Source organism: Kocuria flava, from assembly GCF_001482365.1.
Taxonomy (GTDB): domain Bacteria; phylum Actinomycetota; class Actinomycetes; order Actinomycetales; family Micrococcaceae; genus Kocuria; species Kocuria flava.
Map to the genome: position 1 here is coordinate 619,116 of NZ_CP013254.1, position 114,916 is coordinate 734,031.

The following is a 114,916-nucleotide window of genomic DNA, read 5'->3' on the forward strand; positions in this document are numbered from 1 at the left end:
GACGAGCAGCCGCCCGCCGCGGGCGGCGCACCGGCCGGGACGGACCAGGAGCTGCCCGCCGGGGACGCCCCCGTGCCCGGCCCCGCCCTCGACCCGCTCGAGGAGGAGGGCGAGGTCGCGGCGGACTACCTCGAGGAGCTGCTCGACACCGCCGACCTCGACGGCGACATCGACATCGAGGTCCGCGACGGGCGGACCTACCTGTCGGTGGTGGCCGAGGGGGACGACGACGACGCCCTCTCCGCGCTCGTGGGCGAGGACGGCGAGGTCCTCGAGGCCCTGCAGGAGCTCGTGCGGCTGTCGGTGCTCGCGGCCACGGGCCGCCGGTCGCGGCTGGTGCTCGACGTCGGCGGGCACCGCGCCCGGCGGGCGGACTCGCTGCGGGAGCTGGCCCTCGAGGCGGTGCAGAAGGCCCGCGAGACCGGCGCCTCGGTGCACCTCGACCCGCTGTCCGCCTACGAGCGCAAGATCGTCCACGACGTGGTCGCCGAGCACGGCCTGATCAGCGAGTCCGAGGGCGAGGGCGAGTCCCGGCACATCGTCGTCACGGCCGAGCCCGCCCGATGACGACCGCGGAGCGTCCCGCACCCGACCCGCAGGAGCCGCCCGTCCCCGACGCCCGGGAGCGGGCCGCCGCCGAGCGGCTCTTCGGCCCCCGGCTCGGCCTCGCCGAGCGCTACGTGGCGCACCTGGCCTCCTCCGGCATCGTGCGCGGGCTGATCGGCCCGCGGGAGGTCCCCCGGCTGTGGAGCCGGCACGTGCTCAACTGCGCCGTGGTCGAGGAGCTGGTCCCCGAGGGGGCGCGGGTCGTCGACGTGGGCTCCGGCGCCGGGCTGCCCGGCCTGTGCCTGGCGCTGGCCCGCCCGGACCTGAGCATGACCCTCGTGGAGCCCCTCGAGCGCCGCGTCCAGTGGCTTGAGGAGGTCGTGGCCGACCTGGGCCTGGCGAACGTGCGGATCCTGCGGGCCCGCGCGGAACAGGCCCGCGACGAGGTCGGCGAGGTCGACGTCGTGACTGCCCGGGCCGTCTCGGCGCTCACGGGGCTGCTCGACATCACCCTCCCCCTGCTGCGGGGCCGGGGCGAGCTGCTCGCCCTCAAGGGCCGCACGGCCGCCGACGAGGTGGCGAAGGCGCGCAAGAAGCTGCACCGCTACGCCGCGCGCTCCACCGAGATCGTCACGGCGGGCGCCGAGCTGCTCGAGGAGCCGACCACGGTCGTGCGCGTGCGGCTCTGAGCGGTCCCCGCTCCCCCGCGCCGGCGGGCGGCCGGGACCGCGTGCGCCGCGGCCGCGGGAGGTCGGCGGTAGGCTGGAGCGCGTGCGCGCAGACCCTGCCCCGCCGGGACCGGGGCGCGGACCCGGTGCCCGGTCCCGCGCGGACGGGGCGCCCCGACGCGACGTGTTCGAGACGAACCGGGAAGGTGCGACGTTCGATGACCATCGGCGAGGGCGCGGAGAGCGGCCAGGGGATCGACATGGGATTTCCCCCCGATCCCGTTGAACAACCGATGAAGGTTGTTCCTGATCGGGGCACCCGTGTTTCACGTGAAACGGACGCGCTGCGTCCGCAGAGGACCACAACGATGGCGGAGGATTCGCCGCTGGGGAGGAAGCTCGTGGAAGAGACCAGGCGCCGCGCCAGGCTGCGCAACGTCGAGCTGGAGAAGCCTGCGAGCACGCGGGTCTTCACCATCAGCAACCAGAAGGGCGGCGTCGGCAAGACCAGCACCTCGGTCAACCTCGCCGTCGCCCTCGCCCGGCAGGGCCAGAACGTGCTGGTGATCGACAACGACCCGCAGGGCAACGCCTCCACCGCACTCGGCGTGGAGCACAGCTCCGAGGTGGACAGCACCTACGACGTCCTCATCGACGAGATGCCCATCGCCGACGTCGTCAAGCCCTCGGCGGAGGCGGAGAACCTGTGGGTCGTCCCCGCAACGATCGACCTGGCCGGCGCCGAGATCGAGCTCGTCTCCATGGTCGCCCGCGAGCACCGCCTGCGCCAGGCGATCGAGGCGTACGCGAAGCACCGCGAGGCGCAGGGCCTGGAGCGCCTCGACTACGTCTTCATCGACTGCCCGCCGAGCCTCGGCCTGCTCACGCTCAACGCCTTCGTGGCGGCCACCGAGGTCCTCATCCCCATCCAGTGCGAGTACTACGCGCTGGAGGGGCTGAGCCAGCTGCTGAAGAACATCGAGATGATCCAGAAGCACCTCAACCCGGCGCTGAAGGTCTCCACGATCCTGCTCACGATGTACGACGGCCGGACCAACCTGGCCTCGCAGGTCGCCGAGGAGGTCCGGAACCACTTCCCCGACGAGGTCCTCGAGACGATGATCCCCCGCTCGGTGCGCATCTCGGAGGCCCCCAGCTACCAGCAGAGTGTCATCAGCTACGACCCGAGCTCGACCGGCGCACTCTCCTACCTCGAGGCGGCCGCGGAGATCGCGCAGAAACCGGTGCGCTGAGCCACCGCCCCCCCGGTCTCCCGCCGCCCCCGTCCTGTTCCGACAGGGCGGGGGCGCCGTCCGTCGGGAGCCGAGGCGCTCACGTCCGGCACCGTTCGACGGGCGGTGCGTTTCACGTGACACACGACATCAGCACTGTGGCGTTCTGTTTCACGTGAAACAAAACAGTGTCTGAAGCCCGTGCTGTTTCACGTGAAAAAAGACAGTGCCTGCGGCCCGTGCTGTTTCGCGTGGAACGGATCAGTGCCCGCGTCCCGCCCTGCTGTCCGTGGAGCGCAGCGGCACGACGTCTCGTGCCCGCTGGCGGGGGCGGCAGGGGTGCCTCGTCCGCCTCCTTCGTGCGCACGGAACACGGCTGACGGCCGTGGCGGCGACGCGCCAGTCCGTCGTGGGACACGCCGACCGTTCGGCCGCGACGTCCTGAACCACGGGGCGGCGACGTCTCCCGGCTGCTCGGTGTCCCGCGTTCTCGACCCGGAACGGCCGGTCCCCCGTCGGCCCGGATCGTCCGGTCGGTCGCGTGCCGCTCGGATAGGATGGTCCGGATTGCCGGAGCATCGAGAGGAACGACGTGGCAGAACGACGACGGGGTCTGGGGCGCGGTCTGGGCGCCCTGATCCCGAGCACCCCACCCGCAGCGGCGGCAGACGCACCGGGGACGACGACGCCCGAGCGTGGCACCTCCGAGGGCGGTCGCGCGCCGTCCGGCGCGACCGCGGGAGCGACGCCCCCCTCCGCCGCACCCACCGTCCGGGGCGGCACGTCCCCCGCCGCGACGCCGGCGAAGAGCCGGGACGAGATCCGGTCGTCGGCATCGAACGGTGCGCCGTCCCCCCAGGACGGGGGCGCGGAGCGTGGCGTGCCCGCGGAGCGGACGGGGACGAAGGAGCAGCCGAAGCACGGGCGCACCACGTCCGCGACCGGATCGGGAGGCAGGCGGACCGTCAGCCCGGCCGCACGGCAGAAGGCCATGAAGTCACGGATGGACATGGGCGAGGCCCTGCGCAACACCACGCTGGTCAGCCGGCCCTCGGACATGTTCTTCCTTCCCTCCACCTCGGCATCCGGGCAGGAGACGGAGTCCTCACCTGCGTCCGCTGTTTCACGTGAAACGGCTGAACCCGCGGGAACCGAGGACTCCGCGGCGTCCTCGAACGCCGCCGCGTTATCGACGCCCGAGGAGCGGTCGTCGAAGCGAACGGATCGGGCCGCGGATGGATCGTCCTCCGCCGCACGTGACCGTCCTGCGCAGAGCATGGGGAAGAACGGCACGGACCGCACCGGGGGGAAGGCCGAGAACTCCGCTCCGGCGGACACGGAGCCGACTCCGGAAGCCACGCCGGACCGTGTTTCACGTGAAACAGACGCTGCCGCGGCGGAAGACACCCCGACGCTGGACATCCCCGCTCCGACCGTCACCCCGGCATCAGCGGGGAAGGTCGGCGCTCCACTCGCCGGTGTTTCACGTGAAACCGACACGGCCGCCTCCACCGGGCCCGCGGCGGACCCCGACGCGGCGGACGGCCCGGACACGGCCGACGAGCCGGAGCTCGTCGACGTGGCCGGGGCCCGCTTCGCCGAGATCCGGGTCGTGGACATCCACCCCAACCGGAAGCAGCCGCGCCAGGTCTTCGACGAGGAGGAGCTCGCCGAGCTGGCCTACTCGATCGGCGAGCTCGGTGTCCTCCAGCCCATCGTCGTGCGGCGCAGCCGGGAAGCGGGGGAGTCCCCGTACGAGCTGGTCATGGGCGAACGGCGGTGGCGGGCCACGCAGCGCGCCGGCCTGGAGACCATCCCGGCCATCGTGCGTGAGACCGCCGACGACGCGCTGCTGCGGGATGCGCTCCTCGAGAACCTGCACCGCAGCCAGCTCAACCCGCTCGAGGAGGCCGCCGCCTACCAGCAGCTGATGGAGGAGTTCGGCGCGACCCAGGAGGAGCTCTCCCGCAGGATCGGCCGCTCCCGCCCGCAGATCAGCAACACCATCCGGCTGCTCCGCCTCCCACCGCTCGTCCAGCGCCGGGTCGCCGCCGGTGTCCTCTCCTCGGGGCACGCGCGGGCCCTGCTGGCGCTCTCGGACCCCGCCGAGATGGAGCGGCTGGCCCAGCGCATCGTGGCGGAGGGACTGTCCGTGCGGGCCACCGAGGAGGCCGTGGCGCTGCTGGACGGCGGCAAGCGCTCGACGAAGCGCTCCCCGGCCTCGACGTCGCGCCACCAGGAGCGTCTCGACTACATCGCGGACGCCTTCTCCGACCGGCTCGACACCGCCGTGAAGATCGCCCTCGGGGCGCGGAAGGGCCGCATGACCATCGAGTTCGCCTCGGTCGAGGACCTCAACCGCATCATCGAGGTGCTGGACCCGGGCATCGAGCGGGACTGAGCAGCACCGTCCCGGGCCCGGCCCGGGGAGCGGACGGGCCCCGATGTTCCACGTGGAACATCGGGGCCCGCGGCGTTCCGGCCGGCGTGCGGTGCTCAGCCGCCGTTGTAGCCCGCGACGTCGTCGAGGCGCATCGTGCCCGTCGGGTGGTCCTCCTCGGCGAGCAGGTACATCCGCTGGAGCCCGAAGACGATCGCCTCCGCCAGGTGACTGCGGTGCTCCGTGCCGGCCAGGGCCGCGCGGTCCGCGGCATTGGAGAGGTAGCCCAGGTCGAGCCAGGCCGTGGGCGCCCCGGCGGCGCGCAGCAGCGACCACTGGCGGGGGTGGGTGCCCAGGTCCAGGGCGCCGGTGCGGGCGACCATCTCCTTGAGCACGAGGGTCGCGGCGCGCTCCCCGATGGGGGAGTAGATCTCGTGGGTCTCCACGTCGCCCCAGTAGAACGAGGCGAGCCCGCCCGCCGCCTCGGTGCGGTTCCAGTCGCAGTGCAGTGTCAGGACGACGGCCTCCGGATGCTCCGCGAGGACCGGGGCAGGGTCCGGCACGGTCCGGACCGCCTGGCCCCCGCGGACCGGCGCGGCGCCGACGGCGGCCACGAGCACGGGGTCCGCCCCGATCTCCGCCAGCAGCGAGGCCGCCCGGGCCGCGACGTCGGTCGTGACCTCCCCGGCCCTGACGGGGAAGTCGGCGGGGGCCCCGGCCGGCGGCTGCTGCCCGGCGGCGGGGGAGGGCACCAGGACCACGCAGCGGTCGCGCAGGGCGGAGGACGCCCGCTCGAGCCGGTGGTAGTCGCGCAGCGAGAAGGCCTTGGAGGAGGTGATGTTCTTGTTGATCCGGGCCAGAGCCGCGATCGTCTCCCGGTCGACCACGCCGGTGGGGGCCAGGCCCAGGCTCTGCTGGAGCTCCACGACCGCGTGGTGGGTCCCGCTGCCGAAGACGCCGTCGAGATGACCGTAGTAGAAACCCAACCGGGAAAGGTTGTGCTGCAGGCGGGAGACGTCGTCACCCCGCAGAGGGTCCTGATCGTCGAGCTGAAGCGTCCGGTCGCCCAGGGAGTACTGCGCCTCGTTGAGGGCGCGGTCGGTCTCCGGGCCCACGGCGCCGTCGACGATCAGCCCGCGCTCCTGCTGGAAGGCGCGCACGGCGGCGTCGACGTGGTCGTCGAAGACGGAGGGGTCGTTGACGTCCTGCGGGGCGAGGTAGGCGACGGTGACGCCGGCGCGGAGCAGGCGCTCCCGCAGGCTCACCACGCGCCGGCTCCTGGTGGCGCGGCGCAGCATCGGTTCGGTCGGATCGGGTGTCATGGCGGTCCCACGGGTCGTCGGTCGGGGGGAGGGTCGGTGCAGGAAGGGCTCGTCCGTCCGCTCCGGGACGGAGGGGACGGACGAGCCCGGGGTGGGCCGAACGGCGGGACCGTCAGCTCGCGGGGGTGAGGTACTCGGCGAACTCCTTCTCGAGGGCGCTCTTGGGCTTGGCGCCGATGGCCTTCTTGACCACCTCGCCGCCGGAGAAGAGATAGATCGCCGGGATGGAGGTGATCCCGTACTGCGAGGCGACGGCGGGGTTCTCGTCGACGTTGAGCTTGACGACCTCGACCGCGTCGGCGTGCTCGGCCGCGATGGCGTCGAGCACGGGCCCGACCATGCGGCAGGGCCCGCACCACTCGGCCCAGAAGTCCACGATGACGGGCTTGTCGGACTCCAGGACCTCGGTGCGGAAGTCGGCGTCGGTGACGTTCTTGGCGGCGCTCATGGTCTCTCCTTCTCCGGGCGCCGGGGCGCTGGTGCGCCGGCGCCCACGGTGGGCGGTCCGTCCGGGGACGGACCCGGTTCCATTGTGGGGCACCGTGCGGGCCGCGGGGTCCGCACGGTGCCGGGGGCTCAGCTGTGCAGGACCGAGCGGCTGTCCAGGGCCGCGAGGTAGTGCTCGACGTCGACGGCGGCCACGCAGCCGGAGCCGGCCGCCGTGATGGCCTGGCGGTAGGTCGGGTCGACGACGTCGCCCGCGGCGAAGACGCCGGCGAGGCTCGTGGTGGAACTGCGGCCGTCCACGGCGATGGTGCCGTCCGCGGTCAGCTCCAGCTGGTCCTTGACGAGGTCGGTGCGGGGGTCGGAGCCGATGGCGACGAACAGGCCGGTGACGGCCAGCTCGGAGGTCTCCTTGGTGACGGTGTCGCGCAGCACGAGGGACTCGACCTTGTCGGCGCCGTTGATGCCCACGACCTCGCTGTTCCACAGGATCTCGATCTTCGGGTCGTCGAAGGCCCGCTGCTGCATGATCTCGGAGGCGCGGAAGGCCTCGCGGCGGTGGATGATCGTGACCTTCGAGGCGAACTTGGTGAGGAAGGTCGCCTCCTCGATCGCCGAGTCGCCGCCGCCGACCACGGCGATGTGCTGCTCCTTGAAGAAGAAGCCGTCGCAGGTCGCGCACCAGCTCACGCCGTGGCCGGAGAGGCGCTTCTCGTCGGGCAGCCCCAGCTCGCGGTAGGCGGAGCCCGTGGCGACGATGACGGCGCGGGCGCGGTGCACGGAGCCGTCCTCGAGGGTCAGGGTCTTGATCTCGCCCTCGAGGTCGGCGGCGACGACGTCCTCGTAGCGGATGTCGGCGCCGAAGCGCTCGGCCTGTTGCTGCATGTTGGCCATCAGCTCGGGGCCCATGATGCCCTCCACGAACCCGGGGTAGTTCTCCACCTCGGTCGTGTTCATCAGCTCGCCGCCGGCGGTGACCGAGCCGGCGAAGACGACCGGCTTCAGGTTCGCGCGCGCGGTGTAGATCGCGGCGGTGTAGCCGGCCGGGCCGGAACCGACGACGACGACCTCGTGGACGGTCTCGTCCTCGGCGGCGGCCGTCGGCACCTCGCGCTGCGCGGCGAGGTCCAGGGCGTTGATGACGGGACCGAAGTCGGGGCTCACTGTGATGCTGACCTTCCGTGAACGGGGGCGGCCGGGCACGCCCGGCCGCGGGGACCACTGGGAGAACGGGCCGTGCGCGGCGGATATTCCGGTGCCGCCCCCGCCCGGGCGCGGGCCGCGGGGCTCACTGCAGGGCGATCTCGCCGATCCGCAGGCCGTACTGGAAGCCCGCGATGGGGTTCGTCAGCTGCGGCAGCTGGGTCCAGTTGACGATCACGTAGCGGTGGTCCTCCTCCTGGGCGGCGGGGGAGAGGGAGACCGTGATGTCCGGGCCGGTGAAGGAGCCGGACCCGACCTGCTGCGCGCCCTCCAGGGTGGGGGAGTCGTTGACGTAGACGTCGAAGAGCCCGCCGGAGCCCGCGGACTGGCTGATCAGCACCTCCTCGACGGGGGCGGCCTCCTCGAGCTCGACGACGAGGCCCACGCTGGGCGCCTGGTTGCCGAAGTTCTGGTCGGAGAAGCCGTAGCTGATCCAGTAGGTGGCGGGGTTGCCGTCGACCGTCTGGCCCAGCTGCGCGTCCTGGTCGGCCATGAAGCCCGGGTTCGTGGGCACGATCCGCTGCACGGACGCCGCCTGCGGCTCGGGCCCGTCCTCCTCGGCCGCGCTGGGCTGCGCCGAGGGCTGCCCGTCGTCGTCCTGGGCGGGCGCGGGGGCCTGCGTGCTCGTGCCGGGGTCCGCCCCGCCGAAGAGCCCGCCGAGCCGGTCGAAGCTGAGCACCACGGCCCCGACCAGCAGGGCCAGCAGCAGCAGGAGCAGCCACACGAGGCCGCGCCCGCCCCGGCGCTCGCGCGGTGCGGGGGAGCTCGCGGGCTGCGGGGCCTCCGGCTCGGCGTATGGGGTCTCCTGGTGCTCGTCGTACCAGCTGTCGTAGCGGTTGTCGCCGTCGTAGCCGGGGTCCACCTCGGTGCCCACGGACCGGCCGGCCGCCGCGGCCGTGCCGCCCGCGGCGGCCCGGTCGAACATGGTGGTGCGGGTCGAGGTCGCGCTCACCCGCACCGGCCGGCCGAGCCGGGTCCGGACGCTGGGGGCGGGGGCGGCGTCGTCGTAGGAGTCGTCGTCCTCCCACCGGGTGACCTTGGGCTGGGGGGCGGTGGGGCCGGGACCGCCGGAGGGCGCGTCGGGGACCACCGGGGTCGGGCTGGTGGGCTCGGGCTCCTCGTAGAGGTAGGCGCCGCCGCCCGTGGCGCGCGGGGCGCCGAAGATGTCGTCGCCGAGCGACTCGTCCTCGACCTCGTGGGGCTCCACGAGCAGGGAGTCGAGCATGTCCGCCGCCGGGGCGTGGGAGGTCACGAGGTAGGTCTGCGCCTCCGCCTGGCCGAGGTCGAGGATCTGGAAGGGCGCCCCGATGCTGCCGTTGGCCATCGACCGGGCGTTCTCCACGAGCAGCGCGGTGTGCTGCTCCGCCGGCAGGAGGATGGACACGCGCCGGCCCAGGATCTGGTCCTGACCCTCGAGGACGTGGTCGCCCTCGGCCGTGGAGAGCACGTCGGCGACGACCTTGTAGCGTCCGCCGAGGACGGCTCCGAGCTTCAGCGGTGCGGGCACGGTGGCTCCCTGGGGGTCGGGAATCCGCGGGGGCGGATTGCGGTGCGGGGCGGCGCCGGGCGGGCACCGGCCGGACAGCACTCTACCGGGCGCGGGGTCCCGCCGGTGGGAGATGTCCTCCTCCGCCGCAGGTCGCGGCGCGGGAGCGGAGGAGGCGGCTCAGCGCCCGAGCCGGGCCAGGACCGGGCGCAGGAGGCTGCCGAGCTCCTCGACGCGGCACAGGCGCAGGGCCACGAGGTAGACCGCGCCCATCGCGGTGCCGCCCACGGCGAGGACCACGACCGCCGTGAGCTGGCTGCCCCAGGCGAAGCCCGCGGGGTCGTAGCCGCCCAGCAGGTGCAGCACGACCGCCCCGGCCGCGCCGGCCAGCAGCGCCGCGGCGAGGATGCGGGCGTGGGAGTCGAGCACGCGGGCGACGTCGTAGTCGCCGACCCGGCGCACGAGCACGCGGTGGTAGAGCAGGGTGCTCAGCACGTTCTGGGCCGCGTAGCAGCCCGCGACCGCGAAGATCATGTGCTTGGGGGCCACGAACGCCCAGATCGCCGCGGCGCAGGCCACGGTGAACACGGCGACGCCGATCTGGACGAGGAACGGCGTGCGGGCGTCCTCCTGGGCGTAGAAGGCCCGGCCCAGCATGAAGGAGGTGGACATGAACGGCGCGCCGATCGCGATGACGGCGACCACCTGGCCCACGACCGCGCCCGCCGAGGGCACCCCGCCGCTGAAGAGCATCCCGAGCGGGCCCGCGTAGACGACCAGCGCCACGGCGGCGAAGACGGTCGCGACACCGGTGATCCGCAGGCTCGAGGACAGGGAGGAGACCATCCCCGCCCGGTCGCCCTCCGTGGCGGCCGCGGCCATGCGGTTGAACAGGACCGTGGCGATCGACAGCCCGATCACCCCGTGCGGCAGGGAGTAGAGCATCGAGGCCTGGTTGAGGGCGGTGACGCCCGCGATCTGCTGCGGGGGGTCCATCGCGAGGTGCTCGGGGCGGTAGCCGGTGGGGATCGCGGCGACCTTGGTGAGCACGAGGAACGCCAGGTTGGCGATCACCCCCGTGGCCAGGGTCCAGCCGCCCAGCCGCGCCGCGGTGGACAGCCCGATCCCGCGCCAGCCGAAGCGGGGGCGCAGGCCCAGGCCCAGGCGGCGCAGGGGCAGGAAGAGGATCAGGGCCTGCAGGACCACCCCGAGCGTCGCGGTCCCGGCCAGCCACAGGGTCTTGCCGGCGGTCCAGTTCTCGAGGGTGTGCGGGTCCTGCTGATAGGCGCCGAACTGCTGGACGAACACGAGCAGCCCGGCGATGGCCACGACGTTGTTGAGCACCGGGGCCCACATGTAGGCGCCGAACGCGCCCTTGGCGTTGAGCACCTGCCCGACCACGGTGTAGAGGCCGTAGAAGAACAGCTGCGGGAAGGTGAACAGCGCGAAGGTGGTCCCGAGGGCCAGCATGCCGTCGTCCCAGTCCGTGCCCATGAGCCGGATGATCGGCCCGGCGAGGACGACCACGACGGCGGCCACGCCCAGCAGCGCGAGCACGGCCAGGGTGAGCAGCCGGGAGATGTAGTCGGCGCCCTGGTCCTCGGCGTTGCGGGAGGCCTTGATGATCTGGGGGACCAGCACGGCGTTGAAGATGCCGCCGGCGACCAGCACGTAGATCAGGTTGGGCAGGGTGTTGGCCAGCTCGAAGACGTCGGCGACCGTGGTGACCGAGCCGACGGCCACGGTGATGAGCACGGCCTTGACGAAGCCGAGCACGCGGGAGACCAGCGTGCCCGAGGCCATGATGGCGCTGGAGGCCGCGCCCGAGCGGCGGACCGGGGCCGCGGCGGGGGCCGTCCCGGGGGCCGGTCCCGTGCCCGGCGCGGACGCGGTGCCCGCCGCCGGTCCCGAGGCGTCCCCGGGGCCGGTCTCAGAGCTGGTGGATGATGTATTCACGAGCGATGTCCGCGATGCGCCTCTCGTTGGGGAAGGACAGCCTGCGGCCGAGGTCGTCGATGTCCACCCACGCGACGTCCACGGCCTCGTGGTCCGGGTCGTTGTCGGTGGTCAGGTGCCCGCCCGTGGCGCGCAGCAGGAAGTGGTGGACCGTCTTGTGCACCCGGTGGCCCGAGACCGTGAACCAGTAGTCGATGCTGCCCAGCGGGCTCAGCACCTCCCCGGCGATGCCGGTCTCCTCCTCGATCTCGCGGATCGCGGCTTCCTCGTTGGTCTCCTCGTTCTCCGGGTGGCCCTTGGGCAGGCACCACTCGAGCCGCCCGCCCCGGTTGATCCGGGCGATGATCGCGACCGGGTGGGAGGGCAGCCCGAGATCGACCACGATCCCGCCGGCGGAGACTTCCTCGACCGTGGGCAGCGCGGCGGCCGGGGTGGTCGGCCGCTTCTTCGGTGCGCTGGGTACGGGGAAAGCCATGCCTCCTACCTTAGCCACAATCCTCTGCGCTCCCGCCGGGGCCCGCACGCGCCGGACGGGCGCCGCCCCCGCCCCCGGCGCCGCCTCCCGGGGGCCCGGGAGCTCTCTGGAAGAATGGGCGCCACCATGACCCAGCTGATCGATCCCTCCGCGATCCACCCCGCCGCCCTCGAGCTCGGGCGCCGCTTCGCCGACGCCGGCCACGACCTCTCCCTCGTGGGCGGGCCCGTGCGCGACCTGTTCCTGGGCCGCACCGCCCTGGACCTCGACTTCACCACCGACGCGACCCCCGACCGGACGCTCGAGGTGGTCGAGGGGTGGGCCGACGCCGTGTGGGAGATCGGCCGGGCCTTCGGGACCATCGGGCTGCGCAAGGGCCGGGCCCAGCTCGAGGTGACCACCTACCGGGCCGAGGCCTACGAGCCGGGCTCCCGCAAGCCGGTCGTGGCCTTCGGCGACCGGCTCGAGGACGACCTCTACCGCCGCGACTTCACGATCAACGCCATGGCGCTGCGCCTGCCGGACCTGGAGCTCGTGGACCCCCACGGCGGGATCAGGGACCTGCACGCCGGGGTGCTGCGCACCCCCGGCACCCCCGAGGACTCCTTCTCCGACGACCCGCTGCGGATGATGCGCGCCGCGCGCTTCGCCGCCCAGCTCGAGGTCGAGGTCGCCCCCGAGGTGGAGGAGGCGATGACGGCGATGGCGCAGCGGATCGGGATCGTCTCGGCCGAGCGGGTGCGCGAGGAGCTCGTGAAGCTGATCCGCGGCGCCCGGCCGCGGGCGGGGGTGGACCTCATGGTCCGCACCGGCCTGGCCGACGTCGTGCTGCCGGAGGTGCCCGCACTGCGCCTGGAGGTCGACGAGCACCACCGGCACAAGGACGTCTACGAGCACTCCCTGACGGTCCTGGAGCAGGCCGCCGCCCTCGAGACGGGCCCGGACGGGCCCGTGCCGGCCCCCGACTTCGTGCTGCGCTTCGCCGCGCTGATGCACGACGTCGGCAAGCCCGCGACCCGCCGCTTCGAGCCCTCCGGGGCGGTGAGCTTCCGCCACCACGAGGTGGTCGGGGCGAAGCTGACCGCCAAGCGGATGCGGGCCCTGCGCTTCGACAACGACACCGTCAAGCAGGTCGCCCGTCTCGTGGAGCTGCACATGCGCTTCTACGGCTACGGGGAGGCGGGATGGACCGACTCCGCGGTGCGCCGCTACGTGCGCGACGCCGGGGACGGGCTGGAGCGTCTGCACCGGCTGACCCGCGCCGACGTCACCTCGCGCAACCGGCGCAAGGTCGCCCGGCTGGCCGCCGCCTACGACGACCTCGAGCGGCGGATCGCGGAGCTCTCCGAGCAGGAGGAGCTCGCCGCGGTGCGGCCCGAGCTCGACGGCGAGCGGATCATGGCCGTGCTGGGCGTCCCGCCCGGACCGGTCGTGGGCCGGGCCTACCGCTTCCTCCTGGAGCTGCGCCTCGACGAGGGGGAGCTGGGGGCCGAGGAGGCGGAGCGGCGGCTGCGGGCCTGGGCGGCGGAGACCCTGTGAGCCTGCGGCTCGGGCCGTGGGTCCTGGCCGGACTGGCGCTGACGACGGCGCTGGCGGCCTACGTCGTGCGGCTCCCGTGCCGGCTCGTGTCCTGGGCGGAGCCGGAGAACTTCCGCCGGCTGTGCTACTCCGACCTCCCCACCCTGTATGCGTCCCGTGGCATGTCCGAGGGGCGGTTCCCGTACCTCGACCCGACCGCGCTGCTGGAGTACCCGGTGCTGCAGACCGTGGTCGCGAGCGCCACCGGCGTGCTGGCGCACGGCCTCGCGGGCGGCGCACCCCTGCATGTCGCTCAAGGAATATACTTCGACCTCAACGCCGTGCTGCTCGCGGCCGTGTGGGTCGGGGTCGTGCTCACGACCGCCCGGCTGGCGGCCCGGCCGGCCCCCGCGGTGCTCCTGGCCCTGGCGCCGGCCGTGGCGGTGACCGCGTTCATCAACTGGGACCTGTGGCCGGTGCTGTGCACCCTGCTCGCGCTGCTGGCCTTCCGCCGGGCGCGCTGGGTGCTCGGCGGGGTCGCCCTCGGGATCGGGGCGGCCTTCAAGCTCTTCCCCTTCTTCGTGCTCGGGGCGGTGGTCGTGCTGGCGCTGCGCCGCCGGGAGGCCGGGCCCGCGCTGCGCACCGCCGCCGGCACGGTGGGGGCGTGGGCGGCGGTCAACCTGCCCGCGGCCCTGGCCGACCCGCAGCAGTGGAGCTGGTTCTGGCGCTTCAGCGGTGACCGGGGGGCCGGGTTCTCCTCGGTCTGGCACTGGTTCAACGAGGTCGCGGCACCCCGGCTGGGCGTTTCCCTGCTCTCCGCGGAGGACATCACCGTCCTGGCACTGGGCGGGTTCGCCGCGGGCTGCGCGCTGGTCCTGGTCCTCGGCCTGCGGGCGCGGACGGAGCCGAGCCTCGAGCAGCTGGCCTTCCTGGTGCTGGCCGCGTTCGTGCTCACCAACAAGGTCTACTCCCCGCAGTTCCTGCTCTGGCTCGTGCCGCTGCTCGTGCTCGCCCGCCCGCGGGTGGGGGAGTTCGTGGTCTGGCAGCTGGTCGAGGTCTTCCACTGGGCCGCGGTCTTCACCTGGCTGGGGCACCTGGTCGTGGCGGCGGAGGGGCTGGGGACCGCCGCGGACGTCTACTTCACCGCCGTCGTGCTGCACACGCTGGTGCTGGGCTGGCTCGTGCTGCAGGTGGCCCGCGACGTCCTGCACGGGCGCCGGCCGGGCGCCGCGCCCACTGCGGCGGCGGAGGAGCCGGACGCCCGTGGGCAGCGGGCCGTCCCCGCGCAGCCGGCGGGACAGGACGGGCCGGCGGCCCACGACGGGCCGGTCGCGCACGAGGCACCGGCCGGCCGGGCAGCGGCGGGGCGCGCCGGCGACCCGGCCGGGCGCGCCGGCGACCCGGCCGGGCACGACGAGCGGCCCGCGCCGTGGACCCCCGGCGGGAGCCGCCCGTGAGCACCGGCGAGCGCGGCGGGACCCGCGCTCTGCTGATCGGCGCGAGCCTGTGGACGGTGCTCATGGCGCACCTGCTGCGCCTGCCCTGCCGGGTGCCCGGCTGGGACGCCGCCGAGCGCCTGCCCGGGCTGTGCGCGCCGGCCGGGACGGCCGGTGAGCAGCCCGCGCTGGTCGGGATGCTCACCGGGGTCCTCGGCTGGTTCTCGGCCCGGGTCGCCGCGCTGCTGGGCACGGACGGGACGGTCCTGGACGGGCTGCCGGGCCTGCTGCTGGTCCTCGCGTGGGTCGGGGTCGTCGCGGTCGTCTCCGCGCTGTCCGGGCGCCGCCAGGTGGACGCGTTCGTGCTGGCGCTGTCCCCGGTCGTGGTGCTGGTCGGGTTCTCCGCGTGGGACCTGCTGGCCGTGCTCCTGATGCTCACGGCCCTGCTGCTGCACGTGCGGGGCCGCCCGCTGCCGGCGGGGATCGTGCTGGGCCTGGCGGCCTCGGTCGCGCTCCTGCCGCTGGTGGTCCTCGGGGCCGTCCTCCTGCAGGGCCTGCGGGACCGGTACCTGCGCGACGCCCTCGTGGTGCTCGCGGGCACGGCCGCCACGTGGCTGCTCGTCAACGGCTGGACGCTGCTCACCGCGTGGGAGCGCCTGCGCGCCGGGGGCGGTTCCGCAGCGGCGGGGGAGGCCTCCCTGTGGCGCACGTGGGCGCGGACCGGGCTGGGCCCGGAGGCGGCCGGCACGGGGGCGTGGGCGCTGCCCGCGCTGCTGCTGGGCCTGGCCGCGGTGCTGCTGCTCGTGCTCCTCGCCCGGTGGGACCCGTCCGTGGTCCAGGTCTCGCTGCTGCTGCTCGCCGTGGTCGTCCTCGTGGACCGCCAGCACCCGCTGGTGCACGCGCTGTGGCTGCTGCCGCTCGTGCTGCTGGCCCGGCGGCGGTGGATCGAGCTGGCCGCGTGGCAGCTCGTGGAGGTGCTGTGGTGGACGGGCCTCGTCCTGCCCGGGCGGGCCCTGCCCGGCGGGGTCCTGCTCGGGCAGGACGCCCAGGAGTGGCTCACGGCCGCCCGGCTGCTGTTCGTGGTCTGGTTCCTGGCCGCGGTCGCCGTCGACGTCCTGCGCGGGCGCACGGCGATGGGCGGGACCTCCGCACGGCACGAGTGAGCTGCCCCGGCGCCGCGGCGGACCTCCGCCGCGCGGGGGAGGTCCGCCGCGGCCGCGGATCATCCCTCCGGTGGTCCCGGCGCGGGGGCGTCCTCGCCTAGGCTCGGGGGCGGAGCGCCGTGGCCACCCCACGCCCGCGCCCACGACCAGCCCGGAGCACGTGCTCGGAAGGAGCGCCGGTGATCGAGATCGAGAACCTGACCAAGACCTACGGGGACCGGACGGCGGTGGACGACATCAGCCTCACCGTGCGCCCCGGCCGGGTCACCGGGTTCCTCGGGCCCAACGGCGCGGGCAAGTCGACCACGATGCGCCTCGTCGTCGGCCTCGAGACCCCCACCCGGGGCAGCGTGCTCGTCAACGGCAAGCCCTACGCCCAGCACCAAGCCCCGCTGTCCGAGGTCGGCGTGCTGCTGGACGCCAAAGCCGTCCACCCCCGGCGCACCGCCCGCGCCCACCTGGCGGCGCTGGCGGCCACCCACGGCATCCCGCGCTCGCGGGTCCAGGAGGTCGTGGACCTCACGGGCCTGGGCTCGGCCGCGGACAAGCGCGTGGGCGGGTTCTCCCTCGGCATGGGCCAGCGCCTCGGCATCGCCGCCGCGCTGCTCGGGGACCCGCGCACCGTGATCCTCGACGAGCCCGTCAACGGCCTCGACCCCGAGGGCGTCGTGTGGGTCCGCCACCTCGCGAAGTTCCTCGCCGCCGAGGGCCGCACCGTCTTCCTCTCCTCCCACCTGATGTCCGAGATGGCCCAGACCGCCGACCACCTCGTGGTGATCGGCCGGGGCCGGATCCTCGCCGACGCCCCCATCGACCGGATCCTCGCCGGCAGCAGCACCCGCACGCGGGTGCGCGCCGACGACCGGCCGGGCCTGCGCCGCGCCCTCGACGTGCTCGGGGCCGAGGTCGAGGAGATCGACGACGACGGCGTCGTGGTCACCGGGCCGGAGCCGCGGCGGATCGCCGGGGCCGCGATGGCCGCCGGGGTGCTGCTGCACGAGCTCACGCCCCTGACCGAGACCCTCGAGGACGTGTACATGGCCATGACCCAGGACGAGGTCGAGTACCGCTCGGGCACCGGGTCCGCCCCGCCCCCGGTCGGCGCGCCCGCCCCGGACGGGGAGCCCGGCGACGCCCCCGTCCGCGCCCCCTGGGAGCAGCCCGCCGCCGTGAACGGAGACCGAGCATGAGCACCAGCACCCCCACCGCCGCCCGCCCGGAGGCCGGCGGACCGGCCGAGCCCGGACGGGACGGCGGCCGCACCCCGGCCGTGCGCCTGAGCTTCCCCCGCGTGCTGCGCTCGGAGTGGATCAAGTTCCGCTCCCTGCGCTCGCACTGGATCCTGCTGGGCGTCGCCCTGGCCCTGGCCCTGGGCTTCGCCGCGCTCTCCGCGTGGAGCACCACGACCTTCGTGCAGTTCAGCGAGGACACCGCCCAGGAGCAGGTCGACGCGATGCTCGACGGCCGCGACCCCGCCGAGCTCGGCCTCACCGAGGAGGACGTCGAGGAGCAGCGCGAGCAGTTCGCGGCCGAGGCCGACCGGCAGATGGCCGAGGGCTCCGGCATGGCCCTGCCCGAGGACATGGGCTTCGGGGAGTACCTGGCGATGACCAGCGCCAACGGCGGCCTGCAGCTCGTGATGCTGCTCGTGGGCGCGCTCGCCGTGCTGTTCATCGGCTCGGAGTACGCGACCGGCGCGATCCGCACCACGATGACCGCCGTGCCCCGCCGGACCCCGGTGCTCGTGGCCAAGACCGTGGTCGTGTCCCTGGTGGCCCTCCTCTTCGGGGTGATCAGCGCCGCGTCCGCCCACCTGCTGGTGCAGCCGCTGCTGGCCGGGCCGGGGCTGGGCTACGACGTCCTGCAGAAGCCCGTGCTGCTGAACATCCTCGCCGTGGGCCTGTTCTACGTGTTCACGGCCTGGCTCGGTCTGGGCCTCGGCGCCCTGCTGCGCTCCACCACGTGGGGGATCGTGGTGCTCGTCGTGGTCCTGCTCGTGCTCGAGATCGTGCTCTTCGCCCTGTCCTTCGAGTGGCTGGAGGACGTCAAGCCGTACTCCCCGGCAGCCGCCGGCACGCAGCTGACCACGATGTACCAGTCCCCGGACCCGGTGCTCGACCACCTCGAGTCGGGTCTCGTCTACGGCGGCTGGGGCCTGCTGCTCGTGATCGCGGGGATCGTCGTCACCAAGCGCCGGCCCCTCTAGGCCCGGCACGCCCGGCGGGCGCGCCGCAGGGCGCGTCCGCCGCCCCGTCCGGGCCCGGTCCTACCATGTGAGCGGGCCCGCCGGACGGCGGGCCCGGTACGGAGCCGAGGCGGAACGGACGGGGGTGCGGTGGCGCAGGACCGGGAGGCCCAGGAGGCCCTCACCGCCACGGAGTCCCGTGCGCTGCACCGGACCCTCCGGCGCTGGCTGCTCGTGGTCGTGGTGCTCGTGACCGGACTGGCCACGCTCGTGAACTGGGCGCTCGTGGACCGCGAGCCGGAGGACCCCGTGCGGACCTGGCTGCAGGGCCTCGTCGAGGGGCGCTCCCGGCAGCTGCTCTCCGGGACGGAGGAGGTCCGCGCCGACCCCACGCTCAACGTTTTCTCCAACCGCGTCTACCGGGGCGCGGCCGGCCGGATCGACGGCTGGGAGCTGCTGGGCACGGAGGTCTCCGGCGACCGCGCGGAGGTCCGGGTGCGGGTGCACTGGGACGAACCCGGCGGGGTCCGCGCGGAGGAGCACGTCTACGGGGTGCACCGCGTCCACCGGACGGGGCCCCTCAACGACCACTGGGCGCTGGCGGACCCGGACGCCGCCGTGGTGGGCGTGCACCTGCCGGCGCCGCTGGACGCGATCTCCGTCAACGGCGACGTCGTGCGGATCGACGCCCGCGAGCGGGTTCCCGACGCCGAGGGCCCCGGGGGGACCTGGCGCTTCGAGGCCCTGCCCGGGCGCTACGCCGTGGGGCTGCCCGGGAACTCCTACTACGAGGTGGACCCGCCCCTGGAGCCGGTCGAGCTGGACTTCCGCCGGCCGCGGCGCACGGACGTGGACCTGCGCCTGTCCCCGTCGCCGAGGATGTGGGAGGAGACCGACGCGCGGATCCGCGAATGGCTCGGGGAGTGCATGGCGGCGGAGGAGCTCGCCCCGGAGGGCTGCCCCGCCTCCGTGCGCCGGGCCCCGGGCGGGGCCGTGCTCGAGCCCCGGCCCAGCGGGACCCCGACCCGGGGCAGCACCGCGGTCGAGGACGACGCCGAGATCGAGGACGTCGCGTGGCGGCTGCTCTCCCGCCCGGCGCTGGTGCTCGTCCAGGACCCCGAGGACCCGCTGCACTGGACCGCGGACCCCTACCGCCCCGCCGTCGCCGAGCTGAGCTACCGCGAGGACGGGGAACGGGTCGTGGAGCGGGTCGAGTTCCCCGTCGGGGCGAGCGTGCGCTCCACGGGCGGCAGCGCCGAGATCAGCGTGGGGCCTGAGCCGGCGCAGTGAGCTCCCCGGCCGGCGTCCCCGCGGCGGGGTGCTCCGCCCCGCCGGCGTCCGGGACCCCGGGGCGGCCCGGTGCGCGCCGGGCCCACCACCGGCCCAGGGCGGCGGCGACCCGCAGGGTCAGCGCCCAGTAGGCCACCCCGGCGGCGAGGGAGGCGACCACGGCCACCACGGGGTGGACGGCCAGCAGCGGCGGGTAGACCAGCCAGTGCACGAGGTACACGTGCAGGGAGGCCCCGGCCAGCCACGCGGTGACCCGCCGCAGCCCGGCCGGCACGGGCAGGCGCGGCACCCACACGAGCAGCAGCAACCCGGCCACCACCGTGGCCTCCCGCAGGGTCGAGCCGAAGTAGCCCGGCACGCTCAGCAGCGCGAGCACCGAGACGAGCACCCGCTCCGCCGTCCCGCGGCAGCGGGCCACCGCCCAGCCGAGGGCGAAGAGCCAGAACACCGGCGCCGGCTTCGGCAGCCCCGGGTCCACGAGGTCGTAGCGGCTCAGCAGGCCGATGCCCACCAGGGCCAGGGCGAAGCCCAGCGGGAAGCGGCGCTCCGCGCGGTCGGCCCACGGCACGGCCATCAGGGCGATCACGGCGACGAGCACGTAGACGAGCATCTCCACGAACCAGAAGTGCCACTGGGACGTGAGGTGCTGGGGTCCGACCATCCCGTTGAGCAGCGCCACGTTGGCCCACGTGTAGTCGTCGGTGAGCAGGTGGGCCACGAGGATCAGCGCCACGGAGGGCACCACGATCCGCCCGAGGCTGCGCAGCTGGCGGCGCAGCCTCGGGCGGCGCTCGCCGCCGAGCTGGAACCGGGCGAAGTTCAGGCCGGCGAGCACGAACAGCAGGTGGGCGGTCTGGAAGGTGAACAGCTCGACGTGGGTGGCGACCACGCACACGATCGCCGCGGCGCGCAGCACGATGCCGGTCTCCAGCCGGGCGACGGCGCGCCCGCGGCGGGCGCGCGGGCGCGGGGCGAGGTCCCGCACGGGGGTCACGTGCCAGTCGGGCGGCAGGTGCCCGAGCGCCCGCTCGAGCCGCACCGAGGCGGCCACGTAGGACAGCGAGTCCCCGCCGAGGGAGACGAAGGTGTCGTCCTCGCCGACGTCGGGCCGGTCGAGGACCTCGGCGAGGATGCGCCGGACGTCCCCGGGGCCCTCCGTGCCCGCGGGGGCGGAGGCCGCGGGCGGTGCGGCGGGGGCGAGCGCGAGGACGGCCGGGTAGTCGACCTTGCCGTTGCCCAGGCGGGGCAGCTCGTCGACGGCCTCGACGACCACGGCGCCGCGGGGCAGGCCGACCTCGTCGGCGAGCACCTTGGCCAGCAGCCCGGGGTCGGGCTCCCCGGCGGCGGCGACGACGAGGCGCTCGTCGTCGCCCGCGGCGGCGGCAGTGACGCCGAGGCCGGCGAGGATCCGTTCGACCTGGCCCAGGTCCACCCGCAGCCCGGCGAGCTTCACGAAGCGGCTGCGCCGGCCCACGACCTCGTAGAGGCCCTCGGGGGTGCGGCGGGCGAGGTCGCCGGTGCGCAGCTCCTCGACCTCCCGGCCCAGGGCGAGGTCCGCGGGGTCCTGGGCGTAGCCGAGCATGACGTTGGGCCCGCTGTAGACGAGCTCGGCGTGGGGCAGGTCCGGGACCGGGTCGAGGCGGAAGGACCCGCCCGGGATCGGCACCCCGATGCACCCGGGGTGGGCCTCGGCGAGGTCCGGCGGGAGGTAGGCCATGCGCGCGGTGGCCTCGGTGGCCCCGTACATCACGAACAGGTCCCAGCCGCGCCGGCGGCCCGTGGCGGCCCAGGAGCGCACCTGCTCGGGGGCGAGCCGCCCGCCGGCCTGGGTGACGCAGCGCAGGTGCGGCAGGTCCATCTCGGCGAAGCCCACGCGCTCGAGCAGCTCGAAGGTGTAGGGCACGGCCGCGAAGGAGGTCGCGCCCCGGTCCCGGAAGAGCTCCCAGAAGCAGGGGTCGACGACGGACAGGCCGGTGAGCACGAGCCCGGCGCCGCGCAGGAGGTGGCTGTTGACCACCGAGAGCCCGTAGCAGTAGTGCAGCGGCAGGGTCGTGGCCGCGCGGTCCTCGGGGCGGATCCCGAGGTACTGCGCGATCGACTCGGCGTTGGCCACGAGGTTCTCGCGGGACAGGCGCACGAGCTTGGGGGAGCCGGTCGAGCCCGAGGTGCTCAGCAGCAGGGCGAGGTCGGGATGCAGCTCGTGCCGGGTGCCCGGGCGGCGCTCCTCGAGCAGGGGGGTCCTGCCGCCGGGGCGCAGGACGACGTCGGGGTCGTAGGCGGCGGTCAGCGAGGCCAGGGCGGCGGGCTTGTCGCCGGGGGCCAGGAGCACGGGGTGCCCGCCCGACAGGGCGGCGAGGTAGCCCACGAGGGTGTCGAGCTCCCCGTCGGCGGCGAGCAGCACGAGCCGGCGCTCGGTGCCCAGCCGGGCGGCGCACTGTTCCACCCGCTCGGCGAGCTCCGCGTAGCTCAGCACGCTCCCGGCGGTGAGCACGGCGGGCCGGTCGCCGTGGCGGGCGAGGCCGGCGGCGAAGGACACGGGGGCGAGCTCGGGCTGGACGGTCACCGTGCCACCGTAGAGGAATCCATTAGCGAAGAAAAGTCTTGCGCAATTAGCGGGACGTGCGAGCGGGCTCCGCCGGCGCGTCCTCGGGGTCCCGGCCGGGCGGGGAGGTGACCGCGCGGTCGTCGACGAGCAGGGTGGGGACGGTGCCCGCGGCCACGGTCACGGCCACGGGGGTCCCCACGGGGTGGCGCACGGTGTGCGGCTGCCACGAGCGCAGGGTCCGCCCGGAGGCGAGGCGCACGTGGTGGAGGACGAACGCGCCGTGGTACTCGACGGCGTAGACGTGGGCGGAGGAGGCCGGGTCGGGGCGGATCGCGACCTCGTGGGGCCGCAGGACGACGTCGACGTCGACGTCGCTGTCGGCCCAGCCGGGAACCGTGGAGACGATCCCGATCTCGCAGGTCAGCAGCGCCCGGTCCACGTTGGCCGGCAGGAAGTCGGCGTCGCCCATGAAGGAGGCGACGAAGCGCGTGGCCGGGTGCTCGAAGACCCGCTCGGGGGTGTCGGCCTGCTCGATCAGCCCGTCGTGCATCACGACCACCCGGTGGCCCACGGACAGGGCCTCGGTCTGGTCGTGGGTCACGAGCACGGCCGTGGTCCCGGTCTCCTGCAGCGTGGCGATCGTGTCCCGGCGGACCTGCCCGCGCAGGGACTCGTCGAGGCTGGAGAACGGCTCGTCGAGCAGCACGACGGCGGGGCGCGGGGCCAGGGCCCGGGCGAGGGCCACGCGCTGCTGCTCGCCGCCGGAGAGCTCGTGCGGGTAGCGGCCGGCGAGGTGGCCCAGGCGCACGAGGCCGAGGACCTCCTCCACCCGTGCCGCCCGCTCGGCGCGTGGCATCCGGTCGAGACCGAAGGCCACGTTGCGCGCCACGGTCAGGTGCGGGAAGAGGGCGTGGTCCTGGAAGACCAGGCCCACCCGGCGGTGCTCGGGCTCCTGGAAGCGACGGCCGTCCGCGACGACCTCCCCGGCGATGCGCACGGTGCCCTCGTCGGGGCGCTCGAGACCGGCGATCAGCCGCAGGGTCGTCGACTTGCCGCACCCGGAGGGGCCGATCAGGGTCACGAGCTCCCCCTGGGCGACCGTCAGGTCGAGGGAGCGTGCCCCGGAGGAGTCCCCGTAGCGCTTGGTGACCCCCTCCAGGACGAGGGCGGGGGCCGTCCCCCCGTCGTGGCCGGCGGCCCCGGGCGCGCTCATCGCTCCTCCCCGCCGGTCGCGGGGACCGGGGCCGCGGCGGCGCGGGCCTCGTCCCCGGGTGTCCCGGCGCCGCGGGCCTGGCGGAAGAGCACGAACACCGGCACCACGGCCGCGGCGACGATCACCAGGGCGGGCAGGGCCGCCTTCTCCCAGAAGTTCTCGCGGGCCAGTTCGTAGACCCACACGGACACGGTCGTGAAGCCGAACGGGCGGAGCATGAGCACGATGGGCAGTTCCTTCACGGCGTCGATGGCCACGAGCACCAGGGCCACGGCCCCCCCGGGGCGGACCATGGGGGCGTGCACCCGGGCGAGCACCCGCCGCGGCGGGGCGCCGAGGCTCAGCGCGGACCAGGTGATCGTGGGGGAGATCTTGGCGAAGCTGGCGTCCACCGCCTGGTAGGCGGGGGCCAGGAAGCGGATGACGTAGGCGTAGAGGATCCCGAGCACGGACCCGGTCACCAGCAGGCCCGTGCCCCCGGGGACCCCGGCGGCCTCGAGCAGGGTGTCGGCGTGGGCGAAGACCAGCAGCACGCCGATGCCGACCACGGCCCCCGGCACGGCGTAGCCGAACGTGGTCAGCTGGGCGGCGAAGGAGACCACGGGCCCGCCGCGCATCCGCACGGCGTGGGCCACGGTCGTGGACAGGGCCGCGCAGGCCACCGCGGCGACCGTGGCGACCGTCAGGCTGTTGACCAGGTAGCTCACGAGGCGCGGGTCCTGCAGGGAGGCCGGGTCGGCCACCGCCTGCCCGACCGCCCAGACCAGCAGCTGCACGACGGGGACCACGAAGCCGGCGGCGAGGGCGGCCGTGCAGGCGGCCGTCGCCGCCCAGGCCCGCGCCCCGGTCAGCCGCCGCGGCTGCAGGCCGCGGCCCCGGGCGCCCTTCTGGTGGAACCGGGCGCGCCCGCGCAGCAGCCGCTCCCCGGTCAGCACCGCCACGGCGAACAGCAGCACGAGCACGGCCAGCTGGGTCGCGGACTGGAAGTCGAAGCTGCCCTTCCACACGAGGTAGACCCCGACCGAGACGGTGGTGACGTTGAAGTACTGCACGGTCGCGAAGTCCGTGAGGGTCTCCATCATCACGAGCGAGAGCCCCGCCGCGAGGGAGGGGCGGGCCAGCGGCAGCAGGACGCGGACCAGGGCCCGTCCGCGGGTGGCCCCGAGGGTGCGCGCGGCGTCGTAGGTGCCGGGGGACTGCTCCACGAGGGCGGCGCGGGCCAGCAGGTACACGTAGGGGTAGAGCGTCAGCGACATCACCAGCACGGCCCCCGGCAGCGACCGGACCTCCGGCAGCCAGAGGTCCGCGCCGAACAGCGAGCGCAGGAGCCCCTGCACGGGCCCGGCCACGTCGAAGACCGAGAGCAGGACGAAGCCGAGGATGTAGGCCGGCATGGCCAGGGGCAGGACCAGCAGCCACACGAGCACGTCCCGCAGGGGGAAGCGGTAGGCGGTCACGAGCCAGGCCAGCCCGCCGCCGACCAGCAGCGTCCCGGTCCCGACGCCGAGCATCAGCAGCACGGTCGTGAGGACCATGTCCCCGATCCCGCGGGGGAGGCTGCCGCCGCCGAGACCGCCGACGCCGTCCAGCAGGACGGCGACGACGGGGGCGGCCACGAGGACCGCCGCGAGCACGGCGACCCCCGCCCACAGGGGGCGGCCGCTGCCGGTGGACCTGCGGGAGGTCCCGGAGTGCGTGCCCGCCTCGGCGAGGACCGGGGCCTCGGTCACCGGTAGCCGGCCTCCGCCAGCAGGTCCACGGCCTCGGCGTTGAGGTCGCCGTAGGCCTCGGCGTTGAGCGGCATCCGCTTGAACTCCCCGAACTCCGCGATCACGGGCTCGGGCTCCACGGCCGGGTTGACGGGGAACTCGTGGTTGGCGTCGACGAAGGCGTTCTGCCCGTCGGTGGCCAGCCACTCGATCAGCTGCTGGGCCTGCTCGGCGTTGTCGGAGCCCTCCACGACCCCGGCCCCGGAGATGTTCACGTGGGTGCCGGCGCCGTCCTGGCTGGCCCAGAACAGGTCGACCTTCAGGTCGGGGTTCTCCTCGAGCTTGCGGGCGAGGTAGTAGTGGTTGTTGATCCCCACGTCGCAGGTGCCGGCGTCGATCGCGTCGAGCAGCTGCATGTCGTTGCTCATGATCTCGACGTCGTTGGCGACCCAGCCCTCCACGATGCGCAGGGCCTCCTCGCGGCCGTGCAGGTCGATCAGGCTCGCCACGAGGGACTGGGTGTAGGCGGAGGTCGCGTCGCGCATGCACAGCCGGCCCTTCCACTTCGGGTCGGCGAGGCCGGCGTAGGTCTCCTGCGCGTCGAACTCCGCGGGGTCGACGTTGTCCGGGTTGTAGGTGATCGTGCGGGCCCGCATGGCCAGCCCGTACCACCGGCCCTGCGGGTCGCGCAGGTCCTCGGGCACGGCCTCCTCGAGCGCCGCGGACTCCACGGCGGCCAGCTCGTCCTGGCGCGCGGCGTTCCACAGGTTGCCCGCGTCCACGGTCATGAACACGTCCGCGGGGGAGTCCTCGCCCTCGGCCCGCAGCCGCTCGAGCAGCTCGGCGTCGTCGCCGGTGATGAACTCCACGGTGGTGCCGGTCTCCTCGGTGAACTGCCCGAAGGCGCCCTCGAGGTCGTAGTGGCGGGCGGAGTAGATCTGCAGGTCGGCGGGCTCCTCGCCCACGCCCAGGACGCCGCAGCCGGTGAGCACCGTGGTCGCCGCGGCGAGCAGACCGGTCGTGGCGAGAAGGGATCGGCGGCGCATCGGGACCTCCCGGGGGCACGGCGGTCGGCGGACCACGCGGCGAACAATTGGCAAGGAAAGAGTAGCCTAATCACACGCACGACGTGCTCCCGGCGGCGGCCCGCTCTCCCGCGGTCCGGCCCCCACCGGGTGCGGATCAGGAGAAGACATGCCCGAGGAGTCACCGATCACCGTCCGCAACGCCCCCGGCCGGCGGCGCTACGAGCTCGTGGACGGCGGCGAGGTCGTCGGATCGGCCCACTACCGGGCCTTCGGCGCCCGGTCCGGGCCGCAGCGGATCGTCTTCCACACCGAGGTGGCCTCCTCCCACGAGGGCCGGGGCCTGGGCAGCCGGCTGGCCCGGCACGCGGTGGAGGACATCATCGACGCCGGGATGAAGGTCGTGCCCGTGTGCCCGTACCTGAAGAAGTGGCTGGGCCGGCACCCCGAGTACGCCGACTTCGTGGCGCCCGTGCGCCCCGAGCACCTCGAGGCCGTGCCGGAGCAGGCCCGGGCGGCCGCCCGGGACGCCCAGGAGGGCGCCGGGGAGGATTCCGGCGCAGGGCGCCCGGCGGAATAGCGCCCCGGGCGGCGCCGTTGGACCGGGTGGGCCGTCGCGGCCCGCTCGCACCCGTTCCCGAAAGGACCCGCGTGGCCCCCGAGCCCGAGTACTACCGTCCCGTCCCCCTCGACAACGACCCCTCCCGCGCCGGCTGGTCCGGGAACCGTCCCGGGGCGTCCGGCCGCCCGGCCGGGAGCCCCTTCGGCGGCGCGTCCTCCGGCGGCCCGGCCTTCGGTGGTGCGGCCTCCGGCGGCCCCGCCTTCGGTGGTGCGCCCTCCGGCGGTGCTCCCTTCGGCGGCGCTCCCTTCGGCGCCCCGCAGCGGCCGGTCGTCACGGTGGTCGGCGGGAAGTCGCTGCTGCTCGCCTACGTCCTGTGGTTCCTGCTGGGCTGGCTGGGCGTGCACAAGTTCTACCTGCGCCAGCCGGTCTGGGGGCTGATCTACCTCGGCCTCGGCGGGCTGGGCTGGAGCCTGGCCGGGGTCGGCATCGGCTTCCTGTTCCTGATCCCCTGGGCGCTGCTGATGTTCCTGGACATCTTCACGATGCCCTTCCGCACCGCCTTCGTGAACGCCTCGATCGCCCGCGGCGCCTGGGTGCGGTGACCGGCCCGCGCGGCGCCGTCGTCGCCCCCGCCCGTCCTGCCGCCGTGCCCGGGCGGGCGCCCTCCTGCCGCCGCGCGTTGGGCCGGTCCCCCGCGGTGTAGTAGTGTTGGACGGTCTGTGCCCCCGCCGCCCGAAGTGCGGCGCCGGAGCGCGGACGACGCACAGAACCTCCTGCTGCGGAAGGACCGCAGCCGCTCAGCCCGAAGGAGGTGGGTTCTTTCCATGCGTGAATACGAACTGATGGTCATCATCAACCCCGAGGTCGAGGACCGTGCCGTGGAGCCGACCCTCAAGAAGTTCCTCGAGGTCGTCACCAAGGACAACGGCACCGTCGACAACGTCGACATCTGGGGCCGCCGTCGCCTCGCCTACGAGATCCAGAAGAAGACCGAGGGCATCTACGCCGTGGTGAACTTCACCGCGACCCCGCAGACCGCCCAGGAGCTCGACCGCGTGCTCGGCCTCAACGAGGCCGTGATGCGCACCAAGATCATCCGCCCGGAGGAGCAGAAGATCTCGGCCGAGTGACGACGTCCCGGCGGATCCCGCGGCGCCCCCGGGCGCGGCGGTGAGATGCTGGGAACTCCTCGCACGTCCCGTACGACCGCGAACCCCATCCGACCCGGGAGGTCCACATGGCTGGTGACACCGTCATCACAGTGATCGGCAACCTGACCGCCGACCCCGAGCTGCGCTTCACCCCGTCGGGTGCGGCCGTGGCCAACTTCACCGTTGCGTCCACGCCCCGCACCTTCGACCGCCAGTCCAACGAGTGGAAGGACGGGGAGACCCTGTTCCTGCGCTGCTCGGTGTGGCGCGAGGCGGCCGAGAACGTGGCGGAGTCCCTGCAGAAGGGCATGCGCGTGATCGTGCAGGGTCGGCTGAAGTCGCGCTCGTACGACACCAAGGAAGGCGAGCGGCGCACCGTCACGGAGCTCGACGTCGACGAGGTCGGTCCCTCGCTGCGCTACGCCTCCGCCAAGGTCACCCGCAACGCCCGCGGAGGCGGGCAGGGCGGCGGCTTCGGCGGCGGCGGTGGCGGCCAGCAGTCCGGCGGCTTCGGTGGCGGTGGCGGCGGCTTCGGCGGCGGCCAGCAGTCCGGCGGCGGCGGGTTCGGGGGCGACTCCGGGTCCGGCTTCGGCGGGCAGCAGTCCGGCGGCGGCTTCGGCGGCGGCCGCGGTGGCGGCCGGCCCGCCCAGCAGCCCGCGCCCCAGGGCGACCCCTGGAGCCAGTCCTCCGGCGGCAACTACGACTGGGGCACCGGTCAGGACGACGAGCCGCCGTTCTAGGCCTTCCCCGCTTTATCCACATCCCCATCCCGCGGTGCCCAGCCGCGGGCTCCACTTGAAGAACAAGGAGCACCACGATGGCCAAGGCTGAACTTCGCAAGACCAAACCAAAGCAGAACCCGCTCAAGGCGGCCAAGATCACCGAGATCGACTACAAGGACGTCGCCCTGCTGCGGAAGTTCATCTCCGACCGCGGCAAGATCCGCGCCCGCCGTGTCACCGGTGTGACCGTGCAGGAGCAGCGCAAGATCGCCCTCGCGATCAAGAACGCCCGCGAGGTCGCGCTGCTGCCCTACTCCGGCGCCGGCCGCTGACCCGAGAGGACGCAGACACCATGGCAAAGATCATCCTGACGACCGAGGTCACCGGCCTCGGCGCCGCCGGTGACGTGGTCGAGGTCAAGAACGGGTACGCCCGCAACTACCTCTTCCCGCGCGGCTTCGCGACCCCGTGGACCCGCGGCGGCGAGAAGCAGATCGAGAGCATCAAGGCCGCCCGTGCCGCCCGCGAGGTCGCCTCGCTGGAGGACGCGCAGGCCCTGGCGCACAAGCTCACCTCCGCGACCGTGACCATCCCGGTCAAGGCCGGCGCCGAGGGGCGCCTCTTCGGCACCGTGCGTGCCGAGGACGTCGCCGACGCGGTCGAGGCCGCCGGTCTCGGCTCGGTCGACAAGCGCAAGGTCGAGCTGAACCAGCACATCAAGACCACCGGTGTGTACCAGGCCTCCGTGCGCCTGCACGAGGACGTCAACGCGAACGTCGAGTTCGAGGTCGTCCCCGCCTGATCCGGTTCCGGCCGGGTCCACGGACCTGACGCAAGGGCCCCCGCGGCGTGCCGCGGGGGCCCTTGCGCGTCCCCGGACGCTTCCGGGGTCCCGGACGGGTCTAGAGGGGGCGCAGGGCCTCCACGACGACGTCGAGCGCGGTCGGGCTCGTGCGCACCTGCTCGGCGCGCAGCAGGTCCAGGTCCTTGCCCTCGAGCACGGCGAGCGTCTCGTGCACGTCCGGGCGGGGCACGGCCGGGGGCGGGCCGTCGACGCTGCCGGGGGCGTGGGTGATCCACAGCAGGTGCCCGCCGGGGGCGAGCCACTCGGCGGCCCGGCGCAGCAGCGTGAGGTCGTGGTGGAAGTAGGCGGCGACGACGAGGTCGGCGTGCGCCGGCACGGTGCCCGTCCCGGTGCTCTCCCCGGCGTGCTCCGGCGTGCCGGGGGTCCAGGCGCGCAGGTCGGCCACGAGCGCCCGGCCGGGCAGGCCCTCCGCCCGCAGCGCCTCGTCCACCGTGCGGACCGCGCTCGGGGAATAGTCCACGGCCGTGACGTCCCAGCCGGCGCGGGCCAGGGCCAGGGCGTGCCGGCCGGAGCCCGTCCCGAGGTCCAGGGCGGTGGGCCGCGGGTCCTCCGGGGTGTGGTGGGCGCCCGGGGCGCCGTGCCGGCCGGCGAGCCGGTCCAGCAGCGCGGTGACCTCCGGGTGCGGCGCCGTCCCGTCGGGCGGGTGCGTCCCGGAGGCCCAGCGCTCCTCCCACATCCTCTGCGTCTCGTCCACGTCCGGTCCTCCTCGGGGTCTGGCGCTGCTCGGGCTTCCGCGCCGGGTGGGTGCTCCCGGTCCGGCGGCAGGGTCGGGGCTCCGGTGGGGCGTGCCACCGGGGCGGGGGGTGCGGGCCCCACGGCTCCGCGGGTCAGAATGGACCCATGCCCTCCCTGATCTCCCGCGTCACGCCCTCCGCCCTCCTCTGGTTCGGGGTGGGCTGCCTGCTCACCACCGTAGTGGCCTTCGCCGTGGCCTTCCTGGGAGGCAATGCGGCCGGCGGGCAGACCGCGGGGATGTTCCTCGTGGGGGGTCTCGTGGGGGCCACCGTGGCCGCGAGCGTCACGGTCGTGGTGGCCCTCGCCGGGCTGATCGGCTTCCCGCGGGCCCGGCCGCGCTTCGCGGTCCTGCTGCTGCTCGCCGTGGTCTGCCACCCGCTGCTGTGGATCGGGCTGCTCGCCACGGTGCTCTGACCGGCCCGTCCGCGCCGGGGTCGTCAGCGCCGGACGCCGTCCGGACGGGTCCTTGTCCGGTCCGGGCGCCCGTCCGCGCCGACCCGTCTCCGCTCCGCCCGTCCGAGCCGGACGCCGTCCGCTCCGGTCGGCGACCGTCGGCGCCGCCCACCCGTTCCCGGCCGCCCCTCAGCGGGTGCGGCGCACCGTGTGCGCACCGCGGCCCGGGGTGCGGGAACGGGCCAGCACCCGCGGCACGAACGAGCGGGCCAGGGCGAGGTCCTGCGGCACGAGGTCCCGCGCCCAGCGGGCCCAGGCCGCGGCCGGGTCCAGGGTGCGCACGGCCTCCCCGCACCGCCGTCCCGCCACGGCCCGCAGGACCCGGAGGTCGTGGGCGCCGGAGCCGTCCACGACGGTCCGGTCGTCGAGGTGGGCCCAGCAGTGGCGCAGCACCTCCCGGTCCCCGCGGCGCTCGACGTGGGCCGCGACGGGGCCCCCGGTGGTCTCAGCCACCGCGACGGCCAGGGCCAGGCACTGGCCGCGGGCGAAGACGTGCGCCGCGGCCGCGTCCCACCGGCCGGGCACGACCCGCACCGGGCGCCGCTCGACGTCCGCGACCGTGCGCGCGGCGTGCGCAGCCGGAGGAGAGGAGCGGGCGGGGGAGCCGGGCGGTGCGGGGGCGGGAGCGGCGGAACGGTCGGCGGGGCGGGGAACGGCGGACTCCTTCCGGGCGGATCGGCGGGCACGGCCCGCGGCGGGTTCCCGGCCCACGGTACCGGCGGCACCCGGCAGTCGTCACGGGACGGTGCCCACACTGTGCTGTGGAGAACACCCGTGTAGTTCCCACTGTCTCTGCACAGGCTGTGCACGAGCATCTTCCCAGGTCAGAAGCATATTGGGAGCGACCTGTGGAGAACTGTCCACAGAGTTTCCCCCAACCTGTGCACAGTCGTCCACGGCGTTTTCCACCGGTTGTCCACAGGCGGGGCCGCGCAGGTGCACAGCACGGCGAACGGGTCTCAGGCCTCCCGCAGGACAGCCTCGACCGTGCGCCCCAGCTCCAGCAGCACGGCGTCGGAGCCGGGGCCCCCCGCCAGCTCGAGGCCCACGGGCAGGCCCTCCGCCGTGCGCCCGGCGGGCAGGCTCAGCCCCGGGGTGCCGAGCACGCCCGCGAGGTCGGTGTGCCGCACGAAGGTCTCGAACGTGGGCACGCGCCGGCCGTTGAGCACCACGGTCTCGTCCTCGCCCACGGGCCGGGCCGTCAGGGGGCAGGTCGGCTGCACGAGCGCGGCGACCCCGGTGGCCGAGAGCGCCTCGGCGTGCAGGCGCTGGGCCACGCGCCGGTGCTCCAGGGCGGCGCGGTAGTCGTCGTCGGCCGCGCGGAAGACCTCGGCCAGCTCCCAGATCCGCCGCAGGTCCGGCCCGGCCAACCCCTCCCGGACCTGAACCAGGTCGGGACCGGAGCCGGCCCGGGCCAGGTAGTCCTCGAGCCCGGGCAGGAACTCGTGCAGGGCGATCGCCATGCCCGCCGCGGCGCTCAGCTCGCGCGCCTCCCGCAGGTCCACGGCCACCAGCTCCGCCCCGGCGGCCTCCAGCGCCCGCAGGGCCGCGCCGAACACCGCGTCGACCCCCGCCTCGAGGTCCTCCGTGAACGGCTCCGGCACCCCCAGCCGCACGCCGTGCAGGGGGCCGGCCCCGGCCTCGTCGTCGTGGTCCAGGCGCCGCGGGGGCGGGCAGCCGTGCGGGTGCTCGCCGGCGAGCAGGGCGTCGAGCAGCACCACGTCGTCGACCGTGCGGGCCATCGGCCCGGCGGTGTCGCGGGTGCGGGAGATCGGCAGGATCCCGGCGGACGGGTAGCGGCCCACGGTCGGGCGGAACCCCACGACCCCGCACAGGGCGGCCGGGATCCGCACGGAGCCGCCGGTGTCCGCGGCCACGGCGGCCGGGGCGAGGCCCACGGCGACCGCGACCGCCGCACCCCCGCTGCTGCCGCCCGCGCTCAGGGAGGGGTCCAGCGGGTGGCGGACCGGGCCGTGGCAGCCGTTGTTCGAGGTGATCCCGAAGGAGAGCTCGTGCAGGGAGGTCCGCACCGGGAACAGCGCCCCGGCCGCCCGCAGGCGGTGGACGACCGCGGCGTCGCGTGCCGCGACGTTGCCCGCCAGGGCACGGGTGCCGCCGGTCGTGGCCTGTCCCGCGACGTCGAGCACGTCCTTGAGGGCCACCGGGACGCCCGTGAGCGGGCCCTCGGTGGCCCGCCGGTCCAGGGCGTGGGCGAAGGCCCGGGCCAGCTCCAGGTCCTCGGCGAGCACCGCGCCGAGCGCGCGGGCCGCGGGCAGGGCCTCCAGCAGGGCGTCGAGCAGCTCCAGGTGGCCGATCCGCCGGGCCGCCAGCTCCGCCCGGGCCGTGCGCACGTCCCAGCCCCGCGGGCCGTCCGGTCCTGTGTCGAGGGTCATGGCTCATCCTCCCCGTGCGGGCCGCGCGGCGGCAAGGGGTCCCTCGTCCGCCGGCCCGTCACGCGCGGGTGTTGGGGACCAGGTGGTGGGGGCCCACGAAGCCCACGTGCACCTTCCCGGTGGCCCCGCCGGTGTCGTCGTGGAAGTAGATCCGGGGCGCGAGGTCCCCGCCGCCCTCGCTGATCTTCAGGTGGGCCTGCATCACGATCCGGCCGGAGGGCTCGACCCGCGGGTCGACATCGAAGACCCGCGTCCGCCGGTACTTCGCGCAGCCCATGACCGTCCGGGACTCCCGCATCGCCAGCTTCTTCTCCGAGGCGGGCCAGCACACGGCGGCGGACCCGCCCTGCGCGCACCAGGCCCAGAAGCCCCCGGCGAAGCCCTCCTCGCGGCGGGCCCGGGCGTAGGCCGCCAGCGCGCGCAGGCCGCGGTGGGCGGTGGCGCCCCACGCGGCGGCCTCGGGCGCGGTGTCGACGCCGTGCAGCTCCCGGGCGGCGGAGCGGCTGATCGTCAGCCACGCCCGCAGGTGCCGCTCGGCCGCGCGCACCGCCTCCGAGACGGTCCGCACCTCGTCCGGCGGACCGCCCGGATCGGACGGGTCGCCGGCCGCGCCGTCCCGGTGCGCCGAGCGCGTGCTCGCCACGGTGTCCCCCGCCCCTCGATATGTGTTTGCTTTCGATAATTCCTGGGGAGTCCGGAGGCCACAAGCCCCACAGTGGCCGACAGGTCCGGCCCGCGCCGGCGTGGCGAGGCCGACACCGCAGCGGTCCCCGTCCCGGTCGGGAGTGTCCGCGGTCGGTGCGAGAATGGAGGGGCTGTCCGGGAGGTGGGGCGGCGTCGTCGTCGTGGATCGCGATCGTGCCCCCGCACGGGCGCGGGGGAGAGGTGGAGTTCGTGTCGGAGTACTCGTCCGGGGACGACCGCGAGTTCGGGCGGACCCCGCCGCAGGACAACGTGGCGGAGCAGTCCGTGCTCGGCGGGATGATGCTGTCCAAGGACGCCATCGCGGACGTCGTCGAGGTGCTGCGCGGGGTGGACTTCTACAAGCCCGCCCACGAGTCGATCTACGAGGCGATCATCTCCCTCTACGGCCGCGGCGAGCCGGCCGACGCCATCACCGTGGCCGACGAGCTGACCAAGCGCGGGGAGATCGAGCGCGTCGGCGGGCCCGCGTACCTGCACACCCTGATCTCCTCGGTGCCCACCGCCGCCAACGCCGCCTTCTACGCCGAGATCGTGCGCGAGCGCGGCGTGCTGCGCCGCCTCGTGGAGGCCGGAACCAAGATCGTGCAGCTGGGCTACAGCTCCGACGGCGAGGTCGACGACATCGTCAACGCCGCCCAGGCCGAGATCTACCAGGTCGCCGAGCGGCGCTCCTCCGAGGACTACTCCGTGCTCAAGGAGGTCATCGAGGCCACCGTCGACGAGATCGAGGCCGCCGGCACCCTCGGCGACGGCATGCGCGGGGTGCCCACGGGGTTCATCGAGCTCGACGAGCTGACCCAGGGCTTCCAGGGCGGGCAGATGATCGTCATCGCCGCCCGCCCGGCCATGGGCAAGGCCCTCGCCCTCGACACCCCCGTGCCGACGCCGACCGGCTGGACCACCATGGGTGAGGTCGCCGTCGGCGACGAGGTCCTCGCCGTCGACGGCACGCCCACCCGGGTCGTGGCCGCCACCGAGGTGATGACCGGGCGCCCCTGCTACCGGGTCAGCTTCGACGACGGTTCCGAGATCGTCGCCGACGAGCAGCACCAGTGGCTCACGGAGACCGGCGACGCGTCGGCGGTGCGCACCACCGGGCAGATCCTTGCGTCCCTGGGCACCGGGGAGCAGCACGCCGTCGTCAACGCCCCTGCGCTCGCGCGCGAGGACGCGCAGTACGAGCCCGGCGGACGACGACGGATCACTGCCGTCGAGCCGGTCGGGTCCGTCCCGGTCCGGTGCATCGAGATCGAGCACCCGACGCACCTGTACCTGGCCGGGAAGAGCTTCATCCCCACGCACAACTCGACGCTGGCGCTCGACGTCGCCCGCTCGGCGGCGATCAAGCACAGCATGACCACGGTGATCTTCTCCCTGGAGATGAGCCGCAACGAGATCGCCATGCGCCTGCTCTCGGCCGAGGCGACGCTGAACATGCAGGACCTGCGCAAGGGCCGCCTGCAGGACGAGCAGTGGGCGAAGATCGCCACGACGATGGGCAAGATGGACTCGGCACCGCTGTTCATCGACGACTCCCCGAACATGTCGCTCATGGAGATCCGCGCGAAGTGCCGCCGGCTCAAGCAGAAGCACGACCTCAAGCTCGTGGTCCTCGACTACCTGCAGCTGATGAGCTCGGGCAAGAAGGTCGAGTCCCGCCAGCAGGAGGTCTCGGAGTTCTCCCGTGCCCTGAAGCTGCTGGCCAAGGAGCTCGAGGTCCCGGTCATCGCGCTCTCGCAGCTCAACCGTGGCTCCGAGCAGCGCCAGGACAAGAAGCCGATGGTCTCGGACCTGCGCGAGTCCGGCTGCCTCACCGCGGAGACCCGCGTCCTGCGCGCCGACACCGGCGCGGAGGTCACCCTGGGCGAGCTGTTCGCCACCGGCGCCCGGGACGTGCCGGTGTGGTCGCTGGGCGACGACCTGCGCTACGTCGAGCGCACCCTGACCCACGTCTTCCCCACCGGCACGAAGCCCGTGCACCGGCTCCGGCTCGCCTCCGGCAAGACGGTGCGCGCCACGGCCAACCACCCGTTCTTCACGTACCGCGGCTGGACGCCCCTGGGCGAGCTGGCCGCCGGCGACCGCATCGGGGTGCCGCGGCACACCGACGGACCGACGCAGCGCACGCAGTGGGACGACGCCCAGGTCGAGGACGCCGCCCTGGCGCTCGCCGAGGGCGACGCCGGCCTGCCCGCCGAGGTCTTCGCCCTGCCCAAGGCCCAGATCCGCCGCTTCGTCCAGACCTTCTGGGCGGAGCACGGGACGGTCCTCCTCGAGGGCGGCCGGGCCCACGTCGCGGCGCCCTTCGACAGCGCCCTGCAGGCCGACCGGTTCGGCCGGCTCCTGCTGCGCTTCGGGATCTCCACCGCCGTGGTGGCCGACGACGGCGGGGCGCAGCTGCAGGTCGCCGACCACGACGACCAGATCCGCTTCCTCAAGGAGATCGGGCGCAGCAGCGGCTTCGGCGAGACCGCCCGGGCGGCCCTCGAGGCGCTCGACGTCCCGGCCGGCCCGGAGACCGACGCCGCGCTGTGGCAGAGCGTCGGCGACGTCCTGGCGGACCCCGTGCCCGTGGGCACCCTGGTCCGCGACTGCGTCGACGAGGTCCGCTCCGCCGCCCCGGCCCCGAAGCTGCAGCAGGCCACGGCGCTGCTCGACGGCGCCGACCTGGACCTCACTGCCGTCAACGACCTGCTGTGGGACACGGTGGTCGCGATCGAGTCCGACGGCGTGGAGGAGGTCTTCGACGCCACCGTGCCGGGGACCCACAACTTCGTGGCCAACGGCATCACGGTGCACAACTCCATCGAGCAGGACGCCGACATGGTGATCCTGCTGCACCGCGACGACGTCTACGACAAGGAGTCCCCGCGCGCCGGCGAGGCGGACGTGATCGTGGCCAAGCACCGCAACGGGCCCACCAAGACGATCGTGGTGGCATTCCAGGGCCACTACTCACGCTTCGCGAACATGGCTCACGAGGGGCTCTGACGGACGGAGCGTGCTCGCAGGGCGGCGTCGGTGGCGGCGGCCAGGAGCCCGCAGGCCACGGTGAGCCAGGGCACGGCGAAGACCGCCGTGGTCACGGGGGACCCGAAGACGATGAACGGGTGGTACTGCGCGCGCAGGGCCTGGACGGCGGCGGTGTCCACCGCCCCCTGGGTCAGGCCGCCCACCACGAGCACCGCGGCCAGGAGCACCCAGGGCGTGCCCGTGCCGGCGGAGGCGAGTCCGCGCACGGCCACGACGACCAGGACCACGGCGAGGAGCAGAGTCGTGGCGAAGATCAGGGTCGGGGCGGCGCACAGCCACCGCAACGACGCGGGGAGATCGGTCAGGGGCACGGTCTCCACGGGCGGCACCTGCCCGGAGGTGACCTCGGGCAGCGACGCAGTGGTCAGCCGTCCATCCATCCCGGTCCCGAGCAGCAGGTGCCGGCCGGCCACGAGGTAGGCGCCGAAGAGGGCGGCGTTGAACGCCGTGCCCAGGACGACGAGCGCGGCGGCGGCCAGAGGTGCCGTGACCGTCCAGGGCCGGTGGCGGGCCTGCTTCGCCGTCGGGTTCTCCGTCGAGCGGGTCATGTCGGTCTCCTCGGACTCGGACTCGGACTCGGACGTGCGGCCGCCAGTAGCGCCGCGGGCAGGAGCACGGGCGGAAGGGTGCCGGGAGCGGTCCTGGCGATCAGCAGGAACCCGGCGGTGACGGCGCCCAGGGCAGGCGCCAGCACGGGCGCGTCGAGGGCCGGACGGAGGCGGTCCAGCAGCACCATGCCGGTGGGGGTGGGTTCGAGGAACAGTCCGCCGCGGACCGTGGCCGGCACGAGCGCCACCAGCGTCCAGGGGAGGGCCAGCACCGCCCAGGCCCGGTGAGCGGTGAAGGCCCGGACCATGACCCAGGAGCCGCGCAGGGCTCGTTGGCTGGGACGCGATCGGCGGTCGGCCATACCGGGTGCCTCCTCCCCGGGTGCATCCTGCGGTCCCGACGGCCCGCGCGGGTTGTCACCCAGCCTAGAAGCCTGGGTTAGGGATACTGAGGAGTGCATGTCCAGGACGCACAATGGAGCGCAACCGAAGGGATACGAGACGTCTCGTCCGGAAAATTTGCGCCCGCTGGTTGTGGCTGTTGGAGGTTAATGGCGGCCTTCTGACGGAAATAAATGGCGGCTTCGGCACTACCGAGCCTCCACGAAACAGTCACGGGACAATGATCGAGGGCCCGTCCCGGCGCCGTCCCGAGAGTCTTCGGATGGCCTCGGTGACTTCCGGTGCTTGGCAATCGCTGTCCTCGGGCGCATCCTGAAGCCAGGTCGTCGAAGGATCTCTGGGAGGCGGATTCCCATGACGAGCCCTCGCCACCGCAGCGTCTCGCACGCCCGTGATCTGTGGGCCGATGCGTTGGGGCGGGCGACCATACGTGCGCTGCAGGGACTGGTGCTGCTGACTGCGACCGTCGTGGTGGTCTACGGGTTGATCCAGCTCAAGTTGGTCGTCATCCCACTGTTGATTGCCTTGATCCTCGCCGCGGCGCTGCACCCTGTTGTGGGGTTCCTGCGCCGGCGGGGCGTGCCCGGGGCGCTGGCCACCTGGATCACCTTCCTGGCCGCGATCGTGGTGCTGGGCGGAGTGGTCACCGGCATCGTCTTCGCCGTGCGCAGCGAATGGGACGAACTGGTGCTCTCCGCGGTGGGTGGGCTGGAACGGTTGCGTCAGTTCATCGTCGCGGGCCCGATCCCGATCGGCCAGAAGGCCCTGGACGAGGCCATCACCGCCGTCGTGGACTTCACGTCCAGCCCCCAGTTCGGCGCCGGGGCGCTGCTGGGCATCTTCGCGGCCACCCAGGTGATCACCGGAGCGGTGCTGGTGGCCGTCATCCTCTACTTCTTCCTCCAGGACGGGGCCAAGATCTGGGCGTTCTTCCTGTGCCGCTTCCACGGTGAGAACCTGGAGAAGCTACTGACCTCGGGTACCACGACCCTGCACGTGCTGGGCGGCTATGTGCGCGGCACCGCCCTGGTGGCCCTGCTTGAGGCGGTAGTCATCGGAGTGACCCTCGTGGTGCTGCGGGTGCCGCTGGCGTTGCCCTTGGCCGTGCTGATCTTCTTGGGCGGATTCATCCCGATCGTCGGAGCGGCTCTGATCGGTGCCGTCGCGGTCCTGGTGGCCCTGGTCGCCAACGGCCCCGTGGTCGCACTGGTCGTCGTGGCGGTGGTGGTGGCCATCAACCAGCTCGACGGAAGGGTGCTCCAACCCATGGTGCTGGGTCGAGCACTGAGCCTGCACCCACTGGTAGTGCTGCTCGCCCTGGCTGGCGGAGCGATTCTCTCCGGCGTCGTGGGCGCTGTGCTGGCCGTGCCGTTGACCGCCGTGGGGTGGGCCTTGATCCAGATCTGGTTCCCGGCATCCAGAGCCCCGGACGCTCTATCCGGAAAAATGCGCGCCCAGGTGCTGTGCTGCCGGATCCACCCGGCCCGGAGGCACCCACCACCACCTGAGCGCCATCAGCTCGGCTACGCACAACATGGCCGCCTCGGCGTCCCCATGAGGAGACAGACATCCACGGGTCCGGATCAAGGTGAGCACTGGTTTGACCGGCCCCCGTTGGCCGTCCCACTTCCTAGGTACTGGGACACTCGGCGACGAGATCCCTCCTTGTGGACTATGGATAGCGATTGAAGTCCCAAAAGCTAGACCCATAATGTTGTCTCGTTTAAGCCGTACGGAGTCGACTTCCGGTACGCTGGCTGCATGGAATTGGGCTATGCGCGGGTCTCGACGGCCAAACAGGACCTCGATCGACAGATCGATGCCCTCCGGCAGGTCGGGATCGCGCCGGAGCGGATTTATGTGGACAAGAAGTCCGGGGCCACCACGGAGCGTCCCGGGCTGACCGCGGCCGTGGCCTACGCCCGGGAGGGCGACGTGATCGTGGTGCACACTCTGGACCGGCTCGGGCGCACCGTGCGCGACACCCTGAACCTGATCCATGACCTCGCCGAGCGGGGAGTGGGGGTGCGCAACCTGGCGGATCCGATCAAGGTGGACTCCACTAACCCGAATGATCCGATGGCGCAGCTGGCGGTGGTGCTGCTGGCGTTGTTCGGGCAGATGGAACGCACGTACACGCTCGAGCGCGCTGCTCATGCCCGGTCGGTGGCCGCGGCGAAGGGCCGGCGGATCGGGCGGCCTTCGGTGGTGGATCCGGACAAGCTGGCCTACGCGGCGCATCTGCGCGAGAGCGGGCACACGATGGCGGAGATCGTGGCCAAGACCGGGATCACCCGCACCAGTCTCTACCGTCATCTCCCGCCGCGTCCGTCGGAGCCGGTGACGGCCGGGTCGGTCACCGCCGCCGAGCTCGAGCCCGGTCCGGCGGACTGACCCCCGTGGGGTGATGGTGGTGGTGCAGCTGAGTCCGCAGGAGAAGGCGGCACTGCTGTGCCAGCACCTCGATGAGGGGGTGCCGCTGACCCGGCTCGCCGCCCACGCCCAGGTCTCGGTCCGCACCCTGCAGCGCTGGGCCGCCGAGTACCGGACGGACTCGTCCGCAGCCGGTCTGCAGCGCAAGGCCCGCAGCGACCGCGGTCACCGCCGGCTGCCTCAGGAGCTGATCGCGGTGATCGAGGCCCTGGCACTGCGCAGGCCGGCACCGACGACCACGTTCATCCACCGCCGGGTGTGCGATCTGGCCCCGGAGCGCGGCTGGGCGCCCCCGAGCTACTCGAGCGTGCGCAGTGTGATCGCCGCCATCGACCCCGGGCTGCGCACCCTGGCCCTGGAAGGAGACACCGCCTACCGGGACCGGTTCGAGCTGGTGCACCGGCGGTCGGCGGTGAGGCCCAATGAGCAGTGGCAGGCCGACCACACTCTGCTCGACGTCGAGATCCTCGAGCACCGGGGACGCCCGGTGCGGCCGTGGCTGACCGTGATCCTCGATGACTACTCCCGCGCGGTCGCGGGCTACACCGTTTTCCTCGGCGCCCCGAATGCCGAGCAGACCGCCCTGGCCTTGCACCAGGCGGTGCGGGCCAAGCCTGACCCGCGGTGGCCGGTGCAGGGGCTGCCCGAGGTGCTCTACAGCGACCACGGGGCCGACTTCACCAGCACCCGGCTGGAGCGGGTCTGCCTGGACACCCACATCCGGCTGATCCACTCCCGTGTCGGGGTCCCGCAGGGTCGGGGGAAGATCGAACGCTTCTACGGTACGATCACCACCGAGGTGCTCCCGCACCTGCCCGGGTACATCCCGCACGGCACCGGCGGCAGGCCCACCTCACCACCCGCCCTGAGCCTGGAGCAGCTCGACGCGGTGCTGGGGCGCTACCTCATCGAGGACTACCACTGTCGGGTGCACTCCGAGACCGGCCAGGCCCCGGCCGCCCGCTGGATCGGGGCCGGGTGGATTCCCCGGGCCCCGGCCCGGGGCGAGGACCTCGACCTGTTGTTGCTCACCGCCGCGACCACCCGCATCGTCCAGCGCGACGGCATCCGCTTCCAGGGCACCCGCTACATCTCCCCGGTGCTGGCCGCCTATGTCTCTGAGACCGTGACCATCCGCTACGACCCCCGCGACGCCGGCGAGGTGCGCGTCTACCACCAGGACACCTACCTGTGTCGGGCGATCGCCCCCGAACTGGCCGCCGAGACGGTCACCCTCCAGCAGCTGCAGCAGGCCCGGGGCGCCCGGCGCGCCGCGCTCAAGCAGCAGCTGCGCGCCCGGCGCAGTCTCGCCGACGCCCTGCCCACCGACGACCGCTGGGCACCACCACCCGCCCCGGCGCTGGACCCAGCGGAGCACATGCCGGCGGATCGGGCGCCCCGACACCGGTTGCGGACCTATGCCACCGACTGAGCCCGACTCCACGCGGAGCTTGCTGGGCAAGGACGACGACGGCCGGCGGTTCCTCTCCGGCACGTTCGGAGAGATCAACGGGCTCACCTCACCCCCGTATCCGGGCGCACCGGCGTTCTTGCCCACGCGGGAGCACCGCCGCTTCACCGAGTTCGCCGACACCGTCCGCGCCCACCGCTACATCGGCGTTTGCTGGGGCCCACCCGGGGTCGGCAAGACGCTCTCGGCCCGGCACTACGCCGGGGCCCCGGAATGGGAGCAGTGGCAACGAGACCTGGGCGAGGACCGCGGGCCCGGCCCCATTCCCGAGCGGGTCCTGCAGGCCCGCACCGCGCTGTGGACCCCGACCGTCAACGCCAGCCCCCGCCAGGTCGACCAAGCCCTGCCGCGGTCCTGCCAGCAGATCTCCTACGCCATCGACTACCACCGCCACGGCCGGGTCGACCCGTTCGTGCACCCCGAATCGCGATCCTCCGGGCTCACCGAGCTGCTCATCATCGACGAGGCCGACCGGCTCAAGACGACCGGACTGGAACAGGTTCGCGACTACTACGACCGCCACACCATCGGGATGATCCTCATCGGGATGCCCGGCATCGACAAGCGCCTGGGGCGCTACCCCCAGCTCTACAGCCGGGTCGGTTTCGCCCACGAATACCGCCAGCTCACCCCTGAAGAGCTCACCGCCGTCCTGGTCCGCCGCTGGCACACCGACGGACTGGCCGGTGACGACGAGTTCACCCAGACGGTCGCAGTCGCCACCATCGCCCGGATCACCGGCGGCAACTTCCGCCTCGTCGACCGCCTCCTCACCCAGATCAGACGCATCCTGGAGATCAATCACCTGGCCACCGTCACCCCCGAAGTCGTCGAAGCCGCCCGCGACGCACTCCTCATCGGTCACTGACCACACAGGCCGGCCACCGGCTCCTGAGATCCACCAGCCAGACAGTGGCCTTTGGCAGCGACTCCTCGAGAAGGCCGCCGGGTCTGCGGCGAATACGGTCGTGCACACGACGTTGCCGCGACGACGTCTTGACCTTCCTCTCTAGGGGAAGGTGCAGGCTGGGCGCAGAGCGCAGCACACAGAAGGCCACTCGGGGCCTTCATCACGGATTTACGGAGGCCGGCCATGCCTGAGACTGGAACGCACGAAGTGGACCTGGCGATCATCGGTTCCGGCGGTGGTGCTTTCGCCGCCGCGATCCGGGCCACCAATCTCGGCAAATCAGTGGTGATGGTCGAGCGTGCCATGGTCGGGGGTACCTGTGTGAACACCGGGTGCGTGCCGTCGAAGGCGCTGCTGGCCGCCGCCGAGGCCCGCCACATGGCGCTGGACGCCACAGGACGGTTCCCCGGCCTGAGCACGTCGGCCGCCGGAGTGGACATGCCCGGGCTGATCACCGGTAAGGACGCGCTGGTGGAGGGGATGCGCTCGGACAAGTACCTCGATCTGATCGCCGACTACGGCTGGGAACTGGCCACCGGCGAAGCCGTGTTCACCGGAACCGCCGAGGACCCGGCGCTGGAGGTCACCGGAGCCGACGGTACCCGTCAGCAGGTGCGGGCGGCCCATTATCTGGTGGCCACCGGCTCCACCCCGATCGTCCCGGACGTCGAGGGCTTGGCGGAGGTGGACTACCTGACGTCCACCACGGCCATGGACCTGGACGAGGTGCCGGAGTCGTTGCTGATCATCGGCGGCGGGTACGTGGGCATGGAGCAGGCTCAGCTCTTCGCCCGCCTGGGCTCGAAGGTCACCATGGTCGTGCGGTCCCGGCTGGCCTCCCATGAGGAACCGGAGGTCTCCCGCACCTTGATGGGCGTGTTCGCCGAGGAGGGCATCCGGGTGCTCCGCCGGGCCACCGTCTCCTCCGTGGCTCCCGACCGGGATACCGGGGAGGTGGTGGCCACCGTCACGGGCCCGGGCGGGCAGGAAACCCTGCGGGCGACCCGGCTCATGGTCGCGGTCGGGCGCCGTCCGGTCACCGAGAACCTGGACCTCGGCTCGGTCGGGGTGGACACCGGTGAGCACGGCGAGATCGTGGTCGACGCCCGGATGGCCACCTCCCACCCCAGGGTGTGGGCGGCCGGGGACGTGACCGGGCACCCCCAGTACGTCTACGTGGCCTCGGCCCACGGGGTCACCGCAGTGGAGAACGCCTTTCACCACACCGGCCAGGAGATCGACTACACCCACCTGCCGCGGGTCACTTTCACCACCCCGGCCATCGCGGCGGTGGGCATGACCGACCAGCAGGCCCGGCAGGCCGGTCTGGCCTGCGAATGCCGGGTGCTGCCCCTGGAGTACGTGCCGAGGGCGCTGGTCAACCGTGACACCCGCGGGTTCGTCAAGATCGTCGCCGAGGCAGAGACCGGACGCGTCGTGGGCATCACCGCGGTGGCCAAGGACGCCGGGGAGCTTGCCGCGGCGGGCGTCTACATGCTCTCCGCCTCGATGACGGTGGATCAGGTCGCCACCCTGTGGTGCCCGTATCTGACGATGGCCGAAGGACTCAAGATCGCCGCCCAGTCCTTCCGCACCGACGTCTCCAAACTCTCCTGCTGCGCCGCCTGAGGACCGGCCTCGAGCGGGCCGGCCCTCCACCCACGGGTGGAGCCAGAGGCCTTGAACATCGAGCACGGCCTCAGGCCCACGCTTCACGAGCCACTGCACGAAAGGGGTAGTCATGGTCCAGCGATTGGTCGTCATCGGCGGGGATGCCGCGGGGATGAGCGCGGCCTCCGCCGCCCGCCGCCAGCTACCCCGGGAGCAGTTGGAGATCGTGGCCTTCGAACGCGGTCACTACACCTCGTATTCGGCCTGCGGCATTCCCTACTTCATCGGCAAGGACGTCGCCGACACCACGGAGCTGATCGCCCGCACCCCGCAGCAGTTCCGCGACCACCACGCCATCGACGCCCGCACCGGCCATGAGGTCCTGGAGATCGACCTCCACCGCCGCGCCGTACTGGTCCGCGACCTGGCCGCCGGCCGGGAGAGGTGGGAGGGCTTCGACCAGCTCATGGTCGCCACCGGCGCCACCCCGGCACGCCCGCCCCTGCCCGGGATCGGGGCACACGGCATCCACGGGGTCCAGACCCTCGACGACGGCCTCGCCCTGCGCGCAGTGCTGGAGCAGGACCGGCCGGGCCGGGCGGTGGTCGTCGGGGCCGGCTACATCGGCCTGGAGCTGGCCGAGGCCCTGTGCGCCTGGGGCGTGGACATCACCGTGATCGGACGCCCCCCGGCCCCGCTGCCGGGCCTGGACCCCGACATGGGCGCGCTCATCGCCTCCGCGATGGAAGGCTTCGGGATGGAGGTGCGGATGGAGGAGACCGTCACCGGCTTCGACACCCACAACGGGCAGGTCACCGCCGTGGTCACCGACCAGGCCACCATCCCCACCGATCTGGTGATCCTGGGCCTGGGTGTGACCCCGAACACCGCCCTGGCCGCCCGCGCCGGGATCCCCCTGGGGGCGACGGGTGCGATCACGGTGGACCGCCGGCTGCGCACCGGCATCGAGGGGGTGTGGGCAGCCGGGGACTGCGTGGAGAAGTTCCACCGCGTCTCCCGCCGCCACGTGGCCCTCCCGCTGGGCACCCACGCCAACAAGGAAGGCCGCACCGCCGGAATCAACATCGGCGGCGGCTACGCCACCTTCCCCGGAGTGCTCGGCACCGCCGTGACCAAGATCTGCGACGTCGAAGTCGGACGCACCGGCCTCGGGGAACTCGAAGCGCAGGCAGCCGGGTTCGACCCCATCACCGCGGTGGTCGACTCCACCACCCGGGCCGGCTACTACCCCGGGGCCAAACCCATCCGCACCAAGCTCATCGCCGAACGCGGCACCGGACGACTGCTCGGCGCCCAGATCGTCGGGGAAGAAGGCGCGGCCAAACGCATCGACGTGCTCTCCGTGGCGCTGTGGCACGAGACCCCGGTGGAGGAGCTGCTCAACATCGACCTCTCCTACGCCCCACCCTTCTCCCCGGCGTGGGACCCGGTGCTCATCGCCGCCCGCAAGACCTGGCAGGCCGTCGAAACCGACCGCTCCCGCACCGAACCCGGATGACCACCGACCCCCTCCGGGTCAGGCAGAACTCTGCGCCGGAACCTTCCTCTACCGTGGAAGGCCACAAGACAGTCCAGGATCGAGGTACACCGTGCGGATCGGTGAAGCCGCCGCAGCGGCCGAGATGACCACCAAAGCCCTACGGTTCTACGAACAGCAAGGACTTCTCGCCCCGGTGCACCGCGGTCCCAACGGGTACCGCGACTACCCACCAGAGACCGTCGCCCGCCTGCAGTTCATCCGCCGCAGCAAACTCGCCGGACTCACCCTGACCGAGATCCGGAAGATCCTGCAGGTACGCGACGCCGGGCAGGCCCCCTGCGCCCACGTAGCCGCCCAGCTGGACCAGCAACTCACCGACCTCGACCAGCAAATCGCTGAACTCACCGCTCTAAGGGCCTCCGTGGCCGAGCACTACCAGGCCGCCTCCCAAGGCGACCCCACCCAGTGCGATGCCACCCAGATCTGCAGCTACATCTGAGGCCACAGGAGTACCACAGCCGCCAATTACCTCTGCCAGAACACCGCCATTTACCGTCGACAGTCACACCGCTGGTTTCCGCGGTTGGGCATGTCTCGCATCTATGTGCTTTATTGATGCCCCTAGAATCGGATACTCAACGTTAGTTGCGAGACAGATGGGGTGGACATGGGGAAACTGATCGGACCCTTCTATGGGTCTGGTCAAGGCATGAGGGCACGAATCCTGCGATAGAGCTGTCGGGCGATGGTCCTCTTGAGGCAGCGGCGGATCTCCCGGCCGGTTCTGCCTTCCTGGGTGCGTCGGGCGATGTAGTCGCGGGTGGCTGGGTCGAAGGTCATGCGACTGCGGGCGATCGTGTCCAGTGCCTGGTTCAGTTGCCGGTCTCCGTGCCGGTTGAGCCGGTGACGGACAGTGTTGCCCGAGGACGCGGGGATGGGGCTCACGCCGGCCAAGGCCGCGAACGCCGCCTCGGAGCGGACCCGGCCGTGGTGGGAGTACGCCACGAGCAGGATCGCGGCGGTCACCGGCCCGACCCCGGGCACCTCCAGCAGCCCCGGTGCCATGGTGTCGACTATTCGTGCCATTGCGGTGCGGTTCTCTTCCAGGTCGACGGTGATCCCGACGACGGCCCGGGCCAGGCGTCGCGCCTCAGTTCGGGCCACCGCGGTCTCGAGGGTGTCGCTGGGGTGGTCGCGCCAGGAGCCTATGGTGCGGATCTGGGCGACGGTCAGGGCCTTGCGCGCGTCGATGCCCAGGTCCATGGTCCGTGCCAGGGCAGTGAGCGCGTTGCGGTCGGCGGTGCGTTGCCGGTCCATGCTGCGGCGGGCGTTGAGCAGGATCCGCAGGGCGTTGCGATTGCCTCCGGTCCGGGGCCGCAACAGCAGGGAAGTGTCGATCCCTGCCACGGCGCGCGCTGCCGCGGAGGCGTCGATCTCATCCGATTTGCCGCTTCCGGCCCGGGAGGCCCTCCGCGGAGGCTTGACGTCGCAGACATCCACGCCGGCGGCCTCCAGGGCTCGGGTGAGCCCGGCGCCGTAGGAGCTGGCGCCCTCGACTGCGACGAGAGTTCTACCGGCGGTGGAGCGGCGTCCCATCCAGGTCAGGGCGCGGGCGACGCCCGGTGGGCTGGTCGGGAAGGTGGCGGTGTCGGTGATCTGACCGGTGATAGAAGACATCACGGCGTAGGTGTGGGTCCTGGCATGGGTGTCCACCCCGACGATATGGGTGTACTGCTCGGCGACGATGCTCATGGCGCTCTCCTGGATGCGGGCCGATGCTGGTCCCAGCCCGGGAAGAGCCACGCCGAGGCGGATCTCTAACGAGTCACGTCCCACCGCAGGGACGGACGACCTTCTATCAAGCCATCGGAGTGGGCAGGACTGGCACCGCCCCTGCCAAGCGGACGAGTCCGATCCAAGGCACCGTCGATTAGGGGTCCTTCGGATTTAAGCGGGGGCGGCGCTGTTTCGCCAGGGCCGGTGGCCACCGGCGGCGAGCAGTGCTCGTAGCCGATAGTTGTCGAAGTTCCGGAACCCTCGGGCGACCCGTCGCATCGTCTCGATCACCCCGTTCACGGCTTCGACGGGCCCGTTCGAGGCTCCGGCGGTGTCGAAATAGGCCAGAATCGCCGCCCTCCACCGCCGTAGCGTTCTTCCGAGCCGGGCGATTTCCGGGATCGGGCAGGACGGGAACGAGGCGAGGACCTCGGCCACGAGCCGGCGCCCTTGCTCGGGGCGAGCATGGTAGACGGCTCGGAGCTTCTGATAGCAGTGCCAGGCCACAGTGACCTCGTGGTGCGGGTCCCCGGCCACCAGCTTCGCGTTCAGACGGGTGATCTGCTTGGGCGTGAGATGCTCGGCGCCGATCTGCAGGGTGCGCCGGATGCCGTAGAGCGGGTCCCCTGCCCTGCCGCGGTGGCCCAGGGTGTCCTGCTGCACGCGGCGACGCACCTCATCGACGACCTGCCCGCCGAGCTTGACCACATGGAACGCGTCGAGCACCGTGATCGCCTCCGGCAACTCGTCGCGGATCGCGTTGGCGTAGCCGTGGAACGGGTCCAGTGTGGCCGTGCGAATCCCGCTCGTGAACCCCAGGCCCTGGGTGGTGAGCCAGTCGGCGTAGACGGTTCCGGTGCGGCCCTTCACCAGGTCGAGCAGTCGCGCTCTGGGGCGGCCGTTCTCGTCGCGGGAGTGGTCCACGATCCCGGTGATGAGCCCGGTCCCGGGTGGACCCACATGGGACCAGACGTGCTCATCAACCCCCAGTGCGTCCACCCCTGCCAGCCGATCGGGCCGCTCGAGGGCTTCCTCGATCAGCGGCTTGGCGGCGTCCCACAGGGTGTGCCAGTCCACCCCAAGCATCTCGGCCAGGGCCGAGACGGCGATGTCGTGGGAACGCAGCTGCGCCACGGCCCAGGTGATGGCCCGGCGAGTCAGTTTCGCCCGCGGGGAGGCCAGCTCGTGGACCTCGCTGAACGTCATCACCTCGCAGGCGTCCTCCGGGCACCGGTAGATCCGCTTGCGCCAGAGCAGACGCACCGGCGCCCCGAAGCAGGGCAGATCGTGGACGAGGACCGACCGGCGACCCTTGGAAGCGGCTACGACCCCACACTGCGGGCATCCGGTCGGGCCCGGGGCGGTGGCCACGCCCAGCAGCAGCCCGTCCTCGGTCCTCACGACGGACTCGACGTGGATGCCGTCCACGCCCAGCATCGCGTCCGCGCGGACGCACCACCGCTCGGTGCAAGCAGACACGGCAAGGTCAGGGTCGGTACTCTCAGGCATGTCGGGGCTTTCTTCGGACGGGTTTGCTTGGTCGCTTCCCATCCAAGGAAGCCCTGACGCCTACCCGGTTCCCGACACGCCGAGAGCCCTGCTCACGGTGACGAGCCCAGCCCCCTCACCCCGCTCAAATCCGAAGGGCCCGATTAGGCGGGCCAGGTATGCACTGAGTCACGCTCGGCCGAAGCGGCACCAGTCTGCCAGCCGGTCCCGGACCAGCCATCTCCCATTAGAGCTATGCGCGAGTGTCGACGCGGCAACAGGACGCGGACCGTCAAGTGTCTGACCTATTGGCTGCTGGTGTGCGGCGCGATGACGTCTATGTCGACAGTGGAGTGTCTGGAGGCCGTGCGTCGCGTCCGCAGTTCGACCGTGCGGTGGCGGCGCTGGAGGAGGGCGACACTCTGGTGATTACCACGCTGGACCGTCTGGGCCGCTCGACGCAGAACATGTTGACCTTCGCCGAGGCACTGCGGGGAAGAGGTGCTGGGTTACGGGTGCTCAACCTCGGTGGGGGAGACGTGGACACGGCCACCCCGATGGGCTCGATGGTCTTCACCGTCATGGCCGCCCTGGCGCAGATGGAGTTGGAGATCAAGCGGGAGCGGATCACGGATTCAGTGGCCAAGAGGCGGGCGGCCGGCAAGGATCTGGGCGGGCGGCGCCAGACCTTCACCGACTCCCAGATCCGTAATGCCGTGCGACTGATCGAGTCAGGGGAGACGGCCACTCAAGTCGCCCGGGACCTCGGGATGTCCCGAGCCACCCTCTACCGGCGGATCCGGGAGCTGCCGCAGGCGACGAGGTCAAGCCCCCGGGAGTGGTGTAGCGATCCTTCGTGCGGGGATCAGGCGGTGAGGGCGGTCAGGGGGTCGGGGCTCACCTCGCTTCCGGTGTCGGCGACGGTGGTGAGCCGGCAGCGGGTGAGGACCTCCAGGCCGAGGTAGCGGCGGCCCTCGGCCCATTCGTCGGTCTGCTCGGCCAGCACCGCGCCGACGAGGCGGACGATGGCTGCGCGGTTGGGGAAGATCCCGACCGCGTCGGTGCGGCGCCGGATCTCCTTGTTCAACCTCTCGGCAGGGTTGTTGGACCAGATCTGCGCCCAGACGTCCTTGGGGAAGCTCGTGAAGGCGAGGATGTCCTCCCGGGCATTGGCCAGGTGCTCGGCCACCGCCGGGAGCTTCTCGGTGACGTAGTCGATGAGGCGGTCGAACTGGGCGTTCACGGCGGTGGCGTCGGGCTGGTCGTAGACGCTGTGCAGCATGGCTTTGACGGCCGGCCACATGCTCTTCGGGCAGATCGACATGAGATTGGCCGCGTAGTGGGTGCGGCACCGTTGCCAGGCGGCACCGGGCAGGTTCGCGGCGATCGCGTCCTTGAGCCCGGCATGGGCATCAGAGGTGACCAGCCGGACCCCGCCCAGTCCCCGGGCGACGAGGTCGGCGAAGAACTCGTTCCAGGCCGCCCCGGTCTCGGCCGTGGCCACCCGCATCCCGAGGACCTCCCGGTGGCCGTCGCCGTTGACCCCGGTGGCCAGCAGCACGACCGCGTTGACCACCCGCCCGCCCTCGCGGACCTTCATGGTCAGTGCGTCGGCGGCCACGAAGGTGAACGGCCCGGCCTCGCCCAGGGGCCGGTGGCGGAAGGACTCCACGTGCTCGTCGAGGTCGGTGGCCATTCGGGAGACCTGGGACTTCGACAGGGAGTTGATGCCCAGGGTCTTCACCAGCTTGTCCATCCGGCGGGTCGAGACCCCGGCGAGGTAGCAGTCGGCGACCACGGTGATCAGGGCGGATTCGGCCCGCTTGCGGCGCTCGAGCAGCCATTCCGGGAAGTAGGTGCCAGCGCGCAGCTTCGGGACGGCCACGTCGATCGTACCCATCCGGGTGTCGAGGTCGCGGTGCCGGTACCCGTTGCGCTGGGTCACCCGCTCGGGAGCGGGTCTGCCCCACTCGGCGCCGACCACCGCGTCCGCGTCGGCGGAGAGCAGCGCGTTGATCACTGTCTGCAGCAGGGTCCGCATCAAGTCCGGGGAGGCTTCGGTCAGGGCTTCGCCGAGCAGGCCGGCAGGGTCGACAATATGAGGAGCGGTCATCGTGATGATGTCCTTTCGAGGGTGCTGTGAGAGGTGAACTCGAAAGATCTCACGGTGGCCGCGCTCTCGTCCGGGACGACGAGCAGGGCCACCGCGCTACACCACTATCGGGGGCTCAACTGGCGACGACCATCTGAGTCCGTCGGTGCCCGTGGAGATCGTGATTCGTATGCCGTAGCTGTGCGGGCTTTTCATCGCGCAGGATCATCGGGCATGACAACCACCCCCGGTTGCCGGAGCCCTACGCGGGCGCGTCCGGGCTTGCATGACGTCCCCTAAAGGTCTTGGTCCACGCGTCGAAGAATGTTGCTTAGAAGCCTCAAGGAGTCCGCGGTGATGCCGGCATCGCGACGGGTAGGAGTCGAGGAGTGCTTCACTCGATGGGCGAGGGCGATGACTTTGGTGGCCACACCACGGACTCCCTCATTGTCCTTGCCTACGAGGGAGTCTTCGACATAGCGGCCGATTCGTTGCTTGGTTCTATCAACGGGAGGCTCGTGGTAACGGTGCAGCGGGTCAGGCTGGCTCATCGTCCGCCAGAGCTCGTCAAATCCTGCTCGAGCATGCCGCCGGCTCATTTCGTCGGGGTGCCATCGCCACGCTGTTGCCACCGCGTGATCGAACGAGCAGTTGCACCTGGTGATGCACACCTACGTGGAGCACAGGATCCCCAAGGTAAAGGCGTGGTGTCAACGGTCAGCGGGACTTCCCGGTGGGCGGTCAGGTGATCTCCCCGTCTGCGGACAGCTGATCTCCCTGTCCGTGGTCAGTTGATCTCCCTGCCGGTGTCAGTTCAGTGGGACCACCCCGCGTCCGGCGGTGGCTTCGGTGAGCCGCAGCGAGGTGCCCTCGGTGATGATCACGTGGGCGTGGTGCAGGAGCCGGTCCACGGCGGCGGTGGCCAGGGTCTTGGGCATGATCGTGTCGAACCCTGCCGGATGGATGTTGGAAGTCACCGCGAGGCTGCGGCGTTCGTAGGTCGCGTCGACGAGGCGGTAGAAGGCCTCGGCGGCGGCCTGGCCCGAGGGCAGCATCCCGATGTCGTCCACGACGATGAGCTCGGCCCGGGTGATCCGGGCGATGGTCTTGGCGATCGAACCGTCCACCCCGGCCCGGCCGATCGCGGCGGTCAGCGACTCGAGGGTGAACCAGGAGACCCGCATGCCGGCGTCGATGACCTGGTGGGCCAGGGCCTCGAGGAAGTGGGTCTTGCCGGTGCCCGATGGCCCTGAGATCGCGAGGTTCTCCGCCCGGCCCACCCATTCCAGGGTGGCCAGGGCGGACTGGGTGGGGGCCGGGATCGAGGAGTCGGCTTCGCGCCAGGAGGCGAAGGTCTTCCCGGCCGGCAGGCCCGCGGCCTTGCGTCGGGCCGCGCGGGTGGCCTCGTCGCGGCCACGGGCTTCCTCGGCCAGCAGCACCCGGAGGACCTCGGTGGGGTCCCAGCGCTGGGAGCGGGCGGTGGCCAGCACCTCGGGGGCGGCCGCGCGCAGGTAGGGCATCCGCATGCGCTTGAGCACCGCGGCGAGATCGTCGGGCAGCGGCGGCGCTGCCGGGGCGGTGGCCGTGTTCATTGAGCGGTCTCCTTGGTGGTGGGGGTTGTGCTGGTTGTTGTGCTGGCGCCGAAGGACGCCCAGGCGGCGGTGCCGGGCTGGGCGGAGTGGGTTTCGTCGGCGGCCACGAGCCCGGCGGCGGTGGCCCCGGTGGCCTGGTGATCGCAGATCGCGGTCAGATCACCCTCGCCGAAGCGCCCGGCGGCCGCGGCTACCCCGAGGGCGGCGTCCACGGGCCCGTCCCCGATGAGGGCGGCGAGCTCAACGGCGGCGGCCATCTTCGCCCGGATCCGGGTGGCCCCGGCCGCGGAGGCCTCCACCAGCCACGCGTGCGCGCCGGCGCCCAGGGCCAGGAAGTCTTTCTCCGCCGCGCTGCGGGGCCGTGGCCGGGGCGGGCGTGGGGCGCCGGTGGGGTCTTGGGGGTGGTCGAGGTAGTGGGCCAGGTCGATCCGTGGATTGCCCGGGGTCGAGAGGCGGTGGCGGGCGACCTCGGTGAGCCCGGCCCTCCCGGCCGCCCAGACCGGCATCGTGGGGAGGACGTCGAGGTCGGCGACGACCACCAGCTCCTGCCCGGCGACCCGCACCCACACCTCGGCCCCGACCAGGCCCGGCGGGGTGGAGTAGCGCACCGAGCCGAACCGGATGGTCTGGTCGGTGCCCACCGTGCGGGTCACCCCCAGGGCGGTGGTGTGCGGGGCGGTCGGGGCCACGTGCAGGCGTTGCTGCTCCTCGACCAGCGCCTCGGCGGGAACCCGGGCGGTCTCCCGGTGGGTGCGCCCGTTGACCTTGGCGCAGAACGCCGCGCAGGCGGCCTCGAGTGCGGCGAAGGAGGCGTAGTGCTCACGCAGGTTGGCGTCAGTGGGCACCAGATCGGCCTTGGCGATGCGCACCGTGGACTCCGACCCGCCCTTGGACTGCGGGTCATACGGCACGCAGGTGTGCACCTGGGTGCCGTAGTGCCGGCCGGCTTGAACGATCTGCGGGTGGCGCACCGGCACCCCGGCCACGTGATCGACGGTGACGGTCCTGGGGTTGTCGGTGAGCACGTAGGTGGGCACCCCGCCGATGAGGGCCAGGGTCGCATCCAGGCACCCGATCAGCGTCGGGAGGGTCTGGTCCCAGACCGGGATCACCACCCGGTACCGTGACCACGCCAGCCAGGCGCAGAACAACCAGGTGCGCCGCGGCGTCCCGTCCACCCCGGGGACCTTCGGGCCTTCGCCCCAGTCGAACTGCAGCCACAGACCCGGCTCGGTGATCCAGGGCCGGTAGGTGCGCCGGTGCCCGGTGCGCCAGGCCGCCTTCACCTGCGCCACCGCCCGGCGGGTGGTGCGCTCGGTCCCCGGGAACCCCACCGCGACCAGGCGGGCGTGGACGACGTCGGCGCGGACCGTGCCCTGGCTGCGCTCGACCCACTCCTCGATCTTCGGCAGGTAAGCGTCGATCATCCGGGGCCGGCGGCCCGGCCCGGTCACCGGCCGGCCCGCATCCCGGGCGGCGGCGTAGCGCCGGACCGTCTTCGGATCCACCCCGGCCAGGGTCGCGGCCGAGTGCGCGGAACCGGTGGCGTCATAGGCTTCGAGAATTTCCATGATCTCCCTGTCAGACTTCTTCATGCGTCCCTCCGGCGGGTGATGGCTCAAGGTGGTCAGAGACCTCGAGCGAACCCCCGGAGGGACGTCTGCGGAGGGACCGACACGAGCCCGGCCCCGGGGGCCCAGGACAGGGAGATCAGCTGTCCGTCAGCAGGGAGATACGTGTCCGCCTACAGGGAGATTGGCATGTCCGCTAGCAGGTGCTCACCTGCCTGCGAATGGGCCGGTGGGACCGGACCCGTCAGGGCCTGGTGCTGCCGGACGGGCTGATCCATCACCACGACGCCGGGTCCCAGTACACGGCGCTGCGCTTCACCGAGCATCTGGCCCTGGAGGGGATGGCGCCGTCGATCGGTTCGGTCGGGGACGCCTACGACAACTGCCTCATGGAGTCGATCATCGGCCTCTACAAGACCGAGTGCATCCGCCCGGGCCCCTTCGTGAAGGGCCCGCTGAAGACCGTCAGCGATGTCGAGTACGCCACGATGGCCTGGGTCGACTGGTACAACACCCGCCGGCTGCACTCTAGCCTCGGCAACGTCCCACCGGCCGAGTTCGAGGCCGCCCACTACGATCAGATCACTGCGTCCCCGCCGGAGACGCAGCCCGTATGAAGACGGCAGAGAAGCCGAGACGGTTCACCTCAAGAGGGCGAGGAGCCCTACCCCCGGTTCGTGGACACGGGGTGTGATTACGCGGCGGTTGCCAGCGTAGCGGTGTAGCCGGTCTCGTAGGCGTTCGGGGGCTGGTAGCGGCACCAGGTATGGCGGTGCTTGGTGCTGTAGTGCGTCAGCCATCTGAAGACCTGGCGGCGGCAGGCGAGCTCGTCGGGCCAGGACACGGCGTCTTGAAGGGCCTCGCGCGTGAGGGCGGCGTTGAACGATTCTGCCGGCGCGTTGTCGGCCGAGGATCCCACGGCTCCCATGGACCGGGTGACACCGAGGTCGGTGCAGAGCCTGGCGTAGTCCGTGGAGGTGTAGACGCCGACCGACCCGTGATCGCTGTGGAAGATCGCTCCAGCCGGGCTGCCGCGGCTCGCGGCTGCGGCCTTGAGCGCGTCTTCCAGGAGGCTGGTGCGCATGTGGTCGGCGATCTCCCACCCGGCGAGCCGGCGGCTGTAGCAGTCGATGACGGTGGCCAGGTACAAGTTGCTCCCATCGGCCAGCGGGAGGTAGGTGATGTCGCCGATGTAGCGGCGGTTGGGCATCGGTGCGGTGAAGTCCCGCTTGAGCAGGTCGGGGACCTTCGCCTCGGCCTGGTCGGGGATGGTGGTGCGTATGCGCCGCTTCTTCACATAGCCGGCGATCCCGGCCCAGCGCATGATCCGCGCGACGCGCTTGTGTTTGACCCGCTCACCGTTGATGGCGCCGTCGTTGAGTTCGGCGGTCATCCTCTGCGCGCCGACGGTGTTGTCGCCAGCGTGGATTGCGCGGATCCGTTGGGCCAATGCCGCGTCCGTGGCAGTCCGGTTGGGACGGGCGGCGACGTGGAGGTTGCCGCCCTCAAAGTTCGCTGGTGCGGGCGCGAAGACGTGTTGATGACCGGGTCCAGCGCAACAGACCCAGAATTGTGATGATCCCGCCGATGCCTCCGACGATCATGCCACCCAGCAGCCACACTGCCAGGGGATCCGGGCCGCCGGTATTGCTGCCTACCCCTGTCATGGTGCCGCCCAGGAAGCCGAAGAGCGGGGCGAGCACCATGGCTGATCCGCCGAGGATGGCCATTTTGATGCCTCGAGAGCGGTCGGTCAATGCGGAGTTTGGTGACCTGCGCTCGGGCGGTATCGCGTCGGTGTTACTAGGGGTTTCTGGCACGTGTTGGGAAGCCATGGGTCGCTCCTATCCACTATCCGGACCGATCCGGCTGGGGCGTGCTTTCAGCGGGAGGTCGTGAGGTGCCGTTGCTGTTCGCGTGGAAGTGGTCGACGAGGTGGGGCAGTTTGTCGATGAACGGGCCGACGATGTCAATGGGCAGGGGAAAGACCACGGTGGAGTTCTGATCGGCGCCCAGCTCCAGGAGGGTCTGCAGGTAGCGCAGCTGCAGGGACGCGGGATTGCGGCTGAGGGTCTCAGCGGCTTGGCGTAGCTCTTCGGAGGCCTGCAGCTCGCCGTGGGCGTTGATCACCTTGGCGCGGCGTTCGCGTTCGGCCTCTGCCTCGCGGGCCATGGCCCGTTGCATGGCCTCGGGGATCTCGACGTCCTTGATCTCCACCACGTTGACTTGTACACCCCACGGTGTGGTTTGAGCGTCGATGGTCCGGGCGAGGTCCTCGTTGAGGTCCGCCCGGTGGGCCAGCAGGGTGTCCAGGTCGGCTCTGCCCACCACGGATCGGAGGGTGGTCTGGGCGATCTGGGAGGTGGCCACGGCGTGGTTCTCCACGGCCATGACTGAGCGCACCGGATCGGTGACCTGGAACAGGACGACGGCATTGACCCGGGCGGGCACGTTGTCCTTGGTGATCACCTCCTGCGGGGGAATCGTGAGGGTGACCACGCGCAGGTCCACCCGGACGAGCTTGTCCAGGCCGGGGAGCAGGAGGCACAGCCCCGGGGTGAGCGCCGGCCGCAGGCGCCCCAGCCGGAACGCGACGCCGCGTTCGTACTCCTTGAGCACACGCGCCGAGGCCACCAGCACGCCCAGCACCAGCAGGGCGACGATGACGCCTGCCACCAGCCACGCGCTCATCGGTTCCTCCCCCTGCTCCGTCCGGTCGGCGTCTGCTCGCCGGGCCGGTCGGCCGTCGACCGGTCGCTGCGGTACCGGATCGGCGGTGCGGCGGTGCGACCGGCGACGGTGTCATCCAGCGTCTCGACCTTCACGCCCACGGGGAAACCGGCCGGAGACCGGCGCAGATGGGACCACAGCGGCCAGCTGCTCAGCGCCACCAGGACCACGGCTCCGCCGAGGACGACCAGCTCAGTCGGGGTGCGGTGCTCCAGCATCATGGCCAGCGGCCAGGCGACTGCGAGGACCGCCACCGCACAGGCGATGCCGCGGTGGAAGCGCTCGGCCTCTGAGGCCGGCCATGGGTCCACGTTGCGCCCGATCTGTCGGCCGTGCGGGGAGGTGGTGCAGGTGGACTTCACCGGGCAGGCGTTGCACACGGTGGGGGAGGCCCGGTAGCGCATGACCCGGTTGTCCGGGTCGAAGGACTGGGGCCACAGCCAATGGTCCTGGGGGCACTGCCAGGCGTCGTGGTCGGCGTGGTAGGTGAATCCTCCGTGGTGCCATGCTGCGGCCCGGGCGGCGGCCCGGCGGGCCATCTGGTCGACGCCGAAGGCTGCGGCCAGCAGGAAGAGTGCGTACCCGACGGCGAGCCATACGGTCACTTCGACATGACCCATCACGGGGCTCCTCCGGTTCGCCCCGGATCCTCCGGGGGCTGGCCATCCCGGATCCGGTCGGATCGGTACCGGGACGGGGGCAGCGGGCCGTCGGCTGGTCCGATGCCGGGTGTGGCGTTCACGGGCTGTTCCTCCACGAACAGCGCCTCGACGGGGACGATCTGGGTGGTGGGCCGGATCCCGTGCCGCAGGCCCAACCAGGTGATCCACAGGAACGGCAGCACCCCGCCAACGATGAAGACGAGGTCCCCGGGCAGTCGGATCCACTCCAGGGCGGCGTTGCCGGGATTGGTGAGGTATTGCAGGGTGCGGGCTTCGTAGTAGCCGTCGTTGACGGAGTGCCACAGCTGCACCACGCCCAGGGGTAGGAGGGTGGCGAAGACCATCCACGCCAAACCCAGGTTGAGGGACCAGAACGAGATCTTCGCCAGCCGGTCCGGCCACCGCTCGGGCGGGATCAGGTAGCGCAGGGCGAACAGGGCCAGGCCCACGGCCATCATGCCGTAGACGCCCATCATCGCCCCGTGGGCGTGGTTGGCGGTCAGGGCCGTGCCGATCTGGTAGTAGGAGACCACCGGCAGGTTGATCAGGAAGCCGAAGACGCCGGCGCCGAGGAAGTTCCAGAATCCCACGGCCACGAGGAACATCACGGCCCACCGGTGTGGAAAGGGTGCCGAGGACCGGGATTCCTGACGGGAGCCCAGTTGCAGGAAGGTCCAGGCCTCGACGGTGAGGAAGGTGAGCGGGATGACCTCCAGTGCGGAGAAGAACGCGCCCAGAGCCATGTGCTCCACCGGGGTGCCGGAGAAGTACAGGTGGTGCATGGTGCCCAGCACCCCACCCACCGAGTACAGGATGACATCGAGGAAGATGATGGCGATGGCAATCGGACGCCGCACGACCCCGAGCATCACGAAGATGTAGGCGACCATGACAGTGGTGAACAGCTCGAGGAAGTCCTCGACCCACAGGTGCACGACCCAGAACCGCCAATAGTCGGCCACGGTCAGATGCGTCTCGGTGCCGGCGAGCATCCCGACGGCGTAGAAGGCCGGGATCGCCAGCCCGGCGAAGAAGAACAGCCACGGCATGTTGGTGCGGTGCTCGGTCTTGAGCCGGGCGCGGATGCCGCGGTAGAGGATGGCGATCCACAGGAACAGCCCCACCACGAGCAGGCCCTGCCAGACTTTGGGCAGATCCAGGTATTCCCACTGCTGGTCCCACAACGGTGAGCCCTCGGCCCACTCGACGCCGAAGACACTCAGTGCCGAGCCGAGGATCGTGCCGGCCACCACGACGGCCAGAGCGCCGAGCAACCCGTAGGCCAGCCAGTGCTGGCGCTTCGGTTCCCGCCCGGAGATGTAGGGGGCCAGGAAGATCCCGGCGGCCAGGAAGGAGGCGGCGGTCCACAACAGGGACAGCTGCACGTGCCAGGTGCGGGCCAGGTTGAAGGGCAGCAGCTGGGCGAGGTCGAAACCGAAGAAGCTGGTCAAATCCGACCGGTAGTGCTGGATCGCTCCGCCCAGCAGCGCCTGAGCGAGGAACATCAGAGCGACGATGAAGAAGAACCACACCGTGGCCCGCTGTGCGGGGGTGACCTCGACCTCGCCGGGTTGTTTGAATGCCAGGGCCGGGGCCTCGTTGGCGTGCCAGCCCAGTCGCTGGCTCCACCGCCCGTAGACGGCGAACAGCGCGCCGATGCCCACCAGCAGCGCGGTCAGGGACAGCCCGCTCCACACGAGGATGTCCGCGGTGGGCCCGTTGGCCACCAGCGGCTCGGGCGGCCAGTTGTTGGTGTAGGAGTAGTCGTGCCCGGGCCGCTCAGCCGCGGCCGCCCACCCGGTCCAGGCGAAAAAGGCGGTCAGGTCATGGATGTCGGCCGGATCGGTGATCGCGTTCGGGACCAGTCCGTGGCGGGTGTCGGGTGCGCCGAAGAAGTCCCCGTAATGGGTCTGGAGCTCCTCGAAGGCCGCCACCTGCAGGTCGGTGAGCTGCAGGGTGCCGGTGGCCTCGTCGTAGCGGTTGCTCCGCAGCATCTCGGTCAGCGTGCCCTGCGGGTCCTGCACCCCCGAGGCCTCGAGCTCCTCCAGGATGTAGGTCGCCGACCGGCGCAGGTAGTCGGCGGTGTAGTCCGGGCCGAGGTAGCCACCGTGGCCGACGATCGACCCGTACTCCTGCAGGCCGCGGCGCAGGAAGATCTGTTGGCCCTCGGTGATGTCCTCGCCGGTGAAGACGACCTGGCCCGTCTCGTCCACGACACGTTCGGGTTGAGGCATCGAATCCGTGTAGGTCCGGAAAGCCAGGAAACCCATGATGAAGAAGCCGAAGACCATGACCAGGGCCACACCCTGAACCCATCCCTTGGCCACTGGCGAGTCGGCCGGACCACGCAGGCTCGAAGACGTCATCTCAGCCATGAGGGTTGTCTCCTCTACTCGGACTACGGGTTCACCGTTTCACCTGCAAACTTTGTGCTGCCGCTCAGGGCAGGCGATTAGGCGGCACGCTACATCAGCCCAGGTGAAGGGGAACATGATTGAGATCATGTTCCCCGGGATGTGGTGCACGTAGATTGAGGCCCTTGAGGTCAATGGCCGCCGTAGCACTTTGGGAAGACTCACTTCCTCGCACGTCACGATGGCACTGGCACTGGAGGACAGCTTGACCATCTGCAATCCCGGGCTGAGTCCTGGGACGCGAAAAGGGAGAATCGAAGGCGGTGGCTCCGCTCCTGGCGCTCTTCACTGGGTGGAAGCAGGAGGGGACGCTGTTGTCCCGCTGACCGTGGCGACGACACATGAAGTACGTACGATCACCCTGATCGAAGTCCTGCGGATCATCATGCGGTGAAATGCGCGGGACACCTATCCCTCGGCCACTGCTGACAGGCGTGAACGATCGAGAATAGTTGTCCAGCGACGCCCGGTGTCGACAATGCCATCATCACGGAGACGGCTCATCACCCTGCTCACCGTCTCGGGGGTCATTCCCGTCAGAGCCGCCAGATCGGTACGTGTCAAGGGCACCTCTAAGGCGATCTTCTCACCCTGCGCATCACCGAGCTTGTCGGCCAAGACCAAAAGCGCGGCAGCAACACGTTGCTCGACGTTGTCCGCCGACAACCGGCGAATGGTCTCCTGGGCCTGGTCCAAACGGTGAAGTACCTCATCGAGAACGGCCAGAACCAGCCGTGGCTGGCGCCCCATGGCCTCCTGAAAAGCCCTGGCTGGTATTTCCAGGGCACACGCATCAGTCAAGGCCACGGCGCTGTCCGGGTACACAGCCTGCCCCAAGATGCCCAGTGTCCCGCACCCCTCGCCGGGCCCCAGAATGTTGAGCATGACTTCCTGGCCGTGGACCGAAGGACGGATCAACTTCGCCGTACCCGAAGCCACGACGAACAGGCTGGTGGCGTTCTCGCCATATCGGTAGATGAACTCCCCGGCGCGGTAGCCACGCGCCTGCACCTGCGCCTCCAGGTCAAAGATCTCGGCCATCGTCAACCCGTCGAACAGAGGCATGCGTCGCAGAACTTCCAGACGCACCGGACGCGGACACACGTGGGGAGCCCTGGACCGCTCGGTCAGCGGAAACCGCCGTCGCTCTCGCACTACCCAACCACCCCCCTGGCGCGCGCTCACTACCCAGCCCGGCGACATCACGCCCGTGGCACCGTCCTATACGACCATGCTGGGCATAGGCCTTCGGACAAAGTCTAGGGAAGAAGCCATGTTGTTGATGCGGGCCGGGGTCCGGGAAGCCGTGAAGCCGGTCTGGCGCCGAATGCTGTGGGCGTACGGTGGAATCCGAACGACGCGATTCGGTGACCAGGTGAGCGACCCGTCCCTGGTGCCGTCGCCCCCACCTGGCCAGAAGGGAACAGCATGAGCACCCCCTCCCATGCCGAGGACCTGCAGGGGCCGCCGGCGCGGATGGCCCCGGATGCTACCCCGGTGTCTGCTCGGCGAAGGATCCCGTTGCGGTCGACCTGCGCGCAGCCCCACGCGTGTCCGGTCCCGGTGCGGATGCGGGTGCTGTCCCGGACACCGATGTTCGCCGGGCTGGTCGAGGAGCAGCTGGCCGACATCGACCGGAGGATGACCTCCCTGTCCTGGGCTGAGGGGGACGCGCTCCACGTCGAGGGCGCACCGGCTGAGCACCTCTACCTCGTGGCCGCGGGACGGGCCAAGGCTTACCGGACCGCCCCGAATGGGCAAGAGGTCGTGGTGGAGCTACTGGGGCCGGGAGACCTGTTCGGCGGGCTGCGCACCCTCGGCCAGGAAGCCTACGCCGAGACTGTCGAGGCTTTGACCACCGTGTGCGCCCTGCGGATCGGCGACGATGCGTTCCGCCAGATCCTCGGCGAGCACCCAGAGGTGGGGCTGCGGGTGCTCGAGGACACCACAGCGCTGCTCGCCCAGGCCCGCGCCGACGTCACCCGGCAGTCCACGGGCACCGTGGCCGAGCGACTGGCGGCGGTCCTGCTGCGCCTGGCGGAGAAGTTCGGGGAGCCCGCCCGCGAGGGCGGGACCTTGATCGAGCTGCCGCTGTCGCGGGCGGATCTGGCGGGGATGACCGGGTCGACTCCGGAGTCCGTCTCCCGGGTGATGAGCCGGTGGCGCAAGGACGGTGTCATCGACGCCGGCCGCCGCTGGACTGCCGTGCGTGACCCGCGCTGGCTGGCGGAGATCGCCGGAGCGGAGGCCTGACCCCCGAGCTTCGCGGTTGATTGACGCCCGTCATGGTCCGAGGACCCGGCCCTTCGTAGGTTGGAGACACACCCGATGAGGTGAGTACTCCACAACAGGGAGAGGAACCACCACCATGACCACCACCACAGCCACCACCACTCACACGGTCCTGCGCGCCGAGGGCTTCTCCTGCCCCTCCTGCGTGGCCAAGATCGAGAAGCGCGTCGGGCGTCTGAAGGGCGTCGACGCGGTGAAGGTCCACTTCGCTTCGGCCCGCATCGAGGTCGACCACGACCCTGCCCACGTGAGTGTGGAGGACATCGTCGCCGCTGTTGCCAAGGCCGGCTACACCGCCCGCCCCGCCGCCTTCTGACCCGCCGCACCCACAGCCCGCGCCGCTGCCGGGACCTCCCCAGGAGGTCACGGCAGCGGCGCTCTTCGTTGCCCGCCGAGCCGGCGCTCATTGGCCCTTCCTGCGATCGTGCGGTTGATTGATCCCCGACATGTTCGGGTCCGTGGGCTGTGCGTAGCGTCGTGAACAAGCCCCCATCAGGGACGAGAACGGTTACCAGGAAGGACGGACATCATGAACAGGGTGCAGAGGTGGATTTACGGCCGGTGGGCGATCCCCGCGGTTGCGGGGGTGCTGATCCTCGCCTCGTTCGTCGCCTCCGAGGTCGTCGGCTCGGTCCTGTGGGCGGATGGGCTCATGCTCGCCGCCGCCGTCGTCGCCGGCAATCAGATCGTGGTCAAGGCCGTCCGGGCGATGGTCGCCCGCATGGTCGGGATCGACCTGCTGGTGGCGGTCGCCGCCATCGGGGCGGTCATCATCGGCAACTACTGGGAGGCCGCCGCGGTGACCTTTCTCTTCGCTGTCGGCCACGCCCTCGAATCCGCCACCCTGAACAAGACCCGCTCGGCGCTGGCCGAGCTCGTCGCGGTCGCCCCGGACACCGCCGTGGTCCTGCGTGACGGGGAACAGGTGGAGGTTCCGGCCGCGGATGTGGTGATGGGTGAGATCGTGCTGGTCAAGAACGGGGCCAAGGTCCCCGTCGACGGCCAGGTCGTGGCCGGCACCGGTGCCGTGGACGAGGCCTCCATCACCGGGGAGTCCATCCCGGTGGAGAAGGCCAAGAGCGACCAGGTCTTCGCCGGGACCGTCTCCCGCGGCGGGTTCCTGCAGGTGCTGGCCACCGGCATTGGCGCCGATACCACCTTGGCCCGGATCATCCACCGGGTGGAGGAGGCCCAGGACGCCAAGGCGGCCACCCAGGCGTTCATCGACCGGTTCTCCACCTGGTACACCCCGGCGATCATGGTCCTGGCCCTGGTGGCCGGGTTGATCACCGGGGACGTGGTGCTCGCCCTGACCCTGCTGGTCATCGGTTGCCCCGGAGCCCTGGTGATCTCCATCCCGGTCGCCATCGTGGCTGGCATCGGCCGCGCGGCCCGCAACGGCATCCTGATCAAGGGCGGGGAGTTCCTGGAGACCTCCGCGAAGATCACCGCCGTCGCCGTCGACAAGACCGGCACGCTCACCGAGGGCCGCCCGCAGCTGACCGACGTGGTCGTGCTGGACCCGGCGCTGGACCGCGCGGGCGTGCTGGGCTGGGCCGCGGCCGCGGAGGTCGGCTCCGAGCACCCCCTGGCCCGCCCGATCCTCGACGCCGCTGCGGCCGAGGGCGTGGGCGCCTCCGTGGTCCCCGAGGCGGTCGACCCAGTCCCGGGCAAGGGCATTGTGTCGACCACTGACGGGGTGCGGGTGCTGATTGGCAACGCCGCGTTGCTGGAGCAGTACGGCATCACCGACCCGAAGGCTGCAGCTGCGGCCCAGAAGCTCGCCGCGGCTGGGCGGACACCCATGATCGTGGCCGTCGACAATGCCGTGATCGGTGTCATCGCCGTGGCCGACCAGGTCCGCTCCGACGCGGCCGAGATGGTGTCCCGGCTCCACGAGGCCGGGGTGGAGAAGGTCGTCATGCTCACCGGTGACGCCCCGCTGGTGGCCCAGGCCATCGGCCACGTCACCGGCGTCGACGAGGTGCGTGCCGGGCTGCTGCCCGAGGACAAGCTCGAGGCGGTGGCGGCGCTGCAGCGGGAGGGCCACGTGGTGGCCATGGTCGGTGACGGCGTCAATGACGCCCCCGCCCTGGCCACCGCGGACATCGGCGCGGCCATGGGCGCGGCCGGCTCGGCCGTGGCCGTGGAGACCGCCGACATCGCGCTGATGGGCGACAACCTGCTGAAGCTGCCCGAAGCGATCGGGCTGGCCAAGCGCACCGTGACCGTGATGCATCAGAACATCACCGTCGCCCTGATCACCGTGGTGCTGCTGCTGGCCGGGGTCTTCGCCGGCGGGGTCACGATGTCGATCGGGATGCTCGTCCACGAGGCCTCCGTGCTGATCGTGATCGCCAACGCCATGCGGCTGCTGCGCCGTGCCCAGGACACCACCCCCGCGACGGGCACCACACCGGCCGCCCCGGCCACAGACCGGGTGACATCCCGGTCCTAGGACACCACCGTGGCGGGCGGCCCCACACCAGGACCGCCCGCCACGGGGAGGAACGCACCACCAGTCCTGCCCGGCCCCGGGCGGAGAGACCACCATCACTGCAGGAGGAGCATCATGAGCGCGCAAGAGCACTTCACCATCGAGGGCAACATTGAGCACTTCACCATCGCCGACATCGCTGGCAGCAACCCCGACTTCCGCCGGGTGCTGTGGACCGGCCAACACGCTCAGATCGTTGTCATGACCATCCCTGCCGGTGGTGAGATCGGTGAGGAGGTTCACGAGCACACCGATCAGATCCTCACCTTCGTCGCCGGCACCGGGGAAGCCGACCTGAACGGGCACACGCATCCGATCGAGGCCGGTGACCAGTGCGCGGTCCCGGCCGGGGTCCGGCACAACTTCCGCAACACCGGGGATGAGCCCCTGGTGCTCTACACCGTCTACAGCCCGCCCGAGCACGCCGCCGAGGCCGCCTACGCCACCAAGGAGGAGGCGGACGCGGCCGAGGCCGCCGGCCGGGACGAATCCCCAACCGGTTGAGCCCGCACTCATCCACACCCTCTAGAGAAGAAACGAGGAAGACCATGTCCATGGTCTACGTGTTCACCGATTTCGGCGGTCCTGAGACCCAACAGCTCCTCGATCGGCCCGCCCCGCAGCCTGGCCCGGGCGAGCTGGCCGTGGAGGTTCGGGCCGCCGGGGTGAATCCTGTCGACTGGAAGATCCGCTCCGGGGTACTGGGGCGGGACCGGGAGTTGCCGGCCCCGATGGGCCGGGAGGTCTCCGGCGTCGTGACCGATCTAGGGGAAGGCGTGGAGGGTTTCGCGGTCGGCGACGAGGTCCTCGGCCCCGTCGCTCCGGGTCACGGCGGGTTCGCCGAGCACACCCTCGTGCGGGCGGCCGAGGCGGTCGCCAAGCCCGAGGAGATCTCCTTCGCCGACGCCGCCACCATCCCGGTGGCTGCGGCCACCGCCTATGACGCCACCCACCAGTTCGAACTCGAACCCGGCCAGAGATTGCTGATTCTCGGCGCTGGCGGCGGGGTGGGACTGATGGCCGCCCAGATTGGGCGCGTCCACCAGTTCACCGTCATCGGCGTCGCCAGCCAGTCCAAGCACAAGATCGTCGAATGCACCGGGGCGACCTTCGTCCCCTCCGGGGAAGGAGTGGCTGACCGCGTCCGCGAGGTCGCCCCCGAGGGGGTGGACCTTATCGTCGACCTCGTCGGGGGTGAGGCCCTGGGCGAGGTCGCCGGCCTGGTTACCGATCGGGCCAGGATCATCTCGGCGGCCGACGCCACGACCGCCACAGAACTGGGCGGGGCGGCACTGGAACGCACCGAGGAGGCGATGGAAAAGATCACCGAGGTCATCGAATACGGACTCGTCGATCCCCACGTCACCGCCTGCTATCCCCTGGCAGAAGCAGGACGGGCGATCGCCGAGGTCGAGGCCGGTCACGCCACCGGCAAGATCGTCATCGAACCCACCCCCGTGTGCTGATCATGGGCACGCCCGGAGCCTCGCGCGGTGAGAACAAGGGCGCCGGTGTGGCGGCCCCAGCCCATTGACGGGGGCCGTCACACCGGCACCTGTCGACTCATCTTGAGGCGGGGCGCGAGAGAGCGGATCCAGCCCACAGAAGGAACATCCCATGTGCCAGAAGACCAGTCCGACCACGAGCCCCCGCATCGCCACGGCGACGCGCACCAGCGTCGAAACCGTTCAGCTCCAGCAGCTGATCAAGAACGCGGAAACAGCCGCCGCCCAGTACGACCGGAACGAAGCGAAGATCGAACAGTGGGGACTCGATTCCTTCCCCGCCTCCGACCCGCCCCAGAACTACTAAACCCCAGGGGTTGACTGCTCGGGCGTCCCGACAAGCGACGCGTGCTCGGCCCCGGCCGGGGAGAGGCTGATTCCTCCACCCCGACACGGGGTCGGTGTTCCCGCCGGAGCGGTGGGTGTCACCGCAGGCGCAGCGGAGCGGTGGCGAACCCACCCACGGGCGGCAACTCGCGTTCCCGGGGCCGGTCCGGATCGGGCTCGATCACGGCCGTCGCCGCCAGGGCGGCGCGGGTCAGTACTCGCAGCTCGAGGGTCGCCAGCGGCCTGCCGGGGCACACGTGCTTGCCGATCCCGTACACCAGGTTGTACGGGGCGTTGCCGACCGGGTCGAACGCGTCCGGGTCAGCGAAGATCCGCGGATCGCGGTTGGCGGCGGTCCAGTTCAGGAGCACCCGGTCGCCGGCGGCCAGCTCTCGACCACCGACTGTGACGGGTTCCGTCGTGATGCGGCGGTTGGCGACGAACGGGTCATCGATCCGCAGGATCTCGTCGAGGATCGCGTCGAACTCCCGGTCGGACACCCCCGAGCGCAGCCGGGCCTGCAACTCGGGTTGATCGGCCAGATAGGTTAGTACCACGCCGGTGCACAACGCCATCGACCCCAAGTCACCGCCGGTCCAGTTGCGCAGGATCGAGACGATCTCATCGTCGCTGAGCTCCCGCCCGTCAACCTGGGCACGCATAAGCTCAGTGGTCACGTCATCGGGCGCACCGTCGCCGGCCTCGCGGCGGACGTCGGTCAAGGATCGGATGATGGCGTCGAAGCGCTGGGCGACCTCAGTGGTGCGGGAACGGTCCCGGGAGCGGGTGGCGGCATGGTTGTCCTGCATCCACTGCATCAGATCCTCCTCCAGGCCTGCAGGCCACCCCAGCCAGGCCGTCTGTGCCCGCACCGCGAAGCGGGAGCCGACCGCCACGGCGTCGATCGGGCCGGGGACCTCGAGCTGGCCCACCAGGTCGGTGGCGACCCGCTGCACCACCGGCTCCAGGGCGCTCATCCGCTCAGGGGTGAAGAACCGCTCCACGAGGGCGCGGAAGGCCGTGTGGGTAGGACCGTCAAGACCGTTGGGCACCTGGAGGTGACGGGAGACCGCGTTGGAGAAGCTCTCGTGGCCCAGCGCGGCGGCGGTGACGTCAGCGTGGGTGAACAACGTCCAAGCACCACTGGCATCGCGGGCCACGGGACAGCGTGAGCGCAGCTCGTCGTAGGCGGCCACGGGGTTGCGACGGACCTGCGGGCCCCGCGGGTTCCAATCGGACCGGACGGGATCCGTGGCCGGTCCCGGTGCCGTGGCAGGTCCGGCCAGCGGGGGTGCGTGGGGGATGGCGTCATCGGTTAGGGGATGGCCTGTCATGTGTGTCCTGTCGTGGGTGGCCGTCAGCGCGGTGCGCGGGGACCTCCGCGCCGGCGGTGGGGGCAGTTGGTGGTGGTGTTCAGGGGTGGGTTCGTTCGTCGATCTTTCCGCCGTTGCGTACGGTGAGGGCGAGCAGCAAGGACAGGATCGCGAAGCCGGCCAGCAGGGCCAGGCCCACGAAGTAGCTGTTGTTCTCGGGGTTGTAGGTGGCGCCCATGACCAAGGGTGGGAAGTATCCGCCCAGGCCGCCGGCGGCGGCGATGATGCCGCCGATGGTGCCGACGTCCTTGGCCGGGGCGGCTCGGCCGACCCAGCCGAAGACTCCACCGGTGCCCAGGCCGAGGAAGAGGGCCATGAGTAGGAAGGTGGGGCCGTAGACGCGTTCCTGACCGGGTTGGAAGGCCACGACCATGGCGAGCATGGCGGTGCCGGCGAAGGAGGCCAGGGTGACGGTCCTAGGGCCGATCTTGTCGGCGAGGATCCCGCCGATCGGGCGTGCGATGACGGCGGCCAGGGCGAAGCCTGCGGTGCGGGTGCCGGCGGCGGTGGCGTCGAATCCGTAGACGTTGTCGAGGTAGGTCGGCAGGTAGTTGGAGAAGGCGACGAACGCGCCGAAGACCACCCCGTAGAGGAAGCACAGCTGCCAGGTCACCGGGAGGGTGAAGGCGTGGGTGATCTTCGGCAGCACCGGCTCGGGTGTCTTCGCGGCGTGCACCGGGGAGTCGCGCAGCAGCAGCCAGCAGGCCACCGCCGTAAGGGCGACGAGCACGGCAATGGTGATGTGGGCGCCCAGGTAGCCGATGCCGGCCACCAGGCGGGGGGTGAAGAACGCTGAGACGGCGGTGCCGACCATGCCGGCGCCGAAGACACCGGTGGCGAAGCCTTTGCGGTGGGACTCGTACCAGGCTGAGCAGAAGGGGATGCCGATGGCGAAGACAGTGCCGGCGATGCCGAGGAAGAACGCCACGGCCACGAGCAGCCCGAAGTTGTTCAGCTGTCCCACTATTCCGGTGAGCAGCACCAGCGGGGCGGTGAGGCCCAGGATGACGGTGAACATCACCCGCCCGCCGTAGCGGTCGGTGAGCGCGCCGACGGGTACCCGACAGACGGCGCCGACGAGGATCGGCATGGCCACCAGCACGGCGGTCTGGGTCGCGTCGAGTTCCATCTGCTGGGCATAGCGCTTCGACAGCGGCCCCACGATCGTCCAGGCCCAGAACCCGATCGTGGAGGCGAGGGTGGCGAGGATGAGGTTGCGCAGCTGCCCGGCCTTGAGGTCCGGGGTGATGGTGCCGGAAGTGCTCGTGGGGGAGGTGGATGACATGGCGTCCTCGTACGGTCGGTGGTCGGGGTGCGACGTTAGTGGCGGCCGGCGCGGCTGCGGCCCGTGGGTGCCTTCGTGGTACCGCGGACGCGGTCCTGGGTGCCCACGGGTTCCCAGCCCCGGCGCACGGGTGCGAGATGGGACGAGGAGCCACGGTCGCGGGAGCGGTAGACGATGTAGGGGCGGAAGAGGTAGTGCACCGGGGCGGTGAAGGCGTGGACCAGGCGGGTGAAGGGCCAGATCGCGAACAGGGCCATCGCCCACAGCGCGTGGAGCTTGAAGGACGGCCCGGCCGCGGCCATGGCTGCCACATCGGGCTGGAAGATCCAGATGGAGCGGAACCACGGAGATACGGTTTGCCGGTAGTCCGGGACTCCGTGGTCGAGTACCGAGATGACGGTGGTGGCCAGCCCGGTGAGCAGGGCCGCCAGGAGCATGACGTACATGAACTTGTCGTTCTTGGTGGTGGCCATGAACACGGGTCCGGTGGTGCGGCGGCGCCACACGAGCAGCACGATGCCCAGCAGGGTGCCGACCCCGGCGATCGTGCCAATGCTCAGGGCCAGGAAGTGGTACATACCCTCGGTCATGCCCACGGCCTCGGTCCAGGACGATGGGATGAACAGGCCCATGATGTGTCCGGCCAGCACCGCGAGGATCCCGAAGTGGAACAGCGGGGAGGCGATGCGCAGGATGCGGGACTCGTAGAGCTGGGAGGAACGGGTGGTCCAGCCGAACTGGTCGTACTTGTACCGCCAGATGGTGCCGCCGATGACGATGGCCAGCACCACGTACGGGAGCACGCCCCACAGCAGGATGCTGCTCACGCCCACGTCGACGTTCTGGAGGGCCGGGGCCATGGGGTTCATGGGCTGTTCCTTTCGGTGACGGGCAGCAGCCGGGGGTCGTAGGGGTCAAGGCCCACGGACTCGGTGGGTGGGCCGTATCCGGCCATGCGCATCACGGCGTCGCGGTCCTCGGGAGAGACTCCGGGCAGGGTGGAGCAGACGAGGGCGACGGCGCCGCGGTGGGGCAGGTGGTCGTCGCGCAGCGACAGCCGTAGCAGCTCCAGGGACGGGCGGTAGCGCTGCAGCAGTTCGTAGCCGTCCTCGGGGGAGACCTTGGCGGTGAATTCCAGCACGAGCGGCAGGTAGTCCGGGAGCTCGGACTCGTCGAGTTCGGCTCCGTGGGAGCGGTAGACCTGCTTGAACGCCGCCAGGGCTTCCCCGCGGCGGCGGGTGTCCCCGTCGGTCCAGTAGGTCAGGTGCAGGCTGTGCCGTCGGGAGAGGTCGAACTCCTGGACGTAGTCGGCCTGCACCTGCTCCAGGGGCCGGGCGGTGAACCAGGCGAACAGCTCCTCGACCTCCGTGACCGGTGCTCCGACTTCCTGGAGCGCTGCGTGCAGGGTCGGCAACATCTGCAGGAGCTCGTGATCCGGGTAGCCCAGCAGGACGGCGGCCGCCTGCCGGGCCACCGCACTGCGCCGGGGACGGTCGTCGGTGTACGCACCGGGATCGACCGTGCCAGGGCCGGCCTTGCCGAGCAGCTTCTCCAGCAGTCCCATCAGCTGGCCCCGTTTCCGTCACGGGGCGGGAACAACCCTTGCGGGGCGCCGCGGCCGTCCCAGTTGAGCAGGTTCACCCGCCCGGCGAGGGCCTCGTTGCCCGTGGGGTCCTCGCCGCGCTGACGGGCCTGGAGGGCGGCGAAGTTCTCGGCGGCCACGGGCATGGGCCGGCCGGAGGCCTCCCCGAACACACCGGTCTGGCCCATCCCGGGCCCGCCGTCGACGTCGAGGGAGCAGCCGATCTCCTCGAGGTTGTGGGCCTCCTCGAGGTGGGCGGAGGGGATGACGTAGCGCTCGTCGTACTTGGCGATCGCCATCAGCCGGTACATCTTCCGGATCCCGGCCCCGGTCATGCCCACGGCGGTGGCGATCGCCTCGTCGGGCTCGTCGCCGAGGGCGATGTCGCGCATGTAGGAGCGCATCGCGGCGAGCTTGCGCAGCACGTCCGTGACGACCTGCGTGTCCCCCGCGGTGAACAGCTCGGCGAGGTACTCCACCGGGATGCGCAGGGACTCGATGGCGCCGAAGAGGTTGCCCGCGTCCTCGCCGTCGTGGCCCTGGTCCTTGAGCAGGTCCACGACCGGGGACAGCGGCGGGACGTACCAGACCATGGGCATCGTGCGGTACTCGGGGTGCAGGGGCAGGGCGACCCGCAGCTCCTTGGCCAGGGTGTGGACCGGGGAGCGGCGGGCGGCGTCGAGCCAGTCCTCGGGGATGCCCTCGGCCCGGGCCGCGGCGATCACCTCCGGGTCGTGCGGGTCGAGCATCAGGTCCAGCTGCGCCTCGTAGAGGTCGCGCTCGTCCGGGGTCGCGGCGGCCTCGGTGACGCGGTCGGCGTCGTAGAGCAGGATCCCGATGTAGCGCAGCCGGCCCACGCACGTCTCCGCGCACACGGTGGGGATGCCCACCTCGATGCGGGGGTAGCAGAAGGTGCACTTCTCGGCCTTGCCGGACTTGTGGTTGTAGTACATCTTCTTGTACGGGCAGCCGGTGACGCACTGGCGCCAGCCGCGGCACCGGTCCTGGTCCACGAGCACGATCCCGTCCTCGGCCCGCTTGTAGATCGCCCCGGAGGGGCAGGAGGCCATGCAGGAGGGGTTGAGGCAGTGCTCGCAGATGCGCGGGAGGTAGAACGCGAAGGTCTGCTCGAACTCGAACCGGATCCGCTCCTCGGACTCCCGCCGGACCTTCTCGACCACCGGGTCGAGGTGACCCATCTCGGGGGCGCCGCCGAGGTTGTCGTCCCAGTTGGCCGACCAGGTGATCTTCATGTCGTCGCCGGTGATCAGGGACTTGGGCCGGGCCACGGGGAAGTCCTCGCCCGCGGGGGCGTTGATGAGGTTCTCGTAGTCGTAGGTCCACGGCTCGTAGTAGTCGTTGAGCTCGGGCTGGACGGGACTGGCGAACAATCCTGCCAGCTTCGCCCACCGCCCACCGGACTTCAGCTTGAGGTTGCCGCGGCGGTTGAGCTCCCAGCCGCCCTTCCACTTCTCCTGGTCCTCGTACCGGCGGGGATAGCCCTGCCCGGGACGGGTCTCCACGTTGTTGAACCACACGTACTCGGTGCCGGCGCGGTTGGTCCACGCCTGTTTGCACGTCACCGAACAGGTGTGGCACCCGATGCACTTGTCGAGCGCCATCACCATGGCGACCTGGGCCATGACTCGCATCAGTACTGGACCTCCTGGGAGCGCTTGCGGACCACGGAGACGATGTCGCGCTGGTTGCCGGTGGGCCCGAGGTAGTTGAAGGCCCAGGACAGCTGCGCGTAGCCGCCGACCATGTGGGTGGGTTTGACGAGGATGCGGGTCACGGAGTTGTGGATTCCGCCGCGGCGGCCGGTGGCCTCGGACTTGGGGACGTCGACCACCCGCTCCTGGGCGTGGTGGACGTAGACGACGCCGGCCGGCATGCGGTGGGAGACGATCGCCCGGCCGATGTAGACGCCGTTGGTGTTCACGCACTCGACCCAGTCGTTGTCGGAGACCTCGATGAGCCCCGCGTCCTGGGGGCTCATCCACACGGTCGTGCCGCCGCGGGCCAGGGAGAGCATGAACAGGTTGTCCTGGTACTCGGAGTGGATCGACCACTTGTTGTGCGGGGTCAGGTAGCGCACCGCGATCGAGAGGTCACCGCGCTCCCCGAGCTTGGGCTCCCCGAAGAGCCGGTGCATGTCCAGGGGCGGTCGGTAGATCGGCAGCGCCTCTCCCATGTCCTGGATCCAGTCGTGGTCGAGGAAGAAGTGCATCCGCCCCGTGAGGGTGTGGAAGGGCTTGAGCCGTTCGATGTTGATGGTGAACGGCGCGTAGCGGCGCCCGCCGGTCTCGGAGCCGGACCACTCCGGGGAGGTGATCACCGGCACCGGGGCGGCCTGGGTGTCGGCGAAGGTGATCCGCTTCTCCTCGGAGCCGCGGGCCAGGTCGGCGAGCGCCACGCCGGTGCGCTTCTCGAGGGTCTCGAAGCCCTGCACGGCGAGCTCCCCGTTGGTCGTGCCGGAGAACAGCAGGATGGCCTCGGCCATGCGGGCGTCGGTGTCCACCGCGGGGCGGCCGGCGGCGGCCCCGCGGTCGAAGACCCCGTGCAGGCGGGCGAGCTGGTCCACCTGGTGGGAGACGTCGTAGGTGATGTGCTTGGTGGTGAAGCCGAGCTGCTCGGCCAGGGGCCCCACCGCGGCGAACTTCTCCCCGACCGCGGTGTAGTCCCGCTCCACGATTTTCAAATCGGGCAGGTTCTTGCCGGGCACGGCGGAGATGTCGGTGCCCTTCCAATCCGGGGCGTGCCCGCCCGGCTGGGCGATCTCCCCCGGGGTGTCGTGGGTGAGCGCGGTGGCCACCAGATCCTTGCGGACCCCCAGGTGGGTCCGCGCCTGCCGGGAGAACTCCTCGGCCAGCAGCCGGAACAGGTCGTAGTCGGTCTTCGCCTCCCACGGCGGGTTGATCGCCGGGGTGAACGCGTGGATGTAGGGGTGCATGTCCGTGGTGTTCAAATCGTGCTTCTCGTACCAGGTGGCGGCGGGGAACACGACGTCGGACAGCAGCGTCGAGCTGGTCATCCGGAAGTCGGCCGAGACCAGCAGATCGAGCTTGCCCTCGGGCGCCTGCTCGTGCCAGGTCACGTCCTTGGGCCGGGACCGGGAGTGGTCCTCGCCCATGACGTTGTGGTGGGTGCCCAGCAGGTGCTTGAGGAAGTACTCCTCACCCTTGGCCGAGGAGCCCAGCAGGTTCGAGCGCCACAGCACCAGGGTGCGCGGCCAGTTCTGTGGGGCGTCGACGTCCTCGACGGCAAAACGCATGTCCTCGGCCTTGAGCCGGTCCGCCACCCAGGATGCTTCATCGTCTGCTTCCCCGCGGGCCACCGCCTCGGCGGCGGCGTCGGCGACATCGAGGGAGTTCTGGTCGAACTGTGGATAAAACGGCATCCACCCCATGCGGGTGGACTTGGCGACCACGTCGGCGGTGTGCATGCCCTTCAAGTGACCCTGGGCCAGCGGGGACTGCAGCGAGTCCGAGGAGTAGCCGTCGGAGCGGAACTGGTCGGTGTGCATGTACCAGAACGCGGTGCCGATCATGAACCGCGGGGGCCGGGTCCAGTCGGTGGCCGCGGCCATCGCCGCCCACCCGGTGATCGGCCGGGCCTTCTCCTGGCCCACGTAGTGCGCCCACCCCCCGCCGTTGCGGCCCTGGCACCCGCACAGCATCAGCATCGCGAGGATCGCCCGGTAGGTGACGTCCCCGTGGTACCACTGGCAGATGCCGGCACCGAGGATGATCATCGACCGGCCCTGCGACTTCTCCGCGTTGGCGGCGAACTCCCGGGCGATGCGGGCCACGGCCTGGGCCGGGACCGAGGTGATCTCCTCCTGCCAGGCCGGGGTATAGGGGGTGGTGACGTCGTCGTACCCGGACGCCCACCGCCCGGGCAGCCCGTCCCGGCCCACCCCGTACTGGGCGAGCATCAGGTCGAAGACCGTGGTCACCGTCCGCCCCGCCACCTCCATGACAGGCACCCCACGGTGGATCACGGAGCCCTCGCCGGTGGCGTCGGTGAACGCGGGCAGCTCCACTGCACTGCTGGTCCCGGTGTAGGAGGCCGCGTCCGTGATCGACAGCGCCGGGCGCACCCCCTGCAGATCCAGGTTCCACTTCCCCTCGTCGGCCTCGTTGTAGCGGAAGCCCATCGACCCGTTGGGCACCACCGGGGCGCCGGCGTCACGGTCGATCAGCACCGTCTTGAACGCCGCGTCGGAGACCTGCGCCTCATCCCCGCCGAGATCGGCGGCGTGCAGGAACTTGCCCGGCACCACGGCGCCGTCGCCACGCTGCTCGAGGGTGACCAGCATGGGCAGGTCGGTGTACTGCACCACGTAGTCCTCGAAGAACGGGACCCGCCGGTCCACGAAGTTCTCCTTGAGGATCACATGTCCCATGGCCATGGCCAGGGCGGCGTCGGTGCCGGCCTGGGCCGGCAGCCACTCGTCGGCGAACTTCGTGTTGTCCGCGTAGTCCGGGCTGACCGAGACCACCTTGGTGCCGCGATAGCGGGCCTCGACCATCCAGTGGGCGTCCGGGGTGCGGGTGACCGGGATGTTGGAGCCCCACATCATCAGATAGGTCGCATCCCACCAGTCACCCGACTCGGGCACATCCGTCTGGTCCCCGAAAACCTGCGGGCTGGCCACCGGCAGATCGGCGTACCAGTCGTAGAAGCTGTTCATCACCCCGCCGATGAGGTTGATGAACCGGGCCCCGGCCGCGTGGGAGACCATCGACATCGCCGGGATCGGAGAGAACCCGGTGCACCGGTCGGGGCCGTAGGTCTTGATCGTGTGCACGTGGGCGGCGGCCGTCATCTCGAGCGCCTCCTGCCAACTCGAGCGCACCAGCCCGCCCTTGCCGCGGGCCTGCTGGAACGCCCGGCGCTTCTCCGGATCCCCCACCACCGCCTGCCAGGCGAGCACCGGATCCCCGCCGACCTCGGCCTTGGCGGCCCGGTACATCTCCAGCAGCACCCCGCGCACGTACGGGTAGCGCACCCGAGTGGGGGAGTAGGTGTACCAGGAGAAGGCCGCCCCGCGCGGGCAGCCGCGGGGTTCGTACTCCGGGCGGTCCGGGCCCACCGAGGGGTAGTCGGTCTCCTGGGCCTCCCAGGTGATGATCCCGTCCTTGACGTAGACCTTCCACGAGCACGACCCCGTGCAGTTCACCCCGTGCGTGGAGCGGACCACCTTGTCATGACTCCACCGGTTGCGGTAGAAGGCGTCGCCGGCCCGGCCTCCCTCACGGAACACCGCGCGCCGGTCCGGGCTCTCCTCCCAGCGGGTGAAGAACTTCCCGAGCTTGAGCAGAGCGTCGGAAGCAGGACCATCGATGCGCGGCGGAACGGAGTCGGTCGTCATGAAAAAAACCTAGTAATTCGTCGGCAAGAATGCCATTCTTACGCGCTACTGGTCATCGCGCCGCGCGTCGTTCTGCCTTCGCTGGATTCCGCGGGAAATGCTGACGCGTCATATGTTTCAGAGGGAGAACTTTGTTTCACAAAGTGGGCCCGCTGGCCCCGTTCTAGCCCGGACTGGCAGCAATCCGAGGTGGTCTGCCCCGCGTGCGGAAAGCTTCGAAAGTGGTCCTAATAAGTTTCTCGGCATTTCGTCATTCAGACCTGTTGTAATTGCGTCCCCATTGTCAGGGACAGCCGGTCTCGAGTAGGCCTCGGGCGAGGGCCGGTAACTTTTGTGGGTCAGCGGAGTGAGCCCATAGTGTGGCTGAATAAAGTAAGTGAAGCCTGTGCTATTGCGCCGGTTGAGGTGCCTGAGGCGGTGACATGAGCGTTTCCCTGGGACTTCCGCAGATCCGCAGTGCGGGACCGGCGCCCAGTCCCGCCCCGCCCCGGGCGGGACTGGTGGACCGCCACGGCCGCCGCGCCACCGATCTGCGGCTGTCGGTGATCGACAAGTGCAATCTGCGCTGCACCTATTGCATGCCCGCCGACGGCCTGCCCTGGCTGCCCGCCGCCCAGCTGATGACCCCCGGCGAGATCACCCGGATCGTCGGCGTCGGGGTGCGGCAGCTCGGCGTGACCGAGCTGCGCCTGACCGGCGGGGAGCCCCTGGTCCGCCGCGACCTCGAGGACGTCGTCGCCGGGGTGCGCGCGGCGCACCGGGACCTGCCGATCTCGCTGACCACCAACGGCATCGGCCTCGCCGCCCGCGCGCCCGCCCTGGCGCGGGCCGGGCTGACCCGGATCAACATCTCCCTGGACAGCCTGGACGCCGAGACCTTCCGCCGGCTCGCCCGCCGCGACCGGCTCGCCGACGTGCTGGCCGGGGCCGAGGCCGCCGCGGCGGCCGGACTGACCCCGGTGAAGATCAACGCGGTGCTCATGCGCGGGATCAACGACCACGAAGCCCCCGACCTGCTGGCCTGGGCGCTCGAGCACGGCTTCGCGCTGCGCTTCATCGAGCAGATGCCCCTGGACGCCGACCACGGCTGGACCCGGGCAGACATGGTCACCGCCGCGCAGATCCGCGACCGGCTGGCCACCCGGTTCCGGCTCGTCCCGCACCCGGGGGCCCGTGACGGCGCCCCGGCCGAACTGTGGGACGTACGCTCGGTACCGGCCGAGGACGAAAGCGAGCCGCTGGGCACCGTGGGGATCATCGCCTCCGTCACGGAGCCGTTCTGCGCCGACTGCACCCGCACCAGGATCACCGCCGAGGGCCGGGTCCGCTCCTGCCTGTTCTCCCACGAAGAAGTGGACCTGCTGGACATGCTGCGCGCCGGGGCCACCGATGCGCAGCTGGCTCACCGGTGGCGGGCGGCGATGTGGGCCAAGCCCGCCGCCCACGGGATGGAGCACACCGGCCTGGACAGCCCTGACTACGTCCAGCCGGAGCGCTCGATGAGCGCGATCGGGGGCTGAGCCCGTGGCCGCTCGAAGACAGCAATCGAAGAAGGAACGATGAGTCAGAACACCGCCGAGCACATCGCTGGTAGCCGCACCCGTGCCACGAGCACCACCGTGCGGGTGCGGTACTTCGCGGCCGCGCGGGCGGCCGCCGGAACTGAGGCCGAGACCCTGCAGCTACCTGCCGTGGACGGTCCACCCCCTACTCGCGCTGACGTGGAGGCATCGCTGGGGCAACTGCATTCCCAGCCGCTCACTGGGCAGCCGCCGCTGGCGCAGGTGCTGGCCCGCTCCAGTTTCCTGCTCAACGGCGTGGCCTGCCCAGAACCTGCGACCGAGATTCCGGATGCGGCGGTCCTCGACGTCCTGCCGCCCTTCTCCGGCGGATGAGCACCCCAACCGGCGCTCCGGTCTTCCATGTTGTGGTCCTGGCCGGGGGCCGATCCTCCCGGCTGGGCGGCACACCCAAGGCGGGCCTACGGCGAGACGGGCGCACCCTCGTGGAGCTCACGGTGGACGCGGTGCAGGGGGCCGCCGGGGTCGTTGTGGTTGGACCCGCGGACCTGGCCATCCCCGCCGGCGTGCTGCGGACCCGGGAGGACCCTCCGTTCTCCGGACCGGCTGCGGGCATCGCGGCCGGGCTGGCCGCGCTCGAGGCGCTGTCGGAGGCGGACTGGACCATGACCCTGGCCTGCGACATGCCCGAAGTGGCCCGGGCAGTGCCCCTGTTGCTGGCGGCCGCCCGGGCCGCGCCGGAAGCGGACGGACACATCGGCGTTACCCCCGAGGGCCGACGTCAGCCCCTGGTAGCCCTGTACCGCACCGAGGCGCTGCGCGCGGCCTACGCGGACCAGGACCCCACCAACCGCTCGGTACGCTCCTTCACCCATGACCTTCTCCTGCAGGAGGTCACCGTGGGCGAGGACGCCACCGCGGACGTGGACACGTGGGACGACGTGCACACCTTCCGCCTCAGCTGACAGAACACCCCCGAGGAAAGGAACGCGGCATGGCGAAGAAGATGACCCTGGAGGAACGGCGCCTGCTCTGCGCATGGATCGACCAGCTCAGAACCGACTTCGAGCTAGACGCCATGGACGTGCCTCTGGAAGACCTGCTGGCCTTGGCCGGGGTGGTCTCCACCGGGGTGGCCCGCCCCGCTGTGCCGGTCACGGCCTATGTCGCCGGATACCTCACGGCTCTACGCACCCGGAAGACACCGGATCACGGCGCCGCCCACACCATCCAGGACGTCATCGCGGTCGTACCGGCACCTGCTGCGAATCCACAAGACACCTGATCCTGCCCCGGCTCCTGGCGCAACCACAGCTGCGGGGTCGAGGTGCCCGGTGATGCCGTGGATGAACGCGTCCACCACCACCGCGGCCCCGTTCCTATTCCGCGGCTCGCATGAACCCCGCCACGGGGACGACGGGTGGAGCCAGCAGGACCGAGCAGGGCAGGGCCAGACCGGGCTGCTGACACCGGCAGCACTGCCGGCGCTGGCGCATCGCTCATTGTCACCGGTGCTCGTCGTCGAGCCCTGTGGCCTCGCACGGGCGAGACCACAGGGCTCGACTGAAGAATCTACCCAGACGGTTGACGCTGCGGTGGGTCAGTCCACTGGCGACCGCGGTGCCTCCGACAAGGGGGTGCGCCACGCCTTCGGATCGGCCACCTGGAACCGGCGTCCCGACACGGCAGTGGGGTGGATGCGCACGAATCGTCCCTTCGGTCCACTCTGCCACGGCAGCAGCGGCAGGCTCAGCGTATCGGTCAGTTCCTCGATACCGCGGATCTGCTCGGACCGTCCCTTGACCACCACGCTCCACGCCCGATTGACCGACGCCTCGTACCCGTCGATCTCCAGGGCCACGGGCACACCGGACAGAGCCGCCGAGAGCTTGGTGCCTTCTGCGGTGCGGAACACCAAGCTGCTGTGATCCACCACGTAGTTGATCGGAAAGATCTCCGGGTGATCTGCCACCCAAACCGCCAGACGGCCGATGTCCGTGGCACGCAGCAGCGTCCAACAGGCACTGGCCGACAGCGTTTCGATTCCATCCCCGTACTCCGCGGTCATGACGTCCTCCCTAGGATTTTCGTTCCTACTCGAAATCGGCCAGCCACAAGTCGGGGCCGAACACCTCGTACTGAATGTCCTTGGCCGGCACTCCGCGGGCGATGAGGTCGCTGCGCACCGCTTGCATGAACGGCAAGGGCCCGCACAGGTAGTACTGGGCCTGGGCGGGCAGCTCCACGGCCCGCACGTCCATCAGTCCCGCGTGCTCGTTCGGACCCGGGGCGGGGGAGGGGTGTTCGAACCACACGGCCAGGGACCCGTCCAGCAGCTCCTCAAGGTCGGCGGTGACCTGGGCGCGCAACGCGAAGGACTCAGGGGAGGCATCAGCGTGCAGCAACAGCACCTTGCGCTGGGCCCCGCCCGCCACCAGGTGGGAGAGCATCCCGGCCATCGGGGTGATGCCGATCCCGGCGCTGACCAGCACCACCGGCCGATCGGTGTACTCCAGGACCACATCCCCGAAGGGTGCTGAGAGGGTGATCTCGTCGCCGATCTGCACCTGATCGTGCAACAGCGTCGACATCTCTCCGGCCGGGGTGCCATTGCCGCGGATGCGCTTGACCGCGAACACCCGATGCCGCCCATCATCGGCCTTCGTGAGGCTGTACTGGCGCGGTTGATGCACACCGTCGGGCATCTCCATCTTGCACGTGACGTACTGGCCCGGCAACGAGGGTTTGACCTCACGCTCATCGACGCGCTCCACCACGAAGGTCACCACATCGGCGGTCTCGGTGATCTTCTCGACCACCCGCCAGGTGCGCCAAACGGTGTCCGGGGACAGGCGGGTGGCCTCGTAAAGGCCACGCTCCTGGGTGATCAGAGCATTGGCCATCAGCCAGTACACCTCGTCCCAGGCCGCAGCGACCTCCTCGGTGACGGCCTCGCCGAGGACATCGACGATGGCCCACATCAGGTGGTTGTGGACGATCTGATACTGCTCCGGGGCCAGCCCGAGGGAGACATGCTTGTGCGCGATACGGGAGAGCAGATGGTCCGGGAGCTCGGTCGGCTTGTTCACCAGGTATCCGGCGTAGCCGGCCACGGACCCGGCCAGGGCCTGCTGCTGACGCCCGTCGGCCTGGTTGCCCCGGTTGAACAGCCCGTCCAGCAGCTCGGGGTGCTCGGCGAACATGTGCGCGTAGAAGCGCTTGGCGATCTCCTGGATGTTCTCCCCGACCACGGGCAGGGTGGCCTTCACGACGGGGTAGGCGGTGTCTGACAGCATTTTTGCTCCTTCACAGGGTCCGACAGGGACAGCATTCTCTGCGGTTCCACGCCGAGCGGGCACCCGGTTCCCGAAAGAAGTCAAGGGTGAGCGCCAGCCCGTCACCGCGTCTTCGCCCAATGGGAGGCTGGGCGATCATCGTGCGCGCCAGCAGACGCCGTGGCCGCGCACTGAAGGCTCAACGGCGCTTGGCCACACTCAACAGCACCACGGAGTCCTCCACCGCCTCCAGCCCATGACGGGCCTGCGGAACGACGAGCAGATCCCCCGGGGACCCGCTCCACTCGAGCTCACCGGCGAGCAGACGCACCCGTCCGTGGAGGACGTGCACGGTGGCCTCACCGGGATTGTTGTGCTCGTTCAACGCGGAGCCGGCCCGCAGCGCGATGACGGTCTGACGCATCACCTGCTCATGTCCGCCGAACACCGTGTGAGCGCTGCGCCCACTGGGAGCCTCCTGGGCAATCTGCAGCTGATGGCGGGCCAGGGCGATCAAAGACGACTTCTGCACCACGGTCATTCCTTTCTGAAGCGATGAATGGATTCGTTGTGACCAGGTCGGTGGGCCACGGCCACCGGTAGGGCCCCCATCGTGCTCGGTCCCGCGGGCAGCAGGCAGCTCCACATGCTCCTGTCGGCCGTGCTGGCCGGCACGTGCTGACGGGTTGCGCCGGGTGGGCGGAGGAGTCGTCACGGGGAGACCTGGATCAACCCTCGGGCCCCGCGCTCGGCCTCGGCCAGGGAATGATTGACGAACGGGTAGGTGCCGGGCTCGGAGAACTCCAGCTCCACGAACCCGCCCTGGGCCGGTGCCAGGTCCAGGGCCTGGGCCCCGCCCGGTCCGGTCCCGCCGGGAGGCAGGAGGTAGGCGCCTTCCTTGTAGACGGTGTCGAACTGTCCACCCACCACATGGAAGCTCATCGCCTTCGACGGCCCGGCGGCCAGCACCCAGATCCGCACCCGTTCACCGGTCTGCGCGGTGAGCGGGTCGTGGACGTACTGGGTGGCGTGCCCGTTGAACATCGTCAGCGACGGCACGCCGCGCGCGATGCCCCCCGGTTCCACCACCGCGTTCGCCCCTTCATCGGCGGTGTCCCCGGCCGGGGACAGGTAGGTCGCGTTCTGCACCAGTAGGTACTCCCGATCCACCGCCGGCAGACCGGGCGGGTCGATCACCACGGCACCGAACATCCCGGCCGCCAGATGCGTGCTCATGGGCGCGGTGGAGCAGTGGTAGAGCCAGATGCCTGAGCGGACGGCCTCAAACCGGTAGACCAACGACTCTCCCGGGGCGATGGTGCGCATCGGTCCGTCCGGGGCGAGTGCACCGGCGTGGAAGTCCACCGAATGCCCCATCGATCCGTCATTGACCAGGGTGATCTCGAAGACATCGCCCACCTGCCCGTGCAGCGTCGGGCCCATGTACCGGCCGTTGTAGGTCCAACCCTGCAGCTGCACCCCCGGGGCGATCTCTTGAGGTGTCTCCTCGACGTCGAGTTCCACCCGGTGAACCCGGCGCCCGTTCACCAGTTCGCCGTTCATCGGCTCCAGCACCGGGGAACGGGTCTCGAACGGATCCCCGGGTGCGGCGTCGAAGTCCACGGACGCGGCCGGATCCGCAGCCGACTCCGCGGTGGATGTATGGGGGCCGGTGTGTCCGGCCACCTCCCGGACCGGAGCCGGTGCCATGTCCACGGCAGCACCGTCGGAGCCGACCGCGACGACGTCGAAGCTCATCCCCATGGTCTTGTGCCCGACGATCGAGCACCAACCCTCCACCGGCTCCCCGATCACCCCGACGTCCACGGTCACACTCTGCCCGTGGGCCACCCTGCCGCTGCTGGCCCCGGAGGCCAACACGAGGTCGTGAACGTTCGTCGGGTCGTTGTTCGTCAGTTCGATCACCAGTTCGTCACCCACCGGGACCTCCACCGAGGCCGGCTCGAACCGCATGCCCTCCTCGGCGCTGACCTGCACGGTCGTGGTCCTCCCGGTGGGTTGCACCGTGCCGGCGCCCTGAGCGCGAAGGTCGAAGCCGACCGCTGCCGGATTCAGGGCGATGCCCACCACCACCGCGGTGGCCACGGTGAGGACCCCGACCACCGCCCCGCGGGCATGCCTGGAGGGCAGGACTGCCGCGGTCGGCGGAACCGGACCCGGTACTGGTGTGCCCGTCCGAGCCTGCTGTGCCGCAGCGGCCTTACGCCCGGCCACCGAGACCTTGACCGCGCAGATCATCAGAGGAACGAAGGCGAAGAACGCCGCGGCCCCCAGCACCGAAACCACAGCCCGCACCCAGGACGGCAGCAGACCGGGAGGCAGACTGAAAAGCAGCACACACAGATTGATGACCACCACACGGAACATGGCCGCCCGATTGATCACCTGATTGGCTGCCCGCACGGTCGCTGGACCGCCGCCCATGGTGACAGGCAGTAGATAAGTCATGGCTCCCAGCAGAGTTTGGACCAGAAAACCGGCCACGAACGGTACGGTTAGCTGCCGCAGCGCCGCGGTCTCGAACCCGCGCACGCCCACCAGCCAGGCGAACGCCGCCGTCGTAGCCAACCACCACATCACCCCGGCAGCCACGGAGAAACCGGCATAGTCGGCCGGCCGCCGTCGGAAAGCGGTGCCGGCCATGGCCACCACCACGGCCGCCAACCCGCAGATGTAGGCGGCCAAACCGGCGACCGTCATCCACTGCATCCCGAGCAGGGACCCCACGACCGTGGTCACGACCCCGCCGGTCATCCCCGGCAGGGCGACTGCGGTGATCCGGGAGGAAAAACCGAACATGCGGGTGCGCAGAATCGTGGGCCACAGCGTCAGCAACGTGCCCGCGACCGTCAGCCCCACGAAACCCAGCACATTGGCCGCCTCGTGGGCCACGAGAACCCGGGCATGCCACGGCGCGGACAGCCCAGCGGCCAGCACGACCCCCAGCACGGCCCCGACGGGCAGCAGGAAGGCCGCCACCACGTAATACTTCACGGTCACAGCGAACCGCGACGGCAGCGCCGTGCGCAGCTGCCCCAGCAACGCAGTCCCGTGCCAGGTCAGCGCCGCCCCGATCAGGACCGCCGCCAGCACGGTCAGCCAGTACCAGGTGCTCAGCAATCCGGCGATCAGCAGCACGATCCCGACGTTGAGCATGCGGATGCGGGCCAGTTGCCGTCTCCTGGCGCCATCAGGCAGCCGGTTCTTCAGCAACGACTCGGTGAAGTGCTGGGACCACACCATGATCGAATTGGTGATCAAGCCCAGGGTCACCAGGTGCACCATCACCCAGCGGAAGTCAGGAACCCAGCGATGGACCAGAATGACGACCAGCAGCACGCCCATCCAGATGCGGATCGGTGCGGCACTCCGGCGATGCCACGAAGCGCGGCCGTGGGGCCGTGGGGCGCTGATCACGAGACTCATCCATTCCTAATATCGCATTTCAAATGCAAGTATAGGGGTAGCCATCGGCCGCTCCTAACACAGGGAAGCCATGGTTCTGGGGGAGGGGCGCAATCGACCTGGGAATCGGCGCGCGACAACGTTCGCCGGAGGCAACCCCTCACATGCACGCGATGACCACACGTCATCACCATGTCGTCACCGGTGGCCGGTCCGTACAATCAGCCACCAACCTCGTGAGGGAGATGCGGGCCACACAGGCCCCTGGTCGCCCTGTCGCTGCCGCCTCACAGACGACCCCATGGTCCAGTTCATCGGAAGACCTCATGGCTGACCTGTTCGACTTCAACCACGGTGGGGCCACGCACCCGGGAGCTCGCGCCATCATCCACCCTGGGGCTGCCTCCGATGTACACGTGATGTGGTACTCCATGGTGGCGCAGAACGATAAACACATCACCCTCGACGACGGCTACACCTACGACAAACGCACCGGAGCGGTCCGAGGTCCTGCCGAACGTCCCGGCCCTCAGAACCGGCTAGCGGTCACAGAGGGCAGCGCGATGTTCGACGCCTGGTCGGATATCGCCGTAGTGCCCCGCCGACGGCGCCCATACTCCATGCCGACACAGAGCCGCGGCTGGGCGCATCCGTATGAGCGAGCAGTGACTGCTCTGTTGCGCCTCCTGCGGCGCCGTTGACGCCCCCGGGCAGCATCACCCCATACCGAAACCGAGCCCACCTGCAGGGAGTCTGGGGCCGGGTGAGGCGGCCGGGGCGTATCCACTGCTTTACATATGGCCGGTTACCGGACACTAAGCAGGACGAGTGGAAACAGGTGAGAGAAGGAGGTCATCCTCGACCACGCCAAGCGGCGGTCCGGGGAGGACCTGGCCGATCCGACCGCCGAGAATGCGTGCGGGGAGTCTCACCAGTACAACCCCACGTGCGGCGACGAGATTTCTGTCCGGGTGGAGCTCGCCCTGGCCTCCGGGGGTGCCGAGCCACTGGTCGAGCGGATCTCCTGGAAGGGGCAGGGTTGCTCGATCTCCATGGCCGCGGCCTCCGTGCTGGCCGAGACGGCACCGGGCCTGACCCGGGCCGAGCTGCTCGGGCTGATCGGGGCGTTCCGGGAGCTGCTGCGGTCGCGGGGCACCGTGGAGCCGGACGAGGAACTGCTCGGCGACGCCGCGGCCTTCGCCGGGGTCTCCCGCTTCGCGGCCCGGGTCAAGTGCGCCATGCTCGGCTGGGTCGCCGCCGAGGAAGCCCTCGGGCGGGCGGTCTAGGTCCGGGCCGGAACCACCGTCTGACCCTGCTTGCACTTGTCGCCCCGCGACGGCCTGAACAACCATGCCTCTCCGTGGTTGCTCAGGACCTCACCGTTTGGGCGTTCAGGCGCGGATTACTCGCTTTACGTATGGCCGGTTAGCGGACGGAGCAAGCAGGACGAGTGGAAACAGGTGAGAGAACTCGTCCCACCGTGCCTACGGGCGTCTGCCCAGGCAGCGGCAGGGTGCACGGCGGATCGGCTGGGTCGCCGAGCTCGCGCGATGTGGTTCGTCCGTGCAGGTCAGCCCGCAGATCTCTCGTTTAATGAGAGATTCGCGCGTACGGTGTGGGCATGGAGCGGCTTCCGGGGCACGTGCCGGGATTCTTGGTCGATCACAGTGTGGGATTGCTGCGGGCCGAGGATCGGGTGTTCGAGGCGATGCTGGATGGGTGGCGGGCCCAGCAACTGGCCCGTGGACTGACGGCGACATTCATCCTCTCCTCCTGCCGGCTGGTGGTCCGGTTCCAGGAGCACTCCAACGAGTACCCGTGGCGGTGGTCGGCCCATCACCTGGACGAGTTCCTGGCCGATCGACGTAGCCGGGAACGGCCGGTGACTCTGGCGACGCTGCGGGCCAATGCCGGGGCGATCCGGATGTTCTGCGCCTATCTCACCGACCCCCGGTACGGCTGGGCGGGCCTGTGCGAGCAGGTGTTCGGGGACGTGCCGACCCAGGTGGTCTTCGAGTGGAACGCTCCCCGGCACCGCACCGATGACGCGGTGCCCCCGGCACGGCGGTCTCTGACCAAGGAGGAGTTGCAGCGCTTCTTCGACACCGTCGTCGATGTGGTCGACGCCGAGTTCGCCAAGGGATCCAAGCGGTGGCTGCCCGCGCTGCGGGACTCGATCGCGTTCAAGGTCGCCTACGCCTACGGGCTGCGCCGCCGTGAGCTGGCGATGCTGGAGCATGTCGATTTCGGCCCCAACCCACACGTACCCGCCTACCAGGGCTTCGGCGCTGTGCAGGTGCGCTGGGCGAAAGGGGTGGCCGGGTCGGGCCCGCGTCGGCGCACCGTGCTGACCGTGCCGGAGTTCGACTGGGTGGTCGACCTGCTTCAGTTCTGGCTTTCCCCGGCGGGCCGGCAACGGTTCGCCACCGCGGACCGCTCAAACCTGATGTGGCCCTCGGAACGGTCCGGGGCCGCGGTCGTGCGGACCTTCGACCGGTCCTTCCAGCAGATCCGCCAGCTGGCGGGCCTGCCCGAGAAGCTGTCGCTGCACGCGCTGCGCCACTCCTACGTCACCCATCTGATCGAGGCCGGCTACGACCCGTTGTTTATCCAGCAGCAGGTCGGGCACAGCTACTCCTCCACCACTGCGCTCTACACCTCGGTCTCGGCCGACTTCAAGCACAAGACCGTCCAGAAGATGATCGCCACCCGGCTGGCCACCACCCACCAGGAGGTCCCTGATGCCTGAACAGCGACGCATCGGCTACCGCTGGAATCTGCGGAAGGTCATGGCCGAACGCAACCTGTGGAAGACCACCGAGCTCATCCCGCTGCTGCGCTCCCGCGGGATCAATCTCTCCAACGCCCAGGTGCACCGGCTGGTCACGGCCACCCCGGAACGAATCCCGGCGCGCACCTTCGCCGCGTTGTGCGACATCCTGGACTGTGCCCCCAACGACCTCTTCGAGCCCTACCTCGAGCTGCGCGCCGCCGCCACCGCCAACGCCCCGGCCCGACCCGAAGACATCGGCATCACCCCGGGCCAGCCGATCGCCCGCCGGATCCATCTGGTGCCCGAGGAGACCGGCGAGTCCTCGTGAGCAGGCCCCGCCCGCCCAGTGATCCGGTGACCTGGCCCATCCCGTGCGCCCGGTGTCAGGGTCACCATGAGATCGTCGCCACCTGGCCCGACGGGCCCGTCTGCCGGTACTGCTATCAGGCGGCCAAACGCACCACCGGCACCTGCGCCTGCGGCCACACGGGCGTGCTGCCCGGGCGCCTCGACGGGCGCCCCACCTGTCGCGACTGCAGCGGGATCGCCGTGAACCTCGACTGCCGCACCTGTAGGGCCGAGGCCGAGCTGCACTCCAACGGCCAGTGCTGGGCCTGCGTACTGGCCGCCACCGTCGACCGGCTACTCGCCGACCCGCGCACCGACCGGATTCGCCCGGCCCTTCTCCCGGTGGCCACCGCGCTGAAGACGATGACCCGGCCCAACAGCGGGCTGACCTGGCTCCATCAGCCTCACGTCACAGCGTTTCTCACCGGCCTCGCAACCGCCCCGGCCATCACCCACGAGGCCCTCGACGAGCTGCCGGCTTCTCGTACCCGCGAGTACGTCCGGGCCCTGCTCCTCGCCCACGGCGCCCTGCCCATCCGGGACGAACTGGTCGTCCGCTACGACGACTGGGCCACCGCCGCACTGGCCCGGGTCACCACCGGCGACCACCGCAAGGTCCTCCGACGGTTCATCCGCTGGCACCACCAACGCCGCCTGCAGGCCATGACCCCCGTGCCCTACGGCACGTTCCTGTCCGCCAAGCAGTCCACCACGGTGGCCATCGACTTCCTCAACTGGCTCACCACCCACGGAATCCAGATGCCCGGCCTGCAACAAGCCCATCTGGACCAGTGGCAGACCGAAGGGCCCACCACCCGCCAGACCGCCCATGGATTCCTGAACTGGGCCATCACCTCCCAGCTCGTCGACCCCACCCTGACCATGACGCCGCACCGCCGCGGCACCAGCCCCAGGCTCAACCTCACCGACCAGCACCGGGCCCTCCACCGCGTCACCGTCAGCGGCGACCTCCCGGCCCGCGACCGTGCTGCGGCGATCCTTGTGCTCGTCTTCGGCCAGCAGATCAAAGACGTCGTGAAGCTGACCTGGCAGGACGTCACGGTCACCGACGAGCTGGTCACCCTCGTCCTCGGCGCCGACCCGATCGCCCTGCCCGCCCCGCTCGATGAACCCTGGCGCGCCCTGGCAGCCGCACCGGGCCACGACGCCACCGCAGCACACCCGAACAGCCCGTGGGTGTTCCGAAGCAGTCTCCCCGGCCAGCACCTGAGCGCCGGGCACCTCAGGCACCGGCTGAGCACGCACTTCAGCGCCCGGGCGGCCCGGCTGGGCACCCTGCACGAGCTCACCAAGCACGCTCCCGTAGCGATCATCGCCGACACCCTCGGCTATGCCCCCGCCACCATCGCCCACCACGCCACCGCGTCCTCGGCCGGCTACGCCCAGTACGTCGCGGCCATCCGCGCCACCCAGAAAGGCGAGCCAACTCCCTGATCCCACCACAGGCCTACTCGTCCTCCTTCAACACGTCTCGCTACCGGTCGTCCGCGGGGAGGGACTACTGCAGTGACAGTTGAGAGGAGTTAGCACCCTTGGGCGCAGGGCAGCCTGCCACCTTGGGCGCCGGGCCGGCCTGCCCTTGTCCGCCGGGGTTTCCGTGGCGTGCACAGCTCATGTCGACGCCGGGTGCATTCGAGCAGATGCGACGGGGTGCTTCCTCCCCACGGCCGCAACAGTGGGTGGCCCAGGACGGGGAGCAAGGCGGCAAGAAGCTCCGCCGGTGACCGGCCGTTGAGGACTTCCTGAGGCCGGTGGTTGAGCTGATGCGCCCGGACCCTGATCTCCTCCGGTATGGTCGCCTTCGACCGACCGGTGGAGGAGTCCCATGGCAACCAGAGCCGGCACCGCGGGGCGTGACCCGGACAGCCGCGACAAGCCGTCCTCCCCCTCCGAGATCACCAAGTCTTCCTGGAGTTATCTCCTGCGCCGGTCGTTTCACGAGTTCGGCCGCGACCAGTGCACCGATTCCGCGGCGGTGATGACCTTTTTCGCGGTCCTGTCAGTCTTCCCGGGGATGCTCACGGTGGTGTCCCTGCTCGGTGTGGTCGGTCAGGCTGAGGCGACCACCGCGACCATCCTGCGCCTGCTGGACGAGTTCGGCGCCCCGGACGGTGCTGTGGCGGTGCTGGAGGGACCGATCCACGAGCTCGCCGACTTCTCCTCCGCGGGTTTGGCCCTGGCCGCCAGTCTGGTCGGCGCGCTGTGGACGGCCTCGGGCTATGTCCGTGCTTTCGCCCGGGCGATGAACCGCATCTATGAGGTCGAGGAAGGGCGCCCGATCTGGAAGCTCTACCCCATGATGATCGGGGTCACCGTGTCCTTGGTGATCCTGGTGGTCGCCATGATGCTGATGCTGTTGCTGTCGGGGCCGATCGCCGCACGTCTCGGGGCAGTGGTGGGGCTGAGCGAGTCCGCCCTGCAGCTGTGGAACACGCTCCGGGTCCCAGTGCTGCTGGGCCTGCTGACGTTCATGATCGCGGTGCTCTACTACGCCACCCCGAACATCCATCAGCCGAAGTTCCGGTGGCTCAGCCCGGGATCGTTGCTCGCCATCGTGGTCATGATCGCCGCCACGGCCGGCTTCAATGTCTACGTGTCCCACTTCAGCAACTACAACGCCACCTACGGCGCCATCGGCGGGGTGCTGGTTCTGCTGCTGTGGCTGTGGATCATGAACATCGTGCTGCTGGCCGGGGCGGAGTTCAACGCCGAGATCGAGCGCGCACGAGAACTGCAGGCCGGCATCACCGCCGAGGGCACCTTGCGGCTGCCCCCGCGCGATGTCCGTGCCTCTCGGAGGCTGCAGGACAAGGAGCAGGACCTGGTCGATGAGGGGCGCCGACTCCGCGAGAACCATGCCCATGCGGAGACCGCACCTGCCGAGGCGCCCCGGTGAACCGAGGAGCTTTCGTCGCTTCAGCCCAGGGTGTGATGGGGTTCGGGGCAGGGTCCGCCGAGCCCCACCCGCACCGCCGGGGACGGTTGCAGGACGGCCGTCGACAGCACGCCGGCCGTCAGGGCGGCGGTGGCGGTCTCGCCGGCCCGCTCGTGCAGGTGCGCGGCGACCGCGGTCCAGCGGGGCAGGGCGGGGTCGAGCTGGGCGAGGGCGGCCAGCCGGGCCTGCGCGCCGGCGGCCTCCCCGAGCGCGACGGCCCGGTTGAGGCGGGCCACCGGGCTGCCGGTGAGGCGCACCAGCTCGTCGTACCACTCCACGATCTGGGCCCAGTCGGTCTCCTCGGGGCTCCGGGCGTCGGCGTGCAGCGCCGCGACGGCGGCCTGCGCCTGGTACTCGCCCAGCCGGTCGCGGGCCAGCGCCGCCTGGAGCACGGCGACGCCCTCCGCGATCATCCGGGTGTCCCACAGGCTCCGGTCCTGCTCGGCCAACGGCACGAGCGCCTCCTGCACGGCGTCCTCGGCCGCCGCGAAGGGTGCTCCGCGGCGGACGAGGACGCCGATGGCGGTGGGGACGACGCTGCGCAGCAGGACCTCGTCCACCGGGGCTCACTCCGTGACGGTCGGGGGAGCAGTGAGGAACGGACGCACCTCGAGCCACTCGTGGATCGGCTCCCCGCCCGCCCCCGGCGCGGCCGAGAGCTCCCCGGCCAGCTCGAGGGCCCGGTCCCAGGAGTCGACGTCGATCGCCATCCACCCGGCGATCAGGTCCTTGGTCTCGGCGAACGGGCCGTCGGTGACCGGGGGGCGGCCCTCGCCGTCGGAGCGCACGAACGTGCCCTCCGGGGCCAGCGCCTGGGCGTCGACGAACTCCCCGGTCTCCCGCAGGCGGGCGGCGAAGTCCTCCATGTACCGGACGTGGGCCGAGACCTCCTCCGGCGTCCACCGGTCCATCGGCACGTCGTTGACCGGCGCGGGCGCGCCCCGGTAGTGCTTGAGCAGCAGGTACTTGGTCATGGTGTCCTCCTCGGCGGGGTGCGGCCCATTGTGGCCGCGTGCACCCCTGGGACGGAACAGGACGGGACGTCTCGACATCCCCGGGAACATTCCTCCTGAGGAATGTTCCCGCTCGGCGGCGCGCCACCGGCCCGGCGCCGTGCCGGAGGCCTGACGGCCCGCCCCGGGGCGTCTACTCTGTGAGCATGCTGATCGACCCCGCGGCGTCCACCGCCGCCACGCCCGTCCCGGAGGTCCTCCGATGAGCGGCGGCCTGATGGCCCTGCTCGACGACGTTGCCGCGCTCGCGCGCGTCACCGCCGCGTCCGTCGACGACATCGGCGCGGCCGCCGGGCGGGCGAGCATGAAGGCGGCCGGCGTGGTCGTCGACGACACCGCCGTGACGCCCCAGTACGTCCAGGGCATCACCCCGGCGCGGGAGCTGCCCATCATCTGGCGGATCACCAAGGGCTCGCTGCGCAACAAGCTCGTCTTCATCCTCCCCGCCATCCTGCTGCTCAGCGAGCTCGCCCCGTGGCTGCTGACCCCGATCCTCATGCTCGGGGGCAGCTACCTGTGCTTCGAGGGCGCGGAGAAGATCTGGTCCAAGCTCTCCGGGCACGGGCCGAAGACGAAGACCCCCGTCGTGGAGAAGGGCAAGGCCGCCGAGGACCGGATGGTCGGGGGCGCGGTGCGCACCGACCTGATCCTCTCGGCCGAGATCATGGTCATCTCCCTCAACGAGGTGGCCGGCGAGACGCTGCTGTCCCGGGCGGCGATCCTGGTCGTGGTGGCCATCGGCATCACGGCCCTGGTCTACGGGGTCGTGGCGCTGATCATCCGCATGGACGACTTCGGGCTGCACCTGGCCGAGCGCTCCTCCACGACGGCCCAGCGGATCGGGCGCGGGCTGGTCGACGGGATGCCGAAGCTGCTGGCCGTGATCTCGGTCGTGGGCACGGCGGCCATGCTGTGGGTCGGCGGCCACATCGTGCTCGTGGGCCTCGACGAGCTGGGCTGGCACGGCCCCTACGGCCTGGTCCACCACGTGGAGGTGCTCGTCCACGACGCCGTGCCCGGCGGGCTCGGCGCAGCGCTGGCCTGGCTGACCAACACCTTCTTCTCGGCCGTGCTCGGCCTGGTGTGGGGCGCGGTCCTCGTGCTGGTCTGGGAGCTGCTGCCCTTCGGCAAGGGCGAGCACGAGGCCGGGCACGCCGAGGGCGAGGCGCACGCCGGCCACGGCACGGCCCGCGGCGCGCACGGCCCGGAGCACCACGGCCGGCACTCCGCGAAGCAGCCGCGCCCCTCCGACGGCGCCCCGCCCGCCGAGGGCGGCTCGTCCGCGGTACGCTGAGCCCCGCCGCCGCGGCTCAGTCGGGTTGTTCGCCGGGCACCACCTCGGCGAGCAGCCCTTCCAGCCTCTCGTCGGTGAGGTGGGTCAGTCCGGTGAGGATCCCGATGATCCGCCGGCGCTGGGCCTCGTCGAACCGGGTGGCGTCCAGGATGTCGCTCACCCACAGGCCGTCCATGGCCAGGCGGACGATCACGCCGATCACCCCGGCGGGGTGCCCCGGGTCCAGGTCCTCCCGGTCCATCCGGCGGTTGCGCTGGATCAGGGCCTCGGCCAGGTGGGGTCGCGCCACCGCGGCGTGCAGCAGCGTCACCTGGTCGCGGTCGCTGTTCTCGCGGGCGTCGGAGAACGCCTGGACGTAGGCCCGGTCGTCGGCACCCTCGGGCACCGGGTCGGTGCGGGACCAGTGGTCGAGCTCCGCGACGAGCTCCTCGATCACCGCCTCGACGTGCCGCTCGATGTGCTCGCCCGGGGCCTCCGGCCTGAACATGGCTCCTCCCGTCCTCGCGCGGCGGTCGGCCCGCCGCAGATGGCTCCACCATAGGCCAGGGTCCCGGCGGAGGGCTCAGCGCTCGAAGCCGCGACGGCGGGTGCGCGAGCCCAGGTACTCCCGCAGCACCGCCGGGCCCAGGTCCTCGACCTCGGGGGTGACCACGCGCCCGCCGACCCGCTGCGCCATCCGCTGCAGGAACCGCGCCAGGCCGGGGTCCTCGCCCAGCCGGAAGAACGTGGTCTGCACCCCGGCCCGGCCCAGGCGGTCGAGCTCCTCGACGGTGGCCCGCACCGTCTCCGGCTCCGGCGGCCAGGAGAACCAGCTCTCGCCCCCGGGCAGCAGGTGGGCGGTGGGCTCGCCGTCGGTGACCACGAGCAGCACGGGCTGGAAGGACGGGTGGGCGCGGAAGAACCGCCCGGCCAGCAGCAGCGCGTGGTGCAGGTTCGTGCCCTGCTCCCGCAGCGGCGGCAGCCCGGTGAGCTCGCCGACGTCCAGCTGCCGGGCGTAGCGGCCGAAGCCGATCAGCTCGAGCCGGTCGCCGCGGAAGCGGGTGGAGACCAGGTGGTGCAGGGCGAGGGCGGTGCGCTTCATCGGCACCCACCGCCCCTCGGCGGCCATCGAGAACGAGGTGTCCACGAGCAGGGCGACGGCGGCCTGCGTGCGGGCCTCCGTCTCGGCGATCTCGATGTCGCCCGTGCCCAGGCGCAGCCCCTCCCGCGGGTCGGCGCCCTCGGCGGCGGTGCGGGTGATCGCGTTGGTCACGGTGCGGGTCGTGTCCCACGGCTCGACGTCCCCGAAGCGCCACTCCCGGGTCGCGCCGGAGGGCTCCCCGGCCGCGCCGGCCAGGCGGGCGTCCCGGCGCCCGGCGCGGGAGGACAGCCGCTGGGCGGCGTCGCGCAGCAGCGAGCGCCCGAGCCGCCGCACGGCCCGGGGCGAGAGCCGCAGCTGCCCGTCGGGGTCGCGGCGCAGGTAGCCGCTGTCCCGCATGGCCCGCTCGAGCTCGGCGAGGGTGCGGGCGGAGACGGCGGCGTCCCCGCCCAGCTGCCGGGCGAGGGCGTCGAGGTCGAGGTCGTCGAGGGTCGCGCCCCGGTGGAACTGGGAGAGCTGCTCGGCCAGGGCGTCGAGGTCGGCGAGGTCCTGGAACACTCCGGTGCCGTCGCCGAGATCGAGCCCGTCCCGGCCCTCGAGGCGCTCGGAGCCGGTCCAGTCCTCGCCGGGGCGCAGCGCCTGCAGGTTCGCGTCGAGCCGGCCCAGCTGCGCCATGAGCCCGGGGGAGCCGAAGGCCTGCGCCGAGAGCTGCATCAGCTCCTCGCGCTGCTCGGGGCTCATCGAGTTGAGCATCCGCTGGGCCGCGGCCGAGCGGCGGGCCATCGCGTCGATCAGCTCCTCGACCGACTGCGGGTCCTCGGGGAAGAAGTCCCCGTGGCGGTCCATGAAGTCCCGGAAGTCCTCCTCGGTGTCCTCGCCCCGCCGGTGCTTGTCGAGCAGCTCGTTGAGGTCGCCCAGCATCGCCGCCACGGCCTCGCGGTCGGCGTCGGTGGCGTTCTCGAGGGCCTGCTTCATCCCGGCGAAGCGCTGGTCGAGCAGCTCCCGGCCGAGCAGGTCCCTGATCTGCTCGTAGGCCTCCCGGGCGTCCCGGGACTGCCAGTCGTAGGACGCGAGCTCGCTGACCGCGGCGGCGGTCGAGGCGGGCAGCCCGTCGAGCTGCAGCTCCCGGAAGGAGCGGTCCATCGGGTCCATCCGGGCGTCGCGTAGGAACTGCTCCCGTTCGAGCCGCAGGGCCTTCTCCAGCAGCTGCTTCGCCTCGTCGAGCGTGCCGCCCAGGCGGTGGTGCTTCAGCAGCTCCTGCCGGCGCCGGTGCACGCGCCGGGCCAGGTCGTCGAGGCCCTCCTGCCCGCTCCCGCCGCGGCGCAGGTGCTCGCGCAGCGCCTCCTCGGGGGAGTACCCGGCCATGACGTCCTCGGCCACGGCCTCGAGCGCCTCGGCCAGGTCCACGGGCGGGGCCAGCGGGTCGGGCCCGCCGGCGTACCGGCCGTAGCGGGCGGAGCGGTGGTGTGCGGGCATGACGCCCCCTGTCGTGTCGTCGCTGCCCCGGGCGGGGCGGTCAGCCGTAGACGGTGCCGCCCTCGTCGGAGTCCTTGGAGATGCGCTGGGCGAGGAACAGGCCCTCGAGGGCCAGTTCGATCGCGCTGGCGCGCTGGCCGGGCGTGCTCGCGCCGAGGCGCTCGGCGATCCGGTCGTAGACGCTGCCCCCGCCGTCGTCCTCCGGGACGGCGGGCAGGGCGGCGAGGAAGTCGCGGGCGGAGACGTCCTCGCCGGTGGCCACGGTGGTGGAGCCGTCGAAGGCCTCCACGAGCGGGCCCAGGTCCAGGCCGCGGAAGCGGGCCCGGACGGTCTCCGCGGTGGCCCGGCGGAGCAGGTGGTCGAGGATCGCGCGCTCGCGGCCCTCCTCGCCGGACTCGAACTCGATCTTGCCGGCGAGCACGTCGGTGGCGGTGTCGACGTCGACCGTGCGCGCGACCGCCTCCTCCTCCCCGCGCACCGCGGACCGGCGCAGGGCGGCGGCGGCGACCGTCTCGGCGCCCGCGATGGCGAAGCGCGCGGAGACCCCGGAGCGCTGGTCGACGGCGGGGGAGTCGCGCAGCAGGTGCGTGTAGCGGGCCAGTGTCTCGAGGATCGGGTCGGGGACCTGCGCGACGAGCTCGGCCTCCTGGCGGATCACGGCGATCTCGTCCTCGAGCTCGAGCGGGTAGTGGGTGCGGATCTCGGCGCCGAAGCGGTCCTTGAGCGGGGTGATGATCCGGCCGCGGTTCGTGTAGTCCTCCGGGTTGGCGGAGGCGACCACGAGCACGTCCAGCGGCAGGCGCAGCACGTAGCCGCGGATCTGGATGTCGCGCTCCTCCATGACGTTGAGCAGCGCGACCTGGATCCGCTCGGCGAGGTCGGGCAGCTCGTTGATCGCCACGATCCCGCGGTGGGCGCGGGGCACCAGCCCGTAGTGGATGGTCTCGGGGTCGCCGAGGCGGCGGCCCTCGGCGACCCGCACGGGGTCGACGTCGCCGATCAGGTCGGCCACGGAGGTGTCCGGGGTGGCGAGCTTCTCGACGTAGCGCTCCGAGCGGTGCCGCCACACGACCGGCAGTGCGTCCCCCTCCGCCTCGACGCGGCGCCGGGAGGCCTCGGTGAGCGGCTCCTCGGGGTGCTCGTTGAGCTCCGAGCCCTCGATCGCGGGCGACCACTCGTCGAGCAGGCCCGAGAGGGTGCGCAGCAGGCGGGTCTTGCCCTGCCCGCGCTCGCCGAGCAGCACGACGTCGTGGCCCGCGAGCAGCGCCCGCTCCAGCTGGGGCAGGACCGTGTGCCGCAGCCCGTGCAGGCCCGGCCACGGGTCCCGGCCCTCGGCGAGGGCGCGCAGGAGGTTCTCGCGCAGCTCCGCGCGCAGGGGCCGGTGGCGGTGCCCGGCCGCGCGGAGCTCGCCGAGGGTGCGGATGTCGGGGGAAGGGGTCCGGTCGCTCACACCGTCACGGTAGCCCTCCGGCCGGGCGGGCGTAAGAGGGGCCGATCCCGGACGTCGCCGGAGGTCGTGGCGGCCGGTCCGCCGGGGCCGCTGCTCGTAGGCTGGGCCCATGAGCACGCTCCCCGGTGCCTGGCGCCGGCTGCTGAACCGGTTCTGGTTCGTCCCGGCCGTGTGCCTGGCGGCCGCGGTGGTCCTGGCCCAGGCCGCCGTGGCCGTGGACCGGGCGCTGCCCGACGACCTCTCCTCGCCCTGGGTCGCCTGGGTGTACGCGGTGGGCATCGACGGCTCCCGCGCGATGCTCTCCGCGATCGGCGGGTCGATGCTCGGGGTGGCCGCGACCGCGTTCTCCATCACGATCTCGGTGATCGCCACGGCCAGCTCCACCTACGGCCCCCGCCTGGTCCGCAACTTCATGGCCGACCGCGGCAACCAGACCGTGCTGGGCGTGCTGGTCGCCACGTTCGTCTACGCCCTGCTGGTGCTGCGCACGATCCGCTCGGCCTCCGACGACCTCGCCGAGCCGTTCGTGCCCCACCTGGCCGTGAACCTCGCGGTGGTCCTGGCCGTGGCCGACGTCGCCCTGGTGGTGTGGTTCATCCACCACATCGCCGACTCCGTCCAGGTGGACACCCTCGTGCACGGCGCCCGCCGGCGGCTGCTGGACGTCGTCGAGCGGTGGCACCCGGAGCGGCTGCCGGAGGACCGGGCGCGCACCGGCGGGCACCGCGGCGGCGGGGGCGAGGTGAGCGCGGACGCGGTCGGCTACGTGCTCGACGTCGACCTGGCGCGGATCTGCTCCGTCCTCGAGGACGCCGGGGCCCGGGCCGAGCTCCTCCCGCGGGTGGGCGACCACCGGCTGCGCGACGAGCCGCTCTTCCGCGTGTGGCCCGAGGAGCGCGCGGAGGACCTCGCGGGTCCCCTGCGGCGGGCCGTGCGCCTCGGCGACGCCCGCTCGGCCGACCAGGACGTGCGCTTCGCCGAGCAGCAGGTGGTCGAGCTCGCGGTGCGGGCCCTGTCCCCGGGCACCAACGACCCCTACACGGCGATCAACGCCGTCGAGGAGGTCGCCGCCGGGATCGTCACCGCCGTCTCCCGCCCCCTCCCCGGGAACACGGTCGTGGCCGACGGCGTGCCGCGGCTGCGCCACGCCACCGTCGAGCTCGAGGAGATCGTGGACATGCCCTTCGACCAGATCCGCCCGCACGTCGGCGGGCACGCCGAGGTCGTCCTCGCCCTGATCGACCTGGCCGCCCGGATCGAGGCCGCCACGGTCCACGAGCACCTCCGGACCCGGGTGCGCGAGCACGTCGGCACGCTGCTCGCGCAGTTCGCCGCCGGCGGCCCCTCCGACCGGGACCTCGTCCGCGTGCGGGCCCGCGCCGACCTGCGGCGGCTCGGGGACGCGGCGGTGCCGCCCCCCGAGTGACCGGCCGGTCCCCGCCGCAGGGGCCGGGACCGGCGCACCGCCGTCGTCGTCCGGGCGTCCGACGACGACGGGGCCTGTTCCCGCACGGACGGCCGTCGGTACGCTGGTGCCGATGGCACCGCGCGCACGGCACCGCAGCACGCTCGTCCTGCTGGTCAGGCACGGCGAGACACCCACCACGGGCAGGGTCCTGCCGGGGCGGGCCCCCGGACTGCACCTGTCCGAGCGCGGCCGGGAGCAGGCCGAGCACGTCGCCCGCCGCCTCGACGGGGTCGCCGTCGACGCCCTCTACACCTCGCCGCTCGAGCGCACGCGGGAGACCGCGGCCCCCGTGGAGGCCCGCACCGGGCGGGAGGCCGTGGTCGAGCCGGGCCTGCTCGAGTGCGACTTCGGCGAGTGGACCGGCGAGGAGCTCTCCCGGCTCTCCCGGCTGAAGGCCTGGCAGACCGTCCAGCGGGCCCCCTCGGCCTTCCGGTTCCCGGGCGGGGAGAGCTTCCCCGAGATGCAGTCGCGCACCGTGGCCGCCGTCGACCGCCTGCGCGCCGCCCACGAGGGCGGGACCGTGGTCTGCTTCTCCCACGCCGACCCGATCAAGGCGGTGCTCGCCCACGCCCTGGGCACGCACCTGGACCTCTTCCAGCGCATCGTCGTCAGCCCGTGCTCGGTCTCGGCCGTCGCGTGGGCGCCCGGGCAGGGCCCGTCGGTGCTCACCGTCAACTCCACCGACGAGCCGCTGGCCGGCCTGAGGACCCCGTGAGCGGGCCGCCGTGGACGAGCTCGCGCTGCTGAGGTCCGGCCGGATCGAGCTGCTGGGGATGATCCGCGGCAGCAGCAACTCCGCGCTGCTCGTGGAGCTCGCCCACGGCCCGGACACCGCCTGGGGCGTCTACAAGCCGGTCGAGGGGGAGCGGCCCCTGCGGGACTTCCCCCGCGGGCTGCACCGGCGCGAGGCCGCCGCCCACGTGCTCAGCGAGCTCCTCGGCTGGGGTCTCGTCCCGCCGACCGTGCTGCGCGAGCAGGGTCCGTTCGGCGCCGGCTCCGTGCAGCTGTTCGTCGAGCACGACCCCCGGGAGCACTACTTCACCCTGCAGGCCACCGCCCCCGAGACCCACGACGCGCTGCGGCGGCTTGCGGTCTTCGACGTCGTGGCCAACAACGCCGACCGAAAGGGCGGGCACGTGCTGCGCGCGGCCGACGGCCGGGTGCAGGGCATCGACCACGGCCTGTGCTTCGGCACCGGCCACCGGCTGCGGACGGTCGTGTGGGACTTCGCCGGGGAGCCGGTGCCCGCGGCCCTGCTCGAGGACCTCGCCCCGCTCGCGCGGACCGTGCCCCCCGAGCTCGCCGCGCTCCTCGACGAGCCCGAGACCGAGGCCCTGCGGCGGCGGGTGCGGCACCTGCTCGAGGAGCCCGTGCTGCCGCTGGACCCCACCGGATGCCGGGTGCCCTGGCCGCTGCTCTGAGCCCGGGCAGCTCCCGGGCGCTGGGCCGCGTCAGGCCGCCGGGGAGTCTCTCCACCGGCAGCCCGTCCAGGCGGTACCCTTCCGTGGTCCAGTGGAACAGCAGAGCAAGCCCCCTGCCCGGTGGGGAGCGGAGGAGCAGTGCCGTGCCCGACCTGCAGCCGAGAACCCCGCAGCTGGGACTGCGCGCCAACGCCGCCCAGTTCACCCTCCTCGTGGCCGTCAACGCCCTGGTCGGCGGCATGGTCGGCCAGCAGCAGACCGTGCTGCCGCTGCTGGCCGGGGAGGAGTTCGGCCTCACCGGCTACACCTTCGTCTTCACCTACGTCGCCGCGTTCGGGGTCACCAAGGCGATCGCCAACTGGTTCGCCGGGACCCTCTCCGACCGGTGGGGGCGCAAACCGGTGCTGCTGGTGGGCTGGCTCTTCGCCGTGCCGGTGCCGCTGATGCTCATCTGGGCCCCGGACTGGTGGTGGGTGGTGGCCGCGAACGTGCTGCTGGGGATCAACCAGGGCCTGACCTGGTCCACGACCGTGGTGATGAAGATCGACCTGGTCGGCCCGGACCGGCGCGGGCTGGCGATGGGGCTCAACGAGGCCGCCGGCTACGGGGCGGTGGCCGTGACCGCCCTGCTGGCCGGACACCTGGCCGAGCAGTACGGGCTGCGCCCGGCCCCGTTCCTGCTGGGACTGGCCTACACCGCCCTGGCGCTGCTGCTGTCGGGGGTGTTCGTGCGCGAGACCCGCGACCACGCCCATCACGAGGCCGCCGGGCACGTCCCCCGGGCCGACGGCCTGCACGACCACCTCCACGCCGGGCTCACCGACCGCCAGGTCGCCCTCCAGGCCGGCCTCAAGGAGCCCGCGCTGTCCTCCGCCAGTCAGGCCGGGCTGGTGAACAACCTCAACTTCGGGCTCTCGTGGGGCCTGTTCCCCCTGCTGTTCGCGACCGCCGACCTGGGGGTGGGCGAGATCGGCCTGCTGTTCGCCCTCTACCCCGGGGTCTGGGGTGCGGGCCAGCTGGTCACCGGGGCGCTGTCCGACCGGATCGGGCGCAAGCACCTGGTCACCGCCGGGATGGCGACCCAGGCGGTGGCGCTCGCCGTCATCGCGCTCGGCGACGGCTTCGCCGGCTGGGCGGCGGGCACGGTCCTGCTCGGGACCGGCACGGCGATGGTCTACCCGACCCTGCTGGCCGTCGTGGGGGACGTCGCCCATCCCGCGTGGCGCGGCCGCGCCGTGGGCGTCTACCGGGTCTGGCGCGACCTGGGCTACGCCGTCGGGGCGGTCCTCGGCGGGATCGTGGCGGACCTGCTCGGGCTGCACGCCGCCGTCTGGGCCGCCGCGGTCGTCAGCGCGGCCTCCGCGCTGGTCGTGGCGGTGCGGATGTACGAGACCCACCGGCCGGCGGCCGCGGCACCCCGGGGCTGAGGGTCGCGTGCGGGCGGGGCCTGTCCCGCCCGGGTGCGGCGCCGCGGTGCGGCCGGGCATCTTCACGGAACCTTCATCGCCCCGGCCTTCCGTGCGCTCCGACCGACAGGCTACTGTCGATGTCACGGCGGGCCGGCTCCGGCCGGCCCACCGGATCGCACGACGGACGACCGATCGGACGAAGGAGCGACCCATGACCCACGTGAGCTCGATGCTGAAGACCTACCCCAAGGACCTGGGGAACATCGACGAGCAGAAGCTGGCCGCGTGCATCGCCGCCTGTTTCGAGTGCGCCCAGACCTGCACGGCCTGCGCCGACGCGTGCCTGGCCGAGGACTCGGTCGCGGAGCTGACCGCCTGCATCCGCAAGAACCTGGACTGCGCCGACGTCTGCGCGAGCACCGGCAGCGTGCTCTCCCGCCAGACGGGCAACAACTCCGAGGTCACCCGGGCGGTGCTCGAGGCCTGCCGGACCGCCTGCCGGTCCTGCGGCGACGAGTGCGAGCAGCACGCGCAGATGCACGAGCACTGCAAGGTCTGCGCCGAGGCGTGCCGCCGCTGCGAGCAGGCCTGCGCGGACCTGCTCGCCTCGCTGGGCTGAGCCCGGCCGCAACCGCACGGACCGGGACGCCCGAGAGGTGCGCCCGCAGACGGAGCGCCCCGCGGGCGTCCCGGCGGAGAACGGAGGGATGCCGTGCCGAGCACGGAGAGCGAGCGGACCGGTGGCCGCGGGGACCAGCACCAGCAGCACGGAGGGCACGGCGGCAAGGGGATGTACCTGCGCTTCGCGGCCATGATCCTCACGGCCATGGTGGTGATGTACGCGACCATGTTCATCGGCTCCTGGGAGTGGAGCCACGTGCGCTGGAGCGAGAACCGCCTGTTCATGACGCTGACCATGGGCGGGACCATGGTCCTGGTCATGCTCGCCTGGATGCTGAACATGTACAGGAGCACCAGGGCCAACGTGGCCGTGGTGGTGGTCGGCCTCCTGATGCTGGGCGGCGGGGCGTTCCTGGACCGCAGCCAGACCACGGTGCAGGACACCGCGTACATGAGCTCGATGATCCCGCACCACTCCCTGGCCATCACCCGGTCCGAGCGCGCCGAGCTGGCCGACGTGCGGGTGTGCGAGCTCGCGGTGGAGATCAGCGAGGCCCAGCGGCGGGAGATCTCCGAGATGGAGTGGCTGATCGAGGACATCGAGCGCAACGGCGTGGCCGCCACCGCCGAGGAGGCCCGGGCGCGACCCGTCCCCGACCACGAGGAGCCGGCCGAGCGGCAGTGCCCCGGGGGCTGAGCCCACGTCCGGGCGGGCTCAGTGGGCCTCGACGGTGCCCATCATGCCGAGGTCCTCGTGGTCGAGGATGTGGCAGTGGTAGACGGTGCGGCCGCCGAAGTCGTCGAAGGCCACCCGGACCGTCACCTCCCCGAAGGCCGGGATGTTGACCACGTCCTGCCACTGCGGAGCGGAGACGTCGCGGCCCTCCTCGGCCACGACCTGCATGGGCCACACGTGCAGGTGCACCGGGTGGTCCATGGGGCTGGAGTTGGTCAGGGTCCACTCCTCCACGGTGCCCACCCGGACCCGCTGGTCGGTGCGCTCGGCGTCGAACTCCTGGCCGTCGATGGTGAAGGACATCATCTGCCCGGGGCCTCGCCTGCTGCCCATCATCCCGCCCATCCCGCCCATGCCCATGGCGAAGTCGAGGGTGCGCCGGGCCGCGACCGGCTCCTCGCGCAGGTCCCGCAGCGCCGGGCCCGCGGGCACGGGGTCGGCATCCCCGACCCGGTCCCCGGCGACCTCGAGGGCGAGCAGCTCGATCGGCTCGTCGGTGCCGGGGCCGTCGCCCGGCATCGCCCCGCCCATCATGCCGTCCATGCTCCCGCGGTCCACGGGGGCGGCGGTCAGCGCGGACGTGCCCTCGCGGGTGTCCACGAGCAGCTCCACCCGGTTGCCCGGGGCCAGGGTCACCTCGGTGAGCTCGACGGGCTCGGGCAGGCGGCCGACGTCGCGGCCGAGCAGCCGCAGCGTCTGGCCGTCGAGGGTCAGGCGCAGGTACCGGGAGGGGCAGGCGTTGACGACCCGCCACAGCTCCCGCTCCCCGGGTGCGGCGCCGGCCCGGGGCCGGACCTGGCCGTTGACCAGCACGGTCTCGCCCTCCCGGCCCATCATCCGCTGCGGCGGGGAGACCTCGGCCAGGTTCCCGGAGTCGTCGAGGGTGAGGTCCGAGACCACCAGCACCCGTTCCCGGGCCACGGGCACGGGGTCGGGGTCCTCGACGACGATGGCCCCGTAGAGACCCGCCGCGAGCTGGTCGGCCACGTGCCCGTGCCGGTGCGGGTGGTACCAGTAGGTGCCGGGCGGGTGGTCGTCCGGGAGGACGAACTCGTAGTCGAAGGACCCCCCGGGCTCGATGCTGACGAAGGGGTTGTCCCCGTTGTCCTCCGGGGAGACGTGCAGCCCGTGCACGTGCAGGTTCGTGGGGACCTCCAGGCCGTTGGTCATCGCCACCCGGATCGTGTCCCCGGGGCGGACCCGCAGGGTGGGGCCGGGCAGCGAGCCGTTGAAGGCCTGCACGTGCGCCTGACGCGCCCCGACCCGCACGCGGGCGGGGGCGGCCTCCAGGGCCAGGTCCAGGACGCCGTCCCGGCCGGTCAGCACCTCGGGCTGGACCAGGTCCCGGCCGCCGCCGAGGGCCTCGCCGCCGCCGGAGGTCCACCACAGGCCGGCCCCGCCGGAGGCGGCGGCGCCGGCCCCGGCCGCACCGAGGGCCAGCAGCTGCCGCCGGGTCAGCGGGCTCACCGCTCGCCCTCCTCCAGGGTGCGCAGCCGCTCCCGGTACTCCTCGGTGCTGATCTCCCCGCGGGCGTAGCGCTCCTCGAGGATCTCCCGCGACCGGCGCGGTCCCGCGCCGGTCGGCGGCGGGGCGGTCCCGCCCTGCCTGGTCCCGCCGCCCGGTCCGCCGGTGAAGGCCTTGACCAGCACGAACACCAGCACGACCAGTCCCACGATCAGCAGCAGCCAGAACAGCAGGCCCCAGCCCATGCCGCCTCCCATGCCGTTGCCCCACATCATCACGGACCTCCTCCGTCTCGCTCGGCTGGTGCTGCCCGCGGGCGGCCGCACGGGGCGGCGGTCCGCGGGCGCCGGACGGTCACGATCCGTCCGGCAGTTCCTGGAGCATCTGTTCCATCTCGTCGATCTCGGCCTCCTGGGCCGCGACGACGTCCTCCGCGAGCGCGACGGCCTGCGGGTTCTGCCCGTCGGCGACCTGGTCGCGGGCCATCTCGACCGCGCCCTCGTGGTGGGCGGTCATCTGCTCGAGGTAGAGCCGGGCCGCCTCGGTGCCCTGGGCGGTCTCCAGCTGCTGCAGGTCCTCCTCGGTCATCATGCCGCTCATCCCGTGGCCCATGTTCTCGATGTCACTGGCGTCCTGCCCCCAGGCAGCGAGCATCGCGTTCATCCGTTCGATCTCCGGACCCTGGGCATCGATCACCCGCTGGGCGAAGTCGCGCACTTCGGCCGGGACGTCCTCCCCGGCGAGGAGGATCTCGCTCATCTGCACGGCCTGCTCGTGGTGGGGGATCATCATCTGCGCGAACATCACGTCCGCCTCGTTGTGCTCCGCGGCGATCGGCTCGCCGGAGGCGGACGCGCTGCCGGTGGCCGAGGAGGTGGCGGTCGGCGCCTCGGTCGCCGGGGCGGTGCTCTCCTCGTTCCCGCCGGTCGCGCAGCCCGCCAGGGCGAGGGCGGAGGCCAGGGCGAGGGTGGTCAGGGTGGTCGAACGCTCGGGGGTCATGTCCTTCTTCTCTGCTCGGGGATCTCTTCGGATCGGATCGGGGGTCTTCCCGCGACGTCACGGCGGCACCCCGCCGGCAGGCCTCACGACGCCGCGGCCGCGGCCGGGCGCTCGGCGGGCCGGGGCTCCCCGGCGGCGGCCAGCCGGGCGGGGTCGAGGTCGAGGCGGCGCAGCAGCTGGGCGTTGAGGGCCACCACGATGGTCGAGGCGGACATCAGCACCGCACCGACCGCAGGGGAGAGCACGATCCCGGCCGGGGCGAGGACGCCGGCGGCCAGGGGGACGGCGACGACGTTGTAGCCGGCCGCCCAGACCAGGTTCTGGAGCATCTTGCGGTAGCCGGCCCGAGAGAGGTCGATCATCGACAGCACGGCCCGGGGGTCGTTGCCGGCCAGCACGACCCCGGCGGACTCCATGGCCACGTCGGTGCCGGCGCCGATCGCGATGCCGACCTCGGCGCGGGCCAGCGCCGGGGCGTCGTTGACGCCGTCGCCGACCATCGCCACGGTCTTCCCCCGGGACTGCAGCTCGACGACCTTGCTGTCCTTGTCCTGGGGCAGGACCTCGGCGAAGACCTCGTCGATGCCGAGGTCGGCGCCCACGGCCTCGGCGACCTGACGGGCGTCGCCGGTGATCATGGCGACGCGCACGCCGCGCTCCTGCAGCGCCCGCACGGCGGCGCGGGACTCGGGACGGACCGCGTCCTCGAGGGCCAGGGCGCCGATGACCTGCCCGTCGCGCAGGACGTGGAGGACACCGGCGCCGCGCTCCGCCCAGGACCGGGTGGCCGCGGCGATCGCGGCGGGGCTTGCCAGGTCGAGCTCCCGGAGCAGGTTCGGCCCGCCCACGGCAACCTCGGCCCCGTCGACCTGCGCGCGCACCCCCCGGCCGGTGGCGGCCCGGAAGGCGGTGCCGCGCAGCCGCCGCTCCGAGGCCCCGGGGTGCGCGGCGGCGGCGGCGACGACGGCGCGGGCCACGGGGTGCTCGCTGTCGGCCTCGGCGGCCGCGGCCAGGGCCAGCAGCTCGCCCTCGGAGACCCCCGGCACGGGCGCGGTGCCCGTGACGGCGTGGGCGCCCTCGGTGAGGGTGCCGGTCTTGTCGAAGAGCACGACGTCGATGGTGCGCATCCGCTCCAGAGCCATCCGGTCGCGGATCAGCACCCCGGCCCTCGCGGCGCGCTCGGTGGAGAGCGCGACGACCAGGGGGATGGCCAGGCCCAGCGCGTGGGGGCAGGCGATGACGAGGACGGTCACGGTGCGCACCACGGCGTCGTCGGGGGAGCCGAGCAGGGTCCAGGCCAGCGCGGTGAGGATGCCGGCGCCCAGGGCGAACCAGAACAGCAGCGCCGCGGCGCGGTCGGCCAGGGCCTGGGCGCGGGTGGAGGACTCCTGGGCGTCGGCGACCATGCGCTGGATCCCGGCCAGGGCGGTGTCCTCCCCGACGGCCTCCACCCGCACGCGCACGGTGCTGTCGGTGGCCACGGTCCCGGCGACCACGGGCTCGCCGGGACCGCGGGCGACGGCGCGGGACTCGCCGGTGATCATGGACTCGTCGAACTCGGCCGACCCGTCGGTGATCGTGCCGTCGGCCGGCATGCGGGCCCCGGGGCGCACGAGCACGAGGTCGCCCGCGGCGAGCGCGCCGATCGGGACGGTCTCGGTCTGACCGTCCTCGATGCGCTCCGCCTCGTCGGGCAGCAGGGCCGCCAGGGCGTCGAGCGCGGAGGAGGCGGCTCCGAGGGCGCGCATCTCCATCCAGTGGCCCAGCAGCATGATCACCACCAGCAGGGCGAGCTCCCACCAGAAGTCGAGGTCGAACCCGCCGATCCCGAGCGTGGTGGCCCACGAGGCCGTGAAGGCCACCGTGATGGCCATGGCGATCAGCAGCATCATCCCCGGCTGCTTCGAGCGCAGCTCGGTGAGCCCGCCCCGCAGGAACGGCGCGCCGCCGTGGAGGAAGATCACGGTGCCGAGCACCGGGGGGATCCAGGCGGAGCCCGGGAACCGGGGAACGTGGTAGCCGAGCAGGTGCCCGACCATCGGGCTGAGGACCACGACGGGGACCGAGAGCACCAGGGAGAGCCAGAAGCGGTTGCGGAACATCGCCGTCGAGTGCCCGGCGTGCTGCCCGTGGGCGTGGACCTGGTGGTCCTCGTCGAGGGCCGAGCGGGCGTGGGCGTGCGGCACGGCCTGGCCGTGGGTCCCGGTGTCCTCGTGGCCGGCGTGCCCGGTGGCTGCGCCGGGGTCGTGGCGGTGGTGGGTGGTCATGGTGTGCTCCTCGGGCCGGATCACGGCGTGCGGTCGGCGTCCTGCGTACCCCTCCAGGGTATATACCCCCTAGGGGTATTTGGCAAGGGAGTGCCGGGGTCCTCCGCCGCCGGGTCCGGAGGGGCCGAGCACCCGCGCGGCAGCACCGCGGTGAAGACCGCGCCCCGTCCCGGGCCGGGGGAGGCGGCCGTGAGGGTGCCGCCGTGGGCCTCGACCAGGGCGCGGGCGATGGTGAGCCCGATCCCCGAGCCGCCGTGGTCGCGGTCGCGGGCGGAGTCCCCGCGCCAGAAGCGCTCGAAGACGTGGGGCAGCCGGTCGGCCGCGATGCCCTCGCCGGTGTCGGCCACGGTCAGGACGGCGCGCGCCGGGCCGTCGGGGGCGGCCCGCACGGTCACGGTGCCGCCGGGCGGGGTGTGCCGCAGGGCGTTGGTCAGCAGGTTGCCCAGCACCTGGCCCGTGCGCTGCCGGTCCACCCGGGCCACGGTCGCCGGCCCGGCCTCCACCACGAGCTCCACGCCCTTGGCGGCGAAGGCCTCGCGGTGGGCGTCGGCGCCCGCGCGGGCGAGCTCGTCCAGGGACTGCTCGGTGCGGTCGAGCTCGATCCGGCCCTCCTCGGCGCGCGAGACGTCGTGGATGTCCTCGACCAGGCGGGTGAGCCGTTGCAGCTGGTCGGTCAGGATCGCGCCCGTCTCCTCGTCCCAGGGCACGACCCCGTCCTGGAGGCCCTCCACGTAGACCGTGAGCACCGAGACGGGGGTGCGCATCTCGTGGGCGAGGTCCGAGAGCATCCGCCGCCGGGTCTCCTCGGTGCGCTCGAGGCGCTCCGCCATCGTGTTGAAGGCCCCGGTGAGGGCGTCCACCTCGGCGCCGGCGCCCATGGCCGGGACCCGGGCGTCGTAGCGCCCGCGGGAGACGCCCCGGGCCGCCTCGGTCAGCCGCTCCAGGGGGCCGCGCAGGCGGCGGGAGGACCAGGCGCTCACCGCGAGCGCGCAGACCAGGGCGGTGCCGAGGGCGACCCCGAGGGTGAGCAGGCCGGTGTCCCGGTAGGCCTGCTCGACGTGGAGCAGCTCCGGGGAGCTCTCGGCGTGGCCGGCCATCACGAGGTGCTCGTGGAAGATCGGGGGGCCCGCGACCGCGGCGGCCGTGGCGGCGGCGGCGAGGCTCGCCGCGACGACCAGCAGCTGGGCGCCGAGGAGGCGCAGGGCCAGGCCCCGCTCGCGCCGGGGGCTCACCGGACCGCCATCCGGTAGCCGATGCCCCGGACCGTCTCGACCACGGCGGCCGGGGCGCCGCCGAGCTTGCGCCGCAGGTGGCCGATGTGGACGTCCACGAGCCGCTCGTCGCCGACCCAGGACGGGCCCCACACGGCGTCGATGAGGTGCCGGCGGCTCAGCGCCCGGTGCGGCTCGGCGGTCAGGGCGGCCAGGAGGTCGAACTCGGTGGGGGTCAGGGCGACGGGGACCCCGTCCACGCGCGCCTCGCGGGCGCCGAGGTCGACGACGACGCCGCCGACCGTCCGCACCGGTGCCGCGGCGGGCAGCGCGGTGCGGGGACGGCGCAGCACCGCCGCGACGCGGGCGACGAGCTCGCGGACGCTGAAGGGCTTCACGACGTAGTCGTCGGCGCCGGCGTCGAGGCCGGCCAGGACGTCGTCCTCGTCGCCGCGGGCGGTGAGCATCAGCACGTAGCAGGAGGAGAAGCGCCGGACGCGGCGGCAGACCTCGATGCCGTCGAGCCCCGGCAGCCCGAGGTCGAGGACCACGACGTCGGGGGCCCGCAGGCGCGCGGCCTCGACCGCCTCGGGCCCGGTGTGCACGACGGCGACGTCGTGGCCGGCGCGGGCGAGGTAGGCGGCGACCATGCGGGCGAGGGGCTTCTCGTCGTCGACGACCAGCACCCGGCCGGTCGCCGGTTCGGGGCCGGGACTCATGCCCCCAGTGTCCTCCCGTGCGGACGCGGCGGAGGAGCCCGGAGCCGGTGCACCGGCCGATCTTCGCCGAATCTTCACGCGGTCCCGTGCCCGCCGCCGCGGTGCGGCGGGTGCACCCGGTGCGAGCCGTCCGGTGCGGGACGGTCGCCGGGGACCGCGGGTCAGGCGGGGCTCAGCCCTCGCACTCGATGCAGTACGCGGCCCCGTTCTTCTCGCGCGCGAGCTGGCTGCGGTGGCGGACCAGGAAGCAGGACATGCAGGTGAACTCGTCCTCCTGCTCCGGCACGACCTGGATCCGCAGCTCCTCGTGGGAGAGGTCGGCGCCGGGCAGGTCGATGCCCTCCGCGGTGTCGCTGTCCTCCATGTCGAGGGTCGGCGTCTGGGCGGTCTCGCTGCGCTGGGCGCGGATCGCCTCGAGGGACTCGTTGGCGGGCTCTTCCTCGACGCTGACCTTCGGGGCGTCGTAGTCGGTGGCCATGGGTGGGTCCTCCTTCGGACGGGGTGCTGGGCCGGACGGGGTGCCGTCCCGGACGGGTGCGGGACGGTGTCCTCCCGGCTGGTCCCCCGCACAACCGGGGGAGGGCGGAACGTGTTCCCGCGGCGCCGACCCGGGCCGCAACGATCCCCTCCGGACTGTTGGGTCCTGGGCCGCCGGGCCGTAGGCTCGGCACGTCGGCCCCCGACCGTACCGGGCGCGGCCCCCGCGGACAAGCGGGTCCGCGCGGGCGCGGGGGCGGGACACGACCAGGACCGGCGGCGCGAAGTGCGAGGTGGACCGTGACGACCAGACCCGACGTGATCGTCTTCGACGTCAACGAGACCCTCTCGGACATGACGCCCCTGGGGGAGGCGTTCGCCGCGGCCGGGGCCCCGGCCCACCTGGCGCGCACCTGGTTCGCGGGCATCCTGCGCGACGGCTTCGCGATCACGGCCGCCGGCGGCAACGCGGCCTTCGCCGAGATCGCCCAGGACAGCCTGGGCCGGCTGCTGGCCGAGGCCGGGGGCCCGATCACCGACGGTGCGACCGGCTCGATCATCGCCGCGTTCAAGGGCCTCGACGTGCACCCCGACGTGCGCCCCGGCGTGCCCGAGCTCGCCGGCCTGGCGCAGCTGGTCACCCTCAGCAACGGCTCCGCGCGGGTCGCGGAGTCCCTGCTGACCCGGGCGGGGCTGCGGGAGCACTTCCGCACGCTGCTCAGCGTGGACGACGCCCCGGCGTGGAAGCCCGCCCGCGCCGCCTACGCCTACGCCTCCGCCGAGTGCGGGGTTCCCGCCGGCCGGATGCTGCTCGTGGCCGTCCATCCCTGGGACATCCACGGGGCCCGCCGGGCCGGGCTGCGCACCGCCTGGCTCAACCGCACCGGCGCCCAGTACCCCGGCTACTTCGACGGGCCCGACCTGGAGGTCCCCGACCTGCCCGCGCTCGCCGCCCGGCTCGCGGAGCTGCCGGCCCGACCGTGAGCCGGTCCGGCCCGCCCGGCCCCGGGGCGCCGGACCCCGGGGCGCCGGGCGCCGTGCCGCAGCTCGTGCTCGCGGTCGACCCCGCGCTGTGGTTCCTGCTGTCGCCGCGGCACCGCCGGCCGCGGTTCGGCCTCCCGGTCCCGGCGACCGACACCGTGGGGCACGTGGTGCGCGCGGTCGGGCTGCCGCCCACCGAGATCGGCCCCGTGCACCTCGACGGCCGGCCCGCCGGGCTCGACCGGCGGCCCACGGCCGGGGTCCCGCCCGGCGGTGCGGCACCGGTGCTCGCGGTCGGGCCCCGGCCCCGGCCCCAGCCCACCCGCTCCTGCCCGCCGCGCTTCCTGCTCGACGTCCACCTGGGCGCCCTGGCCCGGCGCCTGCGCCTGCTCGGTCTCGACGCCGCGTGGGAGCCGGCGGCCGAGGACGCCGAGCTCGTGGCCCGGGCCCTGAGGGAGGGACGGGTGCTGCTGACCCAGGACCGGGGGCTGCTCCACCGCGGCGCCGTGCCCGAGGGGGCGCTGGTGCGGGGCCGGGCGCCGGAGGAGCAGCTCGACGACGTCCTCGGGCGCTTCGCCCCGCCCCTGGCGCCGTGGACCCGGTGTCCGCGCTGCGGGGCGGCACTGGTCGCGGCGGACCCGCACGAGGTCGCCGACCGGGTCCCGCCCCGGGCGCTGGCCGCCCACACCGCATTCCGCCGGTGCACCGGCTGCGGGCAGGTCTACTGGCGGGGCGCCCACGCTCGGCGCCTCGACGCCCTCGTGGCCCGCGCCCGGGACGCCGCCCGCCCCGGGAACGGAGCGGGGGAGCGCGGAGCGGGCGGACCCTCAGCCTGAGGGCTCCGGTCCCTGCTCCCGGTCCCGGTCCCGGCGCCGCGGGCGGCGCAGCAGCCGGGGGCGGGGCCACTCCCGCGGGCCCGGCAGGCGCACGTTCCACTCCCCGGCCCCGGGCAGGCGCCAGCCGCGGCGGCGGGCGAGCACGGTGAGGGTGGCCGCCGTGAGGATCGAGGCCGCCATGCCCCAGTTGGGCCTGCCGGCCTCGTGGAGCACCGCCATCTGCAGGCTGCCGACCACGGCACCGGTCGCGTAGAGCGTGTTGCCCCCGAAGATCAGGGGCACCCGCCCCACCGCGATGTCGCGGATCATGCCCCCGCCCACCGCCGTGACCACGCCGATCATGATCGACGGCAGCCAGCCCAGGCCCGCACCGAGGGCCTTCGAGGTCCCGGTGGCCGCCCAGCAGCCCAGGGCGAGCGCGTCCGCGACCACGAGGACGCGGTTGGTCCACCGGCCCCGCAGCTGCAGGAAGAAGGCGATCACGGCACCCGCGATCGCGGTGCTCAGGTAGGCCGAGTTCGTCAGCGCGACGGGGAAGCCCACCTGCAGCAGCGTGTCGCGCAGCATGCCCCCGCCCAGGCCGGAGACGACCGCCAGGACCACGAACCCGACCAGGTCCATGCGCATCTGCCGGGCCACGGCCCCGCCGAGCACGCCGTTGGCGAGGACGCCGAGCAGGTCGACGACGTCGAACAGCACGCGGGGGTCCAGATTCTCCACGATCACCTCGTCCGGGGAACGGCGTCGCTCGAGGCTAGCACCGCCCCGGCCGCTAGCGTGGGCCCCGGGACCGCGGCCCGCGGGCCGGAGCAGGAGAGGGGACGGGACGATGACCGCCGCACCGCGCACGGACGAGGAGGTGCCCGGCTGGGTCCGGGACCTCGGGCTGCCCGGACTGGCCGACATCCACGTGCACTTCATGCCCGACCGGGTGCTGCGCAAGGTGTGGGCGTTCTTCGACGGGGCCGAGGAGTACTACGGGCGGCCGTGGCCGATCACCTACCGCACCGACGAGCGGACCCGGCTGGCGACCCTGCGAGCCCTCGGCCTGCGGGCGGTGCCGGCCCTGTCCTACCCGCACCGCCCCGGGATGGCGGAGTGGCTCAACGACTGGAGCGCCGGGTTCGCCCGCCGGGTCCCCGACGTGGTGCACTGCGCGACGCTCTACCCCGAGCCCGGGGCCGGGGACTACGTGCGCCGGGCCCTCGCCGAGGGTGCCCGGCTGGTGAAGACCCACGTCCAGGTCGGCGGCTTCGCCCCCGACGACCCGCTGCTCGACGACGCCTGGGCGGCGCTCGCCGAGGCCGGCACCCCGGTCGTGATGCACGCCGGGTCCGGGCCGCGGCCGGGGGCTTTCACCGGGCCCGGCCCTGTGCGCCGGCTGCTGGAGGCCCACCCCGGGCTCGTCCTGGTGGTCGCCCACCTGGGCATGCCGGAGTACCACGCGTTCGCGGACCTCGCCGAGGAGTTCGACCGCGTGCACCTGGACACCACCATGGTCGGCACCGACTTCACCGAGGCCTTCGCGCCCCTGCCCGAGGGGTTCCGCGAGCGCCTGGCCGGGCTGCGGGAGAAGGTCGTGCTCGGCTCCGACTTCCCCAACATCCCCTACCCCTACGCCCACCAGCTCGAGGCCCTCGCCCGGCTGGACCTGGGCGAGGAGTGGCTGCGCGCGGTGCTGTGGGACAACGGGGCCCGGCTGCTCGGCCTGCCCGCCCGGTAGCCGCCGCCCGCACCATTGGGGCTCCGGTGCTGGCCCGCGGCCCCCGGCCGCACTAGGGTCCGAGGGAACGGCCCCGCAGTCCTGCGGGGCCGCGCCACCGCCGCCGTACCGGCCGCCGCCTCCCCGGGGCCGCCGCCGTGCCCGGCCCGTCCCGAGGAGGATGCCCGTGCTCAGCAGCGCGTCGAGGACCGAGGACGTGGGCGTGCGCCTCGGCGCGGGCTTCCTGGGGGTCGTGCTGATCGCCGTGAACCTGCGCGTCGGGTTCGTGACGGTGGGCCCGCTGCTCGGCGAGATCAGCGGCGACCTCGGACTGACCGCCGGGCAGGCGGGCCTGCTCACCGGGCTGCCGCTGGCGATGTTCGCACTGTTCTCCCCGGTCGCCCCCGCCCTGGCCGCACGGGCCGGGCTCGACCGGGCGCTGTGGCTGTCGCTGCTGCTGCTCACCGCCGGGATCCTCGGCCGCTCCGCGCCGGCCGAGGCCGCCGTGTGGCTGGGCACCGCGGCGATCGGCGTGGGCATCGCCTTCCTCAACGTGCTCCTGCCCTCGCTGGTCAAGCGCGAGTTCCCCCAGCGGGTCAGCCAGGTCACCGGTCTCTACAGCGCGATCCAGAGCGCGGCCGCCGCCGCCGGCTCGGCCCTCGTGGTGCCCGTGGCCGCCGCCTCCCCGGCGGGGTGGCGGCTGGCCCTGGGCGTGTGGGCCGGCGTCGGCCTGATCGCCCTGGCCGTGCTCGCCCCGTGGCTGCGGCGGGCGCCGGAGGCCCCGGTCCGGCGCCCCGCCCGCGCCGTCCCGGCCCGCTCGCCGTGGGGCTCCGCGCTGGGGTGGCAGGTCACCGGGTTCATGGGCCTGCAGTCGGTGGCCTTCTACGTGTTCATGGCGTGGCTGCCGAGCATCGAGCGCAGCCACGGGGTCCCCGCCGCGGCCGCCGGGGCCCACATGGGGCTGTTCCTGATGAGCGGGGTGCTCGCGTCCCTGGCCACCGGGGCGCTGATGGAGCGCTTCGCCGACCAGCGCCCGGTCGCCGTCGGCGCCGCCGTCCTGGCGGCCGTCGCCTACACGGGCCTGGCCCTGGCGCCCGGGCTGATGCTGCTGTGGGTGCTCGTGGGCGCGGTCTCGTGCGGGGCGCTGATCGTGATCGCGCTGTCCCTGTTCAGCCTGCGCTCGAGCGACCCCGCCCAGGCCGCGGCGCTGTCCGGGATGGCGCAGTCGGTCGGCTACGCCCTGGCCGCGCTCGCCCCGGGCGCGGTGGGCGCGCTCTACGACCTCACCGGGTCGTGGCGGGGGCCGCTGCTGCTGGTCGCCGCCGCCATGGCCGGACTGTGCGTCACGGCCTGGTTCGCGGGCCGCGACCGGGTCCTCGACGGGCGCCGCTGAGGCCCTCCCCGCCGGTCCTCCGGCGCCCCGCCGGGGATTCGCCGAAGCACATCCGGGCGGGGGCGAGAAATGTTCGCGTCATGGGGTCCACCCGCCCCTGACCTGCCGATACGTTGAGCGTGTCGTGCCGGGCGCCACCGGTTCCCCCGGTTCCCCGGCTCCTTCACGAGGGATGGGACCAGGACCATGAAGACCATGCGCAGAGCAGCCACCGCAGCCCTTCTCGCCACGGGGCTCGGCCTCGCCGCGGCCGCCCCGGCGAGCGCCGCGATGGAGCTCTCCGACATCAGCGACGCGACGCGCATCGCCGACGGCGCCGCCGTCGAGGGCACCTACACCGTCACCTGCACGGAGGGGACGAACGTGTTCGTCTCCCTGAGCGTCACCCAGGCCGTCTCCGACGGGCGGATCGCCAACGGCAGCGACTTCGAGCAGTGGACCTGCGAGGGCGGGCAGATCGAGCTGACCTACCAGGCCGTCGCCTACAACATGGCCTTCCAGCCGGGCGAGGCGGTGGTCTCGGGCTTCATCCAGGAGTGCCAGGACCAGGTCGTCTGCGGTCCCGGCACGAACCTGCCGCTGATCGTCATCGAGGTCGGGGACGCGGACGGGCCCGCCGACGGGACCACGGACGGCACCGCCGACGAGGCCGCGGAGGAGGACGCGGACGCCACGGCGGGGACCGGGGAGTAGCGCCGGGGAGCGGGGGCGCCCCGGCGGGGACCGGGGCGGCGGCCGGGTCCTCCGTC

At 72.1% G+C, this 114,916-nt stretch carries 102 protein-coding genes and 3 pseudogenes (1 of these 105 running past the window's edge); 55 read left to right on the top strand and 50 right to left on the bottom strand.

The genetic code is table 11. The annotated features are described in order from the left end of the window. The 4 genes from AS188_RS02880 to AS188_RS17175 all read left to right on the top strand — a co-directional run. Nucleotides 1–567 carry the 3' portion of a Jag family protein gene (locus AS188_RS02880; RefSeq protein ID WP_058859692.1) on the top strand. The gene continues 33 nt to the left of window position 1, outside the view, so the window shows 567 of its 600 coding nt (coding positions 34–600); the start codon falls outside the window, past its left edge; the stop codon is at nt 565–567. Continuing rightward, nucleotides 564–1,235 carry a 16S rRNA (guanine(527)-N(7))-methyltransferase RsmG gene (gene rsmG, locus AS188_RS02885; protein ID WP_058857574.1) on the top strand — a complete coding sequence of 224 codons (672 nt, stop codon included), beginning with the start codon at nt 564–566 and terminating at the stop codon, nt 1,233–1,235. The genes AS188_RS02880 and rsmG overlap by 4 nt, the downstream gene beginning before the upstream one ends. A 380-nt stretch (nt 1,236–1,615) precedes the next feature. Then, nucleotides 1,616–2,467, top strand: a complete 852-nt coding sequence (locus AS188_RS02890) for a ParA family protein (protein WP_236945034.1) — start codon at nt 1,616–1,618, stop codon at nt 2,465–2,467. Between the two features lie 1,255 nt (nt 2,468–3,722). Further along, nucleotides 3,723–4,847, top strand: coding sequence for a ParB/RepB/Spo0J family partition protein (locus tag AS188_RS17175; protein WP_236945035.1), 1,125 nt, complete (start codon nt 3,723–3,725; stop codon nt 4,845–4,847). A gap of 95 nt (nt 4,848–4,942) precedes the next feature. Here AS188_RS17175 and AS188_RS02900 read toward each other — a convergent pair whose 3' ends face one another. The 6 genes from AS188_RS02900 to AS188_RS02925 form a co-directional block, all read right to left on the bottom strand. Then, on the bottom strand, nt 4,943–6,148 hold the full coding sequence (locus tag AS188_RS02900) for a peptidoglycan-binding protein (protein WP_058857577.1): 1,206 nt from the start codon (nt 6,146–6,148) through the stop codon (nt 4,943–4,945). A gap of 112 nt (nt 6,149–6,260) precedes the next feature. Next, on the bottom strand, nt 6,261–6,596 hold the full coding sequence (gene trxA / locus AS188_RS02905; protein ID WP_058857578.1) for a thioredoxin: 336 nt from the start codon (nt 6,594–6,596) through the stop codon (nt 6,261–6,263). Between the two features lie 128 nt (nt 6,597–6,724). Further along, on the bottom strand, nt 6,725–7,699 hold the full coding sequence (gene trxB, locus AS188_RS02910; protein WP_236945089.1) for a thioredoxin-disulfide reductase: 975 nt from the start codon (nt 7,697–7,699) through the stop codon (nt 6,725–6,727). Nucleotides 7,700–7,880: 181 nt separating this feature from the next. Then, a complete protein-coding gene (locus tag AS188_RS02915; protein WP_058857579.1) occupies nt 7,881–9,302 on the bottom strand; it encodes a hypothetical protein in 1,422 nt (473 codons plus the stop codon). 159 nt (nt 9,303–9,461) lie between these two features. Next, on the bottom strand, nt 9,462–11,084 hold the full coding sequence (murJ, locus tag AS188_RS02920) for a murein biosynthesis integral membrane protein MurJ (RefSeq protein WP_058857580.1): 1,623 nt from the start codon (nt 11,082–11,084) through the stop codon (nt 9,462–9,464). Between the two features lie 127 nt (nt 11,085–11,211). Next, nucleotides 11,212–11,712 (bottom strand): NUDIX domain-containing protein, encoded by a 501-nt coding sequence (locus AS188_RS02925; protein WP_058857581.1) that lies wholly within the window; start codon nt 11,710–11,712, stop codon nt 11,212–11,214. 126 nt (nt 11,713–11,838) lie between these two features. On the opposite strand from AS188_RS02925, the gene AS188_RS02930 reads away from it, so the two are divergent. From AS188_RS02930 to AS188_RS02955, 6 genes are all read left to right on the top strand, one after another. Continuing rightward, nucleotides 11,839–13,251 carry a CCA tRNA nucleotidyltransferase gene (locus AS188_RS02930; protein ID WP_058859694.1) on the top strand — a complete coding sequence of 471 codons (1,413 nt, stop codon included), beginning with the start codon at nt 11,839–11,841 and terminating at the stop codon, nt 13,249–13,251. Then, nucleotides 13,248–14,687, top strand: a complete 1,440-nt coding sequence (locus tag AS188_RS02935) for a glycosyltransferase family 87 protein (protein WP_058857582.1) — start codon at nt 13,248–13,250, stop codon at nt 14,685–14,687. Before AS188_RS02930 ends, AS188_RS02935 begins: the two co-directional genes overlap by 4 nt. After that, nucleotides 14,684–15,829, top strand: a complete 1,146-nt coding sequence (locus tag AS188_RS02940) for a glycosyltransferase 87 family protein (protein ID WP_236945036.1) — start codon at nt 14,684–14,686, stop codon at nt 15,827–15,829. The genes AS188_RS02935 and AS188_RS02940 overlap by 4 nt, the downstream gene beginning before the upstream one ends. A gap of 179 nt (nt 15,830–16,008) precedes the next feature. Next, nucleotides 16,009–17,019: an ABC transporter ATP-binding protein gene (locus AS188_RS02945; RefSeq protein WP_058857584.1), complete on the top strand. Its 1,011-nt coding sequence runs from the start codon at nt 16,009–16,011 to the stop codon at nt 17,017–17,019. After that, a complete protein-coding gene (locus tag AS188_RS02950; RefSeq protein WP_058857585.1) occupies nt 17,016–18,035 on the top strand; it encodes an ABC transporter permease subunit in 1,020 nt (339 codons plus the stop codon). The genes AS188_RS02945 and AS188_RS02950 overlap by 4 nt, the downstream gene beginning before the upstream one ends. Before the next feature lie 129 nt (nt 18,036–18,164). Then, entirely contained in the window at nt 18,165–19,304 is a 1,140-nt protein-coding gene (locus tag AS188_RS02955; protein WP_058857586.1) for a hypothetical protein, read from the top strand. Here AS188_RS02955 and AS188_RS02960 read toward each other — a convergent pair. Genes AS188_RS02960 through AS188_RS02975 form a run of 4 tightly spaced genes read right to left on the bottom strand, consistent with a single transcriptional unit; the run spans nt 19,276 to nt 25,817 of the window. Continuing rightward, nucleotides 19,276–21,867, bottom strand: a complete 2,592-nt coding sequence (locus tag AS188_RS02960) for an AMP-binding protein (protein ID WP_058857587.1) — start codon at nt 21,865–21,867, stop codon at nt 19,276–19,278. The genes AS188_RS02955 and AS188_RS02960 overlap by 29 nt on opposite strands. A gap of 46 nt (nt 21,868–21,913) precedes the next feature. After that, nucleotides 21,914–23,062, bottom strand: a complete 1,149-nt coding sequence (locus tag AS188_RS02965) for an ABC transporter ATP-binding protein (RefSeq protein ID WP_058857588.1) — start codon at nt 23,060–23,062, stop codon at nt 21,914–21,916. Continuing rightward, the gene (locus AS188_RS02970) at nt 23,059–24,792 is read right to left on the bottom strand and encodes an ABC transporter permease (RefSeq protein ID WP_058857589.1); all 1,734 of its coding nucleotides are present in this window, start codon (nt 24,790–24,792) and stop codon (nt 23,059–23,061) included. The genes AS188_RS02965 and AS188_RS02970 overlap by 4 nt, the downstream gene beginning before the upstream one ends. Continuing rightward, nucleotides 24,789–25,817 carry an extracellular solute-binding protein gene (locus tag AS188_RS02975; protein WP_058857590.1) on the bottom strand — a complete coding sequence of 343 codons (1,029 nt, stop codon included), beginning with the start codon at nt 25,815–25,817 and terminating at the stop codon, nt 24,789–24,791. Before AS188_RS02975 ends, AS188_RS02970 begins: the two co-directional genes overlap by 4 nt. 148 nt (nt 25,818–25,965) lie before the next feature. Here AS188_RS02975 and AS188_RS02980 point away from each other — a divergent pair, with 148 nt between their 5' ends. From AS188_RS02980 to rplI, 6 genes are all read left to right on the top strand, one after another. Continuing rightward, on the top strand, nt 25,966–26,376 hold the full coding sequence (locus tag AS188_RS02980) for a GNAT family N-acetyltransferase (RefSeq protein ID WP_083529206.1): 411 nt from the start codon (nt 25,966–25,968) through the stop codon (nt 26,374–26,376). 71 nt (nt 26,377–26,447) lie between these two features. Further along, the gene (locus AS188_RS17310) at nt 26,448–26,960 is read left to right on the top strand and encodes a TM2 domain-containing protein (RefSeq protein WP_058857591.1); all 513 of its coding nucleotides are present in this window, start codon (nt 26,448–26,450) and stop codon (nt 26,958–26,960) included. Nucleotides 26,961–27,182: 222 nt separating this feature from the next. Next, nucleotides 27,183–27,488 carry a 30S ribosomal protein S6 gene (gene rpsF, locus AS188_RS02990; protein ID WP_058857592.1) on the top strand — a complete coding sequence of 102 codons (306 nt, stop codon included), beginning with the start codon at nt 27,183–27,185 and terminating at the stop codon, nt 27,486–27,488. Between the two features lie 107 nt (nt 27,489–27,595). Then, nucleotides 27,596–28,249 (top strand): single-stranded DNA-binding protein, encoded by a 654-nt coding sequence (locus AS188_RS02995; RefSeq protein WP_058857593.1) that lies wholly within the window; start codon nt 27,596–27,598, stop codon nt 28,247–28,249. 77 nt (nt 28,250–28,326) lie between these two features. After that, the gene (gene rpsR / locus AS188_RS03000; RefSeq protein ID WP_058857594.1) at nt 28,327–28,563 is read left to right on the top strand and encodes a 30S ribosomal protein S18; all 237 of its coding nucleotides are present in this window, start codon (nt 28,327–28,329) and stop codon (nt 28,561–28,563) included. Between the two features lie 20 nt (nt 28,564–28,583). Then, complete coding sequence (gene rplI / locus AS188_RS03005) at nt 28,584–29,033, top strand: 50S ribosomal protein L9 (RefSeq protein ID WP_058857595.1); 450 nt, start codon at nt 28,584–28,586, stop codon at nt 29,031–29,033. A gap of 100 nt (nt 29,034–29,133) precedes the next feature. Here rplI and AS188_RS03010 read toward each other — a convergent pair whose 3' ends face one another. Beyond that, on the bottom strand, nt 29,134–29,790 hold the full coding sequence (locus AS188_RS03010; RefSeq protein WP_058857596.1) for a class I SAM-dependent methyltransferase: 657 nt from the start codon (nt 29,788–29,790) through the stop codon (nt 29,134–29,136). Between the two features lie 146 nt (nt 29,791–29,936). On the opposite strand from AS188_RS03010, the gene AS188_RS03015 reads away from it, so the two are divergent. After that, entirely contained in the window at nt 29,937–30,245 is a 309-nt protein-coding gene (locus AS188_RS03015; protein WP_058857597.1) for a hypothetical protein, read from the top strand. A gap of 168 nt (nt 30,246–30,413) precedes the next feature. Here AS188_RS03015 and AS188_RS03020 read toward each other — a convergent pair whose 3' ends face one another. The 3 genes from AS188_RS03020 to AS188_RS03030 all read right to left on the bottom strand — a co-directional run bounded on the left by AS188_RS03020 (nt 30,414) and on the right by AS188_RS03030 (nt 33,320). After that, nucleotides 30,414–30,995 (bottom strand): hypothetical protein, encoded by a 582-nt coding sequence (locus tag AS188_RS03020; protein ID WP_157570910.1) that lies wholly within the window; start codon nt 30,993–30,995, stop codon nt 30,414–30,416. Between the two features lie 248 nt (nt 30,996–31,243). After that, nucleotides 31,244–32,677 carry an amidase family protein gene (locus AS188_RS03025; RefSeq protein ID WP_058857599.1) on the bottom strand — a complete coding sequence of 478 codons (1,434 nt, stop codon included), beginning with the start codon at nt 32,675–32,677 and terminating at the stop codon, nt 31,244–31,246. A 58-nt stretch (nt 32,678–32,735) separates the two neighbouring features. Continuing rightward, entirely contained in the window at nt 32,736–33,320 is a 585-nt protein-coding gene (locus tag AS188_RS03030) for a hypothetical protein (RefSeq protein WP_058857600.1), read from the bottom strand. 251 nt (nt 33,321–33,571) lie between these two features. On the opposite strand from AS188_RS03030, the gene dnaB reads away from it, so the two are divergent. Then, nucleotides 33,572–36,373 (top strand): replicative DNA helicase, encoded by a 2,802-nt coding sequence (dnaB, locus tag AS188_RS03035; RefSeq protein WP_147050349.1) that lies wholly within the window; start codon nt 33,572–33,574, stop codon nt 36,371–36,373. Here dnaB and AS188_RS03040 read toward each other — a convergent pair. After that, nucleotides 36,358–36,963: a hypothetical protein gene (locus tag AS188_RS03040; protein ID WP_058857602.1), complete on the bottom strand. Its 606-nt coding sequence runs from the start codon at nt 36,961–36,963 to the stop codon at nt 36,358–36,360. The two genes, dnaB and AS188_RS03040, sit on opposite strands and share 16 nt — an antisense overlap. Continuing rightward, nucleotides 36,960–37,325: a hypothetical protein gene (locus tag AS188_RS03045; RefSeq protein WP_058857603.1), complete on the bottom strand. Its 366-nt coding sequence runs from the start codon at nt 37,323–37,325 to the stop codon at nt 36,960–36,962. The genes AS188_RS03040 and AS188_RS03045 overlap by 4 nt, the downstream gene beginning before the upstream one ends. 394 nt (nt 37,326–37,719) lie before the next feature. Here AS188_RS03045 and AS188_RS03050 point away from each other — a divergent pair, with 394 nt between their 5' ends. The 7 genes from AS188_RS03050 to AS188_RS03080 all read left to right on the top strand — a co-directional run bounded on the left by AS188_RS03050 (nt 37,720) and on the right by AS188_RS03080 (nt 45,790). Continuing rightward, nucleotides 37,720–39,054 (top strand): AI-2E family transporter, encoded by a 1,335-nt coding sequence (locus AS188_RS03050; RefSeq protein WP_236945037.1) that lies wholly within the window; start codon nt 37,720–37,722, stop codon nt 39,052–39,054. Between the two features lie 72 nt (nt 39,055–39,126). Further along, nucleotides 39,127–39,759, top strand: a complete 633-nt coding sequence (locus AS188_RS03055) for a recombinase family protein (RefSeq protein ID WP_058857604.1) — start codon at nt 39,127–39,129, stop codon at nt 39,757–39,759. 13 nt (nt 39,760–39,772) lie between these two features. After that, on the top strand, nt 39,773–41,230 hold the full coding sequence (locus AS188_RS03060) for a Mu transposase C-terminal domain-containing protein (protein WP_058857605.1): 1,458 nt from the start codon (nt 39,773–39,775) through the stop codon (nt 41,228–41,230). Further along, a complete protein-coding gene (locus tag AS188_RS03065; RefSeq protein WP_083529208.1) occupies nt 41,217–42,137 on the top strand; it encodes an AAA family ATPase in 921 nt (306 codons plus the stop codon). Before AS188_RS03060 ends, AS188_RS03065 begins: the two co-directional genes overlap by 14 nt. 225 nt (nt 42,138–42,362) lie before the next feature. Further along, on the top strand, nt 42,363–43,808 hold the full coding sequence (merA, locus tag AS188_RS03070) for a mercury(II) reductase (RefSeq protein ID WP_058857606.1): 1,446 nt from the start codon (nt 42,363–42,365) through the stop codon (nt 43,806–43,808). A 112-nt stretch (nt 43,809–43,920) separates the two neighbouring features. Then, complete coding sequence (locus tag AS188_RS03075; protein ID WP_058857607.1) at nt 43,921–45,309, top strand: FAD-dependent oxidoreductase; 1,389 nt, start codon at nt 43,921–43,923, stop codon at nt 45,307–45,309. A 91-nt stretch (nt 45,310–45,400) separates the two neighbouring features. Further along, the gene (locus tag AS188_RS03080) at nt 45,401–45,790 is read left to right on the top strand and encodes a heavy metal-responsive transcriptional regulator (protein ID WP_083529209.1); all 390 of its coding nucleotides are present in this window, start codon (nt 45,401–45,403) and stop codon (nt 45,788–45,790) included. 203 nt (nt 45,791–45,993) lie between these two features. Here the strand turns inward: AS188_RS03080 and AS188_RS03085 are convergent, their stop codons facing one another. Together AS188_RS03085 and AS188_RS03090 are read right to left on the bottom strand one after the other, a co-directional pair. Further along, entirely contained in the window at nt 45,994–47,043 is a 1,050-nt protein-coding gene (locus AS188_RS03085; RefSeq protein ID WP_058857608.1) for an IS110 family RNA-guided transposase, read from the bottom strand. Nucleotides 47,044–47,238: 195 nt separating this feature from the next. Beyond that, a complete protein-coding gene (locus tag AS188_RS03090) occupies nt 47,239–48,576 on the bottom strand; it encodes an ISL3 family transposase (RefSeq protein WP_236945002.1) in 1,338 nt (445 codons plus the stop codon). Nucleotides 48,577–48,818: 242 nt separating this feature from the next. Between AS188_RS03090 and AS188_RS03095 the strand changes: the two are divergent. Further along, nucleotides 48,819–49,364, top strand: a pseudogene (locus AS188_RS03095) (recombinase family protein); the annotation flags it as partial. Nucleotides 49,365–49,420: 56 nt separating this feature from the next. Here AS188_RS03095 and AS188_RS03100 read toward each other — a convergent pair. The 3 genes from AS188_RS03100 to istA all read right to left on the bottom strand — a co-directional run bounded on the left by AS188_RS03100 (nt 49,421) and on the right by istA (nt 53,834). Next, nucleotides 49,421–50,668, bottom strand: coding sequence for an IS256 family transposase (locus tag AS188_RS03100; protein WP_058857610.1), 1,248 nt, complete (start codon nt 50,666–50,668; stop codon nt 49,421–49,423). A 788-nt stretch (nt 50,669–51,456) separates the two neighbouring features. Next, entirely contained in the window at nt 51,457–52,239 is a 783-nt protein-coding gene (gene istB, locus AS188_RS03105; RefSeq protein ID WP_058857611.1) for an IS21-like element helper ATPase IstB, read from the bottom strand. After that, complete coding sequence (gene istA / locus AS188_RS03110) at nt 52,236–53,834, bottom strand: IS21 family transposase (protein ID WP_211268311.1); 1,599 nt, start codon at nt 53,832–53,834, stop codon at nt 52,236–52,238. Before istA ends, istB begins: the two co-directional genes overlap by 4 nt. Nucleotides 53,835–54,013: 179 nt before the next feature. Between istA and AS188_RS03115 the strand changes: the two are divergent. Further along, a pseudogene (locus AS188_RS03115) lies at nt 54,014–54,427 on the top strand (integrase core domain-containing protein); the annotation flags it as partial. Between the two features lie 77 nt (nt 54,428–54,504). Here the strand turns inward: AS188_RS03115 and AS188_RS03120 are convergent. The 6 genes and pseudogenes from AS188_RS03120 to AS188_RS03140 form a co-directional block, all read right to left on the bottom strand. Continuing rightward, nucleotides 54,505–55,293, bottom strand: a pseudogene (locus AS188_RS03120) (IS3 family transposase); the annotation flags it as partial. A 22-nt stretch (nt 55,294–55,315) separates the two neighbouring features. Beyond that, nucleotides 55,316–55,645: a hypothetical protein gene (locus AS188_RS16795; protein ID WP_143467403.1), complete on the bottom strand. Its 330-nt coding sequence runs from the start codon at nt 55,643–55,645 to the stop codon at nt 55,316–55,318. 16 nt (nt 55,646–55,661) lie between these two features. Then, on the bottom strand, nt 55,662–56,501 hold the full coding sequence (locus AS188_RS03125; protein ID WP_058857614.1) for a slipin family protein: 840 nt from the start codon (nt 56,499–56,501) through the stop codon (nt 55,662–55,664). Beyond that, nucleotides 56,498–57,160: a hypothetical protein gene (locus AS188_RS03130; RefSeq protein WP_058857615.1), complete on the bottom strand. Its 663-nt coding sequence runs from the start codon at nt 57,158–57,160 to the stop codon at nt 56,498–56,500. The genes AS188_RS03125 and AS188_RS03130 overlap by 4 nt, the downstream gene beginning before the upstream one ends. Then, nucleotides 57,160–59,577: a nitric-oxide reductase large subunit gene (locus tag AS188_RS03135; protein ID WP_058857616.1), complete on the bottom strand. Its 2,418-nt coding sequence runs from the start codon at nt 59,575–59,577 to the stop codon at nt 57,160–57,162. The genes AS188_RS03130 and AS188_RS03135 overlap by 1 nt, the downstream gene beginning before the upstream one ends. Before the next feature lie 447 nt (nt 59,578–60,024). Then, nucleotides 60,025–60,681, bottom strand: a complete 657-nt coding sequence (locus tag AS188_RS03140) for a Crp/Fnr family transcriptional regulator (RefSeq protein WP_058857617.1) — start codon at nt 60,679–60,681, stop codon at nt 60,025–60,027. Nucleotides 60,682–61,185: 504 nt separating this feature from the next. Here AS188_RS03140 and AS188_RS03145 point away from each other — a divergent pair. From AS188_RS03145 to AS188_RS03170, 6 genes are all read left to right on the top strand, one after another. After that, on the top strand, nt 61,186–61,869 hold the full coding sequence (locus tag AS188_RS03145; protein ID WP_236945038.1) for a Crp/Fnr family transcriptional regulator: 684 nt from the start codon (nt 61,186–61,188) through the stop codon (nt 61,867–61,869). 115 nt (nt 61,870–61,984) lie between these two features. Next, complete coding sequence (locus AS188_RS03150; protein ID WP_035964356.1) at nt 61,985–62,224, top strand: heavy-metal-associated domain-containing protein; 240 nt, start codon at nt 61,985–61,987, stop codon at nt 62,222–62,224. A 213-nt stretch (nt 62,225–62,437) separates the two neighbouring features. Next, nucleotides 62,438–64,366 carry a heavy metal translocating P-type ATPase gene (locus tag AS188_RS03155; RefSeq protein ID WP_058857618.1) on the top strand — a complete coding sequence of 643 codons (1,929 nt, stop codon included), beginning with the start codon at nt 62,438–62,440 and terminating at the stop codon, nt 64,364–64,366. A gap of 114 nt (nt 64,367–64,480) precedes the next feature. Continuing rightward, nucleotides 64,481–64,909: a cupin domain-containing protein gene (locus AS188_RS03160; RefSeq protein ID WP_058857619.1), complete on the top strand. Its 429-nt coding sequence runs from the start codon at nt 64,481–64,483 to the stop codon at nt 64,907–64,909. Between the two features lie 44 nt (nt 64,910–64,953). Then, nucleotides 64,954–65,871: an NADP-dependent oxidoreductase gene (locus tag AS188_RS03165; RefSeq protein WP_058857620.1), complete on the top strand. Its 918-nt coding sequence runs from the start codon at nt 64,954–64,956 to the stop codon at nt 65,869–65,871. A gap of 151 nt (nt 65,872–66,022) precedes the next feature. After that, entirely contained in the window at nt 66,023–66,217 is a 195-nt protein-coding gene (locus tag AS188_RS03170) for a hypothetical protein (protein ID WP_058857621.1), read from the top strand. 118 nt (nt 66,218–66,335) lie between these two features. Here AS188_RS03170 and AS188_RS03175 read toward each other — a convergent pair whose 3' ends face one another. The 6 genes from AS188_RS03175 to AS188_RS03200 form a co-directional block, all read right to left on the bottom strand. Then, the gene (locus tag AS188_RS03175; RefSeq protein ID WP_058857622.1) at nt 66,336–67,433 is read right to left on the bottom strand and encodes a cytochrome P450; all 1,098 of its coding nucleotides are present in this window, start codon (nt 67,431–67,433) and stop codon (nt 66,336–66,338) included. Between the two features lie 217 nt (nt 67,434–67,650). Beyond that, nucleotides 67,651–68,895: an MFS transporter gene (locus AS188_RS03180; RefSeq protein WP_058857623.1), complete on the bottom strand. Its 1,245-nt coding sequence runs from the start codon at nt 68,893–68,895 to the stop codon at nt 67,651–67,653. Nucleotides 68,896–68,930: 35 nt separating this feature from the next. Beyond that, a complete protein-coding gene (gene narI, locus AS188_RS03185) occupies nt 68,931–69,764 on the bottom strand; it encodes a respiratory nitrate reductase subunit gamma (RefSeq protein WP_058857624.1) in 834 nt (277 codons plus the stop codon). Continuing rightward, complete coding sequence (gene narJ / locus AS188_RS03190) at nt 69,761–70,459, bottom strand: nitrate reductase molybdenum cofactor assembly chaperone (RefSeq protein ID WP_058857625.1); 699 nt, start codon at nt 70,457–70,459, stop codon at nt 69,761–69,763. Before narJ ends, narI begins: the two co-directional genes overlap by 4 nt. Then, nucleotides 70,459–72,129 carry a nitrate reductase subunit beta gene (gene narH, locus AS188_RS03195; protein WP_058857626.1) on the bottom strand — a complete coding sequence of 557 codons (1,671 nt, stop codon included), beginning with the start codon at nt 72,127–72,129 and terminating at the stop codon, nt 70,459–70,461. The genes narJ and narH overlap by 1 nt, the downstream gene beginning before the upstream one ends. Then, complete coding sequence (locus tag AS188_RS03200; protein WP_058857627.1) at nt 72,129–75,854, bottom strand: nitrate reductase subunit alpha; 3,726 nt, start codon at nt 75,852–75,854, stop codon at nt 72,129–72,131. The genes narH and AS188_RS03200 overlap by 1 nt, the downstream gene beginning before the upstream one ends. A gap of 422 nt (nt 75,855–76,276) precedes the next feature. Between AS188_RS03200 and moaA the strand changes: the two genes are divergently transcribed. The 4 genes from moaA to AS188_RS03220 are packed head-to-tail and all read left to right on the top strand — an operon-like array spanning nt 76,277 to nt 78,659. Then, the gene (gene moaA, locus AS188_RS03205) at nt 76,277–77,374 is read left to right on the top strand and encodes a GTP 3',8-cyclase MoaA (protein WP_058857628.1); all 1,098 of its coding nucleotides are present in this window, start codon (nt 76,277–76,279) and stop codon (nt 77,372–77,374) included. 39 nt (nt 77,375–77,413) lie between these two features. Continuing rightward, the gene (locus AS188_RS03210; protein ID WP_083529215.1) at nt 77,414–77,749 is read left to right on the top strand and encodes a MoaD/ThiS family protein; all 336 of its coding nucleotides are present in this window, start codon (nt 77,414–77,416) and stop codon (nt 77,747–77,749) included. Beyond that, nucleotides 77,746–78,339, top strand: a complete 594-nt coding sequence (gene mobA, locus AS188_RS03215) for a molybdenum cofactor guanylyltransferase (protein WP_058857629.1) — start codon at nt 77,746–77,748, stop codon at nt 78,337–78,339. Before AS188_RS03210 ends, mobA begins: the two co-directional genes overlap by 4 nt. A 29-nt stretch (nt 78,340–78,368) precedes the next feature. After that, nucleotides 78,369–78,659: a DUF6457 domain-containing protein gene (locus AS188_RS03220; RefSeq protein ID WP_058857630.1), complete on the top strand. Its 291-nt coding sequence runs from the start codon at nt 78,369–78,371 to the stop codon at nt 78,657–78,659. Between the two features lie 315 nt (nt 78,660–78,974). On the opposite strand, the gene AS188_RS03225 is transcribed toward AS188_RS03220, so the two are convergent. The 4 genes from AS188_RS03225 to AS188_RS03240 form a co-directional block, all read right to left on the bottom strand. Further along, the gene (locus AS188_RS03225; RefSeq protein WP_058857631.1) at nt 78,975–79,442 is read right to left on the bottom strand and encodes a pyridoxamine 5'-phosphate oxidase family protein; all 468 of its coding nucleotides are present in this window, start codon (nt 79,440–79,442) and stop codon (nt 78,975–78,977) included. Between the two features lie 25 nt (nt 79,443–79,467). Further along, nucleotides 79,468–80,670, bottom strand: coding sequence for a globin domain-containing protein (locus tag AS188_RS03230; RefSeq protein ID WP_058857632.1), 1,203 nt, complete (start codon nt 80,668–80,670; stop codon nt 79,468–79,470). Nucleotides 80,671–80,848: 178 nt separating this feature from the next. After that, nucleotides 80,849–81,181 (bottom strand): cupin domain-containing protein, encoded by a 333-nt coding sequence (locus AS188_RS03235; RefSeq protein ID WP_058859699.1) that lies wholly within the window; start codon nt 81,179–81,181, stop codon nt 80,849–80,851. Nucleotides 81,182–81,360: 179 nt separating this feature from the next. Next, nucleotides 81,361–84,096 carry a multicopper oxidase domain-containing protein gene (locus AS188_RS03240; RefSeq protein WP_083529217.1) on the bottom strand — a complete coding sequence of 912 codons (2,736 nt, stop codon included), beginning with the start codon at nt 84,094–84,096 and terminating at the stop codon, nt 81,361–81,363. Between the two features lie 305 nt (nt 84,097–84,401). Here AS188_RS03240 and AS188_RS16800 point away from each other — a divergent pair, with 305 nt between their 5' ends. The 6 genes from AS188_RS16800 (at nt 84,402) to AS188_RS03265 (ending at nt 90,113) form a co-directional block, all read left to right on the top strand. Continuing rightward, nucleotides 84,402–84,776: a hypothetical protein gene (locus AS188_RS16800; protein ID WP_147050666.1), complete on the top strand. Its 375-nt coding sequence runs from the start codon at nt 84,402–84,404 to the stop codon at nt 84,774–84,776. 153 nt (nt 84,777–84,929) lie between these two features. Further along, on the top strand, nt 84,930–85,361 hold the full coding sequence (gene sufU, locus AS188_RS03245; protein ID WP_058857634.1) for a Fe-S cluster assembly sulfur transfer protein SufU: 432 nt from the start codon (nt 84,930–84,932) through the stop codon (nt 85,359–85,361). Between the two features lie 410 nt (nt 85,362–85,771). After that, nucleotides 85,772–86,824, top strand: a complete 1,053-nt coding sequence (locus tag AS188_RS03250) for a tyrosine-type recombinase/integrase (protein ID WP_236945039.1) — start codon at nt 85,772–85,774, stop codon at nt 86,822–86,824. Continuing rightward, entirely contained in the window at nt 86,817–87,176 is a 360-nt protein-coding gene (locus tag AS188_RS03255) for a helix-turn-helix domain-containing protein (RefSeq protein WP_058857636.1), read from the top strand. The genes AS188_RS03250 and AS188_RS03255 overlap by 8 nt, the downstream gene beginning before the upstream one ends. A 26-nt stretch (nt 87,177–87,202) precedes the next feature. After that, a complete protein-coding gene (locus AS188_RS03260; protein ID WP_236945040.1) occupies nt 87,203–88,651 on the top strand; it encodes a Fis family transcriptional regulator in 1,449 nt (482 codons plus the stop codon). A gap of 391 nt (nt 88,652–89,042) precedes the next feature. Further along, entirely contained in the window at nt 89,043–90,113 is a 1,071-nt protein-coding gene (locus tag AS188_RS03265) for a YihY/virulence factor BrkB family protein (RefSeq protein ID WP_058857638.1), read from the top strand. Nucleotides 90,114–90,133: 20 nt separating this feature from the next. Here AS188_RS03265 and AS188_RS17745 read toward each other — a convergent pair whose 3' ends face one another. Further along, nucleotides 90,134–90,712 carry a DUF6596 domain-containing protein gene (locus AS188_RS17745; protein ID WP_211268312.1) on the bottom strand — a complete coding sequence of 193 codons (579 nt, stop codon included), beginning with the start codon at nt 90,710–90,712 and terminating at the stop codon, nt 90,134–90,136. Between the two features lie 6 nt (nt 90,713–90,718). Next, complete coding sequence (locus AS188_RS03275; RefSeq protein WP_058857639.1) at nt 90,719–91,126, bottom strand: YciI family protein; 408 nt, start codon at nt 91,124–91,126, stop codon at nt 90,719–90,721. 241 nt (nt 91,127–91,367) lie between these two features. Here AS188_RS03275 and AS188_RS03280 point away from each other — a divergent pair, with 241 nt between their 5' ends. Beyond that, nucleotides 91,368–92,459, top strand: coding sequence for a DUF808 domain-containing protein (locus tag AS188_RS03280; RefSeq protein ID WP_058857640.1), 1,092 nt, complete (start codon nt 91,368–91,370; stop codon nt 92,457–92,459). Between the two features lie 16 nt (nt 92,460–92,475). Here the strand turns inward: AS188_RS03280 and AS188_RS03285 are convergent, their stop codons facing one another. The 3 genes from AS188_RS03285 to AS188_RS03295 form a co-directional block, all read right to left on the bottom strand. Further along, nucleotides 92,476–92,946, bottom strand: coding sequence for a hypothetical protein (locus tag AS188_RS03285; protein ID WP_058857641.1), 471 nt, complete (start codon nt 92,944–92,946; stop codon nt 92,476–92,478). Between the two features lie 75 nt (nt 92,947–93,021). Continuing rightward, on the bottom strand, nt 93,022–95,013 hold the full coding sequence (locus tag AS188_RS03290) for a vWA domain-containing protein (RefSeq protein ID WP_058857642.1): 1,992 nt from the start codon (nt 95,011–95,013) through the stop codon (nt 93,022–93,024). Nucleotides 95,014–95,053: 40 nt separating this feature from the next. After that, the gene (locus AS188_RS03295; protein WP_058857643.1) at nt 95,054–96,463 is read right to left on the bottom strand and encodes a sigma 54-interacting transcriptional regulator; all 1,410 of its coding nucleotides are present in this window, start codon (nt 96,461–96,463) and stop codon (nt 95,054–95,056) included. 109 nt (nt 96,464–96,572) lie between these two features. On the opposite strand from AS188_RS03295, the gene AS188_RS03300 reads away from it, so the two are divergent. From AS188_RS03300 to AS188_RS03325, 6 genes are all read left to right on the top strand, one after another. Then, complete coding sequence (locus AS188_RS03300; protein ID WP_058857644.1) at nt 96,573–97,889, top strand: DUF2254 domain-containing protein; 1,317 nt, start codon at nt 96,573–96,575, stop codon at nt 97,887–97,889. Between the two features lie 112 nt (nt 97,890–98,001). Continuing rightward, nucleotides 98,002–98,646: an MSMEG_4193 family putative phosphomutase gene (locus AS188_RS03305; RefSeq protein WP_058857645.1), complete on the top strand. Its 645-nt coding sequence runs from the start codon at nt 98,002–98,004 to the stop codon at nt 98,644–98,646. A 10-nt stretch (nt 98,647–98,656) separates the two neighbouring features. Further along, nucleotides 98,657–99,352 carry an SCO1664 family protein gene (locus AS188_RS03310; RefSeq protein WP_083529218.1) on the top strand — a complete coding sequence of 232 codons (696 nt, stop codon included), beginning with the start codon at nt 98,657–98,659 and terminating at the stop codon, nt 99,350–99,352. 143 nt (nt 99,353–99,495) lie between these two features. After that, nucleotides 99,496–100,779, top strand: coding sequence for an MFS transporter (locus AS188_RS03315; protein WP_211268313.1), 1,284 nt, complete (start codon nt 99,496–99,498; stop codon nt 100,777–100,779). Between the two features lie 193 nt (nt 100,780–100,972). Further along, on the top strand, nt 100,973–101,380 hold the full coding sequence (locus tag AS188_RS03320) for a four-helix bundle copper-binding protein (RefSeq protein ID WP_058857646.1): 408 nt from the start codon (nt 100,973–100,975) through the stop codon (nt 101,378–101,380). Nucleotides 101,381–101,473: 93 nt separating this feature from the next. Next, entirely contained in the window at nt 101,474–102,079 is a 606-nt protein-coding gene (locus AS188_RS03325; protein ID WP_236945041.1) for a DUF305 domain-containing protein, read from the top strand. 18 nt (nt 102,080–102,097) lie between these two features. Here AS188_RS03325 and AS188_RS03330 read toward each other — a convergent pair whose 3' ends face one another. The 7 genes from AS188_RS03330 to AS188_RS03360 form a co-directional block, all read right to left on the bottom strand. Then, on the bottom strand, nt 102,098–103,585 hold the full coding sequence (locus AS188_RS03330; RefSeq protein WP_058857647.1) for a multicopper oxidase family protein: 1,488 nt from the start codon (nt 103,583–103,585) through the stop codon (nt 102,098–102,100). Then, nucleotides 103,582–103,857, bottom strand: coding sequence for an SHOCT domain-containing protein (locus tag AS188_RS03335; RefSeq protein ID WP_058857648.1), 276 nt, complete (start codon nt 103,855–103,857; stop codon nt 103,582–103,584). Before AS188_RS03335 ends, AS188_RS03330 begins: the two co-directional genes overlap by 4 nt. Nucleotides 103,858–103,936: 79 nt before the next feature. Beyond that, nucleotides 103,937–104,581, bottom strand: a complete 645-nt coding sequence (locus tag AS188_RS03340) for a DUF305 domain-containing protein (RefSeq protein WP_058857649.1) — start codon at nt 104,579–104,581, stop codon at nt 103,937–103,939. 83 nt (nt 104,582–104,664) lie between these two features. Further along, a complete protein-coding gene (locus AS188_RS03345; RefSeq protein WP_236945090.1) occupies nt 104,665–106,683 on the bottom strand; it encodes a heavy metal translocating P-type ATPase in 2,019 nt (672 codons plus the stop codon). Between the two features lie 185 nt (nt 106,684–106,868). Next, a complete protein-coding gene (locus tag AS188_RS03350; protein WP_147050356.1) occupies nt 106,869–108,080 on the bottom strand; it encodes a HAMP domain-containing sensor histidine kinase in 1,212 nt (403 codons plus the stop codon). Beyond that, entirely contained in the window at nt 108,077–108,778 is a 702-nt protein-coding gene (locus AS188_RS03355) for a response regulator transcription factor (protein ID WP_058857650.1), read from the bottom strand. The genes AS188_RS03350 and AS188_RS03355 overlap by 4 nt, the downstream gene beginning before the upstream one ends. A 172-nt stretch (nt 108,779–108,950) precedes the next feature. Further along, nucleotides 108,951–109,256, bottom strand: coding sequence for a DUF4193 domain-containing protein (locus tag AS188_RS03360; RefSeq protein ID WP_058857651.1), 306 nt, complete (start codon nt 109,254–109,256; stop codon nt 108,951–108,953). A 299-nt stretch (nt 109,257–109,555) separates the two neighbouring features. Between AS188_RS03360 and AS188_RS03365 the strand changes: the two genes are divergently transcribed. Further along, a complete protein-coding gene (locus tag AS188_RS03365; RefSeq protein ID WP_058857652.1) occupies nt 109,556–110,239 on the top strand; it encodes a haloacid dehalogenase type II in 684 nt (227 codons plus the stop codon). Continuing rightward, complete coding sequence (locus AS188_RS03370; RefSeq protein ID WP_211268314.1) at nt 110,236–111,072, top strand: Mut7-C RNAse domain-containing protein; 837 nt, start codon at nt 110,236–110,238, stop codon at nt 111,070–111,072. Before AS188_RS03365 ends, AS188_RS03370 begins: the two co-directional genes overlap by 4 nt. Here the strand turns inward: AS188_RS03370 and AS188_RS03375 are convergent. Continuing rightward, nucleotides 111,064–111,792, bottom strand: a complete 729-nt coding sequence (locus AS188_RS03375; RefSeq protein ID WP_147050358.1) for a trimeric intracellular cation channel family protein — start codon at nt 111,790–111,792, stop codon at nt 111,064–111,066. The genes AS188_RS03370 and AS188_RS03375 overlap by 9 nt on opposite strands. Before the next feature lie 109 nt (nt 111,793–111,901). On the opposite strand from AS188_RS03375, the gene AS188_RS03380 reads away from it, so the two are divergent. The 3 genes from AS188_RS03380 to AS188_RS03390 all read left to right on the top strand — a co-directional run bounded on the left by AS188_RS03380 (nt 111,902) and on the right by AS188_RS03390 (nt 114,860). Further along, nucleotides 111,902–112,795 (top strand): amidohydrolase family protein, encoded by an 894-nt coding sequence (locus tag AS188_RS03380; RefSeq protein ID WP_058857654.1) that lies wholly within the window; start codon nt 111,902–111,904, stop codon nt 112,793–112,795. 166 nt (nt 112,796–112,961) lie between these two features. Further along, nucleotides 112,962–114,167, top strand: a complete 1,206-nt coding sequence (locus AS188_RS03385; RefSeq protein WP_230777648.1) for an MFS transporter — start codon at nt 112,962–112,964, stop codon at nt 114,165–114,167. A 195-nt stretch (nt 114,168–114,362) separates the two neighbouring features. Next, a complete protein-coding gene (locus AS188_RS03390; protein WP_147050359.1) occupies nt 114,363–114,860 on the top strand; it encodes a hypothetical protein in 498 nt (165 codons plus the stop codon). The last annotated feature ends 56 nt before the right edge of the window (nt 114,861–114,916 follow it).

Coding starts and splice junctions, on each gene's coding strand:
- AS188_RS02975 (WP_058857590.1), bottom strand. CDS start 25,817: ATGCGCCGCCGATCCCTTCTCGCCACGACCGGTCTGCTCGCCGCGGCG.
- AS188_RS03240 (WP_083529217.1), bottom strand. CDS start 84,096: ATGAGTCTCGTGATCAGCGCCCCACGGCCCCACGGCCGCGCTTCGTGG.
- AS188_RS16795 (WP_143467403.1), bottom strand. CDS start 55,645: ATGGCTTCCCAACACGTGCCAGAAACCCCTAGTAACACCGACGCGATA.
- AS188_RS03345 (WP_236945090.1), bottom strand. CDS start 106,683: ATGTTCCGCAACCGCTTCTGGCTCTCCCTGGTGCTCTCGGTCCCCGTC.
- AS188_RS03140 (WP_058857617.1), bottom strand. CDS start 60,681: ATGCCTCTGTTCGACGGGTTGACGATGGCCGAGATCTTTGACCTGGAG.
- AS188_RS03220 (WP_058857630.1), top strand. CDS start 78,369: ATGGCGAAGAAGATGACCCTGGAGGAACGGCGCCTGCTCTGCGCATGG.
- AS188_RS03055 (WP_058857604.1), top strand. CDS start 39,127: ATGGAATTGGGCTATGCGCGGGTCTCGACGGCCAAACAGGACCTCGAT.
- istB (WP_058857611.1), bottom strand. CDS start 52,239: ATGAACACGGCCACCGCCCCGGCAGCGCCGCCGCTGCCCGACGATCTC.
- narI (WP_058857624.1), bottom strand. CDS start 69,764: ATGAACCCCATGGCCCCGGCCCTCCAGAACGTCGACGTGGGCGTGAGC.
- AS188_RS02900 (WP_058857577.1), bottom strand. CDS start 6,148: ATGACACCCGATCCGACCGAACCGATGCTGCGCCGCGCCACCAGGAGC.
- AS188_RS03275 (WP_058857639.1), bottom strand. CDS start 91,126: ATGACCAAGTACCTGCTGCTCAAGCACTACCGGGGCGCGCCCGCGCCG.
- moaA (WP_058857628.1), top strand. CDS start 76,277: ATGAGCGTTTCCCTGGGACTTCCGCAGATCCGCAGTGCGGGACCGGCG.
- AS188_RS03135 (WP_058857616.1), bottom strand. CDS start 59,577: ATGGCTGAGATGACGTCTTCGAGCCTGCGTGGTCCGGCCGACTCGCCA.
- AS188_RS03045 (WP_058857603.1), bottom strand. CDS start 37,325: ATGGCCGACCGCCGATCGCGTCCCAGCCAACGAGCCCTGCGCGGCTCC.
- AS188_RS03145 (WP_236945038.1), top strand. CDS start 61,186: ATGCGGGTGCTGTCCCGGACACCGATGTTCGCCGGGCTGGTCGAGGAG.
- murJ (WP_058857580.1), bottom strand. CDS start 11,084: ATGGCCTCGGGCACGCTGGTCTCCCGCGTGCTCGGCTTCGTCAAGGCC.
- rsmG (WP_058857574.1), top strand. CDS start 564: ATGACGACCGCGGAGCGTCCCGCACCCGACCCGCAGGAGCCGCCCGTC.
- AS188_RS03125 (WP_058857614.1), bottom strand. CDS start 56,501: ATGAGCGCGTGGCTGGTGGCAGGCGTCATCGTCGCCCTGCTGGTGCTG.
- AS188_RS03340 (WP_058857649.1), bottom strand. CDS start 104,581: ATGACCCCCGAGCGTTCGACCACCCTGACCACCCTCGCCCTGGCCTCC.
- AS188_RS03065 (WP_083529208.1), top strand. CDS start 41,217: ATGCCACCGACTGAGCCCGACTCCACGCGGAGCTTGCTGGGCAAGGAC.
- AS188_RS02965 (WP_058857588.1), bottom strand. CDS start 23,062: ATGAGCGCGCCCGGGGCCGCCGGCCACGACGGGGGGACGGCCCCCGCC.
- AS188_RS03155 (WP_058857618.1), top strand. CDS start 62,438: ATGAACAGGGTGCAGAGGTGGATTTACGGCCGGTGGGCGATCCCCGCG.
- AS188_RS03165 (WP_058857620.1), top strand. CDS start 64,954: ATGTCCATGGTCTACGTGTTCACCGATTTCGGCGGTCCTGAGACCCAA.
- AS188_RS03380 (WP_058857654.1), top strand. CDS start 111,902: ATGACCGCCGCACCGCGCACGGACGAGGAGGTGCCCGGCTGGGTCCGG.
- rpsF (WP_058857592.1), top strand. CDS start 27,183: ATGCGTGAATACGAACTGATGGTCATCATCAACCCCGAGGTCGAGGAC.
- rpsR (WP_058857594.1), top strand. CDS start 28,327: ATGGCCAAGGCTGAACTTCGCAAGACCAAACCAAAGCAGAACCCGCTC.
- rplI (WP_058857595.1), top strand. CDS start 28,584: ATGGCAAAGATCATCCTGACGACCGAGGTCACCGGCCTCGGCGCCGCC.
- AS188_RS03300 (WP_058857644.1), top strand. CDS start 96,573: ATGAGCACGCTCCCCGGTGCCTGGCGCCGGCTGCTGAACCGGTTCTGG.
- AS188_RS03025 (WP_058857599.1), bottom strand. CDS start 32,677: ATGACCCTCGACACAGGACCGGACGGCCCGCGGGGCTGGGACGTGCGC.
- AS188_RS03075 (WP_058857607.1), top strand. CDS start 43,921: ATGGTCCAGCGATTGGTCGTCATCGGCGGGGATGCCGCGGGGATGAGC.
- AS188_RS17175 (WP_236945035.1), top strand. CDS start 3,723: ATGGGGAAGAACGGCACGGACCGCACCGGGGGGAAGGCCGAGAACTCC.
- trxA (WP_058857578.1), bottom strand. CDS start 6,596: ATGAGCGCCGCCAAGAACGTCACCGACGCCGACTTCCGCACCGAGGTC.
- mobA (WP_058857629.1), top strand. CDS start 77,746: ATGAGCACCCCAACCGGCGCTCCGGTCTTCCATGTTGTGGTCCTGGCC.
- AS188_RS03360 (WP_058857651.1), bottom strand. CDS start 109,256: ATGGCCACCGACTACGACGCCCCGAAGGTCAGCGTCGAGGAAGAGCCC.
- AS188_RS02930 (WP_058859694.1), top strand. CDS start 11,839: ATGACCCAGCTGATCGATCCCTCCGCGATCCACCCCGCCGCCCTCGAG.
- AS188_RS03040 (WP_058857602.1), bottom strand. CDS start 36,963: ATGACCCGCTCGACGGAGAACCCGACGGCGAAGCAGGCCCGCCACCGG.
- AS188_RS03320 (WP_058857646.1), top strand. CDS start 100,973: ATGACCCACGTGAGCTCGATGCTGAAGACCTACCCCAAGGACCTGGGG.
- AS188_RS03060 (WP_058857605.1), top strand. CDS start 39,773: ATGGTGGTGGTGCAGCTGAGTCCGCAGGAGAAGGCGGCACTGCTGTGC.
- AS188_RS03305 (WP_058857645.1), top strand. CDS start 98,002: ATGGCACCGCGCGCACGGCACCGCAGCACGCTCGTCCTGCTGGTCAGG.
- AS188_RS02980 (WP_083529206.1), top strand. CDS start 25,966: ATGCCCGAGGAGTCACCGATCACCGTCCGCAACGCCCCCGGCCGGCGG.
- AS188_RS03200 (WP_058857627.1), bottom strand. CDS start 75,854: ATGACGACCGACTCCGTTCCGCCGCGCATCGATGGTCCTGCTTCCGAC.
- narJ (WP_058857625.1), bottom strand. CDS start 70,459: ATGGGACTGCTGGAGAAGCTGCTCGGCAAGGCCGGCCCTGGCACGGTC.
- AS188_RS16800 (WP_147050666.1), top strand. CDS start 84,402: ATGGCTGACCTGTTCGACTTCAACCACGGTGGGGCCACGCACCCGGGA.
- AS188_RS02995 (WP_058857593.1), top strand. CDS start 27,596: ATGGCTGGTGACACCGTCATCACAGTGATCGGCAACCTGACCGCCGAC.
- AS188_RS03150 (WP_035964356.1), top strand. CDS start 61,985: ATGACCACCACCACAGCCACCACCACTCACACGGTCCTGCGCGCCGAG.
- merA (WP_058857606.1), top strand. CDS start 42,363: ATGCCTGAGACTGGAACGCACGAAGTGGACCTGGCGATCATCGGTTCC.
- AS188_RS03015 (WP_058857597.1), top strand. CDS start 29,937: ATGCCCTCCCTGATCTCCCGCGTCACGCCCTCCGCCCTCCTCTGGTTC.
- AS188_RS03280 (WP_058857640.1), top strand. CDS start 91,368: ATGAGCGGCGGCCTGATGGCCCTGCTCGACGACGTTGCCGCGCTCGCG.
- istA (WP_211268311.1), bottom strand. CDS start 53,834: ATGAAGAAGTCTGACAGGGAGATCATGGAAATTCTCGAAGCCTATGAC.
- narH (WP_058857626.1), bottom strand. CDS start 72,129: ATGCGAGTCATGGCCCAGGTCGCCATGGTGATGGCGCTCGACAAGTGC.
- AS188_RS03180 (WP_058857623.1), bottom strand. CDS start 68,895: ATGTCATCCACCTCCCCCACGAGCACTTCCGGCACCATCACCCCGGAC.
- AS188_RS03090 (WP_236945002.1), bottom strand. CDS start 48,576: ATGCCTGAGAGTACCGACCCTGACCTTGCCGTGTCTGCTTGCACCGAG.
- AS188_RS03290 (WP_058857642.1), bottom strand. CDS start 95,013: ATGCCCGCACACCACCGCTCCGCCCGCTACGGCCGGTACGCCGGCGGG.
- AS188_RS03355 (WP_058857650.1), bottom strand. CDS start 108,778: ATGAGTCCCGGCCCCGAACCGGCGACCGGCCGGGTGCTGGTCGTCGAC.
- AS188_RS03160 (WP_058857619.1), top strand. CDS start 64,481: ATGAGCGCGCAAGAGCACTTCACCATCGAGGGCAACATTGAGCACTTC.
- AS188_RS03390 (WP_147050359.1), top strand. CDS start 114,363: ATGCGCAGAGCAGCCACCGCAGCCCTTCTCGCCACGGGGCTCGGCCTC.
- AS188_RS03050 (WP_236945037.1), top strand. CDS start 37,720: ATGACGAGCCCTCGCCACCGCAGCGTCTCGCACGCCCGTGATCTGTGG.
- AS188_RS03230 (WP_058857632.1), bottom strand. CDS start 80,670: ATGCTGTCAGACACCGCCTACCCCGTCGTGAAGGCCACCCTGCCCGTG.
- AS188_RS03225 (WP_058857631.1), bottom strand. CDS start 79,442: ATGACCGCGGAGTACGGGGATGGAATCGAAACGCTGTCGGCCAGTGCC.
- AS188_RS03285 (WP_058857641.1), bottom strand. CDS start 92,946: ATGTTCAGGCCGGAGGCCCCGGGCGAGCACATCGAGCGGCACGTCGAG.
- AS188_RS03085 (WP_058857608.1), bottom strand. CDS start 47,043: ATGAGCATCGTCGCCGAGCAGTACACCCATATCGTCGGGGTGGACACC.
- AS188_RS03210 (WP_083529215.1), top strand. CDS start 77,414: ATGAGTCAGAACACCGCCGAGCACATCGCTGGTAGCCGCACCCGTGCC.
- AS188_RS03335 (WP_058857648.1), bottom strand. CDS start 103,857: ATGATGTGGGGCAACGGCATGGGAGGCGGCATGGGCTGGGGCCTGCTG.
- AS188_RS03265 (WP_058857638.1), top strand. CDS start 89,043: ATGGCAACCAGAGCCGGCACCGCGGGGCGTGACCCGGACAGCCGCGAC.
- AS188_RS02925 (WP_058857581.1), bottom strand. CDS start 11,712: ATGGCTTTCCCCGTACCCAGCGCACCGAAGAAGCGGCCGACCACCCCG.
- AS188_RS03100 (WP_058857610.1), bottom strand. CDS start 50,668: ATGACCGCTCCTCATATTGTCGACCCTGCCGGCCTGCTCGGCGAAGCC.
- AS188_RS03255 (WP_058857636.1), top strand. CDS start 86,817: ATGCCTGAACAGCGACGCATCGGCTACCGCTGGAATCTGCGGAAGGTC.
- AS188_RS03130 (WP_058857615.1), bottom strand. CDS start 57,160: ATGGGTCATGTCGAAGTGACCGTATGGCTCGCCGTCGGGTACGCACTC.
- AS188_RS02950 (WP_058857585.1), top strand. CDS start 17,016: ATGAGCACCAGCACCCCCACCGCCGCCCGCCCGGAGGCCGGCGGACCG.
- AS188_RS03170 (WP_058857621.1), top strand. CDS start 66,023: ATGTGCCAGAAGACCAGTCCGACCACGAGCCCCCGCATCGCCACGGCG.